The following is a 115,343-nucleotide window of genomic DNA, read 5'->3' as shown; positions in this document are numbered from 1 at the left end:
TATCCTCCGAGTTTTACGCCTTGCGGCATATATTTGTTTAAAGCAATAATAGTATAGCACAACTGAACATAGAATGTCAAGAAAAATCGTGATACCGCCTGAAAAACCCTCCTGATAGGGGAGCTTGTGAAAATTTTTCAGACTTTGCACAATTACGGGTATGTCATGTGTGTTATGGATAGAGAATGCGCAATCTCTGTAAAAATCTATTACAGGAAGTGGAAAAAATGAAAAATGTATTCAGAAAGGCCGCAGCGGCGGTCATGGCATTCACCCTTCTCGGCACAGGTACAGCATTCACAAATACGGTCTCTCCTGAGACAAACGCATTAACAGCAGTTGCAGCAACAGTTGATCCGAATACTCCTCACAATCATGGACAGTCTGTTTATCACACAAAAGAAGTAAGTGAATACTCAGTGCCTGTTAAAGGTCCGTATATGTTCTGGACAGTGACTTATGGCCGCAGGTATTATCACAATGAATATGATGTAGTACGCTGTCAGGCCTGCGACGGCGTGGTAAATAGGACGCTTACATTTTCTTCTACCCGTTATGAGGATTATTCATATCTATTCAGAAGCAAAAAACCATAATTTAAGGAGATGGAAAAATGAAAATTGTACTCAGAAAGGTCACAGCGGCTTTCATGGCATTGACACTTCTCGGCGCGGGAACAACATTCACGAATACTGTTTGTTCAAAGCCGGACGTACTTACGGCAGTAGCCGCTGACACCGCCAAAATCAAGTGTACCTGTCATGGACAGTATGTCAGGCATAAACCATTGTCATTCAGTTATGATAAAAAAGTAAAAGAAGTAGTCGCAACCCCCCGTTATCGCTATGAGACGGAATACCTGGTGCACGTTGTATCCAGATACGATGCGACTTACTGTCAGGCTTGCGGAGAAATAGTTGATAAAACACAAACTTATTATCGTGAATACAGGATATGAATTAATGTAACGGAGGAATAACAATGAATAAAGCTATCAAAAAAGCCGCAGCGGCTTTCATGGCATTGACACTTCTCGGCACAGGTACAGCATTCACAAATACGGTTTCTTCAAAGACAAATACATTAACAGCGGTGGCAGCAACAGTTTCTCCCAATACGCCTCATAATCACGGACAGTATACCTATACAAGAACTGAACAGGAATTTATGGTAAAAAATACAAAGCAGAAGCTTATATTAGGCATTAAAAGAACTGTTTCGACAGATTACTACTACTTTACATGGAATGTAGTGCGCTGCAAGGCCTGCGACGGTGTTGTGAGAAAAACACTGGATTATGATGAATCGTATTATGAGACCGTCTATTATGATACTTGGGGGAACATTTGGTATGTTTCATCGAAAAAGAAAATAAGCCACTGACTTTATCCCGGTAAAAAGCTCTCCCGTATACAGGAGAGCTTTTTGTATTGCTGCACAGTTTATCAGTTTATCAGATTATCACTTGCTCGGTTATAATAAAGCAATGTACTTTAACAGTTTAAATTGCGATAGTGGAAAGCTGATAATGTGATAATGTGATAATGTGTACAGATGGGCTGTTTTGAAAAAAAGACTTGCAAACCTACTAAACCTATGGTATAATTGTAGTATCACCTGCTCGAAAGGACGTGAAATGATGAAGATATCAACAAAAGGCAGGTACGCGCTGAGGATGTTATATGATCTCGCTATCCATCATGAGGAAGGATATATATCACTGAAGGACATCGCGGACAGACAGAACATATCAAAGAAATACCTGGAACAGATAGTTCCGCTGCTGAACAAGACGGGACTTCTCAGGACGAACCGCGGAAACAAGGGCGGCTATATGCTTGCTGGAAAGGCTGCCGAAGTTACTGTGGGAGATATACTCAGAGCCACAGAGGGAAGCCTTGCGCCCGTTGCCTGTCTGGAGTTCGAACCCAACGAATGTCCCCGTGCAGGCGAATGCTCCACTCTTTTCGTGTGGGAGGGGCTTTATAAGTCAGTGACCGATTATCTTGACAGCCTGACACTTCAGGACATCATCGAAAAGAATTCGGGAAAAGGCGCAGACTACTGCATATGAAATAAGGCGGCATCAGCCGCCTTTTGTTATGCCCGAAAAAAACAGCCGCATGATAACAGCGGCTGTTTTTTCGTATATGGCAAACTCAGATATTATTCAAACATAGGTGTGGAGAGGTAACGCTCGCCTGTATCGGGGAGGAGAACAACGATGTTCTTGCCCTTGTTTTCGGGACGCTTTGCAAGCTGGATACCTGCCCATAAAGCAGCGCCCGAAGAAATGCCCACAAGCACGCCCTCTGTTCTTACGATAGCTCTGCCTGTCTCGAATGCGTCCTCGTTGGAGACTGTGATTATCTCGTCATAGATATCTGTATTGAGAGTATCGGGCACGAAGCCTGCGCCTATACCCTGTATCTTGTGGGGACCTGCTGTGCCCTCGGAGAGCACGGGCGAGCTCTTGGGCTCAACGGCAACTATCTTAACATCGGGATTCTGTGATCTGAGATAAGCGCCTGTACCGCTGAGAGTACCGCCTGTACCTACGCCTGCAACGAAGATATCCACCTTGCCGTCGGTATCGTTCCAGATCTCAACGCCTGTGGTCTTTTCGTGGATAGCGGGGTTAGCGGGATTTGTGAACTGAGAGGGGATAAAGCTGCCCTCTATCTCGTGAGCAAGCTCCTCAGCCTTGGCGATAGCGCCCTTCATACCCTTGGAGCCCTCTGTGAGCACCAGCTCTGCACCGTAAGCCTTCATGAGGTTGCGGCGCTCGATGCTCATGGTCTCGGGCATTGTGATGATGAGGCGGTAGCCTCTTGCAGCTGCAACGGAAGCAAGACCGATACCTGTGTTACCGCTGGTGGGCTCGATGATAACGCTGCCCTCCCTGAGTATACCCTTGGCCTCGGCGTCGTCTATCATAGCCTTGGCAATTCTGTCCTTTACGCTTCCTGCGGGGTTGAAGTATTCAAGCTTTGCGAATATCTTTGCGCCGAGCTCGTTCTTCTCCTCGATGCCTGTGAGTTCGAGAAGGGGGGTGTTTCCGATAAGGTCTGTGATCTTCTTATAAACTTTCATGATAATATCTCCTTTTCAAGATTAATAATATTCCTTTGAACTGATAAATAATGACATTGACTCAGGTCAACATCGCCCATAGAATAAATGTACCATTGCAAGCACCTCAACAAGTTCTCTATATTACCTATATGTTTGGTATGATTATATTATATCAGCTGAATTTACATTTGTCAAGTCTTTTCCGAAAAAAATTCCCGGAAGGCAGTTACGGGCTGCTTCCGGGAGCTTTTTACATTCCGTTCCGCGAGGGATATGCCATGGCTTTACAGCACTTATACGCGGCAAAAGCCGCTCCTGCGGTCAGGACGAGGTGTACAGCTATGGCTGCGGACTCCATAAGGAGGGCTGCGGAGATATTGCCGAAAAAGTGCAGCAGCATTGCCGCAGGAAGGGTGATGATGCTTTTTCCATTGTGTATGCCGTAGAAGATAAGTACGGTGACGGCAATACAGGACACCGCTCCTACAGGCACGGAGAAGAGATTGAACCAGAAGATGTCATGGCCTGCTCTGCCTGTACCCACAAGTCCGAAGCAGGTAAAGGCGGCGCCGAACTCCTCGAAGTAGCCGTGGCCTATGCCGTAGGACACCGCGTCGGCAGGTCTGTCGTATGACCTGAGCAGAAAGCGCAGCATCAGGTATTTTGCGCCCTCCTCGAATATACTGTAGAGAACGGCCTGTTTTATAAAGAAGTCGATGTGCTGACGTTCAAAGCCCGAGCGTATGACGCCTGCTGCGATAAACACGGGAAAGCACGCCGCCAGAGCCGCGAATGCGGGCAGCAGCCTTACTTCCGCCTTTTTATGGCATACTATCAGCAGCACGGGAAAGAATGACAGCTTCAGCAAGCCTGTAAGTATACAGTAAATATCGAGCACAGAGTTCACCAGCCCTTCTTCTGAGATAATCGGATAAAAGCAAAGCTCCCAAGTGATCGGCGATCGCCCGGGAGCGTAACTGTTTTGTTTAGGGTCTTATCACTTAGGCTTTGAGCCTGATGTGGTCTTTGCGAAGTTTGCGAACTCGCCTGCGGGTCTGATGCTCTGGATCTCCATAGCGTTTGAATCGAAGTATACCCATACGAGTATAGCTGCGAGACCGGGGTTGTTCTTGAGGTTGATGTAGTAATCAACTGTATCGCCGGCCTTGGCAGAAACGTTATCGCCGTATGCAACGAAGCCTGTCTCGCCTGAAACGTCCTGAGCAGCGATATCGCCGCCGACTCTGATAGTACCCTGAACTACCTTGTCGGGAGTTACGGAAACGCCTGCAACGCTTGAAAGATCGGGGTTGAATCTTACGGCATAGTCCCTGTCGGGGATATCGTCCTTGAGCTTGAATGTGACCTTGATGAACTGATCGTTGAAGATATAGTCCGAATCCTTGGAAATATCGATCCAGAGGCAGTATCTTGAATCAGTCTTTGACTTGTAGCTTTCAGCGGCTGACTCTGTGGGCTTTGTAACGATCTGTGTTACCACGTTGCCTGCCGGGTCGGTAGCCTTTTCGCCGTTTGCCTCGGTTACCTCGACGATCTCGGTAGCGGGCTCGGTGGAAACGGGATCAGCCGAGTTGAGGTCAACATCGGCGTCGGGAGGTGTGATACCGATCTCGTTGGGAGTACCCGACTGGAAGGGAGTGATGACAACGTTTCCGTCCTCATTCTTGATGCTGTCCAGATTGTTTCCGCCTACGGGCGAAGTAGCGGGAGTACCGTCTGCGTTGGTAGCGTTTACAGAACCTGCTGTAGTTGCAGTATTATTACCGCTTTTGCCGCTATTGCTGCCCGAACCCGAATCTGAGCATGAAGCGATAGATGTGAGAGCAACGCAGGCGACAGAAGCCAGCGCAATGGCTCTTTTCTTGAAATTGCTCATAGTTTTGCGTCCTTTCATATATAACCTTGTTTTTTCATAAAAATGCGGAGCAGTGCTCTCCGCTCAGCTTATACTTATTATACACAAGAGGCAATAGTTTGTCAAGCCGAAGTGAAAATTGTAATCAATTCTTTTGCAAAGAGACACAGTTTCACCACCTTTGTTTCACTGTTCTGTCATTTTCGGGTCGGAAGTGAAATGCAGACTATCGGCATTATTATAAATAATGTACTAAGGCTGCCGGTGATATTAGTAAAAAACGGGTATTGCAATGAGAGCCCAGCCGTGTTATAATAAATAGTGTTTTTGATTATGTTTTTTGGTCTGCGGACCAGGCGATAAGGAAAGGACATAAAAAATGAAAAAAAATACAATGGCGCTGCTCACTGCGGCGGCAATGCTGCTGTCACCGGTGTCATGCGCAAAGAAGGGTGGTTCTTCGGCTGTGTCTGAAATAGAGAGAGAGACAGCGGCCGCGGACAGCACGACTGCAAAAACCGAGGAGGAAACTACAGAGATGGCGACCGAGCATATAAGCCCAGTTGAGACTGTTTCGGCGACTCTTGGCTCACAGCTTACCGCTGACAGAACGATCGGACGGGCGTCGGGAAGCAATACCACGAAATTCCCGCTTGCCGATCTTATAGAGGACGGAGACAAGGTCCGTTCGTTCACCTTTACCATATATTCGGACGGCGGTACGGATATCGGCGAATTCAAGGGGGGCTTCGGCATTTCAGTTGCGGACGAGTGTCCCGCAAAGACAAACGATTACTGGTACCAGTCTCCGGATATGACCTTCCCCACACAGGGAGGCTACGGCGAGATAACATGGAACGTCCCCGAGGAGCTCACCGACTACATAAGCGCCAACGGAGAGGTGCTTTTCGGCTACTGGTGGGGCAACTGCGACAGGATAAGGATAGAGAACGTGGTGTGCCGCTTCGACAGGAGCAGGAACATCCCCGTTGACGGTACCGCAGAGAAGGAAGTGGGCGTAAGCGTCGGCTATTCCGACGCCGACAATACTATCCGTGTGCCCCTTGACTTCATACCCGAGGGAAATGTCCCCGAGGCAGTCACCTTCAGCGTAAGCTCGTCGGGCGGCTTCGGAAAGTATACGGGCGCCTTCGGACTGGCTTCGTCGGCAGGCACTTATCAGTCCGTTGATACGGCAATATTCACGGACAGCTCCACACTGGACCTGATATGGTTCGTGCCTGCGGCCGCAAAGTCCTATATGGCGCAGAACAACGAGCTGGTGCTGGGCTACTGGTGGAGCGAGCAGCCCACGGTCACACTGGACAAGGTCAGCGTGAAGTACAGCCAGCAGATGGGATATATACCCCTTGTCACAACACCTGCGGAGCCGACCACACAGGCAGCTACAGAGCCTGCAAAGGACAGCGGCTTCCGTTCGGCAAGCGATATAGTATCCGGGATAAAGGTGGGCTGGAACCTGGGCAACAGCCTTGAGAGCTACAATACAGGCAGATCCGGCACAGACACCGAGACAGGCTGGGGCAACCCCGCAACTACAAAGGAGATCATACAGACTGTCAAGAAGGCAGGCTTCAATGCAGTGAGAATACCTGTCACATGGTCGGAGCACATGGACGGCGATGTTATACAGAAGGAGTGGATGGACCGTGTTCAGCAGGTAGTCGACTATGCGTACAATGAAGGTCTCTTCGTTATCATCAATATGCACCACGACGACTATATCTGGTTCGACCCCCAGGAGAGCTCCTACGAAGGGGACAGTGCGCGTATGAAGGAGATATGGAAGCAGATAGCCGCAAGATTTGCGGACTATGACGACCGTCTCCTGTTCGAGGGCATGAACGAGCCCAGAACAACAGGCTCCTCAATGGAATGGATGGGCGGCACCGCCTCGGAGAGAGCGGTCATAAACCGCTATGTCCGCGACTTCGTGAACACAGTCCGTGCAACGGGCGGCAAGAATGCGGACAGAACGCTCATAGTCACCACATATGCTGCCTCTGCGGACACCATAGCGCTCAACGAGATGTCGGTCCCCTCGGGAGGCAATGTCATACTCTCGGTACATTACTATGCGCCCTGGAAGTTCTCTGACGGAACCGAAAAGACCTTTACCGAAAGCGGCAAGGGCGAGATAGACGCCAAGTTCCAGGAGCTCAAGCGCAAGTTCATAGACAAGGGCATACCCGTTATCATAGACGAGTTCGGCTGCGTGAACTCCGCCTCCGAGGAGGAGAGGGCGTCCTACTATCAGTATTACATCAGCAATGCAAAGGCACAGGGCATAAAGTGCTTCGTATGGGACAACAGCAAGATGAACGGAGATTCCAGCTTCGGCCTCCTCAACAGGAGCAAGCTCACATGGAACAACGCTCTGCTGAAGGCGATAATGGAAGGCGCAAAGTAAGCCCGGCACAGCGACAGATGCAGAATGATACACACTAAGACAGGCTGCGGTGCAGCCGGAAGGAGAAATAACATGAAGAAGCTTATATCAGCTGCCGTTTCTGCGGCAATGGCAGCTGCCTCACTTACATCAGCAACAGTATATGCGGAGCAGGGCAAGACCGCTGCGGCCAACAAGTCGGGAATAGTCCTTCTCGGCGACAGCATAGCCGCAGGCGACCTGCGCTCGGGAAAGGTCGAGCACAACTACGGCGAGATATGCGGCGATTATCTCGGCTGCAAGGTGTATAACTACGCAGTAACGGGATACGATACCGAGGACGTTATCAGTACCGTGGAGGGCTTTACAGCCGACCAGAAGAAGGCAGTTGCAGGCGCCGAGGCGGTAGTCATCTCAGTGGGCGGCAACGATATCATGAACTCACTGGCAAAGTATATCCTTGACTACGCAGGCAGCAAGACTTCCGAGAAGTTCTTAAAGGACGGTTATTCCAAGGACGATATCCCCGAGAAGCCCTCCCTGGGCGATCTTACAAAAATGCTCAATGTCAGGGACGAGGGCGGCCTTATGGACTATATGTCAAAGGGCGGCATGACCGCACAGCGCGAGGTCACCGACGAGATAGGCTCCGCATTCAGCAGCATAACCTCAAAGGACGGAACTCTCAACAAGCAGACCATACCCAACCTGAAGAAGGCTGTGGAGGAGATAAAGGCCATATCGCCCGATACAAGGATACTTGTGCAGAACCTCTACCAGCCCATTCAGCTTGAGCCCTCATATGTTGCCAAGGCCTACGGCAGCCAGTCGGACTACGCTTCGTTCCTGAGCATCATCAGGCTCCGCTGCGAGAACATGATGTCCGCTTATAACGACAGGATAAGCGCTATTGACGGCATAGAGGTAGTGGACGTTAAGTCGCAGTTCACATCACTGGAAAAGACTCCCTCCACGAGCAATCCCGGCAATGCAAATTACTTTGTGGATATACAGACAGGCTCGCTGGCTACAGCCGATGTTCACCCCAATCAGAAGGGACATATCGCCATTGCGGCAGCCGTTCTCGACAAGATAGGTAGGCTCCACAAGGATAACGGCCTCCTTTCACAGACCTTCAACGGTCTCGGCGACAAGGACAAGTACCCCGCCATCGCCCTTGAGACCTACAATAAGGTAGCAGGCGTTGAACCTGTTACAACAACTACCACCACAACATCAAAGACCACCACTACAACGACCACAACATCAAAGACCACTACCACAACTACAACGACTCAGCCTGTGAAGAAGTACGCTCCAGGCGATGTTGACGGCAACGGCGATATAAACGCAGTTGACGCATCAAAGGTGCTTGCGGAGTACGCAAAGACCTCCAGCGGAGACGGCAAGGGCGATTTTGACGCAGAACAGACCAAGGCGGCAGACGTTGACGCCAACGGCGACGTAAACTCCGTTGACGCTTCAAAGATACTGGCTTACTACGCATACTGCGGCCAGTCCGACGTCGAGCCCAAGACTCTTTCCGAGTTCCTGAAGACATTATAATATCCGTCAGCGGGCAGTATCATTCTGTCCGCTGCGCCATATAAGGAGAGAAAAGCCATGAAAAGGATGTATTTCGTTGTTAATCTCGTTGCCGGAAAGGCAGCCATAAGCAAGACGCTTGGAAGTATAATCGATGAATTCGTCAGGGAGGGCTACAAGGTCACCGTCCATACCACCCAGAGCGGCGAGGACGCTGTGGAGCAGGCTGTTTACGCCTGCGAGCAGGGTTATGATATGCTGGTAGTGGCAGGCGGCGACGGTACTCTCAGCCAGTGCTTACAGGGCGTTATGTCCTGTGACAGGAAGATCCCCATAGGCTATGTGCCTGCGGGCTCCACCAATGATTTTGCCAGAAGTCTCGGCATACCCTCCGACCGCATGAAGGCTGCAAAGGCCATAACCCACGGAAAGCCCGTGCTCTGCGACGTAGGCGGCTTCAACGGCGGCTATTTCTCCTATGTTGCCGCATTCGGCGCCTTTACAAATATCACCTATGAGACCTCACAGAAGCTGAAGAACGTATTCGGCCACGCTGCATACCTTGCCGAGGGAGCCACCCAGCTGGGCACCATAAAGGCAAAGCCCCTGCGCATAGAGTATGACGGCAATGTTATCGAGGACGAATTCATTGTGGGCATGATAACCAATACCGCTTCCGTAGGCGGCATGATAAAGGTGAAGGACTTCCTCCTTGACGACGGCCTGTTCGAGGTAACTCTTATAAAGAAGCCGAAAAACAAGGCGGAGCTGGGAAAGACTGCACTTGCCCTGATGAAGAACGACACCACGGACAAGAACATCATATCCTTCCGCACCGATGAGATAACGGTGACCAACCTCTCCGACGAGCCATTCAGGTGGACAAGGGACGGCGAGTACGGCGGCAATGAGAAAGTGAACCGCATATGCTGCCACAAGAAGGCTGTAGCCTTCGTGATACGCGGAAAGAGCAGACTTCCCTTCGTAAAGGACTGAGCATGGAGAATATTTACGGCAACAGGCAGCTCCTTGACACACTTGCGGCAATGGCCTCCAGCGGCAGGACTGCCCACTCCGTGATGATATGCGGAGACAGGGGCACGGGCAGGAAGCTCATGGCAAGATATTACACACAGGCGCTCATGTGCGAGCAGCCCCATAACGGCGTGCCCTGCGGAGTATGCCATGCCTGCACCAATGTGGAAAAGGGCATACACCCCGATGTCATATTCCCCGAAAAGACGGGAAAGCTGGGCAATTACAGCGTGGCCACCGCAAGGGAGGTCATCGCCGACGCCTATGTGAAGCCCAACAACAGCAGCGGCTGCAAGGTGTACATCTTCGCCGACTGTCACAATGTGGACACGAGAACCCAGAACACCCTGCTGAAGCTCATCGAGGAGCCTCCCGAGTATGCCTATTTCATATTCACCTGCGGCTCAAAGTCGGAGTTCCTGCCCACTATAATCTCACGCTGCGTATGCTTCACGGCGTCTCCCTGCACCGAGGAGGAGGCAAGGGCGGCTCTTGCGGACAAGGGCTACAGCGCAGATGACATAGACAGGGCAGTGGACTGCTTCCACGGAAATATCGGTATGTGCGAGAGCTATATAGGCGATGAGGCTCTGAGGAAGCGTGTGGATTTGACAAAAGCCATCGCTGATAGTATAATAGGTAAGGATGAGTACGCTCTCAGCGTGGGACTTTTCTCTGCGGGCAGAGAGAGAAATGACGTCAGAGAGGTGCTGTCCATGCTGGATAAGCTTTTCCGTGACGCCGCAGTGCTGTCAAAGGACAGCGGCGCAGGCACCATAGGCTGTTCGCGGAGAGCGGCGCAGATACTGTCGTCGCGGCTTACGGCAGGCCAGTCCGCAAGGCTCCACGAGCGCATAGAAAAGGCGTGGAGAGCGGTGGAGAGCAATGTCAGCATACCTCTTGCGCTTACGGCGCTGGGGGCAGAGATAATGGATATAGTCGGATAGACTTTCAGATAGGAGCTTTTATGAAAGAAATAGTCGGAGTACGCTTCAAGAGCGTAGGAAAAATATATTACTTCTCACCGGGAGATATCAGGGCCGAGGTCGGCGACCGCGCCATAGTGGAGACCGTCCGCGGAGTAGAGTGCGGCGAGGTTGTCATAGCAAACCGCCAGATACCCGACGAGCTCATATCATCTCCCCTCAAGCCCATAATCAGGCTTGCAGACGAGAACGATATGAAAACGCTGGAGAAGAACAAGCAGCGCGAAAAGGACGCATTCAGAATATGCGAGGAGAAGATAGCATTCCGCAAGCTGGATATGAAGCTGGTAGATGTGGAGTGTACCTTTGACAACAACAAGCTCCTGTTCTACTTCACAGCGGAGAACCGCGTGGACTTCCGCGAGCTGGTAAAGGATCTTGCGGCAGTATTCAGAACAAGGATAGAGCTGCGCCAGATAGGCGTCCGCGACGAAGCAAAGATACTGGGCGGACTTGGAATATGCGGCAGGGAATTCTGCTGCAAGGCCTATATGGGCGACTTCCAGCCTGTTTCCATAAAGATGGCAAAGGAGCAGGGACTTTCCCTTAACCCCACCAAGATATCGGGTACCTGCGGCAGGCTCATGTGCTGCCTGAAGAACGAGCAGAACGCCTATGAGGCGCTGCTGAAGATAACTCCCAAGATAGGCGCTATCGTAGTAACTCCCGACGGCGACAGGGGCAAGGTGGAGGACGTTAACCTCATCACAGGAAAGCTCCGCGTAAAGACAGACAAGTCCGAGGTGCCGGTGACTCTTGACAGGAGCGAGGTAAAGCTCCTGAAGGATACCGAGATAAAGGTGAACCGCGAGGAGCTCAAGGCGCTGAAAAAGCTTGAGGACAAGTGATGACGCCTCAGCCTAAGACCAATTACGGCCTGCTTCTGGACAAAAAGCTGGCGGAGCTGGAAAAGAGCGGCGTGAGGCCGTCTCTGCTGCTCCATGCCTGCTGTGCGCCGTGCAGCAGCCATACACTGACGGTACTGGACAGATACTTCCGCATAACGCTGTATTTCTGCAATCCCAACATCGCTCCCGAGGAGGAGTTCGATTTCCGCCTTGCGGAGCTGAAAAGGCTGGTGAAGGAAATGGGACTGGATATCCCCGTCATCGAGGAGGAGTACGATCCTGCGCCATTCTATGAGCTGGCAAAGGGACTGGAGGAGCTTCCCGAAAGGGGAGAGCGCTGCCGGAAGTGCATAGCCTTCCGACTGAGAAAGGCAGGGGCAAAGGCTGCGGAGCTGGGCTGTGATATGTTCACCACAACTCTCACCATAAGCCCCCACAAGGACTGCACCTTCATCAACGAGTGCGGAGGGCAGGTGCAGGAGGAGTGCGGAGTGCCCTATCTGTTCTCGGATTTCAAGAAGCATGACGGATACAAGCATTCCATAGAGCTGTCGCGGCAGTACGGCCTGTACAGGCAGAATTACTGCGGCTGCGTATACAGCAAGGCAAATTCACAGAAGTAAAGCCCCACCCTTAAAGGTGGGGTTATTGATATAAGGAGAAAACCATGAAAAAATATACAGCATTGCTGCTTTCTGCGCTGATAGCTGTACCCCTGTGCTGCTCATGCAGCAAAAAAAGCACGGGGAGCAGCTCTGAAGCAGAGACCGCCGCGGCAGAGACTACAGAGGCAGAAACCACCGCCCTTCAGACGACGGCCGAAGCGGTCACAACCGTCGCCGTCACCACTGACAAGCAGACTGAGATGAGCTTCACGAAGGATGATCTCAGAGCTCTTGATCTTACGGAGATCTGCAATGGCAGGATATCGGGAGTATGCTGCGTAAAGGACTTTGATGAGGACAGCGGCAGCTATACCGATGAGAGATATGAATTCGCCATTGACAATAATATACAGACAGGCTGGGTGTGGGGACAGGTGATGGACGCAGACGGACAGACTGTGAAGAACGTGTTTGACTATGAGATAAGCGTCTACTCCATAAACGGCACAGAGAGCTATGAGCGCTACGACAGCGAAACAAAGACCCGTGTGCGCAGTGAAACTCCCGAAAGGAGCTATGAATTCCGCGATCATTATACGGCCTATGTGGGCGGAGTTGCGCCCGTGCATCTGTCTGCGGAGAACTTCAGATACTGCATCGAATCCAATTATACTATATCCGATGATGATTTTGATATAATCGGCGAAAAGACTGAAGACGGCAGACGTATAGCCTGCATAAGCAGAACATATGACGGCGGCTCTGAGGGGGGCACAAGATATGATTCGGAGATAGACCTTGACACGGGTATGTGCGTTGCGAGCGGACTGTACGATCACAGCGGCAGACTGCTGCGCTATGTAAGCTACGAGGATATAAAATACGGCGATGAAGCTCTGCCTCCGAAAACTCAGCAGGAGGTAAAGGAGCTCATCGAAAGCGGCGGCTATACCCAGGGAATGTTCTGTCATGATCTGAGCGTGCTGGACGGAGAGATAAAGCTCATGCCCGAAGTGTTCGACGGCTTCATTTCCTGTGAGAACGCTCTGTGGAACAACTGACGGCTGCTGTAAGGAGAAAAAACATGAAAAGATATATTGCAGCGGCTGTTCTTGCAATGGCAGCCGCCATATGCTGTTCATGCAGCGGAGAAAAGCAGGAAAGGGAAAGGCTGTCGGAAGCTGTGACTGCTGCTGCGACCGAGGCTCCCGTGACAACTACTGAGAACGTTACTGCTGCCGTGACTGCTGCTGCAACTGAGGCAGTCACCGGGCGGACGGTCACCACGGCAAAGTCCGCAGAGGAGCTGAGCTTCACGAAGGAGGAGCTTTACGGTCTCGATCCTGCTAAACTGTGCAAGGACATCGGGAGAAGGTCGGGCGAGCATTATGAAGAGCGGTACATTGAGAGCAGCGACAGCTATGAGGGACATATTTACCGCTTCAGCATAGACGAGGACGCACAGACCGCATGGGTCACGGAGCGTGAGGTGGACGGTCACAGAATGGGTGAGGAGAGCTTTAAGTATCTCAACAGCGCATACTGTACGGACGGAAGATACGGCGGCAGCTTCACCATTACCGACAGATGGGATCATATGCCTGTTTCCGCTATACATATCATGGGAGATGTTTTCTTTAATTATGTACCCGGCCCTGCCGTAAGCGAGGACGATGATTTCGTCATTACCGATGAAAGATACAGAGGCGATGTAAAGGTGGCCTGTGTCAGCGGAAGCTATATTGAGAAAAACCTTGACCGCAGCGAAGAAGTAAAGCGCTATTACGACAAGGAGATAGATCTTGCCACAGGGCTGACCGTTTACTGTGCGACCTATGACGAAAACGGAAAGCTCATAAGCGTCGGGCAGTACAATGACCTGAAGTTCGGCGACGAAGCAGTGCCGCCCATGGATCAGTATCAGTTCAGGAAGTACCTTGATGAGAACTGCAAGCCTCAGCTCCCCGTTGATTCTCCGACTCCCGACGGGCTTCCCATGTATGAGGTGAGCGTGTTCGACAGCGAGATAAAGCGTATGCCCGAGGTCTGGAAGGACATCATGAGCCCCGAAAACTATGAATATTTCCAAAAAAACGGCATACTGAACTGAGGAGAAGAAATGGCAAAGGAACTGAAGACCAACGCAATGCGTTTTCTTGAAAAGAACAAAATAGAGTACACCGTTCAGACCTACGAGTGCGGGGAGTTCATAGACGGCATACACACCGCCGAAAAGCTGGGACAGCCTCTTGAGGAGACCTTCAAGACACTTGTGGCCCGCGGCAAGAGCGGAAGCTGTTACTGCTTCCTGCTGCCCGTTGCACTGGAACTTGACCTGAAAAAGGCGGCAAAGAGCGTAGGCGAGAAGTCCGTGGAGCTGCTCCACGTCAAGGACATAACGGCGGTTACGGGCTATGTACGCGGCGGCTGTACGCCTATCGGTATGAAGAAGCAGTTCATGACGGTGATACACAGCAGCGCCGAGCCAATGGAGCTTTTCTACATAAGCGGCGGCCGCATAGGCACTCAGATAAGGCTCTCGCCGCAGGCACTGGTGAAGGCCATAAGAGGAAAATTCGAGGATATAGTCCTTCAGCAGCCGGAGGGATAAGCATATCCTCCAAATAACAAGCTGTACAATTGTGCAAGTATACAAAGTTCATGGCAGAATGCATCAAAACGCCCCTCTGAAAACACTTATATTACAGATACAGTTTTTAAGGGGTGATGATATGGAGAGAACACTGGCTGCGTTTTCGGCTATTGTTCTTCTCGTGGGGTGCTGTACGGGCTGCGGCAGCGCTGAAAAGCGCAGAATGCCGAAGCTGCCCGCTATAGTTTTTCTGTATCAGATAAGCGGGGAGGATATTAGCGTAAGACAGTTCTGCGATTCATCGGGCGATTACTACGATGTAGTGTCCGATGATGTGAAGCATCTCAGCGTGGCCGAGCTTTCGGAGAGATACGAGGCAGGAGGTCTTGAAAACGATATCATGCTTTTACGCTCCTGTGACAGGGCGGAGCTGGAGGAGGAATATCTCAGGCTGGAGGCTGCGGCAAAGAGCGGCAGTACCTCGCTTGCGGTGCGCGAGGAGCTTCCTGCGGTGGAGGCGCCTTGCTACAGCTGGAGCGGCATCTGCTATGATGAAAAGGGAGAGCCCGTGACTGTCGGGCTTCATGAGAACAGGTGCATGACCGACATCAGGTCGGAAAACAGCGAAATCAACGGGGTGTACACCTGGTTCTCGGGGAACCTTCAGGGGTAGGATGAAAACAGAGGATTAGCACTCTCGGTATGAGAGTGCTAATTTTCATTATACTGTCACAAAGCTTTGATATTCCTTTCAAAAAAGGGCTGTAATATATAGTCAGTGAAAGGAAAGGAAGCGATACCGATGGAAAGTGTATATTGTAAGGAAAACTGCATAGGATAAGTATGAAATCATTATTGGAGGTATGACTTATGATGTATGGACTTACACCCTTCGGAAGAACAGGCTTTGACCTGTGGAACGCATTTGACGACTTTGACAAAAGCTTTTACGGCGACAGTATGCCGATAAACACCTGCCGCACGGATATCCGCGACGACGGTGAGAAATATGTTATGGAATCGGAGCTTCCCGGCTTCGAGAAAGAGGATATCAAGCTTGATATCAACGGCTCGCAGCTCACTATTGCTGCCGAGCACAGCACAAACAACGACGAAAAGGACGAAAAGGGCAATTATATCCGCCGCGAGCGCAGATTCGGCTCGTACAAGAGGAGCTTCGATATTTCGGACGTAGACGCCGAGGGCATCACCGCCGAGTACAAAAACGGCGTCCTGGTGCTTGAGCTGCCGAAAAAGAAGCCCGAGACGCCCCTTTCAAAGAGACTTGAGATCAGGTAAATTTCATATAGACACATCCCCCTTGCCCCGTCAGAAATGACGGGGCGATTTTTTTGTCCTCACAGCAACCTGTATTATGCAGTATCAACATTCGGGAGCCGTCAATTCCGTCGGAATTGACAAAATACGCTCTCTCGGAAAAATAATCTTCCCTTTTTCCGTAAAATATGTTATAATGTTATTATGAATATCTATGCGATGCTCCGGAGGTGAATCTACAGCTTGAAAAGACTTTATATCAGCGATCTTGACGGTACGCTGCTGAGTCCCGAACCTGAGATAACAGCCCTCACGGCAGAGATCATCAACTCGCTGACGGCAAAGGGCATGAACTTCACCTTCGCCACTGCAAGGTCCATATATTCGGCAATACCCATAACATCGGCGCTGGATATCAACGTGCCCTGCATACTTATGAACGGCGTGAGCATCTATGACATAAAGAACAGACGCTATGTAAAGAACGAGTTCATTGATCCCGCGGCGTCCGCGAAGCTCCTTGAAGCCTATAAGCGCCACGGAGTTGAATGCTTCATGTACCGCATAGACAACGGCGCTCTTACCTGTTACTATGAGCAGCTCACCAGCAGGGTGATGCGCAGCTTTGCGGAGGTCAGGAAACACCGGTACAAAAAGCCCTTTGTGCAGTGCCGCCTTGAGGACTGCGCCGACGAGTACACGGTGTATTTCACCACAAGAGGTAAGTATGACCAGCTTCTGCCCGTAAAGCTTGAAGCCGAGAGGATAGCAGGCGTGGATATCGCCTTTTATCTTGACGTATACGACGATTCGTGGTATCTGGAGATATTCTCCCATAAGGCCTCAAAGTCCAACGGACTGCGTTTCCTGCGGGAGGAATACGGCTTTGACGAGATAGTTGCCTTCGGCGATAACCTCAACGATCTGCCCATGTTCGGACAGGCGGATATAAGAGTAGCCGTGGAAAACGCCAGGGACGAGGTAAAGGCGGCAGCCGACATAGTCATCGGAGCCAACGGCGATGACGGCGTGGCTAAGTGGCTGTTTGATGAAATAAGCCGTTATCAGCCGTCAGGGAGCGGATAAGCCGCTTATAGGGGCGCACACCGTGCGCCACTGCAAAAAGCCAAGGGCTTAATAAATATGATAATCTTTAACATGAAAGGAAAATACATAAAATGAAGAAACTTATGCTTGGAAACGAAGCCTTCGCAAGAGGCTTATACGAGGCAGGATGCCGCGTAGTATCGAGCTATCCCGGTACTCCCTCCACGGAGATCACCGAGGAGGTGGCAAAGTATGACGAGGTCTACGCAGAGTGGGCTCCCAATGAGAAGGTGGCTATGGAGACAGCTCTCGGAGCTTCCATCGCAGGCGCAAGAAGCTTCTGCGGAATGAAGCACGTCGGTCTCAATGTTGCCGCAGACCCTCTCTACACAGCAGGATATACAGGCGTGAACGCAGGTATGGTCATCGCAGTTGCCGACGATCAGGGTATGCACTCCTCTCAGAACGAGCAGGACAGCCGTCACCATGCTATCGCTTCAAAGGTGCCTATGCTGGAGCCCTCTGATTCCACCGAATGCAAGGAGTTCGTCAAGCTGGCATTTGAGCTCTCCGAGAAGTACGACGCTCCCTTTATCGTAAGAATGTCCACAAGAGTCGCTCACTCACAGAGCATAGTGGAGATGGAGGACCGTCAGGAGCTTCCTCTCAAGGACTACGAAAAGACTCCCTCAAAGTTCGTAATGATGCCCGCATACGCAAAGGGCAGACACGTTTTCGTTGAGGAGCGCACAAAGAAGCTCATCGAGTACGCAGAGACCACACCTCTCAACAGAGTTGAGATATCGGACAAGGCAGAGTTCGGTGTTATCACCAACGGCGCCGCATACCAGTATGTAAAGGAAGCACTGGGCGACAAGGCCTCTGTACTGAAGCTGGGTATGGTAAATCCTCTCCCCGAGAAGCTCATTCAGGATTTCGCCGCAAAGTACGAGCAGGTATACGTTATCGAGGAGCTTGACGGCATAATCGAGGAGCACTGCCGCAACATCGGCGTGAACAACGTGAAGGGCAAGGAGATATTCGGCTATATCGGCGAGCTTCCCCAGTCTGTCATCGCAGAGAAGCTTCTGGGCGAGAAGAAGGAATTCACAGCTCTGGAAGATGAGATCCCCGTTCGTCCTCCCGTAATGTGTGCAGGATGTCCCCACAGAGGACTGTTCTACTGCCTGAAGAAGCTGGGCGTAACAGTATCGGGAGATATCGGCTGCTACACACTGGGCGCTGCCGCACCTCTCAACGCTATAGATACAACTATCTGCATGGGCGCTTCTATCTCGGGACTCCACGGCTTCAACAAGGCAAGGGGAGCAGAGTCCGAGCACAAGAGTGTTGCAGTTATCGGCGATTCCACCTTCATGCACAGCGGCATGACAGGACTTGTGAATATCGCTTACAATAATTCAAACTCCACAGTCATCATACTGGACAACTCCATCACAGGTATGACAGGCCACCAGCAGAACCCCACCACAGGAAAGAACCTGAAGGGAGATCCCGCTGCCGCCGTTAACCTCGAGGAGCTGTGCAAGGCTATCGGCATCAAGCGTGTAAGAGTAACAGATCCTTACAAGCTTGCCGAGACAGAGGCTGCTATCAGGGAGGAGCTTGCTGCTGATGAAGCATCAGTTATCATCTCACGCCGTCCCTGCGCACTTCTCAAGTATGTAAAGCACAATCCGCCTCTCAAGGTCAACGCAGACAAGTGCGTAGGCTGCAAGATGTGTATGAAGCTGGGATGTCCTGCTATCTCCATGAGAGACGGCAAGGCAGTCATCGATCATACTCTCTGCGTAGGCTGCGGCATCTGCCAGGAACAGTGCAAGGTCGGAGCTATCGAATAAGCGGCTGAACGCGAAAAACTCAGGGCTGCTATGTCGGGAGCGGAGGCTCTCCGCTCAGGAGCAGTGCAAGGTAGGCGCTATTGAATAAGCTGTTATCAGAGCTAAGAACTAAGAGCTAAGAAATCAGTTGGAAACGCCGTTTGCGGCGTCACGAAGAAGCAGACGATATACCATTCAGACTTACTTAGTAAAGGGATAATATTATGAAGATCAGAAAAGTAAACTGTCCTTATTGCCATGTACTTATGAAGTACATGGGAACGAAGAGGATACAGCTCGGACGAACAGGCTGGATAATTGGGGACTGGGACAATCTCTTGTCCGGAGCTCTTACAGTAAGCATTTATGAGTGCCCCGAGTGTTCAAAGCTTGAGTTTTTCAGATTTAAGAAAACAAAGAGGAAAAAAGATGATACAGTTACCGATATATGAGGAGTTCGCACACTGGCTGGACGACCTTCTCGAAAACAATGATATGCCCGAAAGCACAAAGGCTTTCTGCTTCAACCTCTATGAGGAGTCCGATGAGGACCATATCTACGGCGTACAGCTCATTGCCGCGGGAGAGTTCGATCCTGCCGACAAGGAGGGCGACTGGGCCTGCGAGGAGGTCTGGAGCAGCGGCGAGAACATATTCACTGTGGATACCTCCGACGAGGAGGACACAGGCTGGGCACACGCTCAGGAGCTTTTCAGGGAAATGGCTGAGGAATACCTCAGAAACGGTAAATATGCGGAAGTGATCAAAGGGGTCAAGGGCGTTGCTATTGGATTTGTAGACGGCGACCTTGAGATCATCGCATAAATGATACAGGGAGGATATGTATTATGGACGATCTTATGATGGGCATAGGTTCACAGAGCGGGACCGGCGGTACACCTGGCGGTGCTCAGCAGCATTCCATGCCTTCTGCACAGGGAATGTACGATCCATCGGCAGCTGCGCCCGCAGGCGCTCCTGTCAGCACGGCAGATGATATCAGCAGTGCGCTGGATCAGATGAACAGCGCCTTCGGACATCTGGGAAACAAGTCTGTTCAGCAGCCTGCCGCTGCGCCTCAGCCGGCGGTACAGCCGCAGCAGCCTGCACAGTACGGACAGCAGCCTGCGGTTCAGCCTCAGCAGCCAATGGGCGGCCAGCCTCAGCAGGAGCCTCCCAAGGTCAACGATATGGGCTATTCGTCAGATGATTACAGATACGACCCCCGCCGTATGAATTACGGACAGCGTGCCTCCGACCGCACTGCACCACAGGGAGGCTACGGACAGCAGGGCGCTGTGAACGGAGCTCCGCAGAACGGCTACGGCCAGCAGCCTCCCGTGAACAGAGGCCCCCAGAACAGCTACGGCAGTCAGCCCGCAGGCTACGGCGCTCCTCAGAACAATTACGGAAATCAGCAGAGCGGCTACGGACAGTCCGCGTCGGGCTACAGCAGCGACGATTACAGGTACGACCCGTACAAGAACTATAATTCAAACGATTCCTACACCACAAGGGCAGCCACAAGCAGCGATACAGACTTCGTGTCTGCACTGAAGGGATTGCTGGGAGCCGTTATAGGTGCTGTTCCCGGTATGCTGCTCATGATACTGGTGGCGAGATTCGGCTTCATCGCTTCGCTGTGCGGCGCGGTAATGGCGGCCTGTATCTTCTTCGGCTACAAGCTCATGACCAAGGACAGCTGGCTCTCCGCAAAGACAGGTCTGCTGATATGCGGTCTGGTAATGATAATCGCCGTATACTTCTCGGTAAAGATATCCTGGACCTCCGCCCTTGTGGACGTTATGAACGAGGCCATATCCCTTACCAAGGACTGGCTGGGAGAGTATGACACCTACGGCTATACCGATGATTACTACAAGGGACTTCTCGGAGGCGATACCACGCCAACCTTCGGCAACTGCTGGGATAACTTCGGAAAGATACTTGCCGAGGCCAATCTGAAAGGACGTTTCTACGCTTCACTTGCAGAGAATTATCTCTTTGCGGGCCTGGGCGCATTCGGAGCTTTTGCAAAGTTCGGAAGAAATAATTTCTAATATTCTTTAAGGAGTAATATAAAATGGAAACAAGATCAATAATGATAGTCGGAGTAGGCGGACAGGGTTCTCTGCTGGCTTCGAGACTTCTGGGAAATGTGCTTCTTGCACAGGGCTATGACGTAAAGGTCAGCGAGGTACACGGAATGTCTCAGAGAGGCGGCTCCGTTGTGACATATGTAAAGTACGGCGAGAAGGTTTATTCTCCCGTTATCGAGAAGGGCGAGGCTGATGCAGTCATCTCCTTCGAACTGCTTGAGGCGGCAAGATGTCTGCCCTATCTGAAGAAGGGCGGCAAGCTCATAACCTCAACACAGCAGATAGACCCCATGCCTGTTATCACGGGAGCTGCAAAGTATCCCGAGAATCTTGTGGACAAGCTTTCGGCAGCAGGCGTTGAGCTGGTAGCTGTTGACGCGCTTTCACTTGCCGAGGAGGCAGGTACAGCCAAGGCTTCAAACGTAGTTCTCATGGGCGTACTTGCTTCACGCATGGACTATCCAGACGAGCTGTGGCAGAAGGCGCTTGAGCAGTGCGTACCGCCCAAGTTCCTGGAGCTCAACAAGAAGGCTTTCGAGCTGGGCAAGGCTGCCAGGTAATTAAGAATTAAGATCTAAGAACTGTGTAGGGGCGGATATTATCCGCCGCATCAGCATGAACATAATTAACTTCACATAAAAAATCCATATCAAAGGAGTATGAAGTCCAATGGAAAAATATTGGAACAAAGAGATCGAATGTGCTTCACGGGAGGATATGAAAAAGCTCCAGGACGAGCGCCTCGTGGCACAGGTAAAGCACGTTTATGAAAACGTGAAGTATTACCGTGATCTCATGGACGAAAAGGGCGTAAAGCCCGAGGACATCAAGGGAACGGAGGACCTTCACAAGCTTCCCTTCCTCAGTAAGGCAGATCTAAGAGAGGCATACCCCTACGGACTCCTTGCAAAGCCCCTTGGCGACTGCGTAAGGATACATTCTACCAGCGGTACCACAGGAAAGCGTGTTGTGGCATTCTATACCCAGAACGACGTTGATATGTGGGAGGACTGCTGCGCAAGAGCTATTACTGCCGCAGGCGGCAACGAGGACGACGTTGTACAGGTAGCTTACGGCTACGGCCTTTTCACAGGCGGTATGGGACTTCACGGCGGCTCACACAAGGCAGGCTGTCTCACTCTTCCTATGAGCTCGGGAAATACCGAAAGACAGATACAGTTCATGCAGGATCTTGGTTCTACCATACTCTGCTGTACCCCTTCATATGCCGCATATATCGGTGAAACAGTAGCCGAAATGGGAATAAAGCCCGAGGATCTCAAGCTGAAGGCAGGTATCTTCGGTGCAGAGCCCTGGACTGAGGAGATGCGCCGCTCTATCGAGAAATCACTGGGCATAAAGGCCTATGATATCTACGGACTTACCGAGTCCAGCGGCCCCGGCGTGGCATTTGAGTGCTCCGAGCAGACAGGTATGCACATCAACGAGGATAACTTCATTCCCGAGATCATAGATCCCGAAACAGGGGAGGTGCTCCCCGAGGGACAGGTGGGCGAACTGGTATTCACAAGCATTACCAAGGAAGCCTTCCCCCTTCTCCGTTACCGCACAAGAGACCTCTGCGTGCTCAGCAGAAAGAAGTGCTCATGCGGAAGGACTCTCATCAAGATGGCTAAGCCTATGGGCAGAAGCGACGATATGATGATAATCCGCGGCGTAAATGTATTCCCCTCACAGATAGAGACAGTTCTCATCGAGCAGGGCTATTCACCCAACTACCTCATCGAGGTGGACCGCGTGAACAATACGGATACTCTTGACATCAGCGTTGAGATGAATCCCGACCAGTTCTCTGACAAGGTAAAGGATATGCAGAAGCAGGAGCGCGATCTTGCCGTAGCTATCAAGACCATGCTGGGTATCAATCCCAAGGTTCACCTTGTATCGCCCAAGTCCATCACAAGAAGTGAGGGCAAGGCGGTAAGAGTAATAGACAGAAGAAAGCTTCACGACTGATCTCAGGGGGGAACAGAGAACATATAAGGAGGTACATTTATGAAAATAAAGATCTTTTCAACTAACTATATGCCCGAAAAGGAGAAATATCAGAGATTTGCAGCCTTTGAGAACGAGCTCAACCAGTTCATCGCAGGCGTCGATGTGATCGACATAAAGTTCAGCACATCATCGGGGCTCTGCCATGACGCCCAGACTCATGTAAACGAGTATCTGGACGAGCTCTCCGTACTCGTTATGTATAACGAAAAGCCCAAGGCGGCTTCAAAGAAGAAGGCGTGATACCTCTCGGCAGGGACGGAAACCAGAAGGAGGAAGATAGTAATGTCAAATGTAAAACAGATCTCAGTTTTTGTGGATAACAGACCCGATCAGGCGGCAGGCGTCATGAGGATAATCAAGGAGAGCGGCGTGAACCTCAGAGCTCTCAGCCTTGCAGATACCGCTGATTTCGGTATAATCAGACTCATCGCCAATGATACCGAGAAGGCTGTGGAAATACTCAGAGCGGCTTCCTATGCGGTAAACGTAACGGAAGTTCTGGCAATATCCATACCCGATACACCGGGTCAGCTCAGCCGCGTGCTGGACGTTCTCGGACAGGACAACGTAAACGTTGAGTATATGTACTCATTCCTCGGTACTTCCGACAGGGCTGTATCCTTTGTTATCCGCGTCGATGACAATGCTCAGGCTGCTGAAGCTCTCAACAGGGGCGGCATTATTCAGCTTACCGAAAATGATATAGCCGAAATGTAAGTATTGCACAAAACGTTGCTGTATTTATATAAAATGCTTGACAGAAATCCGATATATGTTGTATAATATAAGTGCAATATTTAGCGAGAAAATATGCAACAGGAGTGATGAAAAATGGGAATTCTCGATAAATTCAATGACGCAAGCAGGGGTGTGTCCGAGAAGGCGAAAAACATCTCTGAAGCTAACAACCTCAAAAGAAAGATACTTTATGAGGAGGAAAGGATAGTAGAGATCTTTACCGATATCGGTAAGAGATACTACAAGAATCCTACCGAGGATCCTGCATCCCTGAAGGTACTTTGCGATGATATCGATACAAGACGCAGAAGAATAAAGAAGATGAGATATGAGCTCAACGGCATAAGAGGCTATAAGATCTGCCCCAAGTGCGACGCTGAGGTCAATGAGCGCTTCCAGTTCTGCGGACGCTGCGGTGCAAGGCTCCCCGATATCGAGGACGAGGACTTTATGTCGCTTGAACCCAACGATTACTACACAGAAAGCAGCAATAATTTCTTTAACGCAGATCCCAACAAGAACTATTGATCACAAAGGCTGTTCTGAGGCTATCGGAACAGCCTTTTTATTACAGAAGCGCCTGTGCATGAGCCCGCAGAGGCTCCGCGCAGGTATGCAGAGAAAGAACCAGAAGCAGGAAAAGGGAAGACATACCTGCCCCAGAAAATTCAGGGGCATATCCGAGTAATCCCATACGTTCCAGCGCATAATGATATTATCAAAAAAGCCGACTGTGAATTCTATGGCGGTTATGAGGAGCGAGCCTGCAAGGCAGCTCCCGATAAGCGTCATGGTGCGGCGGCTGTTCATTGCGTAGAGCACAGTCAGGACGAGACCTCCCGTGAGAGACATGGTCCAGTGGGTGTATCCCCGCATGACTATCTCTATGAGACTGTAGCAGAAATAGCCCATGAGAAACGAAAAGAAAAGCTGCGAAAGCTTCATGTGTACCACCTCCTGTGTGTAGTATCGGCGCTTTTGCGGAGTTTATACAGATGAGTAAACGGAGATGAATAATATGCGGAAAAGCTGTATACTTATGCATATATCCAGTCTGCCGTCGGAGTACGGCATAGGAAAAATGGGAAGGGCGGCCTTTGAGTTCGTTGACTTCCTCAAAGCTGCGGAGGTGAAATGCTGGCAGATACTGCCCCTGTCTCCCACAAGCTATGGTGATTCGCCCTATCAGTCCTTTTCGGTAAGGGCGGGCAATCCCTACTTCATAGATTTTGAGGTGCTGGAGGCAGACGGCCTTCTGGAGCACCATGAGTTTGCGGCCTATGACTGGGAGAGCGCTGCGGATAAGGTGGACTACAGCCTGCTGTACGATCACTGCTTCGATGTGCTGAGAGTGGCCTATGACCGCTTCAGGCCTGCTAAATTCCCGCAGTACAGGAAGTTCTGCGAGGAGAATAAGAAGTGGCTGGAGGAATATGCCCTGTTCATGGCGCTGAAATTCCGCTATGACGGCAAGCCCTGGTATGAATGGGACGAGGATATCGCAATGCACCGTCCCAAGGCCGTTGCGGCCGCAAAGAAGGAGCTGAAAAAGGATATCGGCTTCAATAAGTTCATACAGTTCGAGTTTGCAAGACAGTGGGAAGAGCTTAAAAAGTATGCCAACGACAGCGGCATAGAGATAATAGGCGATATCCCCATTTACTGCGCTTTGGACAGCGTGGAGGCATGGGCTTCGCCAAGGCTTTTCCAGTTCGACAGGAAGCGCCGTCCCACAGCTGTTGCAGGCTGCCCTCCCGACGGATTTTCGCCGCTGGGTCAGCTCTGGGGAAATCCCCTCTATAACTGGGACTACCACAAAAAGACGGGCTATGAATGGTGGATAGAGCGTATCAGAGCGGCCTCCGAGCTGTACGATATCGTCCGTATAGACCACTTCCGCGGCTTTGAGAGCTATTACTCCATACCCTACGGCAATGAGGACGCTACGGTGGGAGAGTGGAAGAAGGGCCCGAATTATGAGCTTTTCAGGCTGGCGGAGGAGAAGCTGGGCAGGCTCAATATCATCGCCGAGGACCTGGGCTTCATCACTCCCGAGGTAAGGGAAATGCTGGACAAGTGCGGCTATCCGGGAATGAAGGTGCTTCAGTTCGCCTTCTCGGACAGCGAGAACGAGTATCTGCCCCATAACTATACAGGCACCAACTACTTTGCGTATACGGGCACTCACGATAACGAGACCCTGATCGGCTGGGTGGAGACTTTAGATAAGAAGTCGCTGAAGTTCACTATGAAGTACCTGAACGTCAAGAAGAAAAAGGATATACCTGCTGCGGTGATAAGGGCGGCATGGGGAAGCGTTGCACAGGTGGCTGCGGCGCAGATACAGGACTTCCTTGACAGTCCACGTGACGGTAGGATGAATACGCCCTCAACTCTGGGAGGCAACTGGCAGTTCCGCACGAAAAAGTCGGACTTTACTCCCGAGCTGGCAAAGAGGATACGAAAGCTCAATAAGCTGTATAACAGATAGAATCAAGAGCTAAGAACCAAGAGCTTAGCGCAGAAAAGGAAGGTATGGAGATATGGATAAGAAACTATTTATTGATAAATTTACGGGAAGGCTCCCAAGGGATATAAAGGCCGCCACACCTCAGCAGCTTCACGACGCGCTGGGAAAGACGGTTATGGAGCTCTTTGCCGACCGCTGGAGCAATGCCCGTCAGGAGCACCTTTCAAAGCGCCGTGCAGCCTATCTTTCCATGGAGTTCCTTGTGGGACGTGCGGTGTACAACAATCTGCTTGTACTCGGCATTTACGATGAGGTGGAGGAGATCTTCGGGGAGCTGGGTCTCGACCTTGCAGACCTTGAGGAGATAGAGGACGCCGCTCTCGGAAACGGCGGTCTGGGACGTCTTGCGGCCTGCTTCCTTGACAGTGCAGCCACCCTTGGACTGCCCCTTGACGGCTACGGCATACGCTACAAGTACGGACTTTTCAAGCAGTCTATAGTTGACGGATTCCAGAGGGAGGATATCGACGACTGGACGAAATACGGCGATCCATGGTCGGTGCGCTGCGAGGAGGACGCTGTCCTTATCGAGTACAGCGGTCAGACCGTAAAGGCCGTGCCCTACGATATGCCTGTATTCGGCTTACGCACCGAGAATGTGGGAACTCTCAGGCTGTGGCAGGCTGAGCCCGTGAAGGAGTTCGACTTTGACCTGTTCAACAAGCAGGATTACCTTGAGGCGTCAAGGGAGAAGATCTACGCCGAGGACATCTCCCGCGTGCTCTATCCCAATGACGATACCGACGAGGGAAAGAAGCTCCGCCTGAAGCAGCAGTATTTCTTCAGCTGCGCGTCGCTTACGGATATCATCAGGAAGCACAAGGCTCGCTTCGGCACTCTCGATAACTTAGCGGACTTTATCTCCGTGCAGCTCAACGACACCCACCCTGTTATATCCATACCCGAGCTCATAAGACAGCTGGTGGACAACGAGGGCTTCACCTTTGAAAAAGCCCTTGAAATGGCTAAGAGGATATTCAACTACACCAACCATACCGTTATGCAGGAGGCTCTGGAAAAGTGGCGCACCGATCTGGTGGAGGAGCTCCTCCCCAGGATATACGCTATAATAATACAGATAAACGAAGCCCTCATTGCGGAGATGTATGTTGCGGGAGTTGAGCGCGAAAAGACCGACCGCATTAAGATCATAAAGGGCGGTCTTATCCACATGGCTGATATGGCCTGCTATGCTTCGGGGCATATCAACGGCGTTGCGGAGATACACACCCAGATACTCCGCGATTCCGTGCTTGCGGACTGGTACAGCCTTTATCCCGACCGCTTCCGCAACGAGACCAACGGCATCACTCAGCGCCGCTGGATAGCCCTCTGCAACAGGGAGCTGTCTGCTCTCATAACAGAGCTTCTGGGCGACGATAACTGGATAAACGACCTTGACAGGCTCAGGGAGCTTACAGGATTTGCCGACGACGAGAACGTGCTCCGCCGCTTCATTGATATCAAGCAGGGCAAGAAGAAGCAGCTTGCGGACTTCATAAAGGCTCATGACGGTATTGAAATTGATGAAGGCTCAGTCTTCGATATACAGATAAAGCGTCTCCACGAGTACAAGAGGCAGCTCCTCAACGCCTTCTCCATACTGTGGATATACTACGGCATAAAGGACGGCAGCATACAGAACTTCACTCCCGTTACCTTCATATTCGGAGCTAAATCCGCTCCCGGATACCGCCGCGCAAAGGCTATAATCAAGTATATCAACGAGGTGGGCAGGATAGTCTCCTCAGACCCCGATACCCGTGACCTTATCAGAGTGGTGTTCGTGCAGAATTACAATGTGTCCTACGCCGAGAAGCTTGTGGCGGCAGCAGATGTCTCCGAGCAGATATCCACCGCAGGCACTGAGGCCAGCGGTACGGGCAATATGAAGCTCATGCTCAACGGCGCTGTTACTCTCGGCACCTACGACGGCGCAAATATAGAGATAGTTCAGGAGGCTGGGGAGGACAACAACTATATCTTCGGCGCCCGCGTTGAGGAGCTGGAGAAGATAGTCCCCGAATACGACAGCAGGCGCATATTCTCCGAGGACGCTATGATCCGCAGAGTGGTCTCCTCGCTTATCGACGGCACCGTTTCCGACGGAGGCAGCGGCGATTTCCGCGAGCTGTATATGGCTCTCCTTGACGGCGCAAGCTGGCACGCTCCCGATCATTATTATCTCCTGGGCGATATCAGGGACTACGTTGACAAGAAGCTGCGCTGCATTGCTGACTACAGCAGCGACAGGCTTGCATTCGCCCGTAAACAGTGGCTGAATATGTGCAATTCGGGCAAGTTCAGCTCCGACCGTACCATTGCGGACTACGCTGAGAATATCTGGGGGATCAAGTAAACTGCCTTCTGTAAGAGAGGGGAAAATGGTGGAATTCAAACGCAAACGGTTGAATAAGAAAAAATAATTCTCAGTTTCTGCTTTATGCACAGAATATGGCGCCTGTATTTGTGAGATATTCACAGGTACAGGCGCTTTTCAGTGACAGATGTCACCGCAAAAGTGACATTCGGTACCTTTATTTGTGCCGTGATATGTGTTATCATAAGTACAGTAAAGGAGGGAGAGACAATGAAAAAGGCAGTCATCATATTTGCTGTGAGCTTTATTGCTGCGGTTGCGGCAATGATAGCGGCGGGAGTTTCCGGGACGGTGATAACAGCCGTTTCATTTGGCATCTGGCTCGTCGCAGGGACTGCGCTTATCATATGGTATGCGCTGGGCAGGAGCCGCGAGGACTTCCCTGTGTGGTTCAGAGTGCTGTTTATACTGTCATTCCTTCCCGCAGTGCTGTGCGTTTATGCAGCCTGCGGCGATGCGGCACAGAATACAGGCAGCAGCTTCGGCGGAACGCTGCTGTATATGCTCATTATTATGACGGCCATACCCGTTATCCCCCTTGCGGTCACAGTTCAGGTCAGCTTTATTATAAGAAAGCTTATGACACTAAGGCGTGTGAAAGGAGTGCAGGAATATGAAAAAACATGAAAAGATCATTTTTGGTATCTCATTGGCGGCAATAGCAGCCTTTATCGTAAGATGTATTCTTTCGGCTGCTTTCGACAGCTTCCGCCAGCCTGTTGCAGACTACTTCAGGCTGGAATACATGAGTCCCTTCGGAGCGGTGCTCGTTCTGGGAGTTTTCGGCGTTATCTCTGTGCCTGTTATGTGTATCTCCCGCAGGCGCAGCAGCAATGGCAAGGAAGTACCTTCCTTTGCATACAGAGTGTCGTTTTACTGTTCGTTTTTACCCTTTGTGCTGCTTCTGATCTACTGCCTGTACTGCATGAAGCACGGCTTCAGATTTCTGTGGTCCGTCAGGTACGGCTGGGAAGCCTTTGAAGGCGCATTTACCATAATGGGATTTATACTTTGTATCATTCCTGTGCTGCCGTTCTGCGTGTTCTGGCAGATACTCTATATAGTAAAGCTTATCCGCGGCAGAAAAAAGGCTGCGGCTGAACAAAAGGAGATGAGCTTATGAAAAAACATGAAAAGCTTTTACTGGTATTCTTCAGTGGTATAACTGTTTTATTTGTTGCCAACATACTGTACAGACGGTACGTTCTGGGTATAGAAATGGATTTTCGTATGTTTGACGAGGGCACTACCGTACTGGCCTGGGCGTTCATTATTTCTTTCTTCGTGTCAATGGTCATACTGGTATCATGGAGACTCAGGAAACGGTACGAGGCAGGGAAAAAGCCCGTATCAGGACTGTACAGAGCAAGCTTCTGGCTTAGCTTCATTCCCTCTGTGCTGCTGATGGTCGGTTCGGTATCAAGTATGTGGGGAGGATTTACGTTTCTGAGCGATACCGTGTATTACGGGGGAGAGGCATTCTGGGGAACTTTCACCATATATGGCATTTTCCTGTTCGGCGTGATAATTCCCGTCTTCCCTGTGATGATATTCTGGCAGCTGCTCTATCTTGTCAAGCGCAGAAAGTACCGTAAGCTTATGAAAGCCGGCAGTAAATGAGAGCTAAGATAAATGAGACGTAGTCTGACAGGCGCCGCAAAAAAAGCTCCCCGAGTATATCGGGGAGCTTTGCTGTTGTTTGTGTCGGAATGATCAACCTGCCTGGATATCTGCCAGTGAGTACTGATAGCCCTGGAGGTAGTTATTAAGGTGCGTAAGGTCGGTCTGAGTCCAGTAGCCGTCGCCGTCGATATCTGCGCCGTACATCTCGGTTCCTGTTGTAGGAGAATAATAATGATTTACTATATTATAGAGAAGGTTTCGGTCGGTGTAATTTACCTTGCTGTCACCGTTGATATCGCCTACAAGGTAGGTGTTAGCGGAGAAGCAGTACTGTGTGCCTGAGATGAGCTGATTGTTTGCATTGTATGCCTTGATCTCATAAGCGCCTGCCAGATCATTATATGTGTAGTTGCCTGATTTGATCTCGGAAACTACCTTGAAGAGAGTGCCTACGCTGGTTGTGATGTTATTGGTCTTCCATGACTTCCAGAAACGCTCACCGTATGAGTTGCCGCCCTTTTCCTCGCGGTCCATCCAGCCGTTGAGGCAGCCTGTTGTTCTTGCGTTGCCCTTTACCTTAAGGGGATTGTTTGTGTAGAATTCTACATCGACTCTTCTTGTCTGTGTTGCGCCGCCGCTGTAGTAGACGTATGTTCTGTATGTCTTGACACCGCTGCAATTTGCTGCACTTGCTGAAAGGCTGTTAGCCATAGGAAGTGCGCCGAGTAATGCTGCGGAAAGTGTTGCTGCGATCTTAGTTAGAGCTTTTTTCATTTTAATTCATATCCTTTGTAAAGTATTTTTCAGAGATTGCGCAAACTCTGAGTATATTATAATATTATTGATACTAATTGTCAATATTTTATGGTAAAATTCTACATATTTTGTCTGTGAGATACTAAAAATGCAGACATATGATATGCTTTGTACAACTTTTTGACAAGCAGGAACAGCTGGTTTAAGCTTTGAAACGGCAGATATAATGTTAAAATATAAAAATATGTAAAGCTGGCTTGACAAAAAATGTAAAGCGTGCTATACTATTATTGTAAAGTTAACTTTACTTTTGCAAAGGAGGGCGATGTCTTGAAGAATAAGATACAGGAGCTGCGGAAAGCAAGGAAGGTCACGCAGCAGGAGCTTGCCGACGCGCTCAGCGTCACGCGGCAGACTATAATATCACTGGAAAACGGGAAATACAATGCGTCCCTCACTCTTGCACACAAGGCGGCGCAGTTCTTCGGCGTTGCCATAGAGGAGCTGTTCATTTTCGAGGGCGACGAGAACCTTTAAGGAGGATAACTATGGAAAATTGCAGAAAAAAACTCAGGACCAAGATCGTTATATACCGGATACTGGCTGCTTTACTGCTGATAGCACTGATCGTTCTTCAGGTGCTTGAGGGTAAGGGCATACTCAAAGGCGAGACAAATTTCGGCTTTTTCGTGGGCGGCATAACCGTGCTGATAATGAATATAATCCGCATGAGAAAAGCCGTTAAGGACGATGCGGCCATGAAGCAATGGTATGTACGCAATACCGACGAGAGAACTATTGCTGTTCAGCAGAAGGCTGGAAACTTTACGTCCCTGTTCACCCTTTTCGTTCTCTGTATAGCAACTATTGCCGCTTCATACATAAACAACACGGTCTACTGGACGCTTGGAGCTGCTATGGGGGTATATCTTGTCATTTATCTCGGTTCGCTTGTATATTTCAATAAAAAGATGTAAAACAAAAACTCCCCGATACCGCGAAGTATCGGGGAGATTTATTATATTCGTATGTGCATATTACACGTTAAACTTCCGTAAGCGATAGCAGACTATCTGTTTTGCAGAGAGTGAGCGAGTTTACGAGCGTCAACGTGGACGGGTGCAGCGTCACGCTGCTTACTTCTCAGCCAGCTTTGTGAGGTACTCGTAACGATTAGCAGCAGTCTTCTCTGCCTTCTCGAACAGTTCCTTAGCACGATCGGGGAATGAACGTGTGAGTGCGCTGTAACGAGCCTCGTTCATGATGAAGTCCTGATAAGACTCTGTGGGAGCCTTGGAGTCGAGCTGGAAGGGATTCTTGCCCTCAGCAGCAAGACGAGGATCGTAACGGAAGTTGTTCCAGTAGCCGCACTTAACAGCCTTCTCCATCTCAGCCTGACAGTTAGTCATACCGCCCTTGATGGAGTGCATCTCACAAGGTGCATAGCCGATGATGAGTGACGGTCCCGGATAAGCCTCAGCTTCCTTGATTGCCTTGAGTGTCTGGTTCATGTCGGCACCCATAGCGATCTGTGCAACATAGATGTAACCGTAGCTCATAGCGATATCAGCAAGACGCTTCTTAGCGATTGCCTTACCTGCTGCTGCGAACTGTGCAACCTGTCCGATGTTGGAGGACTTGGAAGCCTGTCCGCCTGTATTTGAGTAAACCTCGGTATCGAATACCATGATGTTTACATCTTCGCCTGTAGCGAGAACGTGGTCAAGACCGCCGAAGCCGATATCATAAGCCCAGCCGTCGCCGCCGAAGATCCATATGGACTTCTTGGAGAGGTAGTTCTTGTTCTCAAGGATATCTGCCTTCTTATCGCACTTGCAGTCGCACTTCTCGAGCTCAGCAACGAGTGCAGCTGTTGCAGCTGTATTCTTTGCGCCGTCGTTAACTGTTGCGAGGTATTCGTCAGCAGCTGCCTTGATCTCAGCAGAAGCCTTGTCGCTTGCAGCGATCTCCTTTACTTCCTCGATGAGTCTTTCACGGATAGCCTTCTGACCGAGATACATACCGAGACCGTGCTCAGCGTTGTCCTCGAACAGTGAGTTTGCCCATGCAGGACCGTGGCCGTTTGCATCAACAGTGTAAGGTGAAGTAGCAGCAGGACCGCCCCAGATTGAAGAACATCCTGTTGCGTTGGAGATGTACATTCTGGAACCGAAGAGCTGAGTGATGAGTCTTGCATATGAAGTCTCAGCACAGCCTGCGCATGAGCCTGAGAATTCAAGCAGAGGCTTCTTGTACTGGCTGGAGATAACATTAGCGTCAGTTGCTACATCTGCCTTCTCTGTAACCTTAGCAACACAGTAATCGAATACTGCCTGCTGAGGCTCCTGAGACTCTCTCGGAACCATCTTGAGTGACTTTGTGGGGCAGACACCGATACATACGCCGCAGCCCATGCAGTCCATAGCGGAAACTGCGAGAGTGTACTTGTACTCGCTCTTTACGATGGGCTTGGGAGCGATCTTGATGTTCTCCGGAGCAGCAGCAACTTCAGCGTCTGTCAGAGCGAAGGGACGGATAGTTGCGTGCGGGCAGACAAATGAACACTTGTTGCACTTTGCACAGGTATCCTGATTCCACTCGGGAACCATAACTGCAACTCCGCGCTTTTCGTATGCGGAAGCACCCTGCTCGAATGTACCGTCAACGTGATCTGAGAATGCAGAAACGGGAAGTGTATCACCGAGCATCTTGCCAACGGGGTTCATGATGCCGTCAACCATCTTGACGAGCTTCTCTGCGCCCTCGAGCTTTGCAGGTGCGGAATTATCAACAGCGTTTGCCCACTCAGCAGGAACATCTACCTTAACGTAAGCGTTTGCGCCTGCGTCGATAGCCTTCTCGTTCATCTGAACGATCTCGATACCCTTCTTCATGAACTTCTGAGCCTTTTCCTTCATGTAGCCGATTGCCTCAGCCTCGGGAAGAACCTTTGAAAGTGAGAAGAATGCGGACTGGAGGATGGTGTTGGTACGCTTGCCAAGACCGATCTCCTGTGCAAGGTCTATTGCGTTAACCAGATAGAGCTGGATGTTGTTCTTAGCGATATACTGCTTTGTATCAGCTGTGAGGTGCTGATCGAGCTCCTCGGGCTTCCACTGGCAGTTGATAAGGAATACACCGCCGGGCTTTACGTCGTTAACCATCTTGTATCCCTTGAGGATGTAAGAGGGGTTATGACAGGCAACAAAGTCAGCCTTGTTGATGTAGTAAGGGCTCTTGATGGGCTTGTCGCCGAAACGGAGGTGTGAGATAGTGATACCACCGGTCTTCTTTGAGTCATACTGGAAGTAAGCCTGAACGTACTTGTCAGTGTGGTCGCCGATGATCTTGATGGAGTCCTTGTTTGCGCCAACGGTGCCGTCGCCGCCGAGGCCCCAGAACTTGCACTCGATTGTGCCTTCTGCTGCTGTGTTGGGAGCGTCTTCCTCAGCAAGTGAGAGGTTTGTAACATCGTCAACGATACCCAGTGTGAACTGAGGCTTGGGATCAGCCTTTGCCAGTTCTGCATAAACAGCGAATACAGATGCAGGAGGAGTATCCTTGGAACCGAGACCGTAACGGCCGCCGATAACCTTGATACCGTTTCTGCCTGTAGTATTGAGAGCAGCAACTACATCGAGGTAGAGAGGCTCACCGAGAGAGCCGGGCTCCTTGGTTCTGTCAAGTACAGCGATTGTCTTTGCTGTTGCAGGGATTGCCTCAACGAGCTTTTCAGCAGAGAAAGGACGGAACAGGCGAACCTTGACGATACCGACCTTCTCACCCTTCTTGTTAAGGTAGTCGATAACTTCCTCAGCAACGTCACAGATTGAACCCATAGCAACGATTACGCGCTCTGCATCAGCAGCGCCGTAGTAGTTGAAGAGCTTGTAGTCAGTGCCGAGCTTTTCATTTACCTTGTTCATGTACTCCTCAACGATGCCGGGAACAGCATTGTAGTAGGAGTTGCAGGCCTCACGGTGCTGGAAGAAGATATCTCCGTTCTCGTGAGAACCGCGCATTGTAGGATTCTCAGGATTGAGAGCACGGCTGCGGAATGCCTTTACAGCGTCCATATCGCACATTTCCTTCAGATCCTCGTAATCCCATACCTGGATCTTCTGGATCTCGTGAGATGTACGGAAACCGTCGAAGAAGTTGATGAAAGGAACGCGGCTCTTGATGGAAGCGAGATGAGCAACAGCAGCCAGATCCATAACTTCCTGGGGGTTTGTCTCAGCCAGCATTGCGAAACCTGTCTGACGGCAAGCATAAACGTCGGAGTGGTCACCGAAGATGTTCAGTGCGTGAGAAGCAACGCAGCGTGCGGAAACGTGGAATACGCAGGGAAGCAGTTCACCTGCGATCTTGTACATATTCGGGATCATGAGAAGAAGTCCCTGAGAAGCAGTATAGGTTGTGGTGAGAGCACCGGCGTTCAGAGAACCGTGAACAGTACCGGCTGCACCGGCCTCGGACTGCATCTCCTCAACCTTAACGGTAGTGCCGAAAATGTTCTTTACACCCTGAGCGGACCACTGATCAACATAGTCTGCCATAGGGCTGGAAGGTGTGATAGGATAGATACCAGCAACTTCCGTGAAAGCGTAGGACACATATGCAGCAGCATTGTTACCGTCCATGGTTTTCATTTTTCTTGTGATTGCCATAGGAATGACCTCCTAAATAAATTTATTCGGTTATAGAAATGGTTAGCGGGTGATAACGTTAACCACGTATAACTACTGTAAAATATTATACCACAAATCACTCTTTTTGTAAACACCTTTTTTGCGGTCTTGTTACAAATTTATCAGGGGCTTTTTTAGCAATTTGCCTATATTGCGGCAATGCGGCAGGGTTTTGTGATGCGCCTATATGTAAATTTATACACTTGTCAGTATTTTCTGCGGGAATGTTATGAAAAATGCGGCAGATATACTGCTCAAAGTTGTGCATTTTTACAAAAGTGTGGGTTTTTGCTTGACGGGAAGGGCAAAATGCTGTATAATAACTGTAGTGTTAAATAATTCTTAATTATTAACACTCGTTTTGTTGTCTCCTTTCTTTTGTTCTACACATATTTATTTTCATCTGTTTATCTAAACAAGCAGGGCGTTTGCCCTGCTTATTTTTTTGCTTTGCCATACTGTAAGGCTATCGGCTCATGAAGCAGTATACCACTCCGTAGAGCGCTGCCGCGGTACAGCCGTAAAGTATCACGGGACCTGCTATGGTGAATATCTTCACTCCTATGCCGAGAACGGGGCCCTCGGAACGGGCTTCGATGGCGGCAGAGCTTATGGCGTTGGAAAAGCCGGTGACGGGCACAAGAGTTCCTGCGCCTGCATGGCCTGCCAGCTTGTGATACCAGCCGAGGCCTGTGCATACGGCGCTGAGCCCCACCAGTATAATGGACGTCCATGCGCCCGAGGCGGTGCTGTCAAGGCCGAATGCCTCCAGCAGAGACATTATTATCTCACCGAAGGCACAGATGGCTCCGCCCACGAGAAAGGCGGATATAAGGTTCGTCCTGTGATCGGACTTTGGTGAGACCTGATCGGTCATATCGCTGTAAAGCTCGGGTGTAACTTTCATATTATCAGCTCCTTCCGCAGTATTATCTGCGGAATTTCTGTTTATATTCGCAGATCATGGTCCATATCTGCGGAGAGCGCCTTCTCTTGCGATGCGTCCGCTCTCAAAAGCAGTCAGCCGGACTGTTTTTTGACCTGCCGTAACATCTATCCCTTTCCGATGACATATACATTAATAAGTACATCAGAAAGAGGTGATATGTTTGAAGGATCAGCCTGAGGGAAGAGCTGTTATGTTGGGCAGGTACATTACCGAGACAGGCGCTACGGTGCGCGGTACTGCAAGAAAATTCGGGATATCCAAAAGCACTGTGCATAAGGACGTCAGCGAAAGGCTCCGCACGGAGGATCACGAGCTGTATCTCAGAGTCAAGGACGTCCTCGAAAAGAACAAGCAGGAAAGGCATATCCGCGGAGGTCTGGCCACCAAGCGGAAATATGCCGAGATAGCCTGCCGCCGCAGAGGCTCCTTCCGCTGAGCAGATCAATAAAAAAGCAGCACCCTTCGGTGCTGCTTTTTGTCAGAATCCTGCTGTTTTGCTGAATTTTACATAGAATTCGCTGAGCGAGTTCCTGCCCCTCAGCATTGTTTCGTCCACATATCCGCCGATGTATTTTCCGTTGCGGAATACATAGTATATAGTGCCTTCGCCCTTGACCAGCTCTATCTTCAGAGGATCGCCCTCCTTGAGGGTGAACTCCGCTGTGAGAGCGGGATCCTTCAGCTCGGGCTCTGCTTCGATGTCTGTGCCTGTGAGCTTGAATATGGAAGCGGCTTTGAAGAAGTTGTCGAATGCAACGTAATTCTCCGTGGTCTCAAGTGAGATCTTCTTTCCGTTTGCGGTACACTCGGAATTCTCCGTGTCTATGTCGAATGCGGCGTCTATCTCGCCGTACTTCAGCTTCAGCTGCTTTGTGCCTGCGGCATTGGCTGTGCGGTAGTCCTTGATTATGAAATCATAGGGGAGCGCGTTGATTATGCTCAGGTCGGACTTGTTGAAGAGCTCTACCTGCCCGTCTTCGAGAAGGGCGATGCAGTAGCCCGGATAATCGTCGTTGATACTGAAGCTGATATTGCGCTCGGTACCGTCAATAGCCTTTACGGTCATTTCCGCATAGGGCTTGTCGAAGCCGTACTTTGAAAGGTCGTCCAGCTTTTCGTCCAGCATCTCCACCGATTCAAGACGCACAAGGCTGTTGAGCCTGGCGGTTATGGCGGTGGTATCCGACTGGAGATCCGAATATTCATCGGTAAGGGACCAGTTCTGTGAATCGGGATCCAATACGAGGTCCAGAACGTTCTCGCCGTCCCTTTTGAGTATGACCTCATTCAGATCGTAAAGGGTGTAGGGAAGGAGCATCTTGTCCTTCAGAAGGAGCCTGTCCAGCTTGAGCACGCTTCCGCGCATATACTCTATGGCGTATACATTGGGTCTGCCGTCAACGGTCACATAGTAGTAATCGTTCATGGGAGCGGGATCGCCGATATGAATGGTGTGAGTGCCGCCGGGCTCGGTGATCTCGATGGTGTCGGTATCGTTGAGGCCGTACATATCCAGCTTTTCGTCGGTGATCTCACCGTAGCTGGTTTCGGCTGTCAGATCCGAGAGGTATGTGCATATGAGATTGCAGTAGTCCTGATCCAGAGCGAACTCGCTTCCGCTGAGGCTCCATGCGTCCTCCTCATTTTTCTCGGCGGTGTAGGACTCGCTGCCCTTTGAGAAAACTATCTTTGTGGCGGAGTGAGCGTCGAAGCTGAACAGCTCGTTTTCGGCGAGCACCTTGCTGGCCTCCTGCTTTTTCTTGTCATCTTTGCCCTTGACGGCAAGGAATGTGCCTATGGAGGCTGCTGCCGCCAGCACAAGCACCACAAGGGCGATAATTGCTTTTTTCATCAGGAATGTCTCCTTTTAAGCCATACTATAAAGCCGATCAGTACGATAACAAACGGCGGTACGAAGCATAAGAACATGGTGGTCTTGGCTTCCTTTGCGTCCTTGAAGGTCATGCTGTCGTAGGAATTGAACTTGTTCTCCACGCCGAACTGTATATCTGCGTCATAAAGCCATGTGTTGCTGAAAAGGGTGAGCATCTGCGTACCTGTGGTGGCAACGTCGTACAGATCGTTGTCGATAACTGCCGATGTGCCGATGCATACCATCTTGCCGCCGGAGGTCTTGTTGTATGAGTAGTAGCCGAAGTCCAGATCAAGGCCTGTGAGCATCTCGTCGGCCTGCTGTGCTGTGATCTCGTCGCCGCCCATGGATTTGCTGACTGTGGTATAGCCTGATTCGCCTGTGTTATCATCTACGGTAGTGATATTCTTTATCAATGATGAGCGCTCTGTATAGGCTGCTCCGGGGAAGCTGTCCTCGGGTATCTCCGTAAGGCTTCTGGGGTAGGCGATACCTGCGATATATTCGCCGTTGGACACCAGAACGTTTATGTCGGAGGTGAGATCCTGTGTGAATTCCTCGTTGTACTGGCCGCCTGCGGGGTATTCAACGCGGAAGTAGTTCTCGCTCTGCATGGAGTCTCTGTCCTGGAGCTGATTTACGGGAGCGGACTCGGTAACTATGTTGTAGTCAAGTATGAGTCCGAAGTACTCCATTACCGCTTCTATATTGTAGAAGCGTCCCTCAGTGTCGCAGGGGTCAATGAGGAAGGACATTGAGCCGCCGTTCTCCGCATATGTGAGGAGGAGGTCCTTTTCCTTGTCGGTGAGATCCTGCTGAGGGGATACAAGGTAGATTATCTTTGCGTTTTCGGGGATAGCGCCTGCCTTGTCAAGGTCAAGCTCCTGAACGTCGTAGTCCTTTTCCTTCATCTTCTGAGCGAAGGTGGAGAGGTTGGCGTCTATGGATTTCTCGCCGTGGCCTGTGAGGAAGTATACTCCCGGAAGCGAGCCGCTTGCGCAGGTGGCTATGGCGGAGTCGATAAGGCTTTCGCCTGCGAACTCGCGGACGCCTGCACGGTCCTCCTGGAAGAACTTCTGGTGAGCCACCTTCTTGGTGACGTTATTGCATTTTACTACAAGGTCGCCCTGCTCAAGTCCCAGCAAGCCATCGGGATCCAGCTGCTTTGTGAGGGAGGCCTGCTCGTTGGGATCGAAGCAGGTGAGCTTAACGTTGTCGAACTCCTCCAGCTGTGTCAGCGCGTGATAGAGGGGGAGCAGCTGATTGGCGTCAGCTCTCTTGAAGTACTCCATCTTGTAGAGGAAGTAAAGGTCTATCTGCTTGTCGGAATTGTCGTTTATGAGCTGGACTGTCTTTTCGTCCAGTGTGTATTTCTTTGACGGGGTCATGTCGAAGCCCTTGTCGTAGTAGCCGGTGATGAGGTTTATGGGTATGAATACCGCCAGCACCAGCAGCGCAAGGATAAATGCGAAGGCGCCCGAAAGATTGAGCTTTTTCTTTTTCATTCCAGCTTACCCCCTGTTCCAGCGGCGCTTCTCTATGGATATGTATGTCCATATGAGGAGCACTATTATGGCCGAGCCGAAGAATACCAGATCCGAAAGACGTATGAAGCCCTCGGAGAAATATGCGAATCTCGGCTGTGCGGCAAATGCGTAGATGGCTGACTGAACCTTCGGATACTGTGAGATGAAGGCTGTGTTGGCCAGATCGTCAACGAACAGAAGGGCAAACATGATGACCTCGCCGATGATGGCGGCAAGGATGGGAGTCTCGGTGAGTGATGATATCAGCATACCGAGGGCGATGTACATGGCTCCCCAGCAGAAGATGCCTATGTATGCGCATATGAGCTGGCTGACAACCACCTCGCCCTTCATGGAGGTGATTATGGGGAATACTATGGTGCCTGCCAGCATGAACAGGTATACTGTTATATTGGCAAGGAACTTGGCGATAACTATTTTTCCCGTGCTTACGGGAGAGGTCATGAGCAGCACCTCGGTGCCGTTCTTGCGCTCGTCCGCAAAAGTCCTCATGGTGAGTATGGGGATCAGGAATATGAAGTAGAGTATTACCGAATAGAACATTTCCGTGAAGGAGAATGCCCAGGTGTTGGAGCCCTCCAGTCTGGCTATGCCTGTGAAGAAGCTCAGCGAGAACAGCAGCATGAAAAGGGCTGCCATTGCGTAGGCGAAAGGAGTGTAGAAGAAAGACTGCAGCTCCTTTTTATATATAGGGAACATATTATTCTTCCTCCTTTTCCGTATGGTTTTCTTCCGCTTCCCCGGAAACATCGGGTGTTTCGTCGAGGAGCTCCTGAAGTCCCGACTTCTTTGCGGGGCGGTTTATGAGCTCGATGAATACGTTTTCGAGATTGGGTCTCTCGGCGAATACCTCGATGATGCTGACGCCGTTCTTCAGGCACTCTGCCATTACGGAGTCCCTTATGGTGTCGGCGTCGCCCTCCATAGTAACGGTGAAGGAGTAGATATCGCTGCCCTCGTCCTCGATGGAGGTTATCTCCTTTATGCCCTTGGTCATCTCGATTATGGAGGCGGCCTTTGCCTTGCTGCCCTTTACCTTGATGTGGAGCACCTGTGAGGTGGCGAAGGACTTCTCCAGATTCTCTATGGTGTCTATTGCGCGTATGTCGCCCTTATTAATAATGATAACGCGGTCGCATACGGCACTCACCTCGCTGAGGATATGGGAGCTGAATATTACCGAATGCTCTTTTTTGAGATCCTTGATGATGCTGCGGACCTCGGCCACCTGATTGGGGTCGAGACCTACGGTAGGCTCGTCGAGGATAAGGAACCTGGGGTTGCCCAGGAGAGCCTGCGCGAAGCCCACACGCTGCTTATAGCCCTTTGACAGGTTGCGTATCAGCTTGCCCTTGACGTCCTTGATCTTCAGCAGACCCATCACGCGGTCTATCTCGGCCTTCCTCTCGCCTCTGGGAACCTTCTTCAGGCCTGCGCAGAAGGAGAGGTATTCGTGTACCTTCATGTCGGGATATACGGGAGGTATCTCCGGGAGATAGCCGATATTGCGCTTGGCCTTTGAGGGCTCCTTGGTGACATCGGCGCCGCAGATGGTGACCTTGCCGTCGGACATGGGAAGGTATCCCGCTATCATGTTCATTGTGGTCGATTTTCCCGCACCGTTGGGCCCGAGAAATCCGAGTATCTCATTATCGTTTATTGTAAAGCTTATATGATTGACGGCACGGTTGTTGCCGTAATACTTCGTAAGATTTTCAATAGTAATCATGAGGTGCTCCTTTCCGATCGAAAAATCAAAAATAAAGTAAAAGCATGGTGCTATTATCTCATCATAGCATACTGCCTTATTATCGCAGAATAACATTAACACAAGATGAACATAATATGAATAAAATGTTAATTCAAGAAAGACAGCTGAAATGACCGAGCATAAATGCAAAACTCCGCTAAGCTAAATATTATAGCCAAAGTGTGTGGGTTTTGTGAAAGAATATTGTGGGCAGGATGAATGTTTGGAAGTATTGTTCATTATCGAAACCTGTTAATAATTCATTAATATATGCGGTTTTTCTTGGATTTGTCGGATGGACAAAATGTACAAAAACGGATTTGACATTGTGTGCATTGCACCAAAAATGACTTGGCGCAAATGTGAAAACAATCCAAACTGTTGACACAAACTGAAATGTAGAATATAATTATCTTGAAAATAGTTTGAGAATTGTGTGCAGTCTGCGTGAAAATGCACACAGTGTACGAAGTATTTTCGTATGCGCCTCTGTTTAAAGAGGCAAATCATCCATTTTTTAACCACTATACTATTATGAGAGGGGTAAAAACAAATGATAAGCAAAAAGAATAAGGCTCTCGCAGCTGGCGTTCTTGCAGCTGCAATGTCCGCATCAGCAGTAGTGCCTATGGCATCATCTGCTATGACATCTGAAGCTCAGGCTTCATGCGGTTCTTACGCTGAGATGTTCCAGTCTATGTACGATGACGTTGTTACCAACGGTGTTACAAACGGCTACCTCAGCAAACAGACAAACGGAAGCGGCTTCGGTATTCCTTACCATTCAGTAGAAACTTTCATCGTTGAGGCTCCTGACTACGGTCACGAGACAACATCTGAGGCTATGTCATACATCGTATGGATGGCTGCTATGCACGATGTTCTCGTTCAGCAGAACGTTATCAGCGGTTCTAAGGGCGATCTTGCAAAGGCATGGAACACAATGGAGGCTATGATCCCCGGCTGGTCCAAGGCTTCAGGCAGAGACACCGAAATCGAGTACGATACGATCTGGAAGCAGGAGAGACTCAAGGCTGATACCGCTGAAGAGTGCGACCAGCCTCAGGATTATCCCGCTTCACAGCCTGACGTTGAAGCTATCAACCCTATGTACGACACATTCAAGTCTGCATACGGCAGCGACAACGGTTACTACCTCATGAACTGGCTGGCTGACGTTGACGACTGGTACGGCTTCAGCAAGGGTTCAAAGGGCGAAGGCAAGTTCACATTCATCAATACATTCCAGAGAGGTGAACAGGAGTCTTGTTTCGAGACTGTTCCTGCTCCCTGTCTTGAAGAGCTCAAGTGGGGTAACACCGACAAGAAGGGCAATGACGGTAACGGTATCAAGGCTATCTTCAACGGTGAGTTCAAGGTTCCCTCACAGTATTCATTCACAAACGCTCCCGACGCTGAGGACCGTGCTATCCAGGCTGTTTACTTTGCAAACAGATACAAGGCTGGCGATAGCAAGATATCTGCTCTCGCAGGTAAGATGGGTGACCAGTGCCGTAACGATATGTTTGATAAGTATTACAAGGCTATCGCTAAGGATACAAAGATCACAAGCCCGTCTGCAGGCATGGATTCTAAGCACTATCTGATGGCTTGGTACACCGCTTGGGGCGGAGCTCTCTTCGCTGATTACGGCGATTACAAGTGGGCATGGCAGATCGGATGCTCACATTCACATCAGTTCTATCAGAATCCTCTTGCTGCTTACGGTCTGCTCAACGACAGCGATATCAAGGGCGGTATGGCAGCTTCAGATGCTGACACAGACTATAAGGAGTCTCTCAAGAGACAGATCGAAATGTATCAGTGGCTCCAGTCCAGAGAAGGACCCTTCGCCGGTGGTTGTACAAACAGCTGGAGAGGTCGTTACGAGGAATATCCTTCAGGCCACGCTACATTCTATGAGATGGCTTACGTTCCCCACCCTGTATACGCAGATCCCGGTTCCAACCACTGGATCGGTAACCAGGTATGGTCAACACAGCGTCTTGCTGAGCTGTACTACGTTGTATCCAAGGAGGGCGGCGATAAGACAGGTCAGACATACGGCGGTCTCGCTCTCGACGAGGCACTCGATCAGCTCCTTGAGAGATGGATCGATTGGTTCGAGAAGAACACACACTTCGATTACGTTGATAAGGACGGCCATGAGTTCTCATACTGTATTCCTTCAACCCTTGACTGGGGCAAAAAAGATACAGACTATTCATGCACTCCCGATACATGGGACGGTAAATATGATCCCAACGGCAACCAGGACCTCCACTGCACCATCGGCGGTTACGGACAGGGAGACGTTGGATGCGTATCCTCACTCTGTAATACACTTATCTACTATGCAGCTGCTAAGGGCGTAGATCCCAGCTTTGCAAACAAGGAAGGCACATCTGTTGCTGAAAAGGGTCTCTATCTGGCTAACAGACTTCTCTCATACCAGTACTATGAGGGCCGTGACAAGATCGGTATCACATTTACTGACACCAATCCCAGTCTCGCAAGAGTATTTACTGAGGAAGTTTACATTCCTTCATACTACAAGGGCGAAATGCCTGATGGTTCAGAGCTCGTTCCCGGCGCAACATTCTCATCCATCCGTAAGAGCTACGAGAAGGATTCAATGTGGCAGGAAGCTTACGATTATCAGTATTCATCAAGCCCGAAGTATGGCACAGATGTTAAGGATAACAACGGCGACGGCAAGATCGATATCAAGGACTTCCAGTTCCAGTATCACAGATTCTGGCATGCCGGTGATGCTACTGTTGCTTACGGCACAATGGCACTCCTCTTCCCCGATGTTAAGCCTGCTCCCGAAACGGGCGAGACTACCACAACAACAACTACAACCACAACTACAACAAGCACAACAACAACTACAACCACAACTGCTCCTCCCAGCAATATCCTCTGGGGCGACACAAACTGTGACGGTGTTGTTGAGCTCGCAGATGCTATCCTCATCATGCAGAGCCTTGCTAACCCCAACAAGTACGGTCTTAACGGTACTGACGCTAAGCATCTCACAGAACAGGGTAAGCTCAACGGCGATGTAGATACATCTGTAACAGGTCTTACTTCTAACGATGCTCTCCGCATCCAGGAGTACCTCCTTCACAAGATCTCAACTCTTGATCCTTCAAAGATCTGAGAGTCATAAACACATCTCCAAAAGCTGCACGGTTTATCCGTGCAGCTTTTTTGTGCGCAAAAAAGCTCCCTATGCCGTAACATAGGGAGCTTTGTACTATTCCGTCATACTATGGGAAGCGTGTAGATGATATGCAGGAGGTATTCCTGTATGGTCAGGGCGTCATTTGAGGTAAGGCCTATTGTACGTCTGTCAACGTCGCCGTTGAGCTTGCCCTGCTCAGTAAGGTGCTTAGCGTCAGTACCGTTAAGACCGTACTTATTGGGGTTAGCCAGCGCCTGCATAATGAGTATTGCGTCGGCCAGCTCCATATTTCCGTCACAGTTGGCGTCGCCGTATTTTACGACTACGGGAGCTGTTGTTGTGGTGGTTGTAGTTGTTGTCTCCGTAGTGGTGGTAGTAGTGGTCTCGGTAGTTGTTGTCGTTGTTGTGGTGGTTGTTGTGGTGGTGGTAGTTGTGGTCGTTGTCTTTGGCTTGCCGGCCCAGAGGATATTGTCGTTGTTGACTACCTCTATCATCTTGTTTACAACGGGCTCCGATTCCTGATACCATGTGCAGGAATTCCTGTTCAGATAGCCGTGGCACTCACCGGGTTCCTTGTTGTTCTGTATAACGTTGTTGTCCCAGAGCACGCAGGGAATACCGATCTCCTTGGCGCGGGTGATATAGGTCTCGGTCCACTGGAGCCTTGCCTGGAGATTGTTGTAGTTTGAGGTTCCCATCTCGCCGATGATTACGGGTATGCCTCTGTCGATGAAGGTACTCTTCAGGCCGTTGAGAGTGCTCAGAAGGTTTTCCTTGTATGCGTTGGTGAAGGTACTGTGGTCCTGCACCTCTTTGTTCATGGTAAAGTCATAGGGGACATAGGCGTGTATGGATACCGCAACCATATTATCGTTGGGAACGTTGAGCCTTGTGTATATGGTGGAGTCCGCCGACGCACAGTAGCCTGTTACCATGAGGAGTCGGTTCTTGTTGTTCTCGGAGTCGGAGCTTCTTATGAGCTGTACGAAGTCGGCTTCCAGCCTGTTTATGGTGTCCACCTCGCTCTGCTCAGGTCCCCACCATTCGTGAGTGGTGCCTTTTGCGCGGGGCTCGTTCATGCCCTCGAAGATGAGGTGCTGGTCGTAATCCTTGAAGGTCTCAGCAATCTGCGTCCACAGCTTTATGAAGCGGGGCTTCATCTGGTCATAGGCGCTTCCCAGATCGGCGCGATCCACCCAGTTCTCGTGGTGGAGATTAAGTATAACATACATATCGTTGCTTATGCCGTAGTCAACGACCTCTTTTACGCGGTTCATCCACTGCTGATCTATGTTGTCATTACCGTCAAGGTGCGGGTACCATGTTGTAGGAATTCTGACTGTGTTGAAGCCTTTTGCCTTTACGGCGTCGATCATGGCTTTGGAAGCCCGCGGGTTAAGCCAGCTGGTCTCGGTATCAAGACCGGAGGCGTTGCCGCCGTGGCAGTCCAGACAGTTGCCCAGATTCCAGCCGATCTTCATATCCTCGGTGATCTCGAAGGCTGTCATTGTGTTGGCCGCGTCTGCGGTGATCCTCTCTGCGGGAGACATTCTCAGCGACGACAGCATCATTACAGCTGCCGCGGATATGCTCACGATGCGTTTGATGAATTTGCTTTTTTCTGACATGATTATCCTCCATTCAAATAGTATAGTTCGGGGACACTTTCAGCAGGTCTCCAAATTAATATCCCTTGGCAGTTCAAACGGCGTATCTACGCCATGTGCTGCCATTTTAATGATACAATAACGACGGTTAAAAGTCAATAGCCGCGGCAGTTATGGGCTGCGTCACGGAAATATTTGGAATATCCCACAATAATTGCAGCTTCCCATTGTAAGATATCACTATAGAAAGGCGCTTGTCAACTCCTGATATTTTCCGAAAAAAGCTTGCATTTTCGGGCAAAAGATGTTATAATATTATAATAGCATTTTTATGCGATAAAATATCATAATGAAAGCGGGCGATATGGTGCTTAGAAGCATGACAGGCTACGGAAGAGCGCAGCAGATACTTAACGGACGCGATATCCTTGTTGAGATACGCTCCGTCAATCATAGATATTATGAGTATTCGTCAAGAGTCCCCAGGACGTTCAGCTACATCGACGAAAAGCTGAAGGCTCTGCTGAAAAACGGCATTTCCCGAGGCAAGGTGGAGGTGTCCGTCACCATCAACAACATCGAGGGCAGAGATACCGAGATCGCCGTCAACAAGGGCGCCGCAGAGGGCTACGTCAACGCACTCAGAAGCATTGCGGACGAGCTGGGCGTTGAGGACGACATCACCTTGTCAAAGCTGATGAAGCTCCCCGACATATTCAATATCCAGAAAACGCCCGACGACGAGGAGCAGGTCTGGGAGGATGTCTCAAAGGTGGCCTCGGAGGCTATACAGCGCTTCGTGGAGATGCGACAGGTTGAGGGCGAGCGCCTGAAGAAGGATATCACCGATAAGGCCGAGGGCATACTGGGTATGGTGGCAAAGGTGGAGGAGCTCTCTCCCCAGACAGTGGAGAACTACAGGAACAGACTGTACAAGAAGCTCAGCGAGGTACTGGAGGGCAAGGATATCGACGATCAGCGCATCGTGACCGAGGCTGCCGTATTCGCTGAAAAGATCGCCGTGGACGAGGAGACCGTCCGTCTCAGGAGCCATATCTCACAGCTGGAGAATATGCTCTCAGGCGACGAGGCGGTGGGCAGAAAGCTGGACTTCATCGTTCAGGAGATGAACCGCGAGGTCAATACCATCGGTTCAAAGGCTCAGGATCTCAACATCACAAAGGTGGTAGTTGATATGAAGGCCGAGATCGAGAAGATCCGCGAGCAGATCCAGAATATAGAGTAAGCGCCATGAAGCTTATAAATATAGGATACGGAAATATGGTGTCGTCCGAGAGGATAGTGGCCGTGGTCAGCCCCGAATCAGCGCCTATAAAGCGCCTTGTCCAGGAGGCAAGGGACGACGGCAGAGCTATCGACGCCACCTACGGCAGAAAGACAAGAGCGGTCATGATAATGGACAGCGGACATATAATACTGTCCTCTCTCATTACAGAGACCCTTGCCGCAAGAATAAACGGATCAGGAGGATCTGACGACGATGAATAAGGGCAGACTTATCGTTTTTTCCGCACCTTCGGGCTGCGGAAAGGGTACAATGCTGGAGGAGATACTCAAGGACAAACGCTTTGCGGTGTCTGTTTCGGCAACTACAAGAAAGCCCCGTGAGGGCGAGATCGACGGCGTGAACTACCACTTCCTCACACGGGAGGACTTCGAGCAGAGGATCGCCGACGGCAAGTTCATCGAGCACGCAGAATACTGCCAGAACCTTTACGGCACTTTAAGCTCTGAGGTGGACGGCAGACTGGAGCAGGGACTTAACGTGATACTCGAAATAGAGCCCCAGGGCGCTATGAAGGTGCGCGGGAAGCGTCCCGACGCAATATTCATTTTTATCCTGCCGCCTTCCATAGGAGAGCTCAGGAGAAGACTGAAAAAGCGCGGCACCGAGACCGACGAGGTCATCGAGGAGCGCGTTTCAAAGGCATCGTGGGAGATCTCACAGGCCGAAAAATACGATTATATTATTGTCAACGACGCCCTTGAGGACGCCGTAAGCGATTTCTTCACGGTAATACGCGGAGAGCAGCTTAAAAAGGAGTTTTCGGGCGATATTATAGAAGAGGTGTTGAAAAATGCTTAGACCCGCAGTAAACCAGATCATCACAAAGAACGAGAGCTGCTATTCACTCGTTATCGCAGTTGCGAAGCGTGCAAGACAGATCTCGGAGGAGCTTTACGAGAACAATGAGACTCTCGAGGAGAAGCCCGTAAAGACTGCTGTTGAGGAGCTCGCCAGCGGCAAGTGCAAGATAGTGAGCACAGCTCCCCAGACCAACGAGTAATGCCCCTTATTGCGGAGACCGCAGTCAGCGGAACAGCCTATTCCTTTGATATGCTGTTCAGCTACACTGTTCCCGAAAGGCTGGCGGCGGATATCGCCTGCGGCTGTCGGGTGCTTGTGCCCTTCGGCAGAGGCAACAAGCGCAGGATTGGCGTTGTCATGAAGCTCTCGGAGGGAGACGGAAGGGGACTGAAGTCACTGGTGTCCCTTGTGGACGATACCCCCGTCATATCCGGGGAGCTTCTCGGACTTGCCTTCTACCTGCACGATCAGACCTTCTGTACCTACTTTGACGGCGTTAAGACTATGCTGCCCCCTGCAATGAGCGTCAGCGCAAAAGAGACGTTCAGGCTTGTTAAGAATTTCACGGGCACCGCTTCCCTCAGCAGGGAGGCTGCGGAGCTGCTGGAGCTCCTGTCTGTGACGGACGGCGGCAAGGCACTGAACGAGCTCATAGAGAAGCATATCATCGACAACGGCAGGAGGCTCACAGACGAGCTCTGCGACGCAGGCGCACTGGACTCGGACAACGTGTTCAGACAGACCGTCGGCGACGCGGCAGTGAGAATGGTGAGGCTTTCCGATGAGTATACGGCTTCTCCCGAAAGGTTCAGCCTTACGGTCAAGCAGAAGGCTGTTGCGGACTTTCTCGGCGAGTACGGCACTGCGGCAGTAAAGGAAGCTGCCTATATGTGCGGCGTCACCGAGGCAGTCATAAAGCGTCTCTGCGCAACAGGAGCCGCCGAGGAATACGAGGCGGAGGTGCTCCGCAGAGTTGAGGACCATGCCGACGAGGTGAGACGCCCCGGGGATATAGTCCTTTCGGAGGAGCAGCAGAGGGCTCACGACGCGGTATACGCACAGCTCAGTGAGAAAAAGCCTGCGGTGTTCCTGCTTCACGGAGTTACGGGAAGCGGAAAGACCTCGGTCTTTGAAAAGCTCATTGACGACACGGTGAATATGGGCAGACAGGCAATGCTGCTCATTCCCGAGATAGGGCTCACGCCCCAGATACTGAAACGCTTCAGGTCAATGTTCGGCGAGAGGGTGGCTGTCATACACAGCGGCCTTTCAATGGGACAGAGACTTGACGAATACAAGAGGATAAAACGGGGAGACGCGGACATCGTTATCGGTACCAGAAGCGCTGTATTCGCCCCCCTTGACAATATAGGCCTCATTATTATAGATGAGGAGGGAGAGCGCTCCTACAAGTCGGACAGCTCTCCGAGATATAACACCCACGATGTGGCAAAGCAGCGCTGCGCCTGCCACGGCTCGGTATTGCTGCTGGCTTCGGCCACACCCTCCATCGAGAGCTATTACCTCGCCGAAAGGGGAGCGTACAGGCTGCTTGAAATGAAGGAGAGGTACCGCAATGCGCCCCTGCCCGAGGTGAGCATAGTTGATATGAACCTTGAGCGCGGCGAGGGCAACCGCACGGAATTCAGCCGCAGACTGGCGGAGGAGATAAGCGCTAACCTGAAAAACGGCGAGCAGTCCATACTGCTGCTGAACAGGAGAGGCTATCATACCATAATCAGCTGCTGCGACTGCTATCAGCCGGTGTACTGCCCCAACTGCTCGGTGCCCCTGACCTACCACAAGAAAAACAACAGGCTGATGTGCCACTACTGCGGCTATATCAGCGATCCTGTGACGGTGTGTCCGTCATGCGGCTCGGAGCGCCTGAAGAATATGGGCTTCGGCACACAGAAGCTGGAGGAGGAGCTTTCCATGTTCTTCCCCACGGCAAGAGTGCTGCGCATGGACGCGGACACCACCTTTTCACGCTACTCCTACGAGAAGAACTTCACAGACTTCCGCGACGGAAAGTACGATATAATGATAGGCACCCAGATGATAGGCAAGGGACTTGATTTCCCCAATGTCACGCTGGTGGGCGTACTGTCGGTGGATAAGGCGCTTTATGCGGGAGATTTCCGCAGCTATGAGCGAACCTTCTCCCTTATCACTCAGGTGGTGGGACGAGGAGGAAGGGGAGACAGCCGCGGAAGGGCGATACTCCAGACCTTTATCCCGGAACACTATATCATGAACCTTGCGGCTGCTCAGGACTACAAGGGCTTCTACAACGAGGAGATAGCGATCCGCCGAGCAATGATATTCCCGCCACTCTGCGATATGTGCATCTTCTGCTTCACCGCAGATGAGGATATCACCGTAAGACTGGGCGCGGAGGCCGTACTGCGGCTCATGAACGCCCGACTGAAGGCGCTTCAGCCGAAAACTCCCGTGAGAGTGCTCGGACCCGTCCGCTGCTCCTACGGCAGGATAAACGGCAGGTACCGCTACAGGATAATAATGAAATGCAAGAACACCGCCGAGATGAGAGGCTTTATAAGCGGCATACTCACCGAGGCGGCAAAACTGAAGGAAATGAAGAATGTCTCCCTCTATGCCGATATGAACGGCGATGTGGGAGTATAACGCAAAAGGAATGATCAAATGGCACTCAGAAGAATTTTAACCGATAAGGACGAGATACTCCACAAGGTCTGCAAGCCTGTGGATAAGTTTGACGAGAAGCTGGCACAGCTCCTCGACGATATGCACGAAACACTCAACAAGGCGGACGGAGTGGGTCTGGCTGCGCCCCAGATAGGCGTATGCCGCAGGCTCTTCATCATGCACCTTGGCGAGGACGATATAATCGAGGCCATCAACCCCGAGGTCACTCAGAAGGAGGGCAAGCAGCGCGTTCAGGAGGGCTGCCTTTCCTGCCCAAATGTGTGGGGCTATGTAACAAGGCCCATGAGCTGCCACCTGAAGGCTCAGGACCGCAGCGGCAACTGGTTCGAGCGCGATTTCACCGAGCTGGGAGCACAGTGCACCTGCCATGAGAACGACCACCTTGACGGCCATATATTCACAGAGATAGTAGAGGAATTCTTTGTTCCCGAGGAGAGCAAGTAATGAAGATAGTATTTATGGGAACTCCCGACTTTGCCGTACCCTGTCTGCGTACCCTTGCGGAGAGCAGCCATGAGGTGGCAGCGGTGTTCACACAGCCCGACAAGCCGAAGGGAAGGGGCTATAAGCTCATACCCACTCCCGTGAAGGCTGCGGCTCTTGAATACGGGATACCCGTTTATCAGCCTCTGTCACTGAGAAAGGGCGGGGACGCAGAGGAGTCCATGAGGATACTCCGCGATACAGCTCCCGACCTTATAGTTGTAACTGCCTACGGACAGATACTCCCCAAGGAAATACTTGAGCTGCCGAAGTACGGCTGCATCAATATCCACGCCTCGCTCCTGCCTAAGTACAGGGGAGCAGCTCCCATAAACTGGGTGCTCCTGAACGGCGAAAAGGAAACGGGAGTCACCTCCATGCAGATGAGCGAGGGACTCGACACGGGCGATATGCTCATAAAGAGAGCGACCCCCATAGGCGAAAACGAGACCTATGAGGAGCTCTATGCAAGACTTTCCGCAATGGGCGGAGAGGTGCTTGCGGAGACCATAGACGCACTGGAAAAGGGCACACTTGCCCCCGAGGTTCAGGACGACAGTCTGAGCTGCTATTCTCCCATGATACGCAAGGAGATGAGCGCTCTGGACTTCACAAAGACAGCTGCGGAGGTACACAATACCATACGCGGCGTTACGGGCTTCACCATGCTGGAGGGCAAGCGCCTGAAGGTGTTCGCCTCGGAGCTTGCGGAGGGCAGCTTTGACAGCGCAGAGAACGGCTCTGTGGTGGATACAAAGCGCTTCGCGGTAAAATGCGGCGACGGCAGGGCGGTAGTATTCCGCGAGGTTCAGCCCGAGGGCAAAAAGCGCATGAAAACAGAGGATTTCCTCAGAGGCAAAAAGCTCAGCGACGGAGAGCTCCTGGGATAAGGAGGGCTATATATGTATATAATGAATTTTGCAGCAGCTTTTATGAGATACGTTCATTACTACGGTACCCGCGGAGGCGGAGGCAATTACGGCCTTTATATCCTGCTGATGGCGGGAATGCTGATACTGCCCCTCATCGCACAGATCAACGTTTCCTCCACATTCAGCAAGTACAGCCGCATAGGCAATTCAAGAGGTCTTACTGCCGATCAGGTTGCGAGAATGATACTTGACGCCAACGGACTTTACAATATAAGGATAGAGCGTATCAAGGGCAACCTTACGGATCACTTCGATCCGAGGACAAATGTCATCAGGCTTTCGGACTCGGTCTACGGCAACCGCTCTGTGGCGGCCATAGGCGTCGCAGCCCATGAGTGCGGCCATGCCTGCCAGCACGCAGAGAACTACGCTCCCATAATCTGGAGGAGCAAGCTGGTGCCCGTTACCAATATTTGCTCGACGCTGTGGTATGTCGTATTTATTATAGGCGTATTCCTCAGCACCCTTACCATTGGAACATACTTCATATACATCTCCATTGCTATGTTCCTTGCAGTAGTGCTTTTTCAGCTGGTTACCCTGCCCTGCGAGCTCAACGCCAGCAACAGAGCCCTGAAAACTCTCAGAATGGACTGTATACTTGAGGAGAAGGAGCTGCCCCACGCCAGGAAGGTACTGACGGCAGCGGCACTGACCTATGTTACAAGTCTCATTGCGTCGGTATTACAGCTTCTCAGACTCCTTTTGTCGGTGAACAGAAGATAATGACGGATCCCAGATATCTTGCTGTAAAGCTGCTGGATAAGACATTCGGCAGCGGCAGCTATTCAAATTTACAGCTGGACAGCGGCCTGAAGAATTCAGACCTGGACGACAGGGGAAAGAAGCTCTGCTCCGCCATATACTACGGAGTCATAGAGCGCAGGCTCACCCTGGACCACATCATCGGCGGACTGAGCTCCCGCCCCATAGCAAAGCTGGACAGCATAGTGCTGAATATACTGCGCTGCGGCGTGTACCAGATAATGTACATGGACAGCGTACCCGATAACGCGGCTGTGAACGAGAGCGTGGCTCTTGCGAAGAAGTTCCGCAAGACCAGCGCTTCGGGAATGGTCAATGCGGTGCTGCGGAGCTTTATCCGCGGCGGCAGGGAGCTGAAGCTCCCCAAGGACGCAGCGGAAGCCGCGGCGGTGAAGTATTCCGCACCGACGGCTCTGGTGAAGAGCCTGACTGATGACTACGGCAGCGAGACAGCGGAAAAGTTTCTTGCCGCTTCTCTTGAAAAGCCTGTCACATATCTCCGACGGAATACGATTAGATGTACGGAGGAGGTTTTTCTTGCAGCTCTTGACGGCATAAAGGCGGAAAAGCTCACCGATTGCTGCTACATTGCCGAAAGCGGCGACGTCACTGCAACAGAGGCCTTCAGGAAGGGATATTTCCACGTTCAGGGGCTTGCGTCGCAGCTGTGCTGCGAGACTCTTGCTCCCTCGGAGGAGGACACTGTCCTGGATATATGTGCCGCCCCCGGAGGAAAGACCTTCACCATGGCGGAGCTTATGAACGGCAGGGGGCAGATATATGCCTTCGACCTCCACGAAAAGCGTGCGGAGCTGATACGCAAAGGCGCGGAGAGACTGGGGCTCAAAAATATAAGAGCGGCGGCAGGGGACGCGACAAAGTTTAACCCGGAGCTGCCCGGGTTCACAAAGATTCTCTGCGACGTCCCGTGCTCGGGACTGGGAGTCATCGGCAGCAAGCCCGAGATAAAGTACAAGGATATCACGGATTTTGCGGGGCTCCCCGATATACAATATAAAATAGTGTGCAATGCGCTGAACTACCTTGAGGAGGGCGGCACCCTGGTCTACTCCACCTGCACGGTGAGAAAGGCCGAGAATGAGGAGGTCTGCGAAAGGCTTCTGAGGGAGCACCCCGGGCTGGAAGCAGTGGAGCTTCCCAAGCTTATGGGTAAAAGCTTCGGTACCATGGCCACACTTATGCCGCCGGAATTCGGAAGCGGCTTCTTCATAGCAAAATTCAGGAAAAAGTAAGGTGATAAATTGGAAAAAGTCGATATCCTCAGTCTTGATCTTGACGAACTCACGGAAGCTCTGACAGCTCTGGGCGAGAAGAAATTCCGCGCAAAGCAGATATTCCAGTGGCTTCATGTTAAAAGAGTCTTCGATTTTGATAAAATGACTGATATATCTGTCCAATTGCGCAGCGCTTTGAAAGAAAAATTTTGTATAAATGGACTATTTATACAGAAAAAGCTTGAATCTGCTATAGATAATACGGTAAAATATCTTTATAGGCTTTCTGACGGGAATTATGTCGAGACCGTCCTTATGGAGTACAATTACGGCTACAGCATATGCGTGTCCACACAGGTGGGCTGCAAAATGGGCTGTAACTTCTGTGCTTCCACCATAGCGGGCTACGTCAGGGACCTTGCAGCCTCGGAGATACTCATGCAGATCTACGAGGCCGAACGTGATTCGGGCAGGAAGGTCTCGGGAGTGGTGCTCATGGGCATCGGCGAGCCTCTCGACAATTTTGATAACGTGATGAAGTTCCTCACCCTGCTGTCCCATAAGGACGGCAATGATATGAGCCTCCGTCATGTGTCCCTCTCCACCTGCGGCATAGTGCCGCGGATCTACGAGCTGGCGGACAGAAAGTACCAGCTCACCCTTTCGGTGTCCCTCCACTGTGCGGACAACGAGGGCAGGAGCAGGATAATGCCTGTGAACAGGAAATATGATATCAGCAGCCTCATGGAGGCCTGCCGGTACTATATAGATAGGACGGGACGGCGCATAACCTTTGAGTACGCCGTTATCGACAACGTCAATTCATCGCCTGCGGACGCGGATAAGCTTGCAGCTCTCCTCCGCGGCATGAACTGCCATGTGAACCTTATCCCCGTCAATAAGGTCAGGGAACGAAATTATCGTACGGTCCGCTCGGGCGTCGCGGAGTTCGCGAAGCAGCTGGGCAGACGGGGGATAAACGCTACCGTCAGGAGAACTCTCGGCAGCGATATAGAAGCTGCCTGCGGCCAGCTCAGACGGGACGCAGCACAGCAAAGAAGTAAGAACGGGGGTGCGGATACTTGAGATTTCGCTACGGCACGGATATCGGTCTGAAGCGCGAGGAAAACCAGGACGCGGTCAGATGCGAATACTTCGGCCATAATGTACTTGCCGTCGTGTGCGACGGTATGGGAGGCGAACGCGCAGGAAAAGAAGCAGGCGAGCTCGCCGTAGAAGAATTCTTCCAGCGCTTTTCGGCTGATTACAAGGAAAGTCTCAGTGACGAAGAGATCCGCAAGCTCCTTATCTCCTCGATATCGGCGGCAAACTCGGTAATATACACAAGGGCAAGGTTCGATTTCAAGAACTTCGGTATGGGGACCACCTGTGTAGCCGCCTTCGTCAACAAGAAAACAGCCTTCATTGCCAACGTCGGTGACAGCAGAGCCTATCTGATAACCGATACGGGACTTGTAAAGATCACTACAGACCATAACGTCGCCTCGGTGCTCTATGAACAGGGCAAGATAACCGAGGAGGAAATGGAGGTACACCCTCAGAAGCATATGCTGGTACGGGCGGTAGGCGTCGAAAAGACGGTGCTTACGGATACCTTTATGCTGGACTATGAGGACAAGATCAGTCTGCTGCTTTGCTCGGACGGCCTTTCGGGCTATTGCAGCGACGATGAAATATACAGCGCCATACTTAATTCTGATTTTGATGGCGTTGCAGACGAACTTATTAAATTAGCGCTCCGAAAGGGCGGCCGCGATAATGTAACAGTCGCGGTAATTTCTGACTAACGCAGGAGGAAAGGAAATGGATAAGAATATTGGCAAGAAGCTCGACGGAAGATATGAGATCACCGAGCTTATCGGCGTCGGAGGCATGGCTGAAGTGTACAAGGGCGTCGATGTTATCGACAACAAAACGGTTGCCATTAAGATACTGAAAAAGGAATTCGCAGAGAACGAGGAGTTCCTGCGCCGCTTCAGGAACGAGTCCAAGGCAATAGCAGTTCTTTCCCATCCGAATATCGTAAAGATATACGATGTGGGCTTCTCCGAAAAGATACAGTATATCGTCATGGAGTACATCGACGGTATCACCCTGAAGGAGTACATCGAGGAGGAAAAGGTCCTCACATGGAAGGATACGGTACATTTCGTTATACAGATCCTCCGCGCACTCCAGCACGCACACGATAAGGGCATCGTTCACCGCGATATCAAGCCCCAGAACATAATGATGTTCACCGACGGCACTATCAAGGTCATGGACTTCGGTATTGCCAAGTTCGCCCGCGAGGAGGGCAAGACAGCTACCGATCAGGCCATCGGAAGCGTCCACTATATCAGCCCCGAGCAGGCAAGCGGCAACGTTACCGACGCAAAGAGCGATATCTACTCCGTGGGAGCTATGATGTATGAGATGCTCACGGGAAGAAAGCCCTTTGACAGCGATAACCCCGTTGCTATCGCAGTTATGCATATGCACGATATCCCCGAGCGTCCCAGAGCTATCAATCCCGATATCCCCGACGGACTTGAGGAGATAGTTCTCAGAGCCATGGAAAAGGCTCCCGAGGACAGATACCAGACCACAGCCGAGATGATAAGCGATATCGAAGCCTTCAAGGCCGATCCCCATATCACCTTCGGTTACTATACAGAGGACGACGAGGACGAGTCCGGCGAGATACTGGATCAGTCCGCAGGTACCGAGGTACAGTCCGAGAGCCGCCAGGAGGTGGCCAGCGCATACGCCGCAAAGGCTGCCGCAGCAGTGGGCGCAGGTGCGGGAGCTGCTGCAATGGCAGGGGGCGGAGCCTCCGCAGGAGCTGTTGCTCAGAGATACAACGACGCCTATCCCGAGGATTACGGCGATGATTACGATGAGGACGAAGATGAGGAAGAGGAGGAGCGTTCATCACTGGTAGTTCCTGTTCTTACCGCAGTAGTAGTCGTTGTTATCATCGTTGCGGTAATTTTCGTGGTAACTCTTCTCAGCGGACTCCTCAAGGGCGGCCTGAACAAGGGCGACAAGTCAATGCCCGACCTCTACGGCTGGGACTACAACCAGGCTGTAGCAGCATACGGAAGCACTATCAAGTTTGAGATCGAAGGCACAGAGTACAACGAGGCCGACGAGAATACTATCATTAAGCAGAGCATCGAGCCCGGCGACGTATTCAGCAAGGGCGACGTCTGCAAGGTAACTATCAGTAAGGGCATGGAGACCGTTGAGGTTCCCCGTGTCGTTGAACTGAATGTTGAGCTGGCAAAGGCTCAGCTCACCGAGCGCGGCATCGTGCCTGACATACGAAAACAGTCCGACGCCAATGTAAAACCCAATTACGTTATCAAGTCCGAGCCCGAGGAGGGCACAGAGGTCCACAAGGGCTCAACTGTAATCCTCTATGTAAGTATGGGCGCAAATGCAGAGCAGTTCGAGATGGAGGACTATGTGGGTCTTACTATCGACGACGCTATCATGAGAGCGGGCTATAAGAACCTGAAGGTAGAGACAGAGCCCATTCCTTCATATGAGAAGAAGGACAAGGTCGTTGAGCAGGAGCCTGCAAAGGGCACCAAGATCGAGGGCGGTTCTACTATCAAGCTCTACGTCAGCGACGGTACTATCCCCGACGGCAAGGTTGACATCAATATACCTCTCCCGTCAGACGCAAGCGGACGTTTCAGCATCGACTTCATCCTCACAGACGACAAGGGCAAGACAAAGGCAGAGTCCTCCGGACTTATCCTCTGTCCCGATATGGGAAGCCTTCCCATGACTCTTGACGGCTCGGGACAGAACGTATCCGTAAGAGCTCGTCTTACAAACCTCAGCACACAGGCAAACGCACTTCTCGGAACCTACACCTTCAACTTCGCAACAGGCAAGTACACCACCAATTCCGAGGATATCTACGGAGCATTCCAGGCAGTAGGCGGATTCCCGCAGCCTGAGACAGAGCCTCCGACGGAGGCGCCTCAGCCTACAGATCCTCCCGAGCAGCCGCCTGAGCAGCCTACAGCAAATCCTGACTGGCAGCCCGGTTACAACGGAGAGTATGACAGCAACGGAAACTGGGTATACTATAAACCCGGCGAAAACGGCAACTGGGAGACCAATGAAGACGGCTCCACTACTTGGCATTGGTTTTGATGACAGATAAGTACAGCGGAATAATAATAAAATGCTTAGGGGGACTCTACACAGTAGAGTCCCCTGACGGTATATGCGAGTGCAAGGCAAGAGGAGTTTTCCGCAACAGAGGCATAAGTCCCTGCGTGGGCGACAGCGTTGCCGTGGAGGACGGTGTCATCACGGAGATAGCTCCCCGCAGGAACTGTATCATAAGACCTCCTCTCGCCAACCTTGACCAGCTGATATTCATAGTCTCCACCTGCGAGCCTGCGCCCAATTACCTCATACTGGACAAGTTCATAGCTATCGCCGAGTACAAGGGCATAACCCCTGTGGTGGTCATTACCAAGACCGACCTTGGCGACAGCCGTCCCATTCATGAGATATACGGCGGCATAGGCATAGAGGTGGCAGAGGTAAGATATGAGGACGAGGCCTCGGTGGAGGCCGTGCGGAAGCTGCTCAGCGGCAGGATAAGCGCCTTTACGGGCAATTCGGGAGCAGGCAAATCCACCCTCCTCAACGCCGTTGACCCCTCCCTGAGTATAGCTACGGGAGAGATAAGCCGCAAGCTGGGCAGAGGAAGACACACTACCCGTCACGCGGAGCTGTACAAGCTCAGCGGCGGCGGTTACATAGCAGATACCCCCGGGTTCTCAACATTTGAGACCAACAGATACGACATTATCCGCAAGGAGGAACTGGCGGGCTGCTTCCGCGAGTTTGAGCCCTTTACGGGGGATTGCCGTTTCAGAGACTGCGCACACCTCTGCGAGAAGGGCTGCGCGGTAGTAGCTGCGGTGGAGCGGGGAGAGATATCCCGCAGCCGCCACGAGAGCTACAAAACTATGTATGAAGAAGCAAAACAGCTGAAGGAGTGGGAGCTGAAATGAACAGATGCGCTATATTTGCAGGCGGAGATATGCCCGACCTTGAGGAGTACAGGGACGCCGCCTTCTGGCAGAGATACAGTTATTACATATGCGCCGACTGCGGCTACAGGCACGCAATGAAGCTGGGTGTGATACCCGATATGATAGTGGGAGACTTCGACTCCTATGGCGAGGAGCTCCCCATAGGAGTTGAGGTGCTCCGCAGCGTCCCCGAAAAGGACGACACAGATACCCTCATGGCAGTCAAGAAGGCCATAGAGCTCGGCTATACCAACATCGACCTCTACGGAGCTCTCGGCGGAGACCGCGTGGAGCACAGCTTCGCCAATATCCAGACCATGATATACGCTCTCCAGCAGGGGTGCAGCCTTGAGATACAGGGCAGCAGCAGACTGCTGATTCAGGAGGCGGACGAGGGTGAGGTCACCTACAGGAAGCCAAAGGGCGGTATGTATATGTCGGTGTTCGCTCTTACCGAGAGCGTGGGCATAGAGTACCTCCGCGGCGTGAAATATCCCCTTGTGGACTACCGCATGGTGCAGTCCTTCCCCATAGGCGTCAGCAACGAGATAACCGATGCAGCAGCGGCTCTCCGCATCAAGGACGGCCTTGCACTGGTGATACTCACGCCCCAAAAGGAGAAGTAACAAAAACTCCTCTGATGAATATAATGGAGTATAACAGCATCAGAGGAGGGATACATATTGAAGATAGTTGTGATAAAGAGCCCGAAGTTCATTTCGGGACTTCTCAGAGCAATATTCAGGATAAAAAAGGAAGAAGAATAATAATAAGCCCCTGCGCGTACGCACAGGGGCTTATCTTTATCATGAATGTCTTGAATTGATATCCTTGTTCCTGTTGAAGAAGTTGCCGACGTGTTCGCTTCCCGACAGCAGGAAGAAGCACACGACCGTAAGTGCCAGAGTCGCGCCGTAGAGCACACAGGCCAGAGCTGTGCTGCCCTTGTGCTGAGGTATCATTGCTATTCCGGGGAATATCTGTACGATGCCGAACAGGAGCAGGGTGATCGAGGCGAGAGACTTGCAGGCGCCTACGCCTGTGAGGAGCAGTAGCGAGAACAGTGCAACTGCAAGAGCGATATAGATGGCGGAATTGCTGATGACGCCGCTGAATCCGTCAAGGCCGTTCTTGTATCCCAGACCAAGCTGTCCCGAATAGAGCAGGAAGAAGGTAACGGCTGCAATAACGCCGAGTATGCCGATGACGATGACCACCTTGAAGCCCTTTTTGGCGCTGGCCTGTCTTGCCTCCTCCTTCAGCTCAAGCATCATGCGGAGGCTCTCCTTCGCGTCCTTCTGTTCGGATACCAGCTGAGCGGCAACAGCCTTCTTGCCTGCCTCGGCCTTGGCTCTTTCAAGATCCTCGTCAACGTATCTTGCCTGATATCTGGGGAGCTCGGGTTCATCGTCAAGTATGGGAGCTGTAACGGGAGCCTCGGGCTGCTTAGGTTCCTCCTTCTTCGGGGGAGGAGTATAATTGTCCTCGTCCAGTACAGGTGCCTTTATCTCAACAGGGGGAGCAACTGCCCCCAGCTGAGCGCGGCGCATATCTATTATCTGCTGCTGCTTCTCGGGAGGGAGAGCTTCAAATCGCTCTTTCAGGTCGGGAGTGAGGCCGCCTATTATATCCTCGTCCGAGAGAACGGGCTTATCGTGGGTAAAGGGAGCGTTGTCCTCCAGCACGGGAGCCGATACGCCTGTAGGAGCGCCCTTCTTTGCACTGTCGGAGGTGTAGGGCACATTGTCATCGAGGACAGGCGCCGAAACTCCTGTGGGTGCGCCCTTTTTTGCAGAGCTCTGGGCAAAGCTGTCCATATCGTCCAGCACGGGAGCGGATACTCCTGTGGGACCTTCCTTCTTTGAGGAGGGAGCCACATACTCGAAATCATCGAGCACGGGAGCCGATACTCCTGTAGGTCCTGTTTTTTTCTGACCGTCGGGGATATAGTTTATCTCCTCGGGGAGACCGCCTGCGGGGTTATTTTCATCATACATAACAAACACCTCGTTCAGTGAGATTTTAGATAAGCAGCCAGAGTTATATCCCTGCCGCTTGAAGTCGCTGCGTAGTAGCCCAGCACCGTTGAAGCGTCCACCGCATTGACGCTGCCGTCGCGGTTGACGTCTGCGCCCGAGATCTGCACGGGAGTAAAGGAGGCAAGCCTGCTTCCGGAGGTACGGGCATATTCCATTAGAATAAGGGAAGCGTCGATGGCGTCGATACGGTCATCGCCGTTGATATTTCCGAGCTCACGCCCCGGTTCGGGGTACATGGTGGAGGAAACAGGGTACTTTGAGCTGAACTCCTCCGAGTTGTAATCCGGGAAGGAGAGACCGTTGTCATTCTGAGGGATATGCGTCAGTACGGAGATATCCGAGTCGAAGTCGGTGCTTCCTTTTAGGAAGTAGTAGTATGTTCTGCCGTTGAACTTCATATCCCAGGTGGGATCCATAAGATAGTACTTGTCGTCCAGTCTGACTATGAGCCATACATGATAGCCGTCAGGGTTTATGCCGCGGATATCGCGGGAGATGCCCGCTATGATACGGCAGCTTATGCCGCAGTCGTTGAAAAGCCTGTACAGCAGCTGAGTTACGCCCTGACATACGGCGTGATGATCGAAGACCGCATTGTACGCGGAGTAGACGTAGGGATCGTTGAGATCGTCGGAGTAGTTTACATTTTCGGCCACATACCTGTACAGCACGCTTACCTTTGCGAAGTCGGACAGCCCGTCCAGATCCAGCGAGCTGATGATGCCGTTTATCTCCTCGGTGAGCCGTGCTTCCTCCTCTGCGGTGGTATAGTAGTTCACCTCGTATTCGAGCCTGCACATACCGCCCGACGATCTTGCGGTGCATCTGAAGCTCTTTATGGCGAATCTGAGATAGTCGCCCTCGGTGCCGACGCCTGTTTCATCGCAGGCCTGATACATCATGCGGGAGCCCATCTCCTTCAGGGGATAGCCTTCGGTGGGAGCGTCTACCGTAAAGGAGGTATCGCGGTTTTTCAGGTGCCCGCGCATTGCTGCGGCAGCTTCGTCACGGCTTGCGGCAGTGTATTCCTGAGATACGGCGATGTCATCCACGGACGCTGTTGCTCCGTAGGCGGAGTATGGCGCATGAGCCGCCGAAAACAAGATCACTGCGGCAACTGCTGCTGACGTCAAAGCCTTTATTTTCATGGGATTACCTCCTTTCGGAAGTCAGTCTTATTGCTTTACAAAATCCTCTATGCTTTTTGGGGACTGTGTAGTGGAGACATAAGCGTAATAGGAGAGTATCAGCGAAGCGTCAACTGCGTCTGCATTTCCGCTTGCGTTTACGTCTGCGGCAGTCTTCTGACCTGCCGAGAATATTCCCTTTGTATCGGAGGAAGCGTTCCTTGCGTATTCCGCCAGAACAGACGAGGCGTCAACAGCGTCGATGGTGCCGTTGCCGTTCACATCGCCCATATCGAACTTCTTGTCATAGGAGTACATGGAGAAGCCGTTGGCGGCGGCGATATCCATTATAGATATGCCGAATATGGTCAGGTGCTCATGTGTGAACTCCGAACCGGCGCTGACATCGCTGTCGATATCCTCCATGCCCTTCAGGAAGAACTTGTATTCGCCGCTTTTCGAGCCCGACTTGTAGTCCCAGACGGGATCGAGAAGGTAATAGCTGCCGTCTATGGGTACGGCTGCAAGGTAGTGAGCCGTAAGGGGCGTATCCGAGTCGTAATTGGTATAGTAGAGCTCGCTGTCTATGTCAAGCTCTGCAAGAGCTCTTACAAAGAGCTGGATAATGCCCTTTTCATTGGCCTTGCGCTTTACGAGAGCAGAATAAGCGGAGCCAAGCTCCTTGGGATCGTCCTCGTCCACTATGGTTATGTTCTTCAGGTAGGGAACGAATTTCTCATAGACGTACTCAATTCTTTCCTTAACGGGCAGAGCCTTCAGCCTTTCTATCTCCTCGGAGCCCAGCAGGCGCTTTACGGAGTTGATGGTGGCGGAAAGGTCGTCCTCCTGATCCTCGGTGGTGATATACTTGGTGGTAAGCTCGATCACCAGTCCCTGTTCCGTGTAATGCACCCATGAGGAATTCTGGTAGAGACTGAGATAGAGGTATTTTCCTTCGGTGACGCGGCCTGTGGGATCGAAGAGCTCGCGGATCGTCATGCCGGAGTATCTTGACATCTCGTCCTCTGTGGCGTTGGGCATGAGGACTTTTATCTCCTCGTTCCTCAGCTGCATCTGCGTTCTGATGTAATTCAGCATCTCCTCGTCGGAGGTGAAGCTGGGCAGGTTCTCCGATGCCGTATCAGCAGCGGCAGCCGTGGGGATCAATGCCGTAAGGGCATTGTTTACAGGAGCGGCAGCAGCCAGTGCCAGCGAAGCGGAGAGGACAGCAGCCGTAAGCTTTGAAAAGGTCTTCATTATCGTTTCCCCCTTTGTAAAAACATATTGCAAGAACGGCCGCCGAAGCGGCCGGTCTGTTATTTCTTATCTTTCAAGGATCTGTGCTCTGTCGGGGCCTATGCCTACCATGCTTACATGGCAGCCAACAAGCTCCTCGAGGCGTGCGATGTAGCTCTTGCAGTTTGCAGGGAGCTCATCGAAGCTTGCGCACTTTGAGATGTCCTCGCTGAATCCGGGGAACTCCTCATAGATAGGCTCGCAGCCCTCAAGCTCCTCCAGTGTGGGCGGGAACTCCTTGATAACGCTGCCGTCGGGCTTCCTGTAAGCCACGCACATTTTAAGCGTATCTATATTTGCCAGAGTATCCAGCTTGTTTATAGCAAGGCTGTCAAGGCCGTTCACTCTTACGGAGTGACGTACTATAACAGCGTCGAACCAGCCTGTTCTTCTGGGTCTGCCTGTAGTGGTGCCGAACTCGCCGCCCACGTTTCTGATCTGATCACCTATGGCGTCATCCAGCTCTGTGGGGAAGGGGCCCTTGCCTACACGGGTGGTGTAAGCCTTGGCAACGCCGATGATATTTGTGATGACCTTGGGACCTACGCCTGTACCTACGCAAACGCCTGCGGAGAGGGGGTGCGATGAGGTAACATAGGGGTATGTACCGAAGTCGATATCAAGGAGGGTAGCCTGAGCGCCCTCGAACATTATTGTCTTGCCTGCCTTGTGAGCCTCAAAGGTGAGGACGGAAACGTCGTCCATGTAGGGGAGGAGCCTCTTTCCGTACTCTGTGTACTCCTTTGTAACAGCGTCAAGGTCGAAGGCCTCGCCGCCGTAAACCTTTGTGATTATCTCGTTCTTCAGCTTACCTGTGGACTGTATCTTTTCAGCCAGCACCTCGGGGTGAACAAGGTCGTACATACGGATTCCGCAGCGCTCGTACTTGTCCATATATGTGGGGCCGATACCTCTCTTTGTAGTACCGATGTCCTTGCCGCCGCGGAAAGCCTCCGAGAGACCGTCCAGTGCGATATGCCACGGCATAACGATCTGAGCGCGGGGATCAACCTTCAGGTGGCCAACTGTCTTTATGCCTCTTGCCTCCAGATTATCAAGCTCGCCGATGAAATCCTTGGGGTCAAGGACTACACCTGCACCGATAAGGTTGAGTGCGTTGGGGTAAAGGATACCCGAGGGCACCAGATGGAGCTTATAGACCTCGCCGTTGTTTACTACAGTGTGACCTGCGTTGTTTCCGCCCTGTGAACGTACTACAACATCTGCACGGGAAGCAAGGATATCGATTATCTTACCCTTTCCTTCGTCTCCCCACTGAGTTCCGACTACAATATTTGCAGGCATTTGTTTTCCTCTTTTCATAAATAATATTTGTGCGGGCAGCGCCTTTAACTGCCGAAAATGCACACTTACAATTCATTATATCACAAAACCTGCGGCAATGCAATACTTACAGCGTAAAAAAAGGCGGCCTTCTGCGAAAAAAGCCGCAGGAGAGCTTATGCTCCCCTGCGGCTGATGAGCTTTTCTGTCTGCGGACTATGAGACGCTGTCCTTTTCTGTTGTGAACTCGATGGTGCTGCCGTTGCTGACGGCGGTGATATTGCCGTTGAAGCAGGTGGCGTAGACGGGTATCTTCATGGAGGAAAGAGCGTCCTGTACCTTGCCGGAGAACTCGTTTGATGAGGTGCATACCACCGCGCTTTTGGGAGATGTTACCTTCAGGAAGTCCTTGAAATTATCCAGCTTTCTGCCGTGGTAGGGGACCTTCAGCAGAGTACACTGACCGATATCCATTATCTCGTCAAGGCGCTGCTCCATGGCGTCGCCAGTGAACAGCAGGGTGTTTTTGTGGTGTACCACCTTTGTGACCAGCGAGAAGTCGTTCTCGTCGTTTTCACCGTAGAAGGTCTCCTTCGGAGCGTACACCGTAAATTCCGCGTCGTCGAGGGTGAAGGTCATATCCTCCGTCATTCTTGTCCGCGGAACGCCTGTCTCCTCCAGCACCTTGCAGAACTTGTCGTATTCTTCAACCGTGCCGTCGTAATCGGGGGTGAGGACGTTCTTCACCTCCAGGGACTTCAGCACCTTGGGAGCGCCTCCCACATGATCCTTGTCGAAGTGGGTGATTATGAGGTAGTCGACAGAAGTCCTGCCGCTTTCCTCAAGGACATCGGCTATCTTCTTGCCGTCGCCCTTTTCGCCGCAGTCTATGACCACGGTGCCTGTTTCGGTCTGTATCACCATGGCGTCGGCCTTCCCCACATCGAGGAAGTCGACCCTGAGCTCCTTTGCGCCCTTCGGCGGTGCGTCCTTGCTGCTGCATGAGAATACGGACGAAAGAGCAAGGAACGGTATGATGACGGCTGCTGCGATTTTCTTTATATAAAGCATAGATAAGCTCCCCCTTTGATATCGTGTGTGAAACTATACTTTCACATACTACATTGTAGCCCTTATTGCTTAAAATAATCTTAAACCTATGCTTCGGAGCCCTTTGCCTTTACGAGTATGTAATAGTAGCCCCATGTGGCCTGTCCGTACTGACGTCTGCAATCGGATAGGAAGGCGCCGTCGGAGAACTCCTCGAAATCGTCGGAGCGCTTTCCTGCTATTACTTCATAGGCGGTCTCGTCGGGCTGACTGTCGCTAACGGAGCCGCTGATGACGCCGTAATGGTCCTTGCCATACATTTCCTCTACCCACTTGTTGCCCTCCATGGGATAGTGCTTTACGGCCATATACAGATCGCTGCCGTCCTGCTTTTTGAAGTGCATATGTATGGTGGCCTCGTTCTGCGGCTCGCCTTTGAATATCCACTGCTCGTAAATGCCGTCAACAAAGGTGAGCCCCTCGAACTGTGCGTACCATTCATTCTGATCTTCGCTGATGTTTTCGGGAGCTGTGAGTATCTCCTCCGCAGCTGCGTATACAGCCTTTTCCGCTCTTGTCAGAGCCGCTTTTTTATCTTCCTCCGACTGGCTTATATCGGAGTATCTCTCCTTGTAGGTAATGGCATATTCCGCCAGCATGAAAAGTCCCCAGGCTCCTGCGATGATGCCGATAATTATAAAAAACTTTGCTATCTTTTTTTTCATATCCGTTCCTTTCTGCGCATTGTGAGCCGCAGTTTATTCTCCCTTTACAAGTATGAGGTATTTGCCGTCTTTTTTGCCCTCACGGGACTGCTTGCAGTCCGAGAGATAGGCTCCCTCGGCGAATTTTTCGTAGTCAAACCCGTGGGTGTCCTTTCCGGTGACTATATCGTACATAATGGCTGTTGCTTCTGACAAGTCCGAATGCCCGTTGAAGGTGCTGTATATATCCTTGCCGTATGTCTCCTTCACATAGGGATCCAGCTCGGCGGACTCGTATTTTACCTCAAAATACATATCCTCGCCGTCAGGCTTTCTGAAATGCATACGGAGATAGGCATCATCATCGGGCTTTCCGTCAATGAGAAACTGCTCGTATATCCCGTCAACGAAAGACAGATCCCTGAACTGAGCATATATGCTGTCATCGTTTTGTGGTTCGTGTCCGCAGAACTCCTCCACAGCGCCGTGCATAGCCTTCTGAGCTCTTGTCAGGGTCGATTGCTTCTCCTCCTCCGACTGCGACAAGTCGGGAAAACGGCGTTCAAAAAGCTTTGCGTGCTCTGCCAGCATCAGTGCTCCCCATACGCAGAGCACCGCAGCAAATATAAGAAGTACTTTTTTTATTGTTTTCATGTTTTTTCTTCCTTTCGCTGAGTTTACACCAATAATACACCGCAGAAACGGAAAAGGTTTCATTTTTTTCCGAACTTTTTAAAAACTTGCTGCCGTGGGCTGCAAACACTTGAAAATTGCATATAAATATGGTATAATAATTTATTACAGGATTTTCATGGAAGGCGAGGTTCTGCGAATTGAGGGACAATACCGCAGCGATAAGCGAAATAAAGGCCATACTCGGCGATAATAAGCCAAAAGCCTACGTCAGGAGCTTCGGATGCCAGCTGAACACTTCTGACGGTGAAAAAATAAAGGGTCTGCTGAAAAAAATGGGCTATACCTTCACCGAGGACGAGCATGAGGCCGACCTCATAATGCTCAATACCTGCGCTGTCCGCGAGAACGCCGAGGACAGAGTGTTCGGCATAGTGGGCAGCATGAAGAAGCTGAAGGAACTGAAGCCTTCGCTCATCATCGGCATAGCAGGCTGCATGACGGCGCAGAGCCATATTGCCGGGAAGATAAAGAAATCATATCCGCAGGTGGATATAGTGCTGGGCACCTCAGCCATAAGCGCTCTCCCCGCACTTCTGCTGGAGGCGCTCCGCGGTGCGAAGTTCTCGGCGGATATCAGCGAATACGACGACTTTTCCGAGGCGGCAGAGCAGGTCCGCGAGAGCAGCTTCAAGGCCTCCGTGCCCATAATGTTCGGCTGCAACAACTTCTGCACCTACTGCATAGTGCCCTACGTCCGCGGACGTGAGCGCAGCCGCCGTCCCGGGGATATCATCTCCGAGGTAAGGCAGCTGGTCTCCGACGGCTACAAAGAGATAATGCTGCTGGGACAGAACGTCAACTCCTACGGCAACGATCTTGACGGTGAGATGAGCTTCCCGCAGCTCCTCCGTGAGCTCAACGCCATAGATGGGGATTTCTGGATACGCTTCATGTCCTCTCACCCCAAGGACGCCTCAAAGGAGCTTATTGACGCCGTATTCCGGTGCGAAAAGGTGGCAAAGCACCTGCATCTGCCCGTGCAGAGCGGCAGCAGCGAGGTGCTGCGGCGCATGAACCGCCGCTATACCATAGAGCAGTATCTGGAGATAGTGGAGGATATACGCAGCCGCGATCCGGATTTCTCACTGACCACCGACCTGATAGTGGGCTTCCCCGACGAGACCGATGAGGACTTCCGCGCTACCCTTGATGTGGTGAGAAAGGTGAAGTACGACAATATCTACTCATTCATCTACTCAAAGCGCTCGGGAACAAAGGCTGCGGAAATGCCCGACAGTACCTCCGAGGAGGAAAAGGGCAGGCGCATGAGGGAGCTTCTTGAGGTGCAGAGAGAGGTGTCCACAGAGCATTACAGGCGCTTCATCGGCAGGACCATGCGTGTCCTTGCGGACGATGTGTCGAAGAAGAAACAGGGCTGGCTGACGGGAAAGAGCAGCGAGTTCATAATAGTGGAATTTGAGGGTGACAGCTCTCTTATAGGACAGTTCGTTGACGTGGAGATAACAGGCGCAATGAACTGGGCAGTTACAGGAAAAATAAAGGAAGGATAAGAACTATGAAAAAGATCATCGCATTATCATGCCTGACAGCAGTCCTGCTTGCAGGCTGCGGAAAGCCTCAGGGCGATTCGTCATCAAAGACAGAGAACACCACCGCACAGACCACGGCTGCCGATACTACCGCTGAGGACACTACGGCAGCGGACACCACGGCAGAGGATACCACCGCCGGGATCACAGACGCCGAGACCACCACTCATGAGGCAGATGTGCCCGCAGGAGGCCTTATGGATATGTATCCTGCCATATATCAGAGCTTTATAAAGTCTGAGTTTGAAAGAGTAGCATCGGAAAACGACGGCCTTGCAAGCATTGAATTTGCTTTCCGCGACGTTGACGCAAACGGCATTCCCGAGCTTATATTCAAGCGCGGCACCTGTGAGGCGGACTATGCATCGAATGTATTCACTCTCGACAGCGAGGGCGAAATAAAGGATCTGGGACTTGTGGGCGGAGGTCACTCAAGCTTCTGCTATGACGAGAATACAGGCGACTTTGTTCTGCTGTGGGGCCATATGGGCGCAGGAAGCCTTGAGTATTACGCATGGAAAAACGGCGCCCTGGAGCTTGCGGACACCTATAGCTTTGAGATAAACGAACAGACCCCGTCCTTTGAGGATGTCCTCACGGAAAAGGGTGTAAGGCGCATGGATTTCGTGTCTGCTTATCAGGCTGATTACAGCAGCGGCATCAAGTCCTATTTCTATCACGCCGACGGCACCACAGACGAGTTCGACGGACTCTACCTGGATTACATGGGCTGATGATACGCCCCGGAAACAAAAACTATAATTAAGGAGAATTTTTGAAATGGATATAATGGAAATGACAAGAGAGCTTGGAAAGGCACTTCAGCAGGACGACAGATACACGGCGTATATGCTGGCAAAGCAGGCAAACGACAACGATCAGGAGCTTCAGGAGGACATCGCCCGCTTTGAGGATCTCCGTATCAATCTGGGTACTGCAATGAGCGCCGAGGATCCCGACTCCGACAACATCAAGGAGCTGGATACCGAGCTGAAGGCAGTATACAAGAAGGTAATGAGCAATCCCCGTATGATGGTGTTCTCCGGAGCACAGCAGGCTCTTGAGAAGCTTGTTTCCAATATGCAGCAGATAATCAGTATGTGCGCAAACGGCGAGGACCCCGAAACCTGTCAGATACCCGAGGCAGGTTGTACGGGAAGCTGCGCTTCCTGCGGCGGCTGCCACTGACGGATATGGATATCAACGACAACAGCAAAAAGATCTTTGAGAGAATAGTTCGGGTAAACAGTGTGATAAACGGCTGCTATGCGGGAGAGCCGCCATATTCCTTTGCAGTAAAGCATTCGGCGGACGATGTGAAACAGACAAGGCAGTCGGCATATCTTATGATGGTATGTGCGGTGCCAATGATGCTGCGCGGTATAATACGCTCATCATTTCATATGCGCATGGCGGGTATTGTGCTGGCGATCATAGCCATTGTGACAGGCATAATCAGCCTGATAGCTGCTTCAAATATGGAGAAGAAGTCCGTAGCCGTCGTGGAGGGCGACTATATAACCATAAAGGGCAGGCCATATCATCACAGTGAGATAAGCGAGCTTAAAAAGGGCTCGCTGAACTGCCTTCTCATAATGTCGGAAGGCAAGAAAATAGCCTCCGTGGGCAAGAGCTGGGACGGTTGTCTGGAACTGGTGCAGTGGGCGCAGTACCGCGGCATTGCCATAAACGACGATAGCAGTGTCAACGTTGATGAGCTCCAGAAGAAGCAAGGGACCCTTGTTGCTGTGGTCGTTCTGGGCTGTCTGGTAGTGGTGACACTTTTGATCATACTGCCGAAGCTGCTGTGACCTGACAGCAGATATATGTATTTGAGATAAAGGAGCAAAGCCAATGGAAATCGACAGAAGTAAGATATCCCCCATGATGCAGCAGTACTTCGAGGTCAAGGACAAGTATACCGACTGTGTGCTGTTCTTCCGTCTCGGTGATTTTTACGAGATGTTCTTCGATGACGCAGTAGTGGTCTCAAAGGCGTTGGAGCTGACACTTACAGGCAGGGACTGCGGACTGGAGGAGAGGGCTCCCATGTGCGGAGTGCCCTATCATGCGGCGGATATGTATATAAAGAGGCTTATAGACATGGGCTTCAAGGTTGCTGTCTGCGAGCAGCTCACCGATCCTGCCGAGACCAAGGGCATAGTTGTACGTGATGTTATCCGTGTGGTAACGCCCGGTACGCTGACAGAGAGCAGTATGCTTGACGACGGCAGCAACAACTATATATGCAGCATATGCTACGACGAGGAGAACAGGACCTGCGGAGTGGCCTCCGCCGATCTTTCAACGGGCGAGGCAGCACTGAGCCTTTTCGAAGGCAAGGATCTTGAGGCAGGCGTTATAAACGAGCTGTCACGCTGTCAGCCTGCGGAGATAATCTTTCCCCAGAGCTTCCTGTCCCTTAAAAACGCCGCGGAGTTCGTGAAGGTACGCCTTTCCTGCGCGGTGACTCTCCGTGATACCATCTGCTTCACACCCTCCGAGCGCAGGGACGTTGTGGCAGGAGTATTCGGCGTGAAGTCAGTAAAAGAGCTGGGCATCAGCGAGGACGGCGCCGACTGCGGAGCGGTATGCGGCCTTTTCGACTATATCAACGATACACAGAAGACCTCGGTATCGAGGTTTACTTCAATAAAGCTGCTCAACGGAGACGCCTTCATGGGGCTCGACCTCAACGCAAGGCGCAACCTTGAGCTTACGGAGACTCTCCGCAGCAAGGAGAAAAAGGGCTCTCTGTTGTGGGTGTTGGACTCCACAAAGACCTCAATGGGACGCAGACTTCTGAGAAACTGGATAGAGCAGCCCCTGAAAAGTCCCGCAAGGATAATCGAGCGTCTTGACGCGGTGGAGTCTCTCTACCGCAAGAGCGTGGTGCTTGCAGACCTCACCGACCTTCTGGACAGGGTATACGACCTTGAGCGTCTTATGACCAAGGTCATGTACAAGAGCGCAAATCCCCGCGACCTGAAGTCACTTTCCGCAACGGCGCAGCAGCTCCCTCTCATAAAACAGGAGCTTGCAAAGCTGACGGATTCAAAGCTGCTTACAAGGTACAACGACGAGATATCCACTCTTGACGAGCTGGTGAACCTTGTTGAGAACGCCATCATGGACGAGCCTCCCATATCCGTAAAGGACGGCGGCGTCATCAAGGAGGGCTTCAATAAGGAGCTGGACGAGCTCCGCCATATCATGAACAACGGCAGGAGCATCATTGACGGGATAGAGCAGCGCGAGAAGGAAGCCACTGGCATCAAGAACCTGAAGATAGGCTTCAACCGCGTGTTCGGCTACTATCTTGAGGTGACACGTTCATACTACGATCTTATACCCGAGGGCTGGATAAGAAAGCAGACCCTTGCCAACGCCGAGCGCTTCATCACCGAGGAGCTGAAAAACGCCGAGAACGCCATACTTGGCGCAAAGGACAAGGCTCTCAGCCTTGAAGCGGATATATTCGCTGAGGTGCGCGATTTCCTTGCCACAAAGCTTGAAGCCGTACAGAAAACGGCCTCGGCAGTTGCATCGGTGGATGTGCTGTGCTCCTTTGCGGAGGTAGCTCTGCGCAATCAGTATGTCAAGCCGGATATATCCATTGACGGAGCCATAGACATCAAGGCAGGCCGACACCCGGTTGTGGAGCTCATGCTCACAGACGAGATGTTCGTGCCGAACGATCTGTATATCGACAACCGCGCCGACCGTATGTCCATAATCACAGGACCGAATATGTCGGGTAAATCCACATATATGCGTCAGGCGGCGCTCATAGTCCTCATGGCACAGATCGGCAGCTTCGTGCCCGCGGATTCCGCAAAGATATCCGTTGTTGACAAGATATTTACCCGTGTGGGAGCCTCGGACGACCTGACCGCAGGCCAGTCCACCTTTATGGTGGAGATGAGCGAGGTCTCCGACATACTGAAAAATGCCACAAAGGACAGCCTTGTCATACTGGACGAGGTGGGAAGGGGAACCTCCACCTTTGACGGCGTCAGCATAGCCCGTGCGGTGGCAGAGTACATATGCAATTCCAGGAAGCTGGGCTGCAAGACCCTCTTTGCCACGCATTATCACGAGCTAATCGGCCTTGAGAACGAGCTGGAGGGCGTGAAGAACTACAGCATAGCCGTAAACAAGCACGGCGGCACCATACGCTTCCTGCGAAAGATAGTCCGCGGCGGCGTTGACGAGAGCTACGGCGTGGACGTTGCCAAGCTGGCAGGTCTGCCCTCAAAGGTAGTGGCAAGGGCTAAGGAGCTGCTGGAGGAAATGGAGCGCCAGCACGCTGCGGAGAGACCTGCGGCAGTCCGCGAGGAGTCGGGGCAGATAAGCTTCGGCAGTCTCGGGCGTGAGGCGGCTCTGGAAATGCTGGAAAAGACCAATGTGGACGAGCTCAGCGACAGCGAGTGCCGCGAGCTGCTGAAGGATATGCTGAAAGCAATTCAGTAGGGAACGGCGCCCCGAAGCCAAGAAAGGAAGGATATTATCCGCCCGCAAATAAATAATCATGCATTATGAATTAATATACTGAGGTGAACAAAATGCCCGCATACTTTTCGATCATAATGGAATTCAGCCGCTATGAGCTGGATTATGACAATATGAAGGAGCTTACCGCTTATATCAGGCACGCGGGGCTGGAGTTCAGGAAGGGCGCATACAGCGCCGCGAACGACAGCCTCGAGGAGATAATGGAGTGGAACCAGAAGAAGCTGGAGGCGGATTTCGTCCTCGGCGACAGCGAGAGCAGCGAGAACGACTACAAGCAGATGATATTCGGCTGTGATGAATTCCCCGAGATACGCTGCTTCATAAGCAATAACTATCCCGCGGACAACGAGTACAGCTTCACCCTTCTGATACCCCAGGAGGACGTCCATATCGAGGACCATACCTACAAAAAGGAGGCCGTGGAGAAGCTGAAGTCCATTGCGGGGAAGCTGTGGATACTTCCCAAGGCAAGGACTGTCCAGACGGAGCTGGAGCTCTGCGGGGAAATGGTGACGGAGCAGGAGATAAAGGACGGAGCTCTGCCCTCTGCCTGTCCATTCGCCATCGTATCGGAAAAGCAGTTCGGACGCATGGACACAGCAAAATTCACCGCCGAGCATATCGAATACGGCGGAGTTATACTCACTCCCCAATGGGTGAAGCTGGTCTGAGCTGCGCTGACAGGAAAGGAAGAAAGCAATGCCCCCTATCAATGTCCTCAGCAAGGAAATATCAGAGCTCATAGCCGCAGGCGAGGTCATAGAACGCCCCTCGTCGGTCATTAAGGAGCTGGTGGAGAATTCCATCGACTCGGGCGCTAAACACATCACCGTGGAGATAAAGAACGGCGGCGCCACATATATGCGCGTCACGGACGACGGCTGCGGAATGTCCTTCGGCGACGTTCCCAAGGCCTTTCTGCGCCATGCCACCAGCAAGATAAGCGCCAAGGAGGATCTGGACAATATCCTCACCCTGGGCTTCCGCGGAGAAGCTCTTGCCTCTGTGGCGGCAGTTGCCCGTGTGGAGATAATGACCAAGCAGCGCCAGGAGCTTTTCGGCACAATGTACACCATAGAGGGCAGCGTGGAGAAGTCACATGAGGAGAGCGGCTGCCCCGACGGCACCACCGTGATCATCCGCGACCTGTTCTTCAACGTGCCTGCACGCCGCAAGTTCATGAAGAAGGACGTGACGGAGGGAAATGCGGTGAGCAGCATTCTCCAGAAGATAACCATGTCCCACCCCGATATAGCCTTCCGCTTTATCCGCGACAACCGCACGGAGTTCAATTCCAGCGGCGACGGAGAGCTTTTCTCGGCTGTGTATGCGGTGTACGGACGTGACTTTGCCCGCGACCTCATACCCGTGGACTACGAATACGAGGGAGTAAAGGTAAGCGGCTACGTCATAAAGCCGCTGTACTCCAGGAACAACCGCGCCTTCCAGAACTTCTTCGTGAACGGCAGATATGTCCGTTCAAGGCTTTGCTCGGCAGCTCTGGAAAACGCCTACACCAACATGATAATGACGGGGAAGTTCCCTGCCTGCGTGCTTCTCATAGACCTGGCTCCCAGCGCCATGGACGTGAATATCCACCCCACCAAGGCGGAGGTGCGCTTCACCAACGAGAAATCCGTTTCCGACGCAATTTATTTCGCGGTGAAGAACGCCATGATGAAGGACGGTCTCATATACGAATTCGAGCTGAAGCCCCATGCGGACTGGACGAAGGCTGCTCCGGAGCAGGAGGAGCTGAAGCAGCAGGAATTCCTGTTCACTCCCGTTGACAAGATAGAGGAGGCGGAGCGGAAGCTTGCGGAGGCTCCCGTGGCTGCGCATGAACCTCCGCAGGCTGCGTTCACAGCTCCGAAGCCGGTGATCGGCGAAGCTCCCGCAACTGTGGATATCACCGCAAGTCCCGCCTATGATGAGCCCGTACAGACTGCGGCTCCCGTATATGAAAGAGAAGCGGAGACAGCTCCCGTGACGGAGACTGCTCCAGAGCCCGTAAAAGCTCCCGAACCTGTAGTACAGGAGACCGAGCCGCCGAAGCCTGTGGAGGGCTTCAGCTATATCACACAGCAGGCGTTCACCGCAGCGCCCGTGCAGAAGCCTGCGGAGCCCGAGCCTGCCGCGGAGTCCGTATGGACGGAAAAGCCGAAGATTCGCGTGATCGGCGAGGCCTTCGGGCTCTATGTCATCGCCGAGGTGGACGACGACACCATGATAATGATAGACAAGCACGCCGCCCATGAGAGGATAATATTCGAGCGGCTGAAAAGCCGCAACTGCCGACAGTACAGCCAGCAGCTCCTTACGGGAGTTCGCGTGCTGCTTACAGGGGACGAGATAAGCGCCCTTGAAGCAAATCAGGAGCTCCTTGCCGACTTGGGCTTTGCCTTTGACTTCTCGGAGAAGCCCTGCGTTGTGGCAACGGCAGTTCCCACCTTCATAATGGAGCTTGACATGGAGGACATAATCTCGGAGATAGCCAACAATCTCCGTATGTACAGCCATGATCCCCAGTCTCATATGCTGGACGATATGCTCCACACAGTTGCCTGCAAATCGGCCATAAAGGGCAACGACAAGAACGACATAGCGGAGCTGCAATCCCTTGCGGAGCAGGTCTACTTCGACGAGAGGATACGCCACTGTCCTCACGGCAGACCTGTTATGTTCACCATGACCAAGAGCAATATATCCCATCAGTTCAAAAGAACGTAAGGAGACACTATGAAACGAGCGGCAAAAGCATTCATTGCAGTATATTTTTCGTTATTTATGTGCATTTTCGGCGGTATAAACGCATTGGCATGGGATACTGATACATCTCACCTGGAAATAAGCTTCGGCGAAGTCCCCGAGGGCACTGCCTTTGCGGATATACTGGTAAAAGAAAACTGGAACAGGTATGAGGGCGAGGGCGGATATGTTCATGGATTTAACGGGCATTTACTCGGACTGGACGGTAACTGCGAGCTTGCCAAATACAATGAGGGCGGCTATGCAAGTCTGCTTCTGAAGCATTCCACCGCTATACTGGAAGAGTACGACCTGTCGCCTGATTCCCAAAACAAGCATATGGAGCTTGGACTGGAAACAGGCGATGAGAATATATTTGACCATTACCGCCATATAAAGGTAGCCTACTGCGACAAGGACGGAAATATACTCGGGATCACCAACGAGGTCAGAGTAAAAAGCGTACCCTTTGGCAAAGCTGCGTACACGATAAAAGCGGACGGCAGCAATCTGACCTGCGATGTGGATATGGGACCGCCCTTTTATCTGCTGATACTGATACCACTGGGCGGAATACTTCTGGCCGTCATTGCTGTGATAAAGCTGGTGAAAAGAATCTTACGGAAGAAGCAGTCGGCAGATTCGATCAGGAGAATACAGTCTGGAGAAATCGAAAATGAAGGAAAAGAATAACAAGCCCTTTGTGCTGGCTGTGGTGGGTCCGACGGCGTCGGGCAAGACATGGCTGGGCGTTGAGCTTGCGAAGATATACGGCGGAGAAGTTATCTCCGCCGATTCCATGCAGATATACAAGGGCATGGACATAGCCTCGGCAAAGCCCTCGGAGGAGGAAAAACAGGGAATACCGCACCATCTCATGGACTTCCTTGACAGGGACGTGAGCTTCAGCGCCGCGGACTATGTCAGCCTTGCAAATGAGAAGATACGGGAGATACTCTCACGCGGGAAGCTGCCCATAATCGTAGGCGGCACGGGACTTTACATCGACTCTCTCCTTGAGAATGTGAAGTTCTCCGAGGGGGGCAGTGACGAGGCCTACCGTCGGGAGCTGTACGACTTTGCGAAGGAGAAGGGCAGCGAAGCCCTCCACACCCGTCTTGCGGAGCTGGATCCCGAGGCAGCAGAGGGCATACACCCCAATAATCTGGTGCGTGTGGTCCGCGCACTGGAGGTCTGTCACGTTACGGGCAGGCGCTTCAGTGACCTGAAACGCGAGAGCAGAACGGTGGAAAGTCCCTATGATTCGCTGATAATCGGCCTTAATTTCGAGGACAGGCAGAAGCTCTACGACCGCATAGACCTCCGCGTTGACGAGATGGTGAAGGCAGGCCTTGTCGAAGAAGCACGTCAGCTGTGGCAGGAGAGCGGCATGAAGACCGCTGCCAACGCCATAGGCTACAAGGAGCTTATCCCATATTTTGAGGGGAAAGCGGAGCTTGAGGACTGTATAGGCATCATCAAGCAGGAAACACGGAGATACGCCAAGAGACAGCTCACATGGTTCAGGCGGAACAGCCGTATCCAATGGATAATGGTTGACGGATTTAATAAAAAGAATGAAATATTAGAAAAATGCAAAAAAACTATAGCCAAACACTTTGAAATGTGATATAATGTACTGTGTGTATTTCTATGCGGTATTTTTGACAAAACATTTTACCCACAGAACCCTTCACGCAAACAAATAAACAAAGGAGAATGTGTATGAACAAAACAATCAATCTGCAGGACGTGTTCCTCAATCAGTGCAGAAAAGACAAGATCATGGTAACTATCATCCTTACCAACGGCTTTCAGTTCAAGGGAATGGTAAGAGGCTTCGACAGCTACGTTGCTATCTTTGACTGCGACGGCAAGCAGCAGCTGGTCTACAAGCACGCTATATCCACGATCATACCTGCGAGAGCAGTTTCTATCCTCGACGCTTCCGAGAAAAACGACTAAGGGTGATCTGAATGCGCTTAACAGGATCGGAAGGCAGCTTCATGGTCAAGACGCTGAGAAACGTCGTCCTGGTGCTGCTTCTGATAATCTTTATCAGCATAGTCTATAACTTCCGCAACAGGGAAAGCGATACCGTTTCCGCCCTGACAGCCTCCGCCGTGTCCTCCAAGGAGTACAAGGGCGTGTTCATCAGGGACGAGGAGATGATCCTCTACAGCGGCAACGGCGTGCTGAGCTATAATGTGGCCGACGGCGGCAAGGTGGGAAGCGATACGGTTATCGCAGAGGCCTACCCCGACGACGAGCAGCTCAGTATCAAGCGCGAAAAGGCTAAGCTGGAAAAGGAGCTGAATATACTGAAGAAGATACAGAATCCCGGTACCCTTGAATCGGCACAGCCCGCAAGTCTGTCCGAGAATATAGATACAAGCTATCGCAGCCTTATCTATTGCAGGGATACAGGCGATCTCGAAGGCCTCGAGACCGTCAAGGACGATCTTCTCGTACAGCTGAGTACATATCAGATCATGACCAATGAGGTCCAGGGCTTCGGCCAGAAGATATCAGATATCGAGGCCGAGATAGCCAAGCTGGAGGCAAGGTCGGTGGTATCAAAGGAGCTCATAACCTCGCCCCGTTCGGCGTATTTCGCCAGCTACTGCGACGGCTATGAGGACAAGCTGACCACAGCAGGTCTGGATCAGATAACCTCATCCATGATAGAGAGCATAACCGACAAGAAGTCTACCGCTCCCAACGTGGTGGGCAAGCTCATCGACGGCTACGGCTGGTATCTCGCTGTAGTGGTGGACAACTCCCGCAAGGAGTACGCCATCGGTGACAGCATAAGCCTGAGATTCGACTCGTCCGCCGAGTCCTATCCCGCCGAGATAACCGATATCCGCGACGAGAGAGCCGACAAGAGCGTCATGATAATCTTCTGCGACAAGTTCAATTATGAGCTGGTGCAGCACAGAACAGAGAGAGTAGAACTTATCAAGGGCGAATATACAGGGCTCAGGGTGCCCCGTGAAGCCATACGCTTCAAGGACGTCACCGAGACCGTCACCGACGATCAGGGAAATGAGCAGACAAAGACCTCCACATGGAAGGGCGTGTATATCCGCGAGGGTGAGCAGGTGCTCTTCAAGAAGATAGACGTTATATACGAGGGAAGCGATTATGTGCTCTCAAAGATCACTGACGATACCGATTTTCTTGAGCTCTACGACGATATAATGATCGAGGGGGTCGATAAGGATGATGAGCAGTAACGATCTCGCTTATATCGACGAGAATCTGCGCATAATAAGAGAGAGATGTACCGAGGCTATGGCAAAGTACCGCAGCCCCGACGATAAGCTCCGCATAATGGCGGTCACAAAGACCGTTGCTCCCGAGGCGGTGAACCATGCCATAGAGCTGGGCATAGACCTTCTCGGCGAGAACAGGGTGCAGGAATACCTCTCAAAGGCAGAAGCATACGACAGGTCGGCAGAGGTCCAGTTCATAGGACATTTGCAGACCAACAAGGTGAAATACATTATAAATGCGGTAAGCATGATACAGTCCGTTGACAGTATTAAGCTGGGACAGGAGATAAGCCGCCTGGCCGTGAAGAACGGCAGGGTAATGGATATCCTCTGCGAGGTGAATATAGGGGGAGAGGACTCCAAGAGCGGAGTTGCTCCGACGGAACTGAAACAGCTTATCGATGAGCTTTCGGAGCTTGAGGGAGTGCGTGTGAGAGGTCTCATGACCATACCGCCCCCGTCGGACAGCGATATCTTCCTCGGACAGATGAAGGAGCTCTACGACAGCATAGCCTCCGTATACAAGGGTATGGATACCCTTTCCATGGGCATGACCCATGACTACGCCGAAGCCGTTAAGTACGGCTCGAACCTGGTGCGCATAGGCACGGGGCTCTTCGGCGCAAGGGATTACTCAAAGTAACCTATACAGCGGAACGCTGGATCATCAACACGGGATGCTCCGCATTGGTCCTGTGAAGAGATATAAAATATAAATAATGCGGAGAAGGAGTATTAAGATGAAACTTTTTGAGAACATTAAGGAATTTTTCTTTGCTGCAGAGGACGACGATTTTGACGCTGATGTTCCGGTACGTCACGAGCGTGAGCGCAGCTTTTCACCTGCCGATCAGGACGATGCTCCCGTGAACGAGAGCGCTTCCATCGGTACCGGAAGAAGAAACAAGGTCGTTAATATCCAGACTACCGCACAGCTTCAGGTAGTACTGGTAAAGCCCTCGGCTTTCACAGACGCAAAGCAGATAGCAGATCATCTTATTGCCAAGAAGACAGTAGTTCTCAATCTTGAGACAGCTTCTCCCGAGAACAAGAGAAGGATCATCGACTTCCTCGTAGGCGTTGCTTACGCAAACGGCGGAAGCCTCAAGCCCGTTGCAAACCTCACCTACATCATTACTCCTTATAATGTAGGCTTCATCGGCGAGGACCTTGTAGGCGAGCTGGAGAACAACGGCGTATTCATCTGATGAACGATCAGCCGGATAAGCTCTTTGCCGCGAGACTGGCCGATATGACCGCCCTCTGCGAAAGGGACGGCACGGCACAGTTCTCCGCCTTTCTTGACGAAAGACAGTGCGTCGAGGCTGAGGAATGGTGCAGGAGGAATACGGGAGACCTGAGATATATGCTCTACGGAGGCTACGGGGACGCAAGACGGAAAATGCTTGCGGTGTACCCGGAGTATTGCCATGACTATATCACGGAGGAGTTCCCCATGAAATGCCTTACCTTCACCTACCGCAGCGAGGATAAGCTGACACACAGGGATTTTCTCGGCTCCTTCATGGCTCAGCAGATAAAGCGCGAGGTCATAGGAGATATAGTGGTGGGCGAGGGCATCGCCCAGACCTTCGTCACAGAGGTGGCGGCAAGGCTCATAGGCTCCTCTGTGTCAAAGATAGGCAGAGTGGGCGTAAAGCTTGCCGACGACAGACCGTTTGAGCTAAGCAGTGCTCAGAAGTTTCAGGATATATGCGGAACAGTGGCTTCCCTGCGCCTTGACTGTACAGTGGGGCTGGCGGCTCATGTGAGCCGTGAGAAGGCAGCCATGCTTATCCGCTCCGATAAGGTGGATGTGAATCATTTTACGGTTTCCTCGGTCTCATATGAACTGAAGGAGGGGGATATACTCTCCGTCAGAGGCTGCGGAAGATTTGTACTTTCCGGTATAGACGGCACAACAAAGAAAGGCCGCATACACATTAGTCTTAGAAAATATATTTAGAGGTGAATGAAATGATAACTTCAAAGGACGTTAGAAATAAGAGATTTGAGAAGGCTGCATTCGGTTACAAGCAGGAGGAGATAGACGAATTCCTCTCACAGCTGGAGGCTGAGCTTGACGAAATGGAGCGCGAGCGTGCAGAAGCTAACAGCAAGATACAGGTTCTTGCTGACAAGGTAAGAGAGTATATGAGAGACGAGGACGCTCTCAAAGACGCTCTCCTCGGCGCTCAGAAGCAGGGCCACCAGGTGCTCAGCGACGCCAACGAGAAGGCAGAGCAGATCATCGCAGAGGCTCAGGCAAAGGCAGACGCCCTCGAGGACGAGGCTGTTCGTCAGCACGCCGAGGCTATGGAAAAGAACCGCGAGGAGATCGCCAAGGAGAAGGAGGCTCTCATCGAGGCTCAGCAGCAGGTAGCAGACTTCAAGAAGAGCCTGTTCGATATGTACAAGAGCCATCTGGAGCTCATCTCGTCCATGCCCGAGACCTTTGATGAGGCAGCCGGCGAAGAGGAGGAAGCTCAGACAGCAGAGGAGATCGCAGCAGCAGTTGCTGCCGAGACAGAAGAGGAATAATCATCAATCAATAAGATCGAAAGGAGGATCCCTCAGTCTTTTGTAAGAGGGATCGGATAGTATGGCACAGGATTATAACAGTACGCTTAATTTACCGCAGACAGAATTTCCCATGAGGGGAAATCTGCCCAAGAGAGAACCCGAAACTCTCAAAAAATGGGAAGATGAAAGACTCTACTACAAAATGGTAGAGAAGAACAAGGGCAAGCCCTCTTATATACTTCACGACGGACCTCCCTATGCAAACGGAGAGATCCATCTGGGTCACGCCCTCAACAAGTCTCTCAAGGACTTCATCGTAAAGTATAAGAATATGAGCGGATTCTGTGCTCCCTATGTTCCCGGCTGGGACACCCACGGACTTCCTATCGAGCTGAAGGCTATGAAGGCTATCGGCGTTGAGAACGGCGCTATCCCCGCAGTTGACCTCAGAAAGCACTGCCGCGAGTACGCCATGACTCAGGTGGCCAATCAGATGAAGGGCTTCAAGAGACTGGGCTCTCTGGGCGACTATGACTATCCCTACCTTACCCTCCGCCCCGAGTACGAGGCAAAGCAGGTAGAGGTGTTCGGCTCCATGGTAAAGAAGGGCTATATGTACAAGGGCCTGAAGCCCGTATACTGGTGCCCCGACTGCAATACCGCGCTTGCCGAGGCTGAGATCGAGTATTCCAACGATCCCTGCTATTCTATCTATGTCAAGTTCAACGTCACCGACGACAAGGGCATATTCACAGGCCTGGGACTTGACCTCTCAAAGATCTATTTCGTTATATGGACAACTACCACATGGACTATCCCCGGCAACCTCGCTATCTGTCTGGGACCCGAGTACAACTATACTCTCGTCCATGTAGGCGATGAATACTATGTAATGGCTGAGGAGCTTGTAAAGACCACCATGGAGACTGCCGGTATCACAGAGTATACCACAGAGCACATCTTCACCGGCGCGGAGCTTGAGGGCATGAAGACAAAGCATCCCCTCTACGACCGTCCCTCACCCATAATCGTAGGCGACCACGTTACTCTTGAAAGCGGTACGGGCTGCGTACATACAGCGCCCGGCTACGGTGTTGAGGACTTTGAGGTGTGCAAGAAGTACGACGATATCGGTATCATCGTTTGCGTTGACTCAAAGGGCAAGCAGACCGCCGAGGCAGGCGAATTCGAGGGCATGGACACGGATCAGGCAAACAAGGCTATCGCCGCAAAGCTCACAGAGCTGGGCGCTATGCTGGCTACACAGAAGATCGTCCACCAGTATCCTCACTGCTGGAGATGTAACAGCCCTATCATCTACAGAGCTACAGAGCAGTGGTTCTGCTCCGTAAACGGCTTCAAGGACGAGGCTATAAAGGCCATCGAGTCCGTAAAGTGGATACCCGAGTGGGGCGAGGACAGGATCAAAGGCATGGTTCGCGACAGAAGTGACTGGTGTATCTCCCGTCAGAGAACATGGGGCGTTCCCATACCTGTTGTCTACTGCAAGGACTGCGGCAAGCCCATCTGCAACGACGAGACCATCTCCGCTATCTCCGAGCTCTTCCGCAGGGAAGGCAGCGATTCATGGTGGATAAAGGATACAAGTGAATTCATACCCGCAGGCGTCAAGTGCGAGTGCGGATGCAGCGAGTTCACCAAGGAATACGACATCATGGACGTATGGTTCGACAGCGGCGTATCACATACATCCGTTATGGAGGGCAAGGACTTCCCGAGCCTTACATGGCCTGCCGACCTCTATCTTGAGGGCGCAGATCAGTACAGAGGCTGGTTCCAGTCATCGCTCCTCACATCTGTTGTATACAAGGGACAGTCTCCCTACAAGGCAGTCTGCACCCACGGCTGGGTAGTTGACGGCGAGGGCAAGGCAATGCACAAGTCTCTCGGCAACGGTATCGACCCCAGTGAGATAACAGACCAGTACGGCGCGGATATACTCCGTCTGTGGGCAGCTTCTTCGGACTACCACAGCGATATCCGTATCTCTAAGCCCATACTCGGCCAGCTCTCGGACGCATACAAGAAGATCAGAAATACCGCACGTTTCATACTGGGTAACCTGGGCAACGGCGCCGGCTTCGATCCCGACAAGGACTGCGTATCCGACGATCAGCTCACTGAGCTTGACAAGTGGGCTCTCATGAAGCTGGATAACCTCATCGACAAGATGAAGGAGGGCTACGAGGCGTTCGATTTCCATATCGCACTCCACGCGCTCCACAACTTCTGCGTAATAGATATGTCCAACTTCTATCTTGATATCATCAAGGACAGACTTTACTGCGAGAAGGAGGACTCTGTTCTCCGCCGCGCAGCTCAGACGGCAATGTACCGCATAATCAGTGCGATAACAAGACTTGCCGCACCTATCATTTCATTCACAGCCGAGGAGATATGGCAGTTCATGCCCCACTCCGCAGGCGACGACAAGGAAAGCGTATTCCTCAACCAGATGCCTGAGAAGAGCGGCATAGAGTTCTCTGCCGACTTCATCGACAAGTGGGAATTCATATACAACGCCCGTCTCGGCGCAAACAAGGCTCTCGAGGAGGCTCGTAACGCCAAGACCATCGGTAAGTCCCTTGAAGCTAAGATCATCGTAAAGAGCAGCGACGCCGACTACGACAGATATGCTGCACTGGCCGACGACCTGAAGGATATCCTGATAGTATCGGGAGTAGAGGTCGAAAAGTCAGGCGCCGACACCGTTTTCGAGGTGGCTAAGGCAGAGGGTGAGAAGTGCGAGCGCTGCTGGTGCTTCAGCAAGTATGTGGGTACGAATCATGACCACCCCACACTCTGCGAGAGATGCGCAATAGCTGTAGAAGCTTAAAAATGTAACCTCATTGCCTGTCGGCTGATGCAGTCGGCAGGCAGTCTTATTGAAAGGATAAAACTCTATGGCAATATTTCTTGCTGTGCTGATAGTCCTCCTTGTAGGAGCGGATCAGCTTGTGAAATACTGGGCGATCCACGAGCTTCAGCCCGTGGGCAGTATGGACTTCATACACATCGGCAGCCATAAGATAGTGGATCTTACCTATCTGGAAAACGACGGTGCCATTTTCGGAAGTATGTCGGGACAGCGCTGGTTCCTCATCGGCTTCACCACACTGGTGGTGGCAGGCGGGATAGTGCTGCTGTTCAAGGTGTACCGCCGCTCAAAGCTTCTGGATATTGCTCTTGCCCTGTTCATAGCAGGAGGTATAGGCAACCTTATCGACCGCTTCCGTTTCGCCTATGTTGTGGATATGTTTGAGATAAAGCTGTTCCACTTTGCCATATTCAACGTCGCTGACATATGCGTTACCATAGCCTTCGTGCTGCTTCTCTGGTACGCGCTGTTCATCGACCCCAAGCTTGAAAAGCAGAAGAAGGCCGCGGCTGCAAAGGCGGAAGAAAATGAGTGAGCGCATGATACTCACAGCCTCTCCCGAAGACAGGGGGAGCCGCATAGACAAGTACATCACAGAAAATATCGGGGAGCTCACACGCTCCGCGGTACAGGGCCTCATCGAAAAGGGGCTTGTCCTTGCGGACGGCAGCAGCATAAACAAGAACTACAAGCTCAGAGGCGGCGAGGAGATAACAGTGGATATCCCCGAGCCTGAGCCAATGGACGCTGTTCCCGAGGATATCCCTCTGGATATAGTCTATGAGGACGGCGACCTCCTTGTGGTGAACAAGCCAAAGGGCATGGTGGTACACCCTGCTCACGGAAATTACAGCGGAACTCTCGTAAACGCTCTCCTGCACCACTGCGGAGACAGCCTTTCGGGCATAAACGGTATTATCCGTCCCGGTATAGTCCACCGCATAGACAAGAATACCAGCGGTCTGCTCATAGTTGCCAAGAACGATGCCTCTCACCTGAAGCTGGCGGAGCAGATAAAGGCTCACAGCTTTACCCGTGAATACGAGGCGGTGGCCTGCGGATACTTCAGGGATACCGAGGGCACTGTGGACGCTCCTATCGGACGGCATAAGACCGACCGCAAGAAGATGTGCGTGACCACGGAGAATTCCCGCAATGCAGTCACCCATTACAGCGTCATAAAGCAGTACGGCGGCTATGCTCATGTGAGACTTCGCCTCGAAACGGGACGCACCCACCAGATAAGGGTACACCTGAGCTATATCGGACATCCCGTCCTCGGAGACGACGTCTACGGAAAGCCCTATAAGGGGCTGGAGGGACAGTGCCTCCACGCAAGGAGGATAGGCTTCATACATCCCTCAACAGGGGAGTATATGGAGTTCACCAGCGAGCTCCCCGATTATTTCAGATCGGTGCTGGCAAAGCTTGAAAAAATGTAGGAGAGATACCATTGTTTGAAGATATATCGAGAGTGGTGCTGCTCAGCGATATGGACGGCACCCTTCTGAACAGCCGCAAGGAGATAACCGACGCGGACAGGGAGGCAATTGAGCGCTTCACTGCCATGGGAGGACGCTTCACCGTGGCTACGGGACGCACAATACAGTCCTTTGACCAGTTCAGGAGCATACTCGGACTGAAATACCCCATAATAATGTATAACGGAGCGGCTATCCACGATTACATCAGCGGAGAGACCCTCTACACCCACCCCCTTACCCTTCGCGCCAAGGAATATACGGCGGAGCTCCTTGAGCTCATGCCCTGTGCGGGAGGAGAGGTGCTGAAGACCGAGGGCACCTATGTTTTCAGCAATACGGATTATCAGCAGCTGCACACGAAGCTCTGCGGCATAGTCCCAAATTATGCGGAGCTTGCCGATATAGAGGACGGCGGCTGGCTGAAGGTGCTTTTTTCACTTGCTCCCGAGGACGTGGAGCATATGCAGCTTCTTGTGAAGAAGCTGGCTTATGAGGACGTTGACTTTGTAAAGTCCTCGGATATTTTTCTTGAAATGCTCCCTCAGGGCGTGAGCAAGGGCTCCGCTCTGGCGGAATACCGCAGACTGAAAGGCATGGAGGATTGTACCTTCGTGTCCGTCGGAGACTTCGACAACGATATAGAGATGATAGTCGGAGCCGATGTGGGAGCCTGTCCTGCCAACGCGGAGGACTCCGTGAAATCAAAGGCAGACCTTGTGCTCTCACGCACCAATGACGAGGGCGCAGTCGCGGAGCTTATAGACTATATAATCGAAAGGTGCAAATAGTAGAACAATGAAAAAGAAGGCGGCAATAAGTATATATATCATCGGAACTCTCGTCGTACTCGGACTTCTTGCCATGCTCGCATACAGCAGTTTCAGCGGTATCAGCTCGGGACATACGGCGAATTTCACCCTCAGCGACTTCGCTACCCTGGCGCTTGCAGCCTGGGCCATACCCATGTGGGGAGCGGCGCTTTACCTTATAAAGGCGCTGAGGATAAAAGGTACCCTCCACGAAAAGCAGAACAAGATGCTCATATCCTTTCCTGCCATAGTGTGTACGGGTTTCTTCATCTTTTATGTTATAGTGCTTGTGATGATGATGTTCAGATGACAGTGAGCAAGAAAAGTCTTGCAATATGACTTTTTTTGCGCTATAATTATTAGAGTTGAGAGCATAGTATTTTTTCTCGCAAATTGCGGCTTCGGCCGTCAAATAAAATCATGGAGGTCAATATGGACGCAAAGCTTAAAAAGGAATTGCAGAAAACAGCCTGCAAGGTCAGAATGGGCGTTATCGAGGGAACCTATAACGCTAAGTCGGGACATCCCGGCGGTTCGCTCTCTATAAGCGATACCCTCACCTATCTCTACTTCAACAAGATGAACAATGATCCCGGGAACCCCGACGCTCCTGACAGAGACCGTCTGGTTCTCTCAAAGGGACATACTGCTCCCGCACTCTACTCGGTACTGGCTCAGAAGGGCTATTTCCCCGTAGATGAGCTGAAGTCCCTCCGTCATATCGGCGCTCTCCTCCAGGGACACCCCTGCATCCATATCCCCGGCGTGGATATGTCCAGCGGTTCTCTCGGACAGGGCATCTCTGCTGCGGCAGGCATGGCTCTGGCAGGAAAGATCGACGGCAAGTCCTACAAGGTATACGCTATACTGGGCGACGGCGAGATCGAAGAGGGTCAGGTATGGGAGGCTGCTATGTTCGCAGCTCACAAAAAGCTGACTAACCTTGTGGCTATCGTTGACAACAACGGTCTCCAGATCGACGGACCTATCACTGAGGTATGTTCTCCCGAGCCTATCACGGATAAGTTCGCTGCATTCGGCTGGCACGTTATTACTATGGACGCTCACGACTTCGACGATATAGACAGAGCCTTCACAGAGGCTGAGTCTGTAACTGACAAGCCCGTGGCTATAATCCAGAAGTCCACCAAGGGCAAGGGCGTTTCATTCATGGAAAATCAGGTGGGCTGGCACGGCACAGCTCCCAACAAGGAGCAGTACGACCAGGCTATGTCAGAGCTTAATGCGCAGTTAAAGGAATTGGAGGACTAATAACATGGCAGATGTAATCAAAAAGGCTACCAGAGAAAGCTACGGCGAGGCTCTCAAGGAGCTTGCCGAGGAATACAAGGACCTGATAGTTCTCGACGCAGACCTTGCTGCTGCTACAAAGACAGGTATATTCAAGAAGGCCTATCCCGACCGCTTCTTTGACTGCGGTATCGCAGAGGCTAACATGATGGGCGTTGCTGCTGGTCTTGCTGCCTGCGGAAAGATCCCCTTCGCAAGCACATTCGCTATGTTCGCTGCGGGACGTGCTTTCGAGATCGTAAGAAACTCTATCGGCTATCCCCAACTCAACGTTAAGATAGGCGCTACACACGCAGGTATCTCCGTTGGTGAGGACGGCGCTACACATCAGTGCAACGAGGATATCGCTCTCATGAGAACTATCCCCGGCATGACTATCATCAACCCCTGCGACGACGTAGAGGCCAAGGCTGCCGTAAAGGCTGCTCTGGACTTCAACGGCCCCGTATATATGCGCTTCGGCAGACTTGCTGTGCCCGTTATCAACGACGCTGCAAGCTACAAGTTCGAGCTTGGCAAGGGCGTTGTAATGAAGGACGGCAAGGACGTGACCATCGTTGCTACAGGCCTTATGGTAAACGAGGCTGTAGAGGCTGCAAAGACTCTTGAGGCTGAGGGTATTTCTGCAAGAGTTGTGAATATTCACACCATCAAGCCCCTTGACAAGGAGCTCATCTGCAAGTGCGCAAAGGAGACAGGTCTCATCGTTACTGCTGAGGAGCACAGCATAATCGGCGGTCTGGGCTCGGCAGTTGCCGAGGCAGTTACAGAGTGCTGTCCCGTTCCCGTTATCAAGATCGGCGTGAACGACGAATTCGGTCACTCAGGTCCTGCTGTTGACCTCCTGAAGGAGTTCGGCCTCTCTGCCGAGAATATCGCAAAGACAGTAAAGTCCGCTCTCAGGAAGTAATGGACGTTCAGAAGAAGGTATTCAGGATAAGCGGAGCTGTACTGATCCTTTTCGGTGTGCTCCTTGTTGGTATCTACCTTGTTATTATGACATCGCTGGTATCCGATGAACTGCGGATCAATAAAAAAGGCAAGCTCGTGACCTATACCGTTTCAGACGAACGTGACGGCAGATTTTTCGCTGAGTATACCAACGAGCTGAACGAGGTAAAGGAAGTCCCCATGAAAAGGCGCACTCTGAAGGAGCCTGTTGTGGGCGAGGAGTATGAAGGCTATCTGTTTATTGACAGTGAGTTCAAGCAGAGGATAGCTACCCGTGAATGGGTCGGCCCTATCCTTCTCATAGCCGGTGTTACATTTCCTATGGCGATCATCGGCACTCTGCTGATACTGGGAGGAAAGAAAAGCTTCACGCGCTTCGGCAAAGAAAACCCGGAATACTTTGATATTTAGTTCATAAGGACGCACAGGGATATCCCTGTGCGTTTTTTGCCGCAGGCAGGTCAAATCGTATAATATATATTGACAAAAGCTGTAGAATGATGTATTATATATACATAAACCCGGCCGTTCCCGGGTGAATTGATTTTTATTATTTTAGGGGGAAACTGTTATGAAAAAAATGTCTGTCGGAGTACCGATCTTTGTGGGATTTTTGCTTATACTGCTATTGCCCGCAACGCTCATTTTCGCTGCCAAAAACGCAATGACGCCGCCTGACGGCGGAGTGCTCACGGACTGCGTCGTTACGGACTATGTCAAGGCAGGCAAGCACGTCAGTGCAAACGTTGACTACGTCAACAGCGAGGGCAAGACCATAAACGCCAGCATATCAAACGGAGTAGGAAGCAGCAATACCTTTGTGGGAGCACATTATCAGTGCTATGTCTATGAGAGCAATCCATTCGAGGTATACAGAAAGCCCGACAAGATAGGTCTCATAGCTCTGTACGGCGGCGCGGCTGCATCGGCACTGGTGGGACTTGTTGTCGTTATCATGCTTCTGAGAAAGAGAAACGTTCAGGGCTTCCTTATAAAGAACGGTCAGCATGGACAGGCTACCATAACCAATGTGGTCGTAAGGCAGGACAATTCGGGCTTTACCAATTATATCTGCGACTATAACTTCACGGACAGCCACGGACAGCTGCATTACGGCAAGCATACCTTCATGAACAAGAGGGTGTCCGTAGGCAATTACTTCCCCGTGCTCTATGCCGAAAAGGGCGGCAAGATGATATCGGATATAGTAGAATGAAAAAAAGGCGGCTCAGGCCGCCTTTTCTGCTGATTATTTGATATTTTCGGCATATTCCTCCCATACCGTTTCCTTCGGGACAGTTTCTTCAGGAGCCTGCGGTATTCATTGTCTGTCATGGCTGCTCCTTCCTTGTATGTAAAAATCGGTAATGCGCATTTCCGCTTTCATAGAGTAATCTCAAAACTGAAGGGGAAAGTGTAACAGAAATAATTGTATCATACAATAAAAAAACAGGCAAGGCGGGCATAGAAAGAGTTTTTTGCAAAAAATCGGAAAAAGTGCTTGACAAAGCCAGAATAGTGTGGTATAATAATCAAGCTGTGAAAAACAGTATATATCGTATTCTAAAGACAGCTGGCAGAGCTCACGCTCAGTAAGTCCCGCCGAGGAATAGCAATTGATAGAATTATCATTGTCCATTCTGCGCTGTCGGAATGGGCTTTTTTATTGCTCTCTGAATACGATCATAAATCATTCGGAGGTGAATACACACTATGCCAAGCAATGCAGTTCTCGAAGCAAAGAAGGCTAAGGTCGAGAAGCTCACCGAGATCATCAAGAACTCCGTTTCAGGCGTTCTCGTTGACTACAAGGGTATCACCGTTGAGGAGGATACCAAGCTCAGAAAGGAGCTTCGTGAGGCCGGCGTCAACTACTTCGTAGAGAAGAACACCATGCTTCTCCGTGCTTTCAAGGAATGCGGTATCGAGGGCTTTGAAGAGGCTCTCAACGGTACAACTGCTCTCGCTGTTTCAAACGACGATCAGACTGCTCCCGCAAGAATTCTCGGTAAGTTCGCTGAGAAGGCAGGTGACGACAAGTTCAATCTCAAGGCTGGCTACGTTGAGGGTGAGGTTTACGATCAGGCAGGAGTTGTTGCTCTTTCCAAGATCCCTTCAAAGGATACCCTTCTCGCACAGCTCGTTGGCTCTCTGCAGGGTCCCCTTCAGAAGCTGGCAGCTACACTCAACGCTGTTGCAGACAAGAAGAAGGAAGAGGAAGCTGCTTGATAGCTGCCTGAACCTTCACCACACATTTGCGGAGAGATGCTCCGCAGCTTAAATCTACGGCCCACAAGGGCAAATATTATTAAAAAGGAGATTATTATCATGGCTTCTGAGAAGATCACAAAATTCGTTGAAGATATCAAGACTCTTTCAGTTCTCGAGCTTTCCGAGCTCGTTGACGCAATCCAGGAGGAATTCGGTGTAACAGCTGCTATCGCTGCTGCTCCTGCTGCTGGCGGTGCTGCAGGCGGCGCTGCTGCTGCAAAGACTGAGTTCGACGTAATCCTTGCTTCCTTCGGTGACGCTAAGATGGCTGTTATCAAGGTTGCTAAGGAAGTTCTCGGTCTTGGCCTCAAGGAGGCTAAGGAAGTAGTTGAGTCTGCTCCTAAGGCTATCAAGGAAGGCGTTTCCGAGGCTGAGGCTAACGAGCTTAAGGCTAAGTTTGAAGAGGCTGGCGCTACAATCGAGATCAAGTAATTTTTATTACTTTGATGTTTTCAGACGGGGACCGTACCTTTGGGTGCGGTCCTTTGTATATTGTGCCGACTGGTATTACTGCTCTTTGTGGGAAATGTTGTATTTCAGCGCTGATTGTTGACTTGTACAGTGCTATATGCTATAATAAATCAAAGAATTATTTTACTATCGTCTATATACACAGCAGCTTATGCTGCTTTTGCTTTACGGAGGTATCATTATGAAAAAACTTATCGCTTTACTGTACGCTGCACTTATATCGGGAGCTTCCCTTATATCCGCGGGAGTCTCTGCTGCTTCCGTCGATCCTATGGTCTCGCCTGTGGAGGAGACTGTAGGCATTTCAGCCGCAGATACCAACGGCTTTGCCGCCGAGGTGGTAAAGCTGGTAAATCAGGAGAGGAGCAAGAGAGGCCTGCGGGAGCTGAAAATGTTTCCCAAGCTAAACTACGCCGCCAATATCCGTGCCAGGGAGTCCGCTGTCAAGTGGGATCATGTACGTCCCGACGGCCGCGGTATATCTACTGTCTGCGACGATCTGGGCATAGGCTGGAATCGTCTGGGCGAGAATATCGCCTACGGTCAGAATTCGCCAGCATCGGTAATGAACGGCTGGATGAACTCCGAAGCTCACAGGAACAATATCCTCAGCGCCAACTATCAGTACATAGGCGTGGGCGTGACTGTGTCGGGAGGCAGGGTATACTGGACGCAGTACTTCATAGGTACAAGCGAGAACCACCCCGAGGCTTACAGCGCAAAGGACTTCGGCGATGTGAACAGCGACGGCAGACTGGACGCCATTGACGCCTCCCGTGTGCTGGCGGAGTACGCTTCCGTTATGTCGGGACGCTCCTATACTCTCAGCACCTCGCAGCGTGCAAAGGCCGACGTCAGCGGCGATAACGTGGTGGACGCCATAGACGCTTCGCAGATACTCTCGATCTACGCGAAGAATTCCGTGAACTGACATCAGGGGCCGTGCAGCAGCGCGGCTCTTGCCATATGCCGGATTATACGGTATAATATAATTGCTTTACAGCAAAAATGATCTCAAGGAGGTAAACTATGAAACTCAACAAACTGATCTCGGCAGCTCTCGCAATGGCTATATGCGGTGCTTCGGGCATGGCTCCCGTAAGCGTGGCTCCGCGGGCGGGAGAGTACAGCGTTTTTGCGGCCGAGGACTCGGAAGCAGTAACAGACGGAATGACATTTGAGATAGACGAAACATCGGCAAAGCTTGTTTTCGCAGATGAGGACCTTTCGGGAGCGGTAAATATTCCCTCAACAGTAGCGGGAAAGCCCGTGACGGTCATCGGAGATTCGGCTTTTATGAGCAATAAGACCATAACCTCTGTACATATAGGAGAGGGAGTACAGGTCATCGAGTCCTGCGCCTTCTATGACTGCAATAACTTGGAGAGTGTAAGTCTGCCGTCAACACTTACGGAGATAGAAGACAGCGCCTTTGAGGATACGCTGCTCACCGATGTGATCGTTCCCGAAAGCGTTGAATACATCGGCATGACGGCCTTCAAGCTGAAGTACAATATTGAAAATATCACCAAAAGGAAGAGCCTTATCGTTACCGTGCTCAATCCCGAGTGCGAGCTGGAGATGATGTGCTTCGCGGCAAATACCATAATTGCAGGCTATGAGGGCTCTACTGCCCAGAGCTTTGCGGAGATATACGGCTATAAGTTCAAGCTCATAGACGAGAACACCCTTGTGACCACCACTACTTCCGCACCGCCTGTGGTAACAACAACCACCACCTCAAAGTCCGCGACTACCACCCCAAAGCCTACGACCACCACAACAACCAAAAAGACCACCACAACTACGGCAAAGACCACAACAACGACCAAAAAGACTACCACAACTACGGCTAAGACCACTACAACGACCAAAAAGACTACCACAACAACGGCTAAGACTACCACAACTACGGCTAAGACCACTACAACGACCAAAAAGACTACCACGACTACGGCCGGGACTTCAACCACAACTGTTACCAAACCTGTGCCCACTGCTTCCACAACCACCACTGCTTCGCCCGAATACGGCAAGAAGGGCGATACCAACTGCGACGAAAAGGTGGAGCTGGCAGACGCTATCCTCATTATGCAGGCGCTGGCAAATCCCAACAAGTACGGCGAGAAGGGCTCCGACCCCAAGCATATGACCTCGCAGGGCAAGGTCAACGGCGACGTTGACAAGTCCACCGAGGGACTTACCGCCAACGACGCCCTTGCCATACAGGAATACCTGCTTGGCAAGAGAAAATATCTGTAATAAAAAATCAAAGGCAGCCTGCACGTTTGTGCAGGCTGTTTTTGTGGAAAAATCGGTTTTTACGGGTGTTTGTGAAACGATTAACGAAATAATCGGTAAGTTGCATTTTCAGGGGGGTAAGTTGCGTTTTTGAGGGGGTAAGTTGCATTGACAGTTTTTTTGACAGCGTGATATAATTAATACATAAAGCACAGCCGGAAAAACTCCTGCGGAAGTCTGTATACAGGCTTTTATGGGGGGCAGCCGCAGGAGAAGGCAGTGCTCTTTGATTTTATCTGAAATGAGGTAGTGTTATGAAAGGAACAAGATCAACTGAAAACAGAACGCTGATTAAGCGTCTGAAGTGTGCGATGACAGCAATGCTCATGCTTGCGGTGACATTCACATTCATGCCTGCAAATCCGCTGGAGGCTAATGCAGTAGAGGAATACTGGCTGTATCTGTGCGGAACCAAGGTCACAAGCGAAAATGCTGCTGATATCATGGGAGACGGCAATTTCAGCTATGATGCAAAAACAAATACCATGACCATAAGAGGCGACATTGAATGTAAGACCAAGATGCCTACTATCCTGCTCAAAAACGACGGTATCCAGGATCTGACTATCTACGTTGAAAAGGACTCCACCCTGACCCAGCCCTATGTAAATCCGGTACTGTCGATCTTTAAGGATACTACTATCACAGGCCCCGGCGTCCTTACTCTGGAAGGCGGTATAAGAACTATCTCGGTCAACGATTGTAAGCTGACTTTAAAGAACGCAAAGCTCAACGCAGTGACTACCAATGTTGATCGCGCTGCGGCAGCTATAGGCGGTACAGATGTTGATTATACTACTTTACAGCACAAGTGTACTCTTGAGATCATTGACTCACACGTTATCGCCAAGAATGAGAGCAACAAGCAGTTGCCTGCTATCACGGGCTTTAATAAGAAACTGAAGTTTGAGGGCTGCGAGCCTATCGATCCTACCGCAAGCGAGAGAACGGTCCTTGTAAATGAAGACGGCTCCATTCTGGACAGCGAAAAAAACAAGGTCCATGATGTACTCATAGAAAGATTCTACGATCTCCAGATCGTTGACCAGAAGGTATACGATTCCAACAAGGCCGATATACTGGGCGACGGTATTTTTACATACGATGAAAACACCAAAACCCTTACTATAAACGGCAATTTCCAGACCGCCAAGAGCTATGCTGTCATCCAGAGTTATATACCGAACCTGACAGTTACCACGGCTTCCGACGTCATTGTTTCCTGTGTAAATACATGGTTCATCGACAATCATTACAATATGATACTGACAACTAACGGAAAGCTCACTGTTTTGGCAGGAGAAGCAGGCATCAGCGCAACAGCGGCAATTACAATAAAGGACGCAGACCTGAATGTTGACGCGCAGTCATGGGCTATCTGGGGATTGGATAAACGTGCGACTCTGGATATCGTCAATTCAGATGTTACTGCCACCAGCAAAGACAAGGAGGCTATTGGCAATTTCAATGATATAGAGCTCTACGACTGTGAGATAGTTACTCCCGAGGGAGGCGTGATCTGCCTGGCCAATAAGGTAAAGACCATCAGCGACTCCCAGGGGAATTTTGCCAATAAAGTCGTAATAAGCAAGTCTCAGCCCGCAGCAGTTACAACAACTACTACGACGACTACCACAACTACTACCACAACAACAACTACAACCACCACCACTGCAGCTCCTCCTGAGCAGCTTATGCCCGGCGATACCAACTGCGACGGAAGAGTAGATCTGGCAGACGCTATCCTTATCCTTCAGGCTCTGGCCAATCCCGACAGATACGGTATCGGTCATGTGCTCACCGAGCATGGTAAGGCAAACGGCGACGTTGACAAGTCCGTTGAGGGACTTACTGCCAACGACGCACTGAAGATACAGCAGTTCCTGCTGGGCAATATCGACAGTCTTGCATAATGCAAAAAGCCCATGAGTTTAGGCTCATGGGCTTGTCTTATATCTGTATGAAGCGGCTCAGGGGGTCTATGAAGGCCAGCACCATTCCCGAGACAAAGGCTATGGCCACCTGTCTGGGACCGCGGTATATAACGGTGAGAGCTCCTGCAAAGATAAGGGTATATATCACGCTGCGAAATGAGAAGTAGACCATTCCCATGTTAAAGCAGTACCGCGCCATTATGTAGACTATCAGGGCGGATATTACTATTGCGGGAGCAGTCTTGCTCTTGGCGTACCAGCATACGGCTCCTATGAAGGGCGAGGCTACGGTGAGGCCGTACCAGAGCTTCATATAGTCCGAGGGGTCAAAGCCGCTGAACATTATGGTGTATATGTGGTAGGAGGCGCACATTCCCGCAAAGAACAGGAATACGTTCACGGCCGCTTTCAGCGGGTGGAAGCTGTAAACGGCGATCGCCAGCGCGATGAGCAGCCATATTGCCATTTCCGAGAATACATTGCCCAGATCCAGCTTTTCTATGATCCTGTGCCACCAGATATCGCTGTTGAGTTCAAGGTTATCCAGCCATTTTGCAAATATGCCAAGTGCTGTTCCCAGCACCAGCATCATGAAGGAAGCAAATACAGACATGGACTTGTTGGTGATCTTCAGGGGTTCTCTTATTTTATTCAGTGTTTCCGTCATTGTAATGTCTCCTTGCAGTTGTTTTCTTAATTATAGACCACATAGCTGCGTTTGTCAATAAAAAAGCCACAGTAAAGGATACTGTGGCTTTGTTTTTTATCACAGTGCTGAGTGGAATGTACGGGAGATAACGTCGTCCTGCTGTTCCTTTGTGAGCTTTACGAAGTTTACCGCATAGCCCGAGACCCTTACGGTGAGCTGAGGGTATTTCTCGGGGTGAGCCTGTGCGTCAAGGAGAGTTTCGCGGGTGAAAACGTTTACGTTGAGGTGGTGTCCGCCTTTTTCAACGTAGCCGTCAAGTAATTCAATGAGGTTATCGACCTGTTTCTGGTTATCCATATTAATTCTCCCTTTCTGTTTTATCGTTATGGAACGCCGAGGGCGGCGTTCCCTACAATTCATCGTTTTCGTCAACAGCGTTTTCGGTAGGCTGACAGCAGGCGCCTTTGGTGCCGCATATATCCGTGCTTTTCACGGTGTCCACCTTCAGCTCAGAACTGCCGTCCGAAACTATATTCACATGACCGCTTCCCTGTGACATGAGCTGATCTATAAGGTCGGCCAGCTCTGCGGGATCGTCATTGACTTCGGGTATATGGGGCGTGTTCATCATTCTTCCTCTCTTAGCTTGTCGAGGTCCAGATCTCCTGTGAATACCTCCATATCCTTGCCGAGAGCACTGGGGATAATGGAGAAGGTATTGGAGATACCGTCCTGAGCGTGTCTGAAAGGCAGCTTTGCAACAGATGAGAGCGAAGCTACAGCGCCGTGGGTGTCTCTGCCGTGCATGGGGTTAGCTCCGGGAGCAAGGGGAACGCCCTGCTTTCTGCCGTCGGGGGTGTTGCCTGTCTTCTTGCCGTATACCACGTTTGAGGTGATAGTGAGTATGGACATGGTGGGGATACTGTCGCGGTAGGTGTGGTGCTTTCTCACGCAGTCCATAAACCTGCGCACCACTTCAACAGCCAGCTTGTCCACGCGGTCGTCGTTGTTGCCGTATTTCGGGAAGTCTCCCTCTATTTCGTAGTCGACCACAACGTTCTTTGTGACGCCTGTAACATTGCCTGCCTTGTCCTTTATCTCGATGTCCCTGCGAATGGGCTTGACCTTTGCGTATTTTATAGCCGAGAGGGAGTCTGCCACAACGGAAAGGCCGGCGATACCTGTTGCGAAGTAGCGCTTTACGTCCCTGTCGTGGAGAGCCATCTGAAGCCTCTCATAGCTGTACTTGTCGTGCATATAGTGGATAACGTTGAGGGTGTTGACGTAGAGTCCTGCCAGCCACTCCATCATATCCATGTATTTTTCCCAGACGTCGTTGAAGTCCAGATACTCGCTGTCAACTGGTCTGTACTTGGGGCCTACCTGTATGCCGAGGCGCTCGTCCACACCGCCGTTTATGGCGTAGAGCAGGCACTTTGCAAGGTTTGCCCTTGCTCCGAAGAACTGCATCTCCTTGCCCACTACCATTGAGGATACGCAGCAGGCGATAGCGTAGTCGTCGCCGTGTACCACCCTCATCATGTCGTCGTTCTCATACTGTATGGATGAGGTCTTTATGGATATCTTCGCGCAGTATTCCTTGAACTTTCTGGGCAGCTTCGTTGACCAGAGTATGGTCATATTGGGCTCGGGGGCTGTGCCAAGGTTCTCCAGGGTATGCAGGTAGCGGAAGCTGTTTTTCGTTACCATGTGATTACCGTCAACGCTTACGCCGCCTATGGACTCGGTTATCCATGTGGGGTCGCCCGAGAACAGGGAATTGTACTCGGGAGTACGGGCAAACTTTACGATACGGAGCTTCATGATGAAGTGGTCGATTATTTCCTGAGCCTGTTCCTCGGTGAGTATGCCGCGGTCAAGGTCGCGCTGAATGAATATATCCAGGAATGTTGATGTACGTCCCAGCGACATAGCCGCGCCGTTCTGCTCCTTTACTGCGGCAAGATAGCCGAAGTAGAGCCACTGCACCGCTTCCTTTGCGTTGGCGGCGGGCCTTGATATATCGAAGCCATATATCTCGCCCAGCTTTTTCAGTTCCTGAAGAGCTCTTACCTGCTCGGCAAGTTCCTCGCGGAGACGGATATTCTTTGAAGTCATTCTCACCAGAGAGGTATCTATCTGGTGCTTCTTGTCCTCGATGAGGAGGTCTATTCCGTAGAGGGCTACACGGCGGTAATCGCCGATGATACGGCCTCTGCCGTAGGCGTCGGGGAGACCCGTCAGGATAGCGGAGTGACGTGCGAGCCTCATCTCGGGAGTATAGGCGTCGAATACGCCTTGATTATGAGTCTTTCTGTACTTTGTGAAGATCTCCACGACCTCGGGATCCACCTCATAGCCGTACTCCCTGCAGGCCTGCTGAGCCATGCGGATACCGCCGAAGGGCTGGAGGGAGCGCTTGAAGGGCTTGTCCGTCTGGAGACCTACTATCTGCTCCAGATCCTTGTCGATATAGCCTGCGCCGTGTGAAGTTATTGTTGAAATGATCTTAGTGTCCATATCCAGGACGCCGCCTGCTTCTCTTTCCTGACGGGAAAGCTCCATGACCTGATCCCAGAGCTTTCTTGTGGCTTCCGTGGGACCTGCGAGGAAGCTTTCGTCGCCCTCATAAGGAGTGTAATTCTTCTTTATGAAGTCTCTGACGTTTACTGATGTGGAGCTCCAGCGGCCTTCTCTGAAACCGTCCCACTCCTTTGGCCATGTACTGATCATAACACATTACTCCTTTGAAATATATTATCTAAGGTTATATTACCACATTGTTTAACTTTTGTCAATCTCCTTATCTGCCTGCGGGGCTGTAAAAAGCGCCGCTTTCGTTTTATCAGATTACAAATTGGGAGCTACGCAGGAAAAATCTTTCTGTCCTGCTGCGGATAATAGGTCTGTTCCGCCTGTCCCACAATAACGGGTATCAAAAATGTGTGAACTTGTTTGGCTTATTTGTGCATTTGACAGAACTTAGAGCTAAGAACTAAGAGCTAAGAATGTAACACTGTCTCCGACAGAGTTACTTCTTTTTGTTTGCTTTTGCGTTTTTAGCGGGAGCCTTCTGTTTCTTCGGCTTTTTCGGCTTCTCCTCATCGGGAGAAGCTATGCCCAGCTCCGCTTCCTTTGCCTCTATCTTGTAGAATGATAGCTTATACAGTGTAGCTGCCAGCGGTACGCCCAGTATCATGCCCAGTACGCCGAACAGTCCGCCGCCTATGGTAACGGCAGCCAGAGTCCATATACTTGGGAGGCCTACCTTGCCGCCCACCACCTTTGGGTATATGATGTTGCCCTCTATCTGCTGGAGTATCACAAGGAATATTATGAATATCAGCGCCTTCATGGGGGCTACCGTCAGTATGATGAAAGCGCTTATGCCTGCGCCGAGGAAAGCTCCGACTATGGGGATGAAAGCCGTTACTCCCACAAGAGTGCCCGACATTGCGGCGTAGGGGAGCTTCAGCATCTTCATGCCTATGAAGCAGAGCGTGCCCAGGATTATAGCCTCAACGAACTGTCCCACGAAGAAGCTCTGGAAGGTCTCGTTGGCTGTGCTGAACACGCGGCCCAGCTTCCTGTTGACTTCGTCGCTGAACCATATCCGCCTGATGCGGTTGCCGTCGCGTATGAGCTTATCCTTGCGGAGAAGCAGGTATATGGCGAATATGACGCCCAGCACCAGATTGGTAAGGGCGGAGGTCAGTCCTCCTATTATGCCCATTGCGGAGCTGAGTATTCCGGCAACTCCCGAGGTCAGCAGCTTTGAGGCCTTTTCGGCTATTTTGGCCCAGTCGAACTCGACAGTGCTTATCTGTTCCTGTATCTCGGGGTATTCCTTCAGCTTGCCTATAATGAAGTCCTTGGACTTGGTAAAGGCAGGCGGTATCTCGTCGTACAGCACTCCGAAAGCCTTTCCTATCTCCGGCACGACGATGTACATAATGAGTATTATGACAGCTATGGCCAGTGTGAACGAGAATACCAGACACAGGGGCCGCCGCGTTGAGGTTATCAGCTTTGAGCTGCTTTTCGGGAAGTAGTGCTTCTCGAAGAAGTTCATGATGATGTTGAAGATATATGCTATCATCAGTCCGATGAAAAGGGGCTTGAGAGCTCCCAGAACAAGGGAAAGAAGACTTGTGAGCACCGAAAAGTTCTGACTGATAACACATACTGCCACAGCCAGAAAAGCAATGAATATATAGCGTTTGATCTCTCTTTTTTCCATAATCCGCCGTCCCTGACGGCATATCCCTCCGATCTTGTCTCTGTGATTTAATTATACATTATATGCGGCATTATGTCACCACTGTAAATGTTAAATTTGTGTGAACATTTGCTGCTTGACTGCCGCTCCTTTTCGTGGTATAATGTATATTGTCATAATGCAATAATACGGCAGATACGGGCTGCGGAGCAGTTCCTGCATCTCTGCCGACAGAAATATTATATGAACGGAGGATAAAATCATGCCGGGTTTAGACGATTACGCACCTGCTGTCAGAAAGGTCATGACCCTTTTCTATGTCATCGACACTTCCGGAAGTATGCAGGGCAGCAAGATAGGACAGGTAGAATCAGCTCTTGAGGAGGTAATGCAGACCTTGCAGGAGATAAGCGACGAAAGCGACGATGCCGAGATCAAGATCGCTGTTCTTGAATTCTCCACAGGAGCTTCGTGGGTAACTCCCGAGCCTGTTTCTCCCGAGGGCTACCGCTTCAAGACCTTCGAGGCCTGCGGTGTCACCGATCTGGGAGCAGCCTGCAAGGAGCTGGACAAGAAGCTTTCGAGAAACGTTTTCCTTCAGACTGCCGCAGGCGCATATCCGCCTGTAATACTCCTCTTCAGCGACGGCGGCCCCACGGATAACTGGGAGAGCGGCCTTGACGCACTGAAGAAGAACAACTGGTTCAAGCGCTCCATCAAGATAGCCTTCGCTATCGGCGACGACGCCGACAGAGACGTTCTGGCACGCTTCTCGGGAAGCTCCGAGACGGTCCTGGACGTAAAGAACAAGGATCAGCTCAGGCTCATGATCGAAAAGGCCAGTGTTATCACCAGCGTTTTCGCCAGCCATTCAAGCACAGTTGACAGTGATACAGACCCCGTTGAGATCTCAAAGAAGCTTGCCGAGGACGTTCAGACCCAGACAGACGAGGCTATGAGCGACGCCAATACCGCTGACTGGGACGAATCCGACTGGTAAGGTGAGAATATGGAGAAACTTATTTCCTTTGCTCAGACGAGCATCGGTGCTTCACATCTCAGCCGTGAGCAGATATGTCAGGACAGCTCCTTTGCTGCCGACTATGAGGGCTATTCCTTTGCGGCAGCGGCGGACGGCCACGGAAGCGCCTGCTATCTGCGTACCGACAGAGGTTCGCGGTTCGCCGTTGAATGTGCTGCGGAGTGCGTTGCGGAGTTCCTTGAGGTGCTGGACGGTGCGGAGACAGCTCTGGCCGATGAGCGTCAGCGCGAGCAGCTCTTCAATCAGCTTTGGCGCAGCATAATCGCCCGCTGGCACGACAAGACCGAGCAGGACTTCATCAGCAACCCCTTTACCGAGGAGGAGCTTGACCGCATACCCGAGAAGTTCGCACATTATCGCACAAGATATGAGCGCGGGGAGTATATAGGCGCCTACGGCACAACGCTGCTGTTTGCGGCCGTTACAGAGGACTATGCCTTCGGAGCTCAGATAGGCGACGGAAAATGCGTGGTCATTGACGGCGACAGCAACGTGTATGCTCCCATACCCGAGGATCCGCGCTGCTATGAGAACGTCACCACATCAATGTGTCAGGACGACGCGGCTCTGTCCGCAAGGTTCTTCTACCTGCCCAAGGGACTCCTTCCCGCTGCGGTATTTCTCTGCACGGACGGAGTCGAGAATTCCTACTGGAATGAGGAGCAGCTCTTCGGCTTCTTCCGCGGACTTGCCCTTACAATGGTTGAGAACGGCATGGAGGAGGGGGTGCGCCAGCTTGGCGAGTTCCTGCCTGCCATGACTAAGAAGGGCAGCGGCGACGACGTTACCTGCTCTGGTATCATCAATATGCAGAAGCTCGGTGCCTGCTCGGACGGCATACGCGAGGATATCGCAGCGGCCGCTCCTGTGGTTGAGGAGCCCGTCCCCGGGGATATCGTCTATGTGGACGAGGACTCACAGCAGGTAGTGACGGACGTTATGCCTGCACAGGCCGTTGAGGAACCCGTTCCCGATGGAGACGCAGAGGCTGCCGATGAGCAGAACAGTGAGACAGCTGACGTTCAGACAGCCGAAAGTGCTGAATAAACAATAACAAGTCACCGGATCTGTATGGATCCGGTGATTTTTTATGCTCATGGAATTGATTTCGCAATAATTAATAGAATATTACATGATTTTGATATTGACTAAAATAAAAACATGATGTATAATAAAAAATAGCTATTATTCCTAAATTATTTTATAAGGAGGAACACATGAACACAACAGATTATATCGTTCTGGGGACTATTATCGCCTACCTTGTGGGAATGGTAACAGTAGGTTTCATATTCTCCGGAAAAAACGAGAACGTCGGGGACTTCTACCTCGGCGGACGTAAGCTGGGACCGCTGGTAACGGCTATGAGCGCAGAGGCTTCCGATATGAGCAGCTGGCTCCTTATGGGTCTCCCCGGAGTTGCCTACCTCACAGGCGGCGCGGAGGCAGGCTGGACAGCTATCGGTCTTGCAGTGGGTACCTACCTCAACTGGCTCATCGTGGCAAAGCGCCTGAGAGTCTACAGCCAGCACTGCGGTGCGATAACTATTCCCGATTTCTTCTCACAGCGATTCAAGGAAAAGACCAAGGGTCTCATGGGAATATCCGCAGTTATCATACTCATATTCTTCGTGCCCTATACCGCATCGGGCTTCTCGGCCTGCGGAAAGCTGTTCCATTCGCTTTTCGGCTGGGATTATCACATGGCAATGATAATCAGTGCGGCTATCATCATTTCCTACACCTGCACAGGCGGCTTCCTTGCTGCCAGCACCACTGACCTTATACAAAGTATCGTTATGACCGTTGCTCTTATAAGCATAGTTATCTTCGGTATCAATTCAGTTGGCGGTGTAAGCAATGTTATCGACAATGCGGATAATATCGCAGGCTATTTCTCACTGAGCCATATCCATAACACCGAAACAGGCGGCGCGGACAAATACAACGCCCTGACCATAGCCTCTACGCTGGCGTGGGGACTTGGCTACTTCGGTATGCCTCATATCCTCCTCCGCTTCATGGCTATCAGTGATAAGAACAAGATAAAGACCTCCAGAAGGATAGCCTCCGTATGGGTAGTTATCTCAATGGGTATCGCTATATTCATCGGATTTATCGGCAACGCGCTCTCTAACAGCGAGGAGCTGGAGACCCTCGAGGGAAGCGCTTCCGAGACTATTGTTATCAAGCTGGCTCAGTACATGAGCGAGCACCATGCAGGACTTGCCGTTATCGCAGGTCTGGTATTCGCAGGAATCCTTGCCTGCACCATGTCCACATCTGATTCACAGCTCCTTGCAGCTTCGTCCTCTATGTCGGAGAATATCCTCAAGGGCGTGTTCAACGTGAAGATGAGCGACAAGATGTCTATGCTGGTGGCAAGAGGAGTTCTTCTGGTCATCGCAGTTTTCGGCGTTATACTGGCATGGGATCAGGACAGCTCCGTATTCAGAGTAGTTTCATTCGCGTGGGCAGGCTTCGGCGCTACCTTCGGACCCGTTATGCTGACAGCCCTTTTCTGGAAGCGTTCCAACAAGTGGGGCGCTATGGCAGGACTCATTGTCGGTGCGGTAATGGTATTCGTATGGAAGTTCGTCATTGCTCCCATGGGCGGAGTTCTGGCTATATATGAGCTCCTTCCTGCATTCATCTGCGCACTTGTTGCAATAATCGCGGTATCTCTGGCAACGGGCTATCCCGAGGACGAGATCATCGAGGAATACGACAAGGTAAAGGAACAGCTCAACAATTAATGAGAAAACATGAAGGGCGCACAGCAGTGCGCCCTTTGCTTTTGCGGACGGCTGACTTATGGCCGTCTGTTTTTAGTTGTATTTAGAAAAGAATTCTTCCCTTGTATACTCATTCATCTCTCTTTCTTTATTTAGCCACTGGCTTTGTAAAACCTTTTTCCTGCTCGGGTCCGTGTCAGAGTCAAAAAAGAAAACGTAGTATCCGAGGTAGTTGTCATAATCGTAAATGTCTGCGATCTCTCCATAGGTTATTTGAGTAATATCCATATCCTTGACTATATTGATCCTGTGCATACCGTCTAATCCATGCTCATAAAGCCATTTTGCATAATTAACGGCAAATTCTTCCACCTGATCCGCATTGCAAATGTCTTCATTTACAAAGATGATGTCAGAAACGCCGAGTTTCCACTGGAAATCACCGTTTTCCACTTCGTTTTTCTTAATATCGCAGGCGTTGACTTTGAAAAAAGCAATGACCTGATCTGAATCAAAATAATCCTTCATAAAGTCGTTTGCCATTTCTTCAGCATAGTCAACGATAGACCTGTCACTGTAATCATCAGTAAAGCCGTCTTTATCAGCCTTGACTGTAACGGTGTTTCTGCCGTAATCATTGCCCAGTAAACGCGGGTAGGCATACAGCGTTTCCGTCTGATTCGCCGCAGGTTCCAGATATCCCGCATAGATGAACTCCTCGTCGTACTTTTCGTTGAGGTAGGTTATCATCTCATAGATACGCTGAATCGAGCGAAGCTGAGAGGCTGTCAGTTCATCGGCTTCCGTGGGAAGCCCTTCTGCCGCAAGTACTTCCTTCTGCCAGTCGTTGAGCTCGTTTTTTGCTGCTGTGTTTTTCTTTTGGCTGCATGAGAAAAGACCTGCTGCGAGTAATGCTGCGGTAAGTATTGCTGTGATGTTTTTCATGGCTGTGCCTCCTTTTTTAATATTATACCACATTCACGGGCGGCTGAAAAGATGATATTTGTCACTTGTCGTTTTTTGTCGGAACGGAAATAATTGTGAATACCCTCTTGACAAATGCGAACTAACGTTCTATAATATAATCACAAGGAATAGAACGTTAGTTCGCAAAGCTATCTTAACAAGGCCTGCACCGTGAATATGTGGATATACCGCGGCGCAAGGGCGCAGCGCAACGCTGCTTCGTGCTTCTTTATCTGTGTTTAAGGGGGCAAATGCAATGACAGATCTTATCAACAGCTACACTCACAGCTGCCTGCTGGTCAGACAGCGTATCGCCGAGCTTACCGCCCAGCGCAGGGAGCTCCTCGGAAGGGGAGACAGCCGCAGGGCAAGGGAGCTCGATCTCGACAGGAGGATCCGTATACTCTACGAGGAGCACGGTGAGCTTCAGCAGATCATCTCTCACCTTTCCTCATACAGGAGGGACAGGGACTGTGAGCAGGCGTAATTCTTATTCGGATCAGTTCACGGGCGACGCAGACAGGGGTATAAGGCTCGCTCTCGGCTATGACGAGGAGGACGACAGAGCCGCAAGGCTTCGGCGTATAATGTTAAAAATTATTAATAATGAACTGACCCCGAGACAAAAAGAGATTATTGTGTTATACTATTTCAGGGACATGAACATCGTTGATATCAGCAAAAAGCTGGGCGTAACTCCACAGGCTGTCTCTATGGCTCTGGGACGCGGCAGGGTCAAGCTGTTCAGGTTCCTTCAGTATTACATATGAGGTGTTATTATGGAAACTCCTGTCTATGATTTTCTGAAACGTTACGCGGAGGGGGATACTCTCCGCGCCCATATGCCCGGACATAAGGGGGCTGCGCCTGCGGACGTTCCGGCGGAGCTGTACGGGCTGGATATAACCGAGATCGCAGGGGCTGACAGCCTTTTTGAGGCCGACGGCATCATCGCACAGAGCGAAAGGAATACTGCCGCTCTCTACGGCAGCGCTGCCGCCGCTTTTTCCGCAGGCGGCTCAACTCTGTGCATACAGGCCATGCTGGCGCTTATGAAGCAGGAGGGGAGGCGCGTTATCGCGGTGAGGAACGTTCACCGCGCCTTTCTCAATGCAGCCGCTCTGCTGGATATGGAGGTCACATGGCTGCTTCCGAGGTACAGCGGAGGCATACTCTCGGGGGAGCTCTCCCTTGCGGAGGCGGAGGCGGCTCTTGCGGCGGACAGCAGGCCTTCCTGCCTGTATGTTACCTCTCCCGACTATACAGGCAGGACAGCGGATATCGGGGCGCTGGCGGAGCTCTGTCACCGATACGGTGCAAGGCTCCTTGTGGACAACGCTCACGGTGCGCACCTTGCATTTTTTGAGAAGAATATCCACCCTATGGCGCTGGGCGCCGATCTGTGCTGCGATTCCGCGCACAAGATGCTGCCGGCTCTTACGGGAGCGGCGGTGCTGCATACCTCCCGTGAGGAATACAGGTGCGGACTGAAGCAGGCCATGAGCCTTTTCGGCTCTACCAGTCCTTCTTATCTTATACTTGCTTCCCTCGATCTCTGCAACCGCTATATCGCAGAGCGGATAAGAGATGATATAGCTGCGGCTCTGCCGCGGCTAAGTGAGCTCAGGAGCGGACTTGCGGACAGGCTGCTGTTTGCGGAGGGCGACCCCTTCCATGTCACCGTCAGGGCTGCCGACAGCGGTCTATGCGGTACTGAGCTGGCGGAGCTTCTGCGCCGTGATGGTGTGGAGTGCGAATATGCCGATGACGAACTGGTGATACTGCTTATGTCGCCTTTTTCACGCGCCTGCCACTACGGGCGGCTTCGCACCGCGCTGGAAAGCGCGGTCACGGGAGCTTCACGCAGAAGTATACCGGGCCGCAGCATAAGGGTGAAGCTCCCTCGGATGGCTTGCGCCATCCGCGAAGCCGCCTTTGCGCCCTCGGAGGAGATTCCCGTGGAGGAGTCAGAGGGAAGGATATGTGCGTCTGTAAAGGTGCCCTGCCCGCCTGCTGTGCCCATAGCGGTCAGCGGCGAGATCATCGACAGGGACTGCATAGAGATATTCCGCGAGTACGGTATAAAGACCGTTCTTGTGGTAAAGGAGAGATAAGTCTTGCAATTTCAGAGCATATGTGTTAAAATGAGGTATATTAATTCTGCGGAGGTATCACTATGAGCGATATGAAAGATAAAGAGCTGGAAGAGCTTGAAAACGAAGAGGAGATGGAGAATAACATCACTCTTACAGATGACGACGGCAACGAGGTCTCATTTGAGATAATCGGCACAGTGGAGTACAAGGAGCGTCTTTACGGCGTGCTTCTTCCCTGGGACGATGAGGACGACGAGGTGGTCATTCTTGAGATAGTTCAGGGCGAGGATCCCGAGGAGGACGAGTTTGTCTCCGTTGACGATGACAAGCTGCTGAACGAGGTCTTTGAGGAGTTCAAGAAGAACTACGAAGGCGAGTATGAATTTGAATGATCCGTAATGTATGAAAAAAAGGGCGCACACTGTGCGTCCTTTTTCTGTGTATAAGGGCAGATGTTATCCGTCCCGATCTACTTGATAGTTCCTGCCTTGTAGGCTTCAAGGAGCAGGCGGAGATCGTTTATCTTGTCCAGTATCTCCTCGCCCTTGTCGGTGTCGGAGATATTTGCGCGGCGCTCCAGCTTCTCCACAAGGTGTATTGTGGGAGTATTGCCGCTCTCGCCTGCCACAAAGGGCTTGTGCTCCGCAAGATTGAGACTGTGGGAGTCGTATATGAGCGTATAGCCCGCAATGCCCGTTGTGGACTGGTATGCCTTGGAGATACCTCCGTCGATAACAAAGAGCTTTCCCTCTGCTTTGACGGGGCTCTCGCCGTTCTTTATCTTCACGGGGACATGGCCGTTGATGATGTGTCCGCTTTCGGGGTCCAGTCCGAAATGCTCCAGTATGGACATACACACCTCGGCCTTTTCCGAGAAGGTGTAGTATGCGTTGTAATTCTCGGTGTGGAGGGACTTGTCCGCAAGGAGCGCCCTTTCAAAGAAGGCCATCTTGTCCTTGCCGTAGAGAGGAGACTTTGCTCCGCACCAGAGATACCACATGAAGTCGCCTGCGTATTCCTTTTCTGCGCCCTCGCCGAAATACGCCTGATTTACCAGCTCGCCCAGCTTGTCCAGCAGAGCTTTGCCGGAGTATCTCGTTCCGTTGATGCTTACGCTCTGGAGACCGCCGTTTTCGTCCATGGGGATACAGCCGTGGAACAGAAGATTGTTGTTGCAGGTCTTGTACATTGCGCCCCTTGCGTATATGAAGCGGATATGCCTCTGGAGCTTTTCGCTGTGGCGGAATGAGGCTTTCAGCACATTCATGAGCTCCGCCTCCCCCTCGGAAAGGGTAAGAGGAGAGTCGGGATCCACGGTAGGGAAGCTCCTGTCAAGAAGCTGATGCTCCTTTCCGTCAACGGACACAGTGCCGTTTCTGAAGTCCGTCCTGCCGAAAAGGTCGCGGTCCTGCATCTCCCATTCGGGGTGCTTGGCTATGAGCTGGCCTTCAAGCTTCATCTGTATTATGGTTATGGCCTTGTGCATTTTTGCGGCAAGCTCAAGGTCAACGGGATCGTAGATGTTGTCGTCGAGAGCGTTGGGCATATACAGTCCGCAGTCGTCGTTTTCGTAGGTCTCGGCGGCGAATACCGCCAGTGCGCGGAGGTTGAGCCCATAGCCGTCCTCGAGGACGTCGAAGTTGTTGTATCTCATGGCTATGCGTATTACATTGGCTATGAGAGCGGGATTTCCTGCGGCAGCTCCCATCCATGAGATATCGTGGTTGCCCCACTGTATGTCAACGTCGTGCATCTTCATCAGCTCGTCCAGGATAATGTCCGCACGGGGACCTCTGTCGAATATGTCGCCGATGATATGCAGCCTGTCTATGCACACCGACTGTATCAGCTTGCAGAGGGAGATGATGAAGGTCTCTGCAATACCTGTGTCGATTATGGCGCTGATTATCTCGTCATAGTAGTAATCCTTGTTGACGTCGTCGGTGACGTTGAGGAGCTCGTCAAGTATGTACACCATATCCTCGGGTATGCGCTTTCTGATACGGGAACGGGTATACTTTGCGGAAACGGTCTCGCACACCAGTATCAGGCGATAGATACTGAGCCGTTTCCATTCGTCGGAGAGCTCGCCGCTGTTTGTGAGACGGCTTATCTCCTTTTCGGGGTAGTATATCAGCTCCGCAAGCTTCTCGCGGTCGGCAGCGGAAACGGTCTTGCCGAGAACAAGGTCTATCTTTATCTTTATCATTCCCGAGGCGCTGCGGAGCATATGCAGAAAGGCTTCGTATTCGCCGTGCATATCGCTGAAGAAGTATTCCGTGCCCTTGGGAAGGCTGCGTATGGCCGAAAGGTTGATGATCTCACTTGCGGCGCTCTCTATTGTAGGGTACTCCTTTGCAAGGAGCCTGAGATATTTCTTATCCATCATATCACTCCGTTCAGAGCCGTAAAGCCCGAAGTATAAGGTTTGTGCCTATCTGTTATTATACCACAGCGGCGGCGGAAAAGCAAATACGTACAAAAACAAAAAAAGCGTTTACCTTTCGGTAAACGCTTCCTGGTGCGAGTAATGGGACTTGAAAATATTCGCGCTTATGTTATAATTTTTTTGTTATCCGAATAATGGTAGATAGTTAGTTTTGAAGTTTATCCAAAGATATTATATCATTATTCTATTAGATTGTCTACCATTTTTCGGAATTAAGAACAAAGGAGACATAATTAATGGAAAACACAAACGCAAAATTCGATGTCCTTGCTTACATGAGGAGCCTTACACCTACTGTAAAAAGGGACAATACGCCGTTGACACTAAAAGAATGGAACGAGCGTTGGCTTACAATATACTGTAAGCGTATCAAACAAACTACAAAGGAAGCGTATATATGCTTTGTAAATAGGCATATAAACAGAGTTTTAGGAGATCTTCTTCTCAGTGATATAAAAAGAGAGGATATACAGTTATTTGTAAATTCAATGGCTCTTAGAGTAGGTCTTAAAAAGCCATTATCCTCAAAGAGTATCAAAAATGTACATGGAATTCTACATAAAAGTCTTGATGTAGCAGTACAGTAATAAACTCAACATACTATAATTCAGAACAACTAGAAATAATATTCAATTCGATTCTTGGTCATAAAATGGATATTATCAATAAGAATAGTTTTAATCCTCAAGAACTAAATCGTATTGTCGCTTCTTTACTTATTGTTGGAAGATACGAAGAATACGAATTATTTATGAAAGAGGTGTTTTGCGCATATTTATTGAATAATAAGATGTATCTAGGTTGGCTTTTGAACAATCTTTCTGCAGATTTGATATTTAAAATCATTTGCAGCCTGGCGCAAAACGGAGCTGTTTCTCAAATCAGCCCTTACATGATCATTGATTGTAAAGTCAATGACAAAAATAAACTCAGAGAATTGCTACAAAAGGTTTATTATGATAAAAGTACTATAACTTCATCAAAATCGATACGACTAACTATACTTATGGCAGAGAAATATGGTGTTGATAATCTTGCAGAATTACTGGAAACAACCGATGAAGCAATAAACGAGCGTATTCGACCATTATTAAAAAATAGGCATCCTTCTGAGATTAGTGAAACACAAATGCTTTATCTTTGCTTTATGGAATTTCGCAAACCGTTTGATCATCTCAATGAACAGGAACTCAAATTATTGAATCATTATGAGAATAAGTATTTTTATCCAGAAAGAATACTAAATATTGAAAGAAAATTGACACAAAGTATTCTGTCAGGCGATTTTTCTCAAAACATACTTGGTCTTAATATTAATAATTCGGATGAGCTTTTATTAAAACAATCATCATCAGAGCCAGAATCAGAATATGATAACGAGTATATGTCAATATTACAAGATGAAAAGAAAATCACATCGCTTATGAAACAATATAACGCAGAGTACAATGCAAGTTGGGATTTCAGAAAGGCTGTGCAACCCAAAGATGACACTAATACATATTTACAAGCTTTGAATATAATATTCAAGTCCTATCAGAATGTTCATAAAATTATACAAGTCTTATTCTCACTGCTTTATTCATTTCCACTGGAAACACGAATTCGCTATCTGTATGAGGCAAACGGAAAATATAACGACTATCTGAGGTATCTGTTAAAAAGTATTGTTCTTTCAGGATCGGTAATGTCATCATCAAAACGATGCATTTATGTTTTTCCAATATCTTTCTATTCAGTTAATAAATTCCTGCCTGTAACAGGGTGTAATGGAAAGGTACGTTCCGGTTCAGAAGATGTTGTTCCGAAAAGAAATGAGCGAATTTACTTTAAAATTCATTCCTATGATCCGATAAAGAATACTGTCTTATTTAGATGCCCAGCTTATACAGAGGAAGAATGTAAGAATTATAAAGCGAGACGTAGAAATGATAAAATGAACGGAAAATAACAGGAGGTAGCTATGGAAAAGACTCTGATTGAAGAAATTGAACGTGAGGTCAAAAGAGACCTTGATCGTATAAATGTCACTGAGGCGCTAAACATTTTGGATATGCTTCTATCTGTGGAAGCCCCGGAAGAGCTTGCAGATGTCAGCAATAGATTTACTCGAGCGCTTGGAATTTATTTTAGTAGGTATACTACAGGGGAACAGCAGGACGACGCTGCAATCGAATTACTTATGATAGAGCCTATGCTTCGTCTAATTCTTTTTCAGGTAAATAAAAGCAAATACAACCAGATAGTGGTTGAACGAAAGGGACTCATGTCAGTCATCAACGCGCTTGACTTGAACCCCAACAGACGTAATTTAGATGTTGATCCGTATTTATACCATAACAATTCGGATTATTCAGAACAACTTGCACAAGTTTATAAGATACGAAATGACGAATCACATAGCTGTAAATCATGGTCGCGACGTGAGATTACTTATAATGTCAATTGTGTCATAGAAATCATACTTGTTTGCATTAATAAGCACCGGAATATATTAAAGAGCATAGATGTGCAATTTATAGATGTATCAGCATATATGGACGAACTTATTGATAACTTTAAGGAAAAGATGAAGAAGTTTATTGCTTTAAACGGAGAGGAAAACCTAAATGTTGCTGATAATATGATAGTAGAGCTTCGTGATATAATAGAAGATGATAATAATGATGATGAAGTAGCGGATTATGATGAGGATGATAATGAGAACGAAGATGATAGCGATATCAGTACGGAGATACGTTCTGGCACAATAGACGATCTGAGGAAGCACAAGATTCCAGAAAAACGTATGATTATCTGGGGAAATGCCGGTGCAGGAAAAAGCACAACACTGGAATACCTTGTTTATCTTGATGCAAATGCATATAAACAAGCACCTGAAAATAATCCAATTCCAGTCTTTATACCTCTTAGATTGTTAACGGAAGAAAATTCAACGATTATGCATTATATTCAGAAAAAAACCTGCCTTAAGGAGAATAAGATTGAAGAGTTACTTCAGTCAGGAAAGATCAGCCTGTTCATGGATGGTATAAACGAAATACCGGATAATCAAAATCATACGTTAAAAAAGAAACGTTTGACTGAGATACAGTATATCATTAATACCTACAAAAATTCATTTATCATTTTTACTAACCGTCCAGATGCACAGAGTGCCATCAAATCTATTCCTGTATTCAATCTTCTGGAAATGAATATAGATCAGATTGATAGATTTGTGAGGTGCAATACATCCAATCCTGTAACGATAGATATTATTTTAGCTGAAGTACATAAGAATGAGCGTATGCAGAAAGTTGTACAGACGCCACTTATGATGTCGAGACTAATAGAGATTGTGGAGGCAACTGGAAAAATACCGGATAGTGAAGGAAAAATTATTGCTGAATTCCTAAATAATCTGTTGCGTCGTGAGGTATACGAAAAAAATGATATACTAATTGATATTGACAAAGCCAATTATCTCCTGATGCGGATAGCTTTTGAGGGAATGAACAGCACGCAGACCAACTCAGGCATGAAAATGATTACAGTTATCGATTATATGAATCAGTGTATGAACGAAAACCATTTCCAGGTTGACCCATTTTATTATCTAAATATTTTTTGTCAGCTTGGCATCTTAACACAGTCGGATAACCAATATGTATTTTATCATCAAATATATCAGGATTACTATTGTAGTCAGCAAATGTTAATGTTTTGAATAACGTTTTGTAAGCGTCAAATAAACCGCGTCCCATAGGATACAAAAATGCCCTCGCCGA

The 115,343-nt window shown here is 50.8% G+C and carries 114 protein-coding genes; 88 read left to right on the top strand and 26 right to left on the bottom strand.

Going from position 1 to position 115,343, the window contains the following annotated elements:
- The first annotated feature begins 227 nt into the window (after positions 1-227).
- From Q0Y65_RS09990 to Q0Y65_RS09975, 4 genes are all read left to right on the top strand, one after another.
- A complete protein-coding gene (locus tag Q0Y65_RS09990; RefSeq protein WP_297959367.1) occupies positions 228-596 on the top strand; it encodes a hypothetical protein in 369 nt (122 codons plus the stop codon).
- 17 nt (positions 597-613) lie between these two features.
- On the top strand, positions 614-958 hold the full coding sequence (locus tag Q0Y65_RS09985) for a hypothetical protein (protein ID WP_297959366.1): 345 nt from the start codon (positions 614-616) through the stop codon (positions 956-958).
- Positions 959-981: 23 nt separating this feature from the next.
- Positions 982-1,383 (top strand): hypothetical protein, encoded by a 402-nt coding sequence (locus tag Q0Y65_RS09980; protein ID WP_297959365.1) that lies wholly within the window; start codon positions 982-984, stop codon positions 1,381-1,383.
- Between the two features lie 256 nt (positions 1,384-1,639).
- Entirely contained in the window at positions 1,640-2,074 is a 435-nt protein-coding gene (locus tag Q0Y65_RS09975) for an Rrf2 family transcriptional regulator (RefSeq protein WP_297959364.1), read from the top strand.
- A gap of 92 nt (positions 2,075-2,166) precedes the next feature.
- On the opposite strand, the gene cysK is transcribed toward Q0Y65_RS09975, so the two are convergent.
- From cysK to Q0Y65_RS09960, 3 genes are all read right to left on the bottom strand, one after another.
- Positions 2,167-3,093, bottom strand: coding sequence for a cysteine synthase A (gene cysK / locus Q0Y65_RS09970; protein WP_297959363.1), 927 nt, complete (start codon positions 3,091-3,093; stop codon positions 2,167-2,169).
- Positions 3,094-3,325: 232 nt separating this feature from the next.
- Positions 3,326-3,982 (bottom strand): YhfC family glutamic-type intramembrane protease, encoded by a 657-nt coding sequence (locus Q0Y65_RS09965; RefSeq protein WP_297959362.1) that lies wholly within the window; start codon positions 3,980-3,982, stop codon positions 3,326-3,328.
- Between the two features lie 90 nt (positions 3,983-4,072).
- Positions 4,073-4,972 (bottom strand): hypothetical protein, encoded by a 900-nt coding sequence (locus tag Q0Y65_RS09960; protein ID WP_297959361.1) that lies wholly within the window; start codon positions 4,970-4,972, stop codon positions 4,073-4,075.
- Between the two features lie 358 nt (positions 4,973-5,330).
- Between Q0Y65_RS09960 and Q0Y65_RS09955 the strand changes: the two genes are divergently transcribed.
- The 21 genes from Q0Y65_RS09955 (at position 5,331) to Q0Y65_RS09855 (ending at position 24,523) form a co-directional block, all read left to right on the top strand.
- A complete protein-coding gene (locus tag Q0Y65_RS09955) occupies positions 5,331-7,382 on the top strand; it encodes a cellulase family glycosylhydrolase (protein ID WP_297959359.1) in 2,052 nt (683 codons plus the stop codon).
- A 72-nt stretch (positions 7,383-7,454) separates the two neighbouring features.
- Positions 7,455-8,927 carry a GDSL-type esterase/lipase family protein gene (locus tag Q0Y65_RS09950; protein ID WP_297959357.1) on the top strand — a complete coding sequence of 491 codons (1,473 nt, stop codon included), beginning with the start codon at positions 7,455-7,457 and terminating at the stop codon, positions 8,925-8,927.
- A gap of 57 nt (positions 8,928-8,984) precedes the next feature.
- On the top strand, positions 8,985-9,902 hold the full coding sequence (locus Q0Y65_RS09945; RefSeq protein WP_297959355.1) for a diacylglycerol kinase family protein: 918 nt from the start codon (positions 8,985-8,987) through the stop codon (positions 9,900-9,902).
- A gap of 2 nt (positions 9,903-9,904) precedes the next feature.
- Positions 9,905-10,888 carry a DNA polymerase III subunit delta' gene (locus tag Q0Y65_RS09940; RefSeq protein ID WP_297959353.1) on the top strand — a complete coding sequence of 328 codons (984 nt, stop codon included), beginning with the start codon at positions 9,905-9,907 and terminating at the stop codon, positions 10,886-10,888.
- Between the two features lie 20 nt (positions 10,889-10,908).
- Positions 10,909-11,775: a stage 0 sporulation family protein gene (locus Q0Y65_RS09935; RefSeq protein WP_297959351.1), complete on the top strand. Its 867-nt coding sequence runs from the start codon at positions 10,909-10,911 to the stop codon at positions 11,773-11,775.
- The gene (locus Q0Y65_RS09930) at positions 11,775-12,398 is read left to right on the top strand and encodes an epoxyqueuosine reductase QueH (RefSeq protein ID WP_297959349.1); all 624 of its coding nucleotides are present in this window, start codon (positions 11,775-11,777) and stop codon (positions 12,396-12,398) included. The genes Q0Y65_RS09935 and Q0Y65_RS09930 overlap by 1 nt, the downstream gene beginning before the upstream one ends.
- 44 nt (positions 12,399-12,442) lie before the next feature.
- A complete protein-coding gene (locus tag Q0Y65_RS09925; RefSeq protein WP_297959347.1) occupies positions 12,443-13,441 on the top strand; it encodes a hypothetical protein in 999 nt (332 codons plus the stop codon).
- Positions 13,442-13,464: 23 nt separating this feature from the next.
- A complete protein-coding gene (locus tag Q0Y65_RS09920) occupies positions 13,465-14,490 on the top strand; it encodes a hypothetical protein (protein ID WP_297959345.1) in 1,026 nt (341 codons plus the stop codon).
- A 9-nt stretch (positions 14,491-14,499) separates the two neighbouring features.
- Positions 14,500-14,991, top strand: coding sequence for a Cys-tRNA(Pro) deacylase (gene ybaK, locus Q0Y65_RS09915; protein WP_297959343.1), 492 nt, complete (start codon positions 14,500-14,502; stop codon positions 14,989-14,991).
- A 121-nt stretch (positions 14,992-15,112) separates the two neighbouring features.
- Positions 15,113-15,646: a hypothetical protein gene (locus Q0Y65_RS09910; protein WP_297959341.1), complete on the top strand. Its 534-nt coding sequence runs from the start codon at positions 15,113-15,115 to the stop codon at positions 15,644-15,646.
- Positions 15,647-15,843: 197 nt separating this feature from the next.
- On the top strand, positions 15,844-16,272 hold the full coding sequence (locus Q0Y65_RS09905) for an Hsp20/alpha crystallin family protein (protein ID WP_297959339.1): 429 nt from the start codon (positions 15,844-15,846) through the stop codon (positions 16,270-16,272).
- A 222-nt stretch (positions 16,273-16,494) separates the two neighbouring features.
- A complete protein-coding gene (locus Q0Y65_RS09900) occupies positions 16,495-17,337 on the top strand; it encodes an HAD family hydrolase (RefSeq protein ID WP_297959337.1) in 843 nt (280 codons plus the stop codon).
- Positions 17,338-17,429: 92 nt separating this feature from the next.
- Positions 17,430-19,160 carry an indolepyruvate ferredoxin oxidoreductase subunit alpha gene (gene iorA, locus Q0Y65_RS09895; RefSeq protein WP_297959335.1) on the top strand — a complete coding sequence of 577 codons (1,731 nt, stop codon included), beginning with the start codon at positions 17,430-17,432 and terminating at the stop codon, positions 19,158-19,160.
- Positions 19,161-19,363: 203 nt separating this feature from the next.
- Complete coding sequence (locus Q0Y65_RS09890; RefSeq protein WP_297959333.1) at positions 19,364-19,591, top strand: hypothetical protein; 228 nt, start codon at positions 19,364-19,366, stop codon at positions 19,589-19,591.
- Complete coding sequence (locus Q0Y65_RS09885) at positions 19,569-19,964, top strand: hypothetical protein (RefSeq protein ID WP_297959331.1); 396 nt, start codon at positions 19,569-19,571, stop codon at positions 19,962-19,964. The genes Q0Y65_RS09890 and Q0Y65_RS09885 overlap by 23 nt, the downstream gene beginning before the upstream one ends.
- 23 nt (positions 19,965-19,987) lie before the next feature.
- Positions 19,988-21,199: a hypothetical protein gene (locus tag Q0Y65_RS09880; protein WP_297959329.1), complete on the top strand. Its 1,212-nt coding sequence runs from the start codon at positions 19,988-19,990 to the stop codon at positions 21,197-21,199.
- Positions 21,200-21,222: 23 nt separating this feature from the next.
- Positions 21,223-21,798 carry an indolepyruvate oxidoreductase subunit beta gene (locus Q0Y65_RS09875; RefSeq protein WP_297959327.1) on the top strand — a complete coding sequence of 192 codons (576 nt, stop codon included), beginning with the start codon at positions 21,223-21,225 and terminating at the stop codon, positions 21,796-21,798.
- Positions 21,799-21,907: 109 nt separating this feature from the next.
- A complete protein-coding gene (locus Q0Y65_RS09870) occupies positions 21,908-23,215 on the top strand; it encodes a phenylacetate--CoA ligase family protein (RefSeq protein WP_297959325.1) in 1,308 nt (435 codons plus the stop codon).
- A 39-nt stretch (positions 23,216-23,254) separates the two neighbouring features.
- Positions 23,255-23,497: a hypothetical protein gene (locus tag Q0Y65_RS09865; RefSeq protein WP_297959323.1), complete on the top strand. Its 243-nt coding sequence runs from the start codon at positions 23,255-23,257 to the stop codon at positions 23,495-23,497.
- A gap of 42 nt (positions 23,498-23,539) precedes the next feature.
- Entirely contained in the window at positions 23,540-23,974 is a 435-nt protein-coding gene (locus tag Q0Y65_RS09860) for an amino acid-binding protein (RefSeq protein ID WP_297959322.1), read from the top strand.
- A gap of 114 nt (positions 23,975-24,088) precedes the next feature.
- Entirely contained in the window at positions 24,089-24,523 is a 435-nt protein-coding gene (locus Q0Y65_RS09855; RefSeq protein WP_297959320.1) for a zinc ribbon domain-containing protein, read from the top strand.
- On the opposite strand, the gene Q0Y65_RS09850 is transcribed toward Q0Y65_RS09855, so the two are convergent.
- Positions 24,524-24,940 (bottom strand): putative ABC transporter permease, encoded by a 417-nt coding sequence (locus tag Q0Y65_RS09850; protein WP_297959317.1) that lies wholly within the window; start codon positions 24,938-24,940, stop codon positions 24,524-24,526. It abuts the gene before it with no gap.
- A gap of 73 nt (positions 24,941-25,013) precedes the next feature.
- On the opposite strand from Q0Y65_RS09850, the gene malQ reads away from it, so the two are divergent.
- From malQ to Q0Y65_RS09825, 5 genes are all read left to right on the top strand, one after another.
- Complete coding sequence (gene malQ / locus Q0Y65_RS09845) at positions 25,014-26,486, top strand: 4-alpha-glucanotransferase (RefSeq protein ID WP_297959315.1); 1,473 nt, start codon at positions 25,014-25,016, stop codon at positions 26,484-26,486.
- Between the two features lie 52 nt (positions 26,487-26,538).
- Positions 26,539-28,884: a glycogen/starch/alpha-glucan phosphorylase gene (locus Q0Y65_RS09840; protein ID WP_297959313.1), complete on the top strand. Its 2,346-nt coding sequence runs from the start codon at positions 26,539-26,541 to the stop codon at positions 28,882-28,884.
- Positions 28,885-29,115: 231 nt separating this feature from the next.
- The gene (locus Q0Y65_RS09835) at positions 29,116-29,532 is read left to right on the top strand and encodes a hypothetical protein (RefSeq protein ID WP_297959312.1); all 417 of its coding nucleotides are present in this window, start codon (positions 29,116-29,118) and stop codon (positions 29,530-29,532) included.
- Positions 29,519-30,028 (top strand): hypothetical protein, encoded by a 510-nt coding sequence (locus Q0Y65_RS09830; protein ID WP_297959310.1) that lies wholly within the window; start codon positions 29,519-29,521, stop codon positions 30,026-30,028. Before Q0Y65_RS09835 ends, Q0Y65_RS09830 begins: the two co-directional genes overlap by 14 nt.
- Entirely contained in the window at positions 30,025-30,525 is a 501-nt protein-coding gene (locus Q0Y65_RS09825; RefSeq protein ID WP_297959308.1) for a hypothetical protein, read from the top strand. Before Q0Y65_RS09830 ends, Q0Y65_RS09825 begins: the two co-directional genes overlap by 4 nt.
- 93 nt (positions 30,526-30,618) lie before the next feature.
- On the opposite strand, the gene Q0Y65_RS09820 is transcribed toward Q0Y65_RS09825, so the two are convergent.
- The gene (locus Q0Y65_RS09820; RefSeq protein ID WP_297959306.1) at positions 30,619-31,302 is read right to left on the bottom strand and encodes a dockerin type I domain-containing protein; all 684 of its coding nucleotides are present in this window, start codon (positions 31,300-31,302) and stop codon (positions 30,619-30,621) included.
- 312 nt (positions 31,303-31,614) lie between these two features.
- On the opposite strand from Q0Y65_RS09820, the gene Q0Y65_RS09815 reads away from it, so the two are divergent.
- Both Q0Y65_RS09815 and Q0Y65_RS09810 read left to right on the top strand, forming a co-directional pair.
- Positions 31,615-31,821, top strand: a complete 207-nt coding sequence (locus Q0Y65_RS09815; protein WP_297959304.1) for a helix-turn-helix transcriptional regulator — start codon at positions 31,615-31,617, stop codon at positions 31,819-31,821.
- 11 nt (positions 31,822-31,832) lie between these two features.
- Positions 31,833-32,261, top strand: coding sequence for a hypothetical protein (locus tag Q0Y65_RS09810; protein WP_297959302.1), 429 nt, complete (start codon positions 31,833-31,835; stop codon positions 32,259-32,261).
- Positions 32,262-32,420: 159 nt separating this feature from the next.
- On the opposite strand, the gene nifJ is transcribed toward Q0Y65_RS09810, so the two are convergent.
- Together nifJ and Q0Y65_RS09800 are read right to left on the bottom strand one after the other, a co-directional pair.
- Positions 32,421-35,948 carry a pyruvate:ferredoxin (flavodoxin) oxidoreductase gene (gene nifJ / locus Q0Y65_RS09805; RefSeq protein ID WP_297959386.1) on the bottom strand — a complete coding sequence of 1,176 codons (3,528 nt, stop codon included), beginning with the start codon at positions 35,946-35,948 and terminating at the stop codon, positions 32,421-32,423.
- A gap of 493 nt (positions 35,949-36,441) precedes the next feature.
- Entirely contained in the window at positions 36,442-36,882 is a 441-nt protein-coding gene (locus Q0Y65_RS09800; protein ID WP_297959300.1) for a SpoVA/SpoVAEb family sporulation membrane protein, read from the bottom strand.
- A 202-nt stretch (positions 36,883-37,084) separates the two neighbouring features.
- On the opposite strand from Q0Y65_RS09800, the gene Q0Y65_RS09795 reads away from it, so the two are divergent.
- A complete protein-coding gene (locus tag Q0Y65_RS09795) occupies positions 37,085-37,360 on the top strand; it encodes a sporulation transcriptional regulator SpoIIID (protein WP_297959298.1) in 276 nt (91 codons plus the stop codon).
- Between the two features lie 42 nt (positions 37,361-37,402).
- Here Q0Y65_RS09795 and Q0Y65_RS09790 read toward each other — a convergent pair whose 3' ends face one another.
- Genes Q0Y65_RS09790 through Q0Y65_RS09775 form a run of 4 tightly spaced genes read right to left on the bottom strand, consistent with a single transcriptional unit; the run spans position 37,403 to position 42,073 of the window.
- Positions 37,403-38,776 carry a DUF4340 domain-containing protein gene (locus Q0Y65_RS09790; protein ID WP_297959296.1) on the bottom strand — a complete coding sequence of 458 codons (1,374 nt, stop codon included), beginning with the start codon at positions 38,774-38,776 and terminating at the stop codon, positions 37,403-37,405.
- The gene (locus Q0Y65_RS09785; protein WP_297959294.1) at positions 38,776-40,302 is read right to left on the bottom strand and encodes a Gldg family protein; all 1,527 of its coding nucleotides are present in this window, start codon (positions 40,300-40,302) and stop codon (positions 38,776-38,778) included. The genes Q0Y65_RS09790 and Q0Y65_RS09785 overlap by 1 nt, the downstream gene beginning before the upstream one ends.
- A 6-nt stretch (positions 40,303-40,308) precedes the next feature.
- Positions 40,309-41,043 carry an ABC transporter permease subunit gene (locus Q0Y65_RS09780; RefSeq protein WP_297959292.1) on the bottom strand — a complete coding sequence of 245 codons (735 nt, stop codon included), beginning with the start codon at positions 41,041-41,043 and terminating at the stop codon, positions 40,309-40,311.
- Position 41,044: 1 nt separating this feature from the next.
- Positions 41,045-42,073 carry an ABC transporter ATP-binding protein gene (locus Q0Y65_RS09775; RefSeq protein ID WP_297959290.1) on the bottom strand — a complete coding sequence of 343 codons (1,029 nt, stop codon included), beginning with the start codon at positions 42,071-42,073 and terminating at the stop codon, positions 41,045-41,047.
- A 574-nt stretch (positions 42,074-42,647) separates the two neighbouring features.
- On the opposite strand from Q0Y65_RS09775, the gene Q0Y65_RS09770 reads away from it, so the two are divergent.
- Positions 42,648-45,260: a glycoside hydrolase family 48 protein gene (locus Q0Y65_RS09770; RefSeq protein ID WP_297959288.1), complete on the top strand. Its 2,613-nt coding sequence runs from the start codon at positions 42,648-42,650 to the stop codon at positions 45,258-45,260.
- 104 nt (positions 45,261-45,364) lie between these two features.
- On the opposite strand, the gene Q0Y65_RS09765 is transcribed toward Q0Y65_RS09770, so the two are convergent.
- Positions 45,365-46,912 carry a cellulase family glycosylhydrolase gene (locus Q0Y65_RS09765; protein WP_297959285.1) on the bottom strand — a complete coding sequence of 516 codons (1,548 nt, stop codon included), beginning with the start codon at positions 46,910-46,912 and terminating at the stop codon, positions 45,365-45,367.
- A 346-nt stretch (positions 46,913-47,258) separates the two neighbouring features.
- Here Q0Y65_RS09765 and Q0Y65_RS09760 point away from each other — a divergent pair, with 346 nt between their 5' ends.
- The 15 genes from Q0Y65_RS09760 (at position 47,259) to spoVM (ending at position 60,943) form a co-directional block, all read left to right on the top strand.
- Positions 47,259-48,137, top strand: a complete 879-nt coding sequence (locus tag Q0Y65_RS09760; protein ID WP_297959385.1) for a YicC/YloC family endoribonuclease — start codon at positions 47,259-47,261, stop codon at positions 48,135-48,137.
- Positions 48,138-48,142: 5 nt separating this feature from the next.
- Positions 48,143-48,400: a DUF370 domain-containing protein gene (locus Q0Y65_RS09755; protein WP_297959283.1), complete on the top strand. Its 258-nt coding sequence runs from the start codon at positions 48,143-48,145 to the stop codon at positions 48,398-48,400.
- Positions 48,393-48,998 (top strand): guanylate kinase, encoded by a 606-nt coding sequence (gene gmk, locus Q0Y65_RS09750; RefSeq protein WP_297959281.1) that lies wholly within the window; start codon positions 48,393-48,395, stop codon positions 48,996-48,998. Before Q0Y65_RS09755 ends, gmk begins: the two co-directional genes overlap by 8 nt.
- A complete protein-coding gene (rpoZ, locus tag Q0Y65_RS09745; RefSeq protein ID WP_297959279.1) occupies positions 48,991-49,200 on the top strand; it encodes a DNA-directed RNA polymerase subunit omega in 210 nt (69 codons plus the stop codon). The genes gmk and rpoZ overlap by 8 nt, the downstream gene beginning before the upstream one ends.
- Positions 49,161-51,650, top strand: a complete 2,490-nt coding sequence (priA, locus tag Q0Y65_RS09740; protein ID WP_297959277.1) for a primosomal protein N' — start codon at positions 49,161-49,163, stop codon at positions 51,648-51,650. Before rpoZ ends, priA begins: the two co-directional genes overlap by 40 nt.
- 18 nt (positions 51,651-51,668) lie before the next feature.
- Positions 51,669-52,136 carry a peptide deformylase gene (gene def, locus Q0Y65_RS09735; RefSeq protein ID WP_297959275.1) on the top strand — a complete coding sequence of 156 codons (468 nt, stop codon included), beginning with the start codon at positions 51,669-51,671 and terminating at the stop codon, positions 52,134-52,136.
- A complete protein-coding gene (gene fmt / locus Q0Y65_RS09730; RefSeq protein ID WP_297959273.1) occupies positions 52,136-53,065 on the top strand; it encodes a methionyl-tRNA formyltransferase in 930 nt (309 codons plus the stop codon). The genes def and fmt overlap by 1 nt, the downstream gene beginning before the upstream one ends.
- A 12-nt stretch (positions 53,066-53,077) precedes the next feature.
- Positions 53,078-53,833, top strand: coding sequence for a zinc metallopeptidase (locus tag Q0Y65_RS09725; protein WP_297959272.1), 756 nt, complete (start codon positions 53,078-53,080; stop codon positions 53,831-53,833).
- A complete protein-coding gene (gene rsmB, locus Q0Y65_RS09720; protein WP_297959270.1) occupies positions 53,833-55,125 on the top strand; it encodes a 16S rRNA (cytosine(967)-C(5))-methyltransferase RsmB in 1,293 nt (430 codons plus the stop codon). The genes Q0Y65_RS09725 and rsmB overlap by 1 nt, the downstream gene beginning before the upstream one ends.
- A gap of 9 nt (positions 55,126-55,134) precedes the next feature.
- Positions 55,135-56,193 carry a 23S rRNA (adenine(2503)-C(2))-methyltransferase RlmN gene (gene rlmN / locus Q0Y65_RS09715; protein WP_297959268.1) on the top strand — a complete coding sequence of 353 codons (1,059 nt, stop codon included), beginning with the start codon at positions 55,135-55,137 and terminating at the stop codon, positions 56,191-56,193.
- Positions 56,190-56,915, top strand: a complete 726-nt coding sequence (locus Q0Y65_RS09710) for a Stp1/IreP family PP2C-type Ser/Thr phosphatase (protein ID WP_297959267.1) — start codon at positions 56,190-56,192, stop codon at positions 56,913-56,915. The genes rlmN and Q0Y65_RS09710 overlap by 4 nt, the downstream gene beginning before the upstream one ends.
- Before the next feature lie 16 nt (positions 56,916-56,931).
- On the top strand, positions 56,932-59,280 hold the full coding sequence (pknB, locus tag Q0Y65_RS09705) for a Stk1 family PASTA domain-containing Ser/Thr kinase (protein ID WP_297959266.1): 2,349 nt from the start codon (positions 56,932-56,934) through the stop codon (positions 59,278-59,280).
- Positions 59,280-60,155: a ribosome small subunit-dependent GTPase A gene (gene rsgA / locus Q0Y65_RS09700; RefSeq protein WP_297959265.1), complete on the top strand. Its 876-nt coding sequence runs from the start codon at positions 59,280-59,282 to the stop codon at positions 60,153-60,155. The genes pknB and rsgA overlap by 1 nt, the downstream gene beginning before the upstream one ends.
- Positions 60,152-60,802, top strand: coding sequence for a thiamine diphosphokinase (locus Q0Y65_RS09695; RefSeq protein WP_297959263.1), 651 nt, complete (start codon positions 60,152-60,154; stop codon positions 60,800-60,802). Before rsgA ends, Q0Y65_RS09695 begins: the two co-directional genes overlap by 4 nt.
- A 69-nt stretch (positions 60,803-60,871) precedes the next feature.
- A complete protein-coding gene (gene spoVM / locus Q0Y65_RS15780) occupies positions 60,872-60,943 on the top strand; it encodes a stage V sporulation protein SpoVM (protein WP_363293543.1) in 72 nt (23 codons plus the stop codon).
- A gap of 39 nt (positions 60,944-60,982) precedes the next feature.
- Here spoVM and Q0Y65_RS09690 read toward each other — a convergent pair whose 3' ends face one another.
- The 7 genes from Q0Y65_RS09690 to Q0Y65_RS09660 form a co-directional block, all read right to left on the bottom strand.
- Entirely contained in the window at positions 60,983-62,173 is a 1,191-nt protein-coding gene (locus Q0Y65_RS09690) for an ABC transporter permease (RefSeq protein ID WP_297959261.1), read from the bottom strand.
- Between the two features lie 14 nt (positions 62,174-62,187).
- Positions 62,188-63,363, bottom strand: a complete 1,176-nt coding sequence (locus Q0Y65_RS09685; protein ID WP_297959259.1) for a transglutaminase domain-containing protein — start codon at positions 63,361-63,363, stop codon at positions 62,188-62,190.
- A gap of 27 nt (positions 63,364-63,390) precedes the next feature.
- Positions 63,391-64,599 carry a dockerin type I domain-containing protein gene (locus Q0Y65_RS09680; RefSeq protein ID WP_297959257.1) on the bottom strand — a complete coding sequence of 403 codons (1,209 nt, stop codon included), beginning with the start codon at positions 64,597-64,599 and terminating at the stop codon, positions 63,391-63,393.
- 66 nt (positions 64,600-64,665) lie between these two features.
- Positions 64,666-65,943, bottom strand: coding sequence for an adenylosuccinate synthase (locus tag Q0Y65_RS09675; RefSeq protein ID WP_297959255.1), 1,278 nt, complete (start codon positions 65,941-65,943; stop codon positions 64,666-64,668).
- A 195-nt stretch (positions 65,944-66,138) separates the two neighbouring features.
- Positions 66,139-66,993 carry a ComEC/Rec2 family competence protein gene (locus Q0Y65_RS09670; RefSeq protein WP_297959252.1) on the bottom strand — a complete coding sequence of 285 codons (855 nt, stop codon included), beginning with the start codon at positions 66,991-66,993 and terminating at the stop codon, positions 66,139-66,141.
- An 86-nt stretch (positions 66,994-67,079) separates the two neighbouring features.
- On the bottom strand, positions 67,080-67,697 hold the full coding sequence (locus Q0Y65_RS09665) for a hypothetical protein (RefSeq protein WP_297959250.1): 618 nt from the start codon (positions 67,695-67,697) through the stop codon (positions 67,080-67,082).
- Between the two features lie 33 nt (positions 67,698-67,730).
- Positions 67,731-68,330, bottom strand: a complete 600-nt coding sequence (locus tag Q0Y65_RS09660) for a hypothetical protein (protein ID WP_297959249.1) — start codon at positions 68,328-68,330, stop codon at positions 67,731-67,733.
- A 179-nt stretch (positions 68,331-68,509) separates the two neighbouring features.
- Between Q0Y65_RS09660 and miaB the strand changes: the two genes are divergently transcribed.
- The 29 genes from miaB to Q0Y65_RS09515 all read left to right on the top strand — a co-directional run bounded on the left by miaB (position 68,510) and on the right by Q0Y65_RS09515 (position 97,396).
- A complete protein-coding gene (miaB, locus tag Q0Y65_RS09655) occupies positions 68,510-69,883 on the top strand; it encodes a tRNA (N6-isopentenyl adenosine(37)-C2)-methylthiotransferase MiaB (RefSeq protein ID WP_297959247.1) in 1,374 nt (457 codons plus the stop codon).
- 5 nt (positions 69,884-69,888) lie between these two features.
- Positions 69,889-70,656, top strand: coding sequence for a hypothetical protein (locus Q0Y65_RS09650; RefSeq protein WP_297959245.1), 768 nt, complete (start codon positions 69,889-69,891; stop codon positions 70,654-70,656).
- 46 nt (positions 70,657-70,702) lie between these two features.
- The gene (locus Q0Y65_RS09645; protein WP_297959243.1) at positions 70,703-71,110 is read left to right on the top strand and encodes a YlbF family regulator; all 408 of its coding nucleotides are present in this window, start codon (positions 70,703-70,705) and stop codon (positions 71,108-71,110) included.
- Complete coding sequence (locus tag Q0Y65_RS09640; protein WP_297959241.1) at positions 71,071-71,733, top strand: hypothetical protein; 663 nt, start codon at positions 71,071-71,073, stop codon at positions 71,731-71,733. The genes Q0Y65_RS09645 and Q0Y65_RS09640 overlap by 40 nt, the downstream gene beginning before the upstream one ends.
- Positions 71,734-71,776: 43 nt before the next feature.
- Positions 71,777-74,395: a DNA mismatch repair protein MutS gene (gene mutS, locus Q0Y65_RS09635; RefSeq protein ID WP_297959239.1), complete on the top strand. Its 2,619-nt coding sequence runs from the start codon at positions 71,777-71,779 to the stop codon at positions 74,393-74,395.
- Positions 74,396-74,487: 92 nt separating this feature from the next.
- The gene (locus Q0Y65_RS09630) at positions 74,488-75,108 is read left to right on the top strand and encodes a hypothetical protein (RefSeq protein WP_297959237.1); all 621 of its coding nucleotides are present in this window, start codon (positions 74,488-74,490) and stop codon (positions 75,106-75,108) included.
- A 28-nt stretch (positions 75,109-75,136) separates the two neighbouring features.
- A complete protein-coding gene (gene mutL, locus Q0Y65_RS09625) occupies positions 75,137-77,167 on the top strand; it encodes a DNA mismatch repair endonuclease MutL (protein ID WP_297959235.1) in 2,031 nt (676 codons plus the stop codon).
- A gap of 9 nt (positions 77,168-77,176) precedes the next feature.
- A complete protein-coding gene (locus Q0Y65_RS09620) occupies positions 77,177-77,878 on the top strand; it encodes a hypothetical protein (RefSeq protein ID WP_297959233.1) in 702 nt (233 codons plus the stop codon).
- A complete protein-coding gene (miaA, locus tag Q0Y65_RS09615) occupies positions 77,862-78,815 on the top strand; it encodes a tRNA (adenosine(37)-N6)-dimethylallyltransferase MiaA (RefSeq protein ID WP_297959231.1) in 954 nt (317 codons plus the stop codon). The genes Q0Y65_RS09620 and miaA overlap by 17 nt, the downstream gene beginning before the upstream one ends.
- Positions 78,816-78,910: 95 nt before the next feature.
- On the top strand, positions 78,911-79,150 hold the full coding sequence (gene hfq / locus Q0Y65_RS09610; protein ID WP_019679069.1) for an RNA chaperone Hfq: 240 nt from the start codon (positions 78,911-78,913) through the stop codon (positions 79,148-79,150).
- Between the two features lie 11 nt (positions 79,151-79,161).
- A complete protein-coding gene (locus Q0Y65_RS09605; protein WP_297959229.1) occupies positions 79,162-80,424 on the top strand; it encodes an HlyD family efflux transporter periplasmic adaptor subunit in 1,263 nt (420 codons plus the stop codon).
- Entirely contained in the window at positions 80,411-81,106 is a 696-nt protein-coding gene (locus Q0Y65_RS09600) for a YggS family pyridoxal phosphate-dependent enzyme (RefSeq protein WP_297959227.1), read from the top strand. The genes Q0Y65_RS09605 and Q0Y65_RS09600 overlap by 14 nt, the downstream gene beginning before the upstream one ends.
- 97 nt (positions 81,107-81,203) lie before the next feature.
- On the top strand, positions 81,204-81,671 hold the full coding sequence (locus tag Q0Y65_RS09595) for a cell division protein SepF (RefSeq protein ID WP_297959225.1): 468 nt from the start codon (positions 81,204-81,206) through the stop codon (positions 81,669-81,671).
- A complete protein-coding gene (locus Q0Y65_RS09590; RefSeq protein WP_297959223.1) occupies positions 81,671-82,429 on the top strand; it encodes an RNA-binding protein in 759 nt (252 codons plus the stop codon). Before Q0Y65_RS09595 ends, Q0Y65_RS09590 begins: the two co-directional genes overlap by 1 nt.
- Positions 82,430-82,440: 11 nt before the next feature.
- On the top strand, positions 82,441-83,004 hold the full coding sequence (locus Q0Y65_RS09585; RefSeq protein WP_297959221.1) for a DivIVA domain-containing protein: 564 nt from the start codon (positions 82,441-82,443) through the stop codon (positions 83,002-83,004).
- Between the two features lie 61 nt (positions 83,005-83,065).
- Positions 83,066-85,843: an isoleucine--tRNA ligase gene (gene ileS / locus Q0Y65_RS09580; RefSeq protein ID WP_297959219.1), complete on the top strand. Its 2,778-nt coding sequence runs from the start codon at positions 83,066-83,068 to the stop codon at positions 85,841-85,843.
- A 67-nt stretch (positions 85,844-85,910) separates the two neighbouring features.
- Positions 85,911-86,420: a signal peptidase II gene (gene lspA, locus Q0Y65_RS09575; protein WP_297959217.1), complete on the top strand. Its 510-nt coding sequence runs from the start codon at positions 85,911-85,913 to the stop codon at positions 86,418-86,420.
- On the top strand, positions 86,413-87,327 hold the full coding sequence (locus Q0Y65_RS09570; RefSeq protein WP_297959215.1) for an RluA family pseudouridine synthase: 915 nt from the start codon (positions 86,413-86,415) through the stop codon (positions 87,325-87,327). The genes lspA and Q0Y65_RS09570 overlap by 8 nt, the downstream gene beginning before the upstream one ends.
- Positions 87,328-87,338: 11 nt before the next feature.
- Complete coding sequence (locus tag Q0Y65_RS09565) at positions 87,339-88,157, top strand: HAD family hydrolase (RefSeq protein WP_297959213.1); 819 nt, start codon at positions 87,339-87,341, stop codon at positions 88,155-88,157.
- Positions 88,158-88,164: 7 nt separating this feature from the next.
- The gene (locus Q0Y65_RS09560; RefSeq protein WP_297959211.1) at positions 88,165-88,488 is read left to right on the top strand and encodes a hypothetical protein; all 324 of its coding nucleotides are present in this window, start codon (positions 88,165-88,167) and stop codon (positions 88,486-88,488) included.
- A gap of 122 nt (positions 88,489-88,610) precedes the next feature.
- On the top strand, positions 88,611-89,450 hold the full coding sequence (locus Q0Y65_RS09555; protein WP_297959209.1) for a transketolase: 840 nt from the start codon (positions 88,611-88,613) through the stop codon (positions 89,448-89,450).
- A 4-nt stretch (positions 89,451-89,454) separates the two neighbouring features.
- Positions 89,455-90,399, top strand: coding sequence for a transketolase family protein (locus Q0Y65_RS09550; protein WP_297959207.1), 945 nt, complete (start codon positions 89,455-89,457; stop codon positions 90,397-90,399).
- Entirely contained in the window at positions 90,399-90,851 is a 453-nt protein-coding gene (locus tag Q0Y65_RS09545) for a hypothetical protein (protein WP_297959205.1), read from the top strand. The genes Q0Y65_RS09550 and Q0Y65_RS09545 overlap by 1 nt, the downstream gene beginning before the upstream one ends.
- 160 nt (positions 90,852-91,011) lie before the next feature.
- Entirely contained in the window at positions 91,012-91,656 is a 645-nt protein-coding gene (locus tag Q0Y65_RS09540; protein WP_297959203.1) for a hypothetical protein, read from the top strand.
- Between the two features lie 497 nt (positions 91,657-92,153).
- Entirely contained in the window at positions 92,154-92,669 is a 516-nt protein-coding gene (rplJ, locus tag Q0Y65_RS09535; RefSeq protein ID WP_297959201.1) for a 50S ribosomal protein L10, read from the top strand.
- A 99-nt stretch (positions 92,670-92,768) separates the two neighbouring features.
- On the top strand, positions 92,769-93,143 hold the full coding sequence (rplL, locus tag Q0Y65_RS09530; protein WP_173370009.1) for a 50S ribosomal protein L7/L12: 375 nt from the start codon (positions 92,769-92,771) through the stop codon (positions 93,141-93,143).
- 220 nt (positions 93,144-93,363) lie between these two features.
- Positions 93,364-94,113: a CAP domain-containing protein gene (locus Q0Y65_RS09525; protein WP_297959199.1), complete on the top strand. Its 750-nt coding sequence runs from the start codon at positions 93,364-93,366 to the stop codon at positions 94,111-94,113.
- 98 nt (positions 94,114-94,211) lie between these two features.
- On the top strand, positions 94,212-95,444 hold the full coding sequence (locus Q0Y65_RS09520) for a leucine-rich repeat protein (protein ID WP_297959197.1): 1,233 nt from the start codon (positions 94,212-94,214) through the stop codon (positions 95,442-95,444).
- A 293-nt stretch (positions 95,445-95,737) separates the two neighbouring features.
- On the top strand, positions 95,738-97,396 hold the full coding sequence (locus tag Q0Y65_RS09515) for a dockerin type I repeat-containing protein (protein WP_297959195.1): 1,659 nt from the start codon (positions 95,738-95,740) through the stop codon (positions 97,394-97,396).
- A 37-nt stretch (positions 97,397-97,433) separates the two neighbouring features.
- Here the strand turns inward: Q0Y65_RS09515 and Q0Y65_RS09510 are convergent, their stop codons facing one another.
- The 5 genes from Q0Y65_RS09510 to Q0Y65_RS09490 all read right to left on the bottom strand — a co-directional run bounded on the left by Q0Y65_RS09510 (position 97,434) and on the right by Q0Y65_RS09490 (position 102,306).
- Positions 97,434-98,084: a hypothetical protein gene (locus Q0Y65_RS09510; protein ID WP_297959193.1), complete on the bottom strand. Its 651-nt coding sequence runs from the start codon at positions 98,082-98,084 to the stop codon at positions 97,434-97,436.
- Positions 98,085-98,183: 99 nt separating this feature from the next.
- Entirely contained in the window at positions 98,184-98,423 is a 240-nt protein-coding gene (gene grcA3, locus Q0Y65_RS09505; protein WP_028519550.1) for an autonomous glycyl radical cofactor GrcA3, read from the bottom strand.
- Between the two features lie 52 nt (positions 98,424-98,475).
- Positions 98,476-98,697: a hypothetical protein gene (locus Q0Y65_RS09500; protein WP_297959191.1), complete on the bottom strand. Its 222-nt coding sequence runs from the start codon at positions 98,695-98,697 to the stop codon at positions 98,476-98,478.
- On the bottom strand, positions 98,694-100,799 hold the full coding sequence (pflB, locus tag Q0Y65_RS09495) for a formate C-acetyltransferase (RefSeq protein ID WP_297959189.1): 2,106 nt from the start codon (positions 100,797-100,799) through the stop codon (positions 98,694-98,696). Before pflB ends, Q0Y65_RS09500 begins: the two co-directional genes overlap by 4 nt.
- Positions 100,800-101,097: 298 nt before the next feature.
- A complete protein-coding gene (locus Q0Y65_RS09490) occupies positions 101,098-102,306 on the bottom strand; it encodes an AI-2E family transporter (protein ID WP_297959187.1) in 1,209 nt (402 codons plus the stop codon).
- Positions 102,307-102,547: 241 nt separating this feature from the next.
- Between Q0Y65_RS09490 and Q0Y65_RS09485 the strand changes: the two genes are divergently transcribed.
- From Q0Y65_RS09485 to Q0Y65_RS09475, 3 genes are all read left to right on the top strand, one after another.
- Positions 102,548-103,285 (top strand): VWA domain-containing protein, encoded by a 738-nt coding sequence (locus tag Q0Y65_RS09485; RefSeq protein ID WP_297959185.1) that lies wholly within the window; start codon positions 102,548-102,550, stop codon positions 103,283-103,285.
- Positions 103,286-103,294: 9 nt separating this feature from the next.
- On the top strand, positions 103,295-104,374 hold the full coding sequence (locus Q0Y65_RS09480) for a PP2C family serine/threonine-protein phosphatase (protein WP_297959183.1): 1,080 nt from the start codon (positions 103,295-103,297) through the stop codon (positions 104,372-104,374).
- Positions 104,375-104,544: 170 nt separating this feature from the next.
- Entirely contained in the window at positions 104,545-106,083 is a 1,539-nt protein-coding gene (locus Q0Y65_RS09475) for a sodium/proline symporter (RefSeq protein WP_297959182.1), read from the top strand.
- Positions 106,084-106,155: 72 nt separating this feature from the next.
- Here Q0Y65_RS09475 and Q0Y65_RS09470 read toward each other — a convergent pair whose 3' ends face one another.
- Entirely contained in the window at positions 106,156-107,007 is an 852-nt protein-coding gene (locus Q0Y65_RS09470) for a hypothetical protein (protein WP_297959180.1), read from the bottom strand.
- Positions 107,008-107,284: 277 nt separating this feature from the next.
- Between Q0Y65_RS09470 and Q0Y65_RS09465 the strand changes: the two genes are divergently transcribed.
- The 4 genes from Q0Y65_RS09465 to Q0Y65_RS09450 all read left to right on the top strand — a co-directional run bounded on the left by Q0Y65_RS09465 (position 107,285) and on the right by Q0Y65_RS09450 (position 109,516).
- Positions 107,285-107,515, top strand: coding sequence for a hypothetical protein (locus tag Q0Y65_RS09465; protein ID WP_297959177.1), 231 nt, complete (start codon positions 107,285-107,287; stop codon positions 107,513-107,515).
- Positions 107,502-107,798, top strand: a complete 297-nt coding sequence (locus Q0Y65_RS09460) for an RNA polymerase sigma factor (RefSeq protein ID WP_297959175.1) — start codon at positions 107,502-107,504, stop codon at positions 107,796-107,798. The genes Q0Y65_RS09465 and Q0Y65_RS09460 overlap by 14 nt, the downstream gene beginning before the upstream one ends.
- 9 nt (positions 107,799-107,807) lie before the next feature.
- The gene (locus Q0Y65_RS09455) at positions 107,808-109,142 is read left to right on the top strand and encodes an aminotransferase class V-fold PLP-dependent enzyme (protein WP_297959173.1); all 1,335 of its coding nucleotides are present in this window, start codon (positions 107,808-107,810) and stop codon (positions 109,140-109,142) included.
- 62 nt (positions 109,143-109,204) lie between these two features.
- On the top strand, positions 109,205-109,516 hold the full coding sequence (locus tag Q0Y65_RS09450; RefSeq protein ID WP_297959171.1) for a DUF1292 domain-containing protein: 312 nt from the start codon (positions 109,205-109,207) through the stop codon (positions 109,514-109,516).
- Positions 109,517-109,593: 77 nt separating this feature from the next.
- Here the strand turns inward: Q0Y65_RS09450 and Q0Y65_RS09445 are convergent, their stop codons facing one another.
- A complete protein-coding gene (locus tag Q0Y65_RS09445) occupies positions 109,594-111,510 on the bottom strand; it encodes a fructose-1,6-bisphosphatase (protein ID WP_363293540.1) in 1,917 nt (638 codons plus the stop codon).
- A gap of 299 nt (positions 111,511-111,809) precedes the next feature.
- Here Q0Y65_RS09445 and Q0Y65_RS09440 point away from each other — a divergent pair, with 299 nt between their 5' ends.
- From Q0Y65_RS09440 to Q0Y65_RS09430, 3 genes are all read left to right on the top strand, one after another.
- The gene (locus Q0Y65_RS09440; protein WP_297959167.1) at positions 111,810-112,160 is read left to right on the top strand and encodes a hypothetical protein; all 351 of its coding nucleotides are present in this window, start codon (positions 111,810-111,812) and stop codon (positions 112,158-112,160) included.
- A gap of 65 nt (positions 112,161-112,225) precedes the next feature.
- The gene (locus Q0Y65_RS09435) at positions 112,226-113,524 is read left to right on the top strand and encodes a hypothetical protein (RefSeq protein WP_297959165.1); all 1,299 of its coding nucleotides are present in this window, start codon (positions 112,226-112,228) and stop codon (positions 113,522-113,524) included.
- A 12-nt stretch (positions 113,525-113,536) separates the two neighbouring features.
- Positions 113,537-115,282: an NACHT domain-containing NTPase gene (locus Q0Y65_RS09430; protein ID WP_297959163.1), complete on the top strand. Its 1,746-nt coding sequence runs from the start codon at positions 113,537-113,539 to the stop codon at positions 115,280-115,282.
- Positions 115,283-115,343: the final 61 nt, after the last annotated feature.

Origin of the sequence: uncultured Ruminococcus sp. (genome assembly GCF_947301925.1) — a bacterium.
GTDB lineage: Bacteria > Bacillota > Clostridia > Oscillospirales > Ruminococcaceae > Ruminococcus.
Note: the sequence above shows the minus strand (reverse complement) of the source record. Positions and strands in the feature narration are given on the sequence as shown.

What these genes read in the sequence shown, in the direction of transcription:
- Q0Y65_RS09990 (WP_297959367.1), top strand. Translation starts at nt 228, where the DNA reads ATGAAAAATGTATTCAGAAAGGCCGCAGCGGCGGTCATGGCATTCACC.
- Q0Y65_RS09985 (WP_297959366.1), top strand. Translation starts at nt 614, where the DNA reads ATGAAAATTGTACTCAGAAAGGTCACAGCGGCTTTCATGGCATTGACA.
- Q0Y65_RS09980 (WP_297959365.1), top strand. Translation starts at nt 982, where the DNA reads ATGAATAAAGCTATCAAAAAAGCCGCAGCGGCTTTCATGGCATTGACA.
- Q0Y65_RS09975 (WP_297959364.1), top strand. Translation starts at nt 1,640, where the DNA reads ATGAAGATATCAACAAAAGGCAGGTACGCGCTGAGGATGTTATATGAT.
- cysK (WP_297959363.1), bottom strand. Translation starts at nt 3,093, where the DNA reads ATGAAAGTTTATAAGAAGATCACAGACCTTATCGGAAACACCCCCCTT.
- Q0Y65_RS09960 (WP_297959361.1), bottom strand. Translation starts at nt 4,972, where the DNA reads ATGAGCAATTTCAAGAAAAGAGCCATTGCGCTGGCTTCTGTCGCCTGC.
- Q0Y65_RS09955 (WP_297959359.1), top strand. Translation starts at nt 5,331, where the DNA reads ATGAAAAAAAATACAATGGCGCTGCTCACTGCGGCGGCAATGCTGCTG.
- Q0Y65_RS09950 (WP_297959357.1), top strand. Translation starts at nt 7,455, where the DNA reads ATGAAGAAGCTTATATCAGCTGCCGTTTCTGCGGCAATGGCAGCTGCC.
- Q0Y65_RS09945 (WP_297959355.1), top strand. Translation starts at nt 8,985, where the DNA reads ATGAAAAGGATGTATTTCGTTGTTAATCTCGTTGCCGGAAAGGCAGCC.
- Q0Y65_RS09940 (WP_297959353.1), top strand. Translation starts at nt 9,905, where the DNA reads ATGGAGAATATTTACGGCAACAGGCAGCTCCTTGACACACTTGCGGCA.
- Q0Y65_RS09935 (WP_297959351.1), top strand. Translation starts at nt 10,909, where the DNA reads ATGAAAGAAATAGTCGGAGTACGCTTCAAGAGCGTAGGAAAAATATAT.
- Q0Y65_RS09930 (WP_297959349.1), top strand. Translation starts at nt 11,775, where the DNA reads ATGACGCCTCAGCCTAAGACCAATTACGGCCTGCTTCTGGACAAAAAG.
- Q0Y65_RS09925 (WP_297959347.1), top strand. Translation starts at nt 12,443, where the DNA reads ATGAAAAAATATACAGCATTGCTGCTTTCTGCGCTGATAGCTGTACCC.
- Q0Y65_RS09920 (WP_297959345.1), top strand. Translation starts at nt 13,465, where the DNA reads ATGAAAAGATATATTGCAGCGGCTGTTCTTGCAATGGCAGCCGCCATA.
- ybaK (WP_297959343.1), top strand. Translation starts at nt 14,500, where the DNA reads ATGGCAAAGGAACTGAAGACCAACGCAATGCGTTTTCTTGAAAAGAAC.
- Q0Y65_RS09910 (WP_297959341.1), top strand. Translation starts at nt 15,113, where the DNA reads ATGGAGAGAACACTGGCTGCGTTTTCGGCTATTGTTCTTCTCGTGGGG.
- Q0Y65_RS09905 (WP_297959339.1), top strand. Translation starts at nt 15,844, where the DNA reads ATGATGTATGGACTTACACCCTTCGGAAGAACAGGCTTTGACCTGTGG.
- iorA (WP_297959335.1), top strand. Translation starts at nt 17,430, where the DNA reads ATGAAGAAACTTATGCTTGGAAACGAAGCCTTCGCAAGAGGCTTATAC.
- Q0Y65_RS09890 (WP_297959333.1), top strand. Translation starts at nt 19,364, where the DNA reads ATGAAGATCAGAAAAGTAAACTGTCCTTATTGCCATGTACTTATGAAG.
- Q0Y65_RS09885 (WP_297959331.1), top strand. Translation starts at nt 19,569, where the DNA reads ATGATACAGTTACCGATATATGAGGAGTTCGCACACTGGCTGGACGAC.
- Q0Y65_RS09880 (WP_297959329.1), top strand. Translation starts at nt 19,988, where the DNA reads ATGGACGATCTTATGATGGGCATAGGTTCACAGAGCGGGACCGGCGGT.
- Q0Y65_RS09875 (WP_297959327.1), top strand. Translation starts at nt 21,223, where the DNA reads ATGGAAACAAGATCAATAATGATAGTCGGAGTAGGCGGACAGGGTTCT.
- Q0Y65_RS09870 (WP_297959325.1), top strand. Translation starts at nt 21,908, where the DNA reads ATGGAAAAATATTGGAACAAAGAGATCGAATGTGCTTCACGGGAGGAT.
- Q0Y65_RS09865 (WP_297959323.1), top strand. Translation starts at nt 23,255, where the DNA reads ATGAAAATAAAGATCTTTTCAACTAACTATATGCCCGAAAAGGAGAAA.
- Q0Y65_RS09860 (WP_297959322.1), top strand. Translation starts at nt 23,540, where the DNA reads ATGTCAAATGTAAAACAGATCTCAGTTTTTGTGGATAACAGACCCGAT.
- Q0Y65_RS09855 (WP_297959320.1), top strand. Translation starts at nt 24,089, where the DNA reads ATGGGAATTCTCGATAAATTCAATGACGCAAGCAGGGGTGTGTCCGAG.
- Q0Y65_RS09850 (WP_297959317.1), bottom strand. Translation starts at nt 24,940, where the DNA reads ATGAAGCTTTCGCAGCTTTTCTTTTCGTTTCTCATGGGCTATTTCTGC.
- malQ (WP_297959315.1), top strand. Translation starts at nt 25,014, where the DNA reads ATGCGGAAAAGCTGTATACTTATGCATATATCCAGTCTGCCGTCGGAG.
- Q0Y65_RS09840 (WP_297959313.1), top strand. Translation starts at nt 26,539, where the DNA reads ATGGATAAGAAACTATTTATTGATAAATTTACGGGAAGGCTCCCAAGG.
- Q0Y65_RS09835 (WP_297959312.1), top strand. Translation starts at nt 29,116, where the DNA reads ATGAAAAAGGCAGTCATCATATTTGCTGTGAGCTTTATTGCTGCGGTT.
- Q0Y65_RS09830 (WP_297959310.1), top strand. Translation starts at nt 29,519, where the DNA reads ATGAAAAAACATGAAAAGATCATTTTTGGTATCTCATTGGCGGCAATA.
- Q0Y65_RS09825 (WP_297959308.1), top strand. Translation starts at nt 30,025, where the DNA reads ATGAAAAAACATGAAAAGCTTTTACTGGTATTCTTCAGTGGTATAACT.
- Q0Y65_RS09820 (WP_297959306.1), bottom strand. Translation starts at nt 31,302, where the DNA reads ATGAAAAAAGCTCTAACTAAGATCGCAGCAACACTTTCCGCAGCATTA.
- Q0Y65_RS09810 (WP_297959302.1), top strand. Translation starts at nt 31,833, where the DNA reads ATGGAAAATTGCAGAAAAAAACTCAGGACCAAGATCGTTATATACCGG.
- Q0Y65_RS09800 (WP_297959300.1), bottom strand. Translation starts at nt 36,882, where the DNA reads ATGAAAGTTACACCCGAGCTTTACAGCGATATGACCGATCAGGTCTCA.
- Q0Y65_RS09790 (WP_297959296.1), bottom strand. Translation starts at nt 38,776, where the DNA reads ATGAAAAAAGCAATTATCGCCCTTGTGGTGCTTGTGCTGGCGGCAGCA.
- Q0Y65_RS09785 (WP_297959294.1), bottom strand. Translation starts at nt 40,302, where the DNA reads ATGAAAAAGAAAAAGCTCAATCTTTCGGGCGCCTTCGCATTTATCCTT.
- Q0Y65_RS09780 (WP_297959292.1), bottom strand. Translation starts at nt 41,043, where the DNA reads ATGTTCCCTATATATAAAAAGGAGCTGCAGTCTTTCTTCTACACTCCT.
- Q0Y65_RS09775 (WP_297959290.1), bottom strand. Translation starts at nt 42,073, where the DNA reads ATGATTACTATTGAAAATCTTACGAAGTATTACGGCAACAACCGTGCC.
- Q0Y65_RS09770 (WP_297959288.1), top strand. Translation starts at nt 42,648, where the DNA reads ATGATAAGCAAAAAGAATAAGGCTCTCGCAGCTGGCGTTCTTGCAGCT.
- Q0Y65_RS09765 (WP_297959285.1), bottom strand. Translation starts at nt 46,912, where the DNA reads ATGTCAGAAAAAAGCAAATTCATCAAACGCATCGTGAGCATATCCGCG.
- Q0Y65_RS09755 (WP_297959283.1), top strand. Translation starts at nt 48,143, where the DNA reads ATGAAGCTTATAAATATAGGATACGGAAATATGGTGTCGTCCGAGAGG.
- gmk (WP_297959281.1), top strand. Translation starts at nt 48,393, where the DNA reads ATGAATAAGGGCAGACTTATCGTTTTTTCCGCACCTTCGGGCTGCGGA.
- rpoZ (WP_297959279.1), top strand. Translation starts at nt 48,991, where the DNA reads ATGCTTAGACCCGCAGTAAACCAGATCATCACAAAGAACGAGAGCTGC.
- def (WP_297959275.1), top strand. Translation starts at nt 51,669, where the DNA reads ATGGCACTCAGAAGAATTTTAACCGATAAGGACGAGATACTCCACAAG.
- fmt (WP_297959273.1), top strand. Translation starts at nt 52,136, where the DNA reads ATGAAGATAGTATTTATGGGAACTCCCGACTTTGCCGTACCCTGTCTG.
- Q0Y65_RS09725 (WP_297959272.1), top strand. Translation starts at nt 53,078, where the DNA reads ATGTATATAATGAATTTTGCAGCAGCTTTTATGAGATACGTTCATTAC.
- rsmB (WP_297959270.1), top strand. Translation starts at nt 53,833, where the DNA reads ATGACGGATCCCAGATATCTTGCTGTAAAGCTGCTGGATAAGACATTC.
- pknB (WP_297959266.1), top strand. Translation starts at nt 56,932, where the DNA reads ATGGATAAGAATATTGGCAAGAAGCTCGACGGAAGATATGAGATCACC.
- rsgA (WP_297959265.1), top strand. Translation starts at nt 59,280, where the DNA reads ATGACAGATAAGTACAGCGGAATAATAATAAAATGCTTAGGGGGACTC.
- Q0Y65_RS09695 (WP_297959263.1), top strand. Translation starts at nt 60,152, where the DNA reads ATGAACAGATGCGCTATATTTGCAGGCGGAGATATGCCCGACCTTGAG.
- Q0Y65_RS09690 (WP_297959261.1), bottom strand. Translation starts at nt 62,173, where the DNA reads ATGTATGATGAAAATAACCCCGCAGGCGGTCTCCCCGAGGAGATAAAC.
- Q0Y65_RS09685 (WP_297959259.1), bottom strand. Translation starts at nt 63,363, where the DNA reads ATGAAAATAAAGGCTTTGACGTCAGCAGCAGTTGCCGCAGTGATCTTG.
- Q0Y65_RS09680 (WP_297959257.1), bottom strand. Translation starts at nt 64,599, where the DNA reads ATGAAGACCTTTTCAAAGCTTACGGCTGCTGTCCTCTCCGCTTCGCTG.
- Q0Y65_RS09675 (WP_297959255.1), bottom strand. Translation starts at nt 65,943, where the DNA reads ATGCCTGCAAATATTGTAGTCGGAACTCAGTGGGGAGACGAAGGAAAG.
- Q0Y65_RS09670 (WP_297959252.1), bottom strand. Translation starts at nt 66,993, where the DNA reads ATGCTTTATATAAAGAAAATCGCAGCAGCCGTCATCATACCGTTCCTT.
- Q0Y65_RS09665 (WP_297959250.1), bottom strand. Translation starts at nt 67,697, where the DNA reads ATGAAAAAAAAGATAGCAAAGTTTTTTATAATTATCGGCATCATCGCA.
- Q0Y65_RS09660 (WP_297959249.1), bottom strand. Translation starts at nt 68,330, where the DNA reads ATGAAAACAATAAAAAAAGTACTTCTTATATTTGCTGCGGTGCTCTGC.
- Q0Y65_RS09650 (WP_297959245.1), top strand. Translation starts at nt 69,889, where the DNA reads ATGAAAAAGATCATCGCATTATCATGCCTGACAGCAGTCCTGCTTGCA.
- Q0Y65_RS09645 (WP_297959243.1), top strand. Translation starts at nt 70,703, where the DNA reads ATGGATATAATGGAAATGACAAGAGAGCTTGGAAAGGCACTTCAGCAG.
- mutS (WP_297959239.1), top strand. Translation starts at nt 71,777, where the DNA reads ATGGAAATCGACAGAAGTAAGATATCCCCCATGATGCAGCAGTACTTC.
- Q0Y65_RS09630 (WP_297959237.1), top strand. Translation starts at nt 74,488, where the DNA reads ATGCCCGCATACTTTTCGATCATAATGGAATTCAGCCGCTATGAGCTG.
- mutL (WP_297959235.1), top strand. Translation starts at nt 75,137, where the DNA reads ATGCCCCCTATCAATGTCCTCAGCAAGGAAATATCAGAGCTCATAGCC.
- Q0Y65_RS09620 (WP_297959233.1), top strand. Translation starts at nt 77,177, where the DNA reads ATGAAACGAGCGGCAAAAGCATTCATTGCAGTATATTTTTCGTTATTT.
- miaA (WP_297959231.1), top strand. Translation starts at nt 77,862, where the DNA reads ATGAAGGAAAAGAATAACAAGCCCTTTGTGCTGGCTGTGGTGGGTCCG.
- hfq (WP_019679069.1), top strand. Translation starts at nt 78,911, where the DNA reads ATGAACAAAACAATCAATCTGCAGGACGTGTTCCTCAATCAGTGCAGA.
- Q0Y65_RS09605 (WP_297959229.1), top strand. Translation starts at nt 79,162, where the DNA reads ATGCGCTTAACAGGATCGGAAGGCAGCTTCATGGTCAAGACGCTGAGA.
- Q0Y65_RS09600 (WP_297959227.1), top strand. Translation starts at nt 80,411, where the DNA reads ATGATGAGCAGTAACGATCTCGCTTATATCGACGAGAATCTGCGCATA.
- Q0Y65_RS09595 (WP_297959225.1), top strand. Translation starts at nt 81,204, where the DNA reads ATGAAACTTTTTGAGAACATTAAGGAATTTTTCTTTGCTGCAGAGGAC.
- Q0Y65_RS09590 (WP_297959223.1), top strand. Translation starts at nt 81,671, where the DNA reads ATGAACGATCAGCCGGATAAGCTCTTTGCCGCGAGACTGGCCGATATG.
- Q0Y65_RS09585 (WP_297959221.1), top strand. Translation starts at nt 82,441, where the DNA reads ATGATAACTTCAAAGGACGTTAGAAATAAGAGATTTGAGAAGGCTGCA.
- ileS (WP_297959219.1), top strand. Translation starts at nt 83,066, where the DNA reads ATGGCACAGGATTATAACAGTACGCTTAATTTACCGCAGACAGAATTT.
- lspA (WP_297959217.1), top strand. Translation starts at nt 85,911, where the DNA reads ATGGCAATATTTCTTGCTGTGCTGATAGTCCTCCTTGTAGGAGCGGAT.
- Q0Y65_RS09570 (WP_297959215.1), top strand. Translation starts at nt 86,413, where the DNA reads ATGAGTGAGCGCATGATACTCACAGCCTCTCCCGAAGACAGGGGGAGC.
- Q0Y65_RS09560 (WP_297959211.1), top strand. Translation starts at nt 88,165, where the DNA reads ATGAAAAAGAAGGCGGCAATAAGTATATATATCATCGGAACTCTCGTC.
- Q0Y65_RS09555 (WP_297959209.1), top strand. Translation starts at nt 88,611, where the DNA reads ATGGACGCAAAGCTTAAAAAGGAATTGCAGAAAACAGCCTGCAAGGTC.
- Q0Y65_RS09550 (WP_297959207.1), top strand. Translation starts at nt 89,455, where the DNA reads ATGGCAGATGTAATCAAAAAGGCTACCAGAGAAAGCTACGGCGAGGCT.
- Q0Y65_RS09545 (WP_297959205.1), top strand. Translation starts at nt 90,399, where the DNA reads ATGGACGTTCAGAAGAAGGTATTCAGGATAAGCGGAGCTGTACTGATC.
- Q0Y65_RS09540 (WP_297959203.1), top strand. Translation starts at nt 91,012, where the DNA reads ATGAAAAAAATGTCTGTCGGAGTACCGATCTTTGTGGGATTTTTGCTT.
- rplJ (WP_297959201.1), top strand. Translation starts at nt 92,154, where the DNA reads ATGCCAAGCAATGCAGTTCTCGAAGCAAAGAAGGCTAAGGTCGAGAAG.
- rplL (WP_173370009.1), top strand. Translation starts at nt 92,769, where the DNA reads ATGGCTTCTGAGAAGATCACAAAATTCGTTGAAGATATCAAGACTCTT.
- Q0Y65_RS09525 (WP_297959199.1), top strand. Translation starts at nt 93,364, where the DNA reads ATGAAAAAACTTATCGCTTTACTGTACGCTGCACTTATATCGGGAGCT.
- Q0Y65_RS09520 (WP_297959197.1), top strand. Translation starts at nt 94,212, where the DNA reads ATGAAACTCAACAAACTGATCTCGGCAGCTCTCGCAATGGCTATATGC.
- Q0Y65_RS09515 (WP_297959195.1), top strand. Translation starts at nt 95,738, where the DNA reads ATGAAAGGAACAAGATCAACTGAAAACAGAACGCTGATTAAGCGTCTG.
- Q0Y65_RS09510 (WP_297959193.1), bottom strand. Translation starts at nt 98,084, where the DNA reads ATGACGGAAACACTGAATAAAATAAGAGAACCCCTGAAGATCACCAAC.
- grcA3 (WP_028519550.1), bottom strand. Translation starts at nt 98,423, where the DNA reads ATGGATAACCAGAAACAGGTCGATAACCTCATTGAATTACTTGACGGC.
- Q0Y65_RS09500 (WP_297959191.1), bottom strand. Translation starts at nt 98,697, where the DNA reads ATGATGAACACGCCCCATATACCCGAAGTCAATGACGATCCCGCAGAG.
- pflB (WP_297959189.1), bottom strand. Translation starts at nt 100,799, where the DNA reads ATGATCAGTACATGGCCAAAGGAGTGGGACGGTTTCAGAGAAGGCCGC.
- Q0Y65_RS09490 (WP_297959187.1), bottom strand. Translation starts at nt 102,306, where the DNA reads ATGGAAAAAAGAGAGATCAAACGCTATATATTCATTGCTTTTCTGGCT.
- Q0Y65_RS09485 (WP_297959185.1), top strand. Translation starts at nt 102,548, where the DNA reads ATGCCGGGTTTAGACGATTACGCACCTGCTGTCAGAAAGGTCATGACC.
- Q0Y65_RS09480 (WP_297959183.1), top strand. Translation starts at nt 103,295, where the DNA reads ATGGAGAAACTTATTTCCTTTGCTCAGACGAGCATCGGTGCTTCACAT.
- Q0Y65_RS09475 (WP_297959182.1), top strand. Translation starts at nt 104,545, where the DNA reads ATGAACACAACAGATTATATCGTTCTGGGGACTATTATCGCCTACCTT.
- Q0Y65_RS09470 (WP_297959180.1), bottom strand. Translation starts at nt 107,007, where the DNA reads ATGAAAAACATCACAGCAATACTTACCGCAGCATTACTCGCAGCAGGT.
- Q0Y65_RS09465 (WP_297959177.1), top strand. Translation starts at nt 107,285, where the DNA reads ATGACAGATCTTATCAACAGCTACACTCACAGCTGCCTGCTGGTCAGA.
- Q0Y65_RS09455 (WP_297959173.1), top strand. Translation starts at nt 107,808, where the DNA reads ATGGAAACTCCTGTCTATGATTTTCTGAAACGTTACGCGGAGGGGGAT.
- Q0Y65_RS09450 (WP_297959171.1), top strand. Translation starts at nt 109,205, where the DNA reads ATGAGCGATATGAAAGATAAAGAGCTGGAAGAGCTTGAAAACGAAGAG.
- Q0Y65_RS09445 (WP_363293540.1), bottom strand. Translation starts at nt 111,510, where the DNA reads ATGGATAAGAAATATCTCAGGCTCCTTGCAAAGGAGTACCCTACAATA.
- Q0Y65_RS09440 (WP_297959167.1), top strand. Translation starts at nt 111,810, where the DNA reads ATGGAAAACACAAACGCAAAATTCGATGTCCTTGCTTACATGAGGAGC.
- Q0Y65_RS09435 (WP_297959165.1), top strand. Translation starts at nt 112,226, where the DNA reads ATGGATATTATCAATAAGAATAGTTTTAATCCTCAAGAACTAAATCGT.
- Q0Y65_RS09430 (WP_297959163.1), top strand. Translation starts at nt 113,537, where the DNA reads ATGGAAAAGACTCTGATTGAAGAAATTGAACGTGAGGTCAAAAGAGAC.